Here is a 105309-nt window from a genome sequence, read left to right on the forward strand (position 1 = left end):
CAGGTGGATTTGATGGATGCTGCGTCCCTACAAAACACTGCTGTAGGAGACGAATACTGTGATTCACTTTCCTGTTTACATACACTGGAGCATTTTGGGCTTGGTCGCTACGGAGACCCAATCAATCCTCACGGATATATCAAGGGGATGCAGAATATGGCAAGGCTATTGAGGATAGGTGGCAAGTTATATCTATCCACACCCATTGGCAAAGAACGGGTAGAGTTCAACGCCAACTGGGTGTTTGATCCAAGAACAATTTTGAATTCAGCCAAGAAATTTGGTTTGGAATTAAATTCACTAACAATTTTTCGTCCATCCCTTGGTGTAGAAATTTCCAGATTTGATGAAGCGACACTTGATGTGTTAGCACAGCAATCCTACAATTTGGGTATTTTTACTTTTACAAAGATAGCAAACTCAAAGTCCATTGGCTTATCATCTGGTGAACAGCCATCTCTATGAAAAAATTTATACTTTCCCTTGTCGAACAGTTCCCCAAACTTGCCCAGTTTTATCGGAACAGCCGAGATCAATTAGATCGCAATCAGCCTGCTAAAGACACTCCTTGGGGCTTCAAGTTTGCTGGTCATGAAGAAATGGCTATAGGTACTTTTGAACCAAACGAAACTGGTCTAGTTCGGAATTTACTACAAGATGTTGACATCCTGGTGAATATAGGTGCTAATGTCGGCTACTACTGTTGCCATGCTCTCAGTCTGGGCAAGCCTGTCATAGCAGTAGAGCCCATCACCCGCAATCTACATTATTTAATGCGTAATATTGTGGAAAATGGTTGGGCAAAGCAGGTCGAAATCTTTCCCGTAGCACTTGGGTCTCAGTCCGACATCCTGAAAATCTGGGGAGGGGGGACTGGTGCATCCCTTATTAAAGGTTGGGCTAGCATACCGGAATCTTATGTTACTCAGGTGCCAGTGATGACACTTGATCGGATTCTTTGCACTTCCTTACAGGGTAAACAAGCGCTGATTCTAGCAGATGTTGAGGGTGCAGAGTACGCAATGCTTCAAGGCGCATTAACTACATTGCAAAATAAGCCCAAGCCGATTTGGATGATTGAGATTGGATCGACTTCACATCAACCAAAAGGTATTAAAGTTAATCCCCATTTAATTCCAACTTTTGAACTTTTTTTCAAGTATGGATATACTGCAAAAACTGCCGATTTAGAACAAATGGTAGTTGATATGCAAATGTTGCGTAGGGCGGCGAAAGGAGAATCAAAACTGCCATCTCACAATTTTTTATTTCAGTAAGACATTAAATGACTGTTATACACCAATCACCCAGGAAAGCATCTCGAAACCGATTCAGTGCAACCTCATCCGCATTTTTAGTGCTGGGTATCTTTTCCATCGTTTCTTTTCATATAGACATCTACTTTCCTATTGAGATTTCCATCGCTTCAATGACCTTGGTAATACTTTATTTTATCCGCCAATTCAAAACCAAGCGTCTGGGTATGTTGATGCTCGTATTACTGCTAGTTTACTTACTTCCTTTTATCCATATTCCACCTTATCTATGGTTTGACTTCAATAGCAAACCTTTAATCTTGTGGGGTCTGGCTGTTAACTCATACATGATCGATAGTTCAATTATTGAACTAACAGCAATGTTAGGTGCAGTAGGGGGATTGGGAATGGCTTTTGGTGTTTCCCTTCTTAGGAGCAGATTGATTAGAGATACTGGATTGAACTCTGATGGAAGCCTGCGTTTATTTCGTAGTCTTGCAACGCCTATTTGGCTGACTTGGGTGTTCATTGGCGTAGGTTTATCCTGGCTCAGTGCTCCACAGGAAACCATTTTTACTGCGACATATGCGACATCTGATTCTCTCCTTGGTGGAATAAATTTCAGTTCAGCTTGGATGATGTCCTATGTTATTCTAACCTTTGCTTTCTGTGATAGTCTACTCGACAGAAACCCTATTCGCAAAGCCATAAAACGAAAAATCATTTGGAGTTCTATTGCTCTCGTGGTAGTTTTTCTACAGTTGCTTCGTGGCGATCGGGAGTCAGTATCTTGGGTATTTGCTTTGGCGATTGTTTATTTTTACTGGGCTTCGGCTTTCACCCAGCGGAAAGTCAATATAAAAGTACCTTGGCTTAAATTAGTTTTTTGGGTTTTTGTCCTAGTTTTTGTAAGCATGATCGTAGGTAGCGTACGTCATAGCTTGACCGGAGCAGATTTAGGGCTTGCCACTGATACCATAGGGCAAATATTTACTTCCGATAACTTTGGATTCTCTAGCCTAGTTCACGGAACTTGGTCAGCGGTATTGCTCACTCCTTTGAGTGTAGCTGGAGATCACATCAACAACCTATTACCGCTCAAATGGGGGAAAGATTATCTAAATTTTTTCCTTTCCTTGCCCCCAGGTTTTCTTGCTGATGCATTTGGCTACGTGCGACCTATTGATAGTTTCGCTGGTCCCGCTTGGGAGATGCGCTATGGAATTGGTGGAACCCACGCATCTGTAGTACCTTTCATGAATTTTCGCATGGTGGGGGTTTTCCTGATTACTGCACTCTGGTCATATATTTTTGTCCGCTATGAAAGTTTCGCGATACGAAAGATTTCTGTCATTAATCTAAGCCTGCTGGCAACCATTGTGATGGCTTCCCCACATTGGCTTTGGTACGGAGAAAAATATGGTATTAATGCTATTATCCTGTGGGTAATATTTTCTTTTGTATATAGAATTTCATTGGGATTGAGTCGTAAACCATTCGGCACTGTGACAGATATTCTCATTAATGCCAAGTATAAAGTAAGTGGCTAAGATTATTGCCCGTATCCGTGGTGGCATTGGCAACCAGATATTTATTTATGCAGCAGCTCGTCGGTTGGAACTGATCAATAATGCAGAACTGGTTTTAGATAGTGTCAGTGGTTTCGTACATGACTTACAATATCGTCAGCACTATCAACTTGACCACTTTCATATTCCTTGCCGCAAAGCAACTCCAGCAGAACGTTTTGAACCTTTTTCTAGAGTAAGGCGTTATCTGAAACGCCAATTGAACCAGCGATTGCCATTTGAGCAACGCCGCTATGTAATACAAGAAAGCATTGACTTTGATCCGCGACTAATCGAGTTTAAGCCACGTGGCACAGTGCATCTGGAAGGCTATTGGCAAAGCGAAGATTATTTCAAGGATATCGAAGCAACGATTCGTCAGGATTTACAAATTCAGCCACCTACCGATCCAACCAACCTCGCCATAGTACAACATATTCACCAACACACTTCTGTTGCTGTACATATCCGCTTTTTTGACCAGCCAAATGCAGACACCATGAATAATGCCCCTAGCGATTACTACCACCGTGCGGTAGAGGCGATGGAAACCTTTGTCCCAGGTGCCCATTACTACTTGTTTTCAGATCAACCTGAAGCAGCAAAATCACGTATTCCCCTTCCGGATGAGCGTGTGACACTGGTAAACCACAACCGTGGCAACAAATTGGCTTACGCTGACCTGTGGCTAATGACTCAGTGTCAGCATTTTATTATTGCCAACAGCACATTTAGTTGGTGGGGGGCATGGCTAGCAGAAAATCAAAAAAAACAGGTGATCGCTCCAGGATTTGAGAAACGAGAAGGTGTAAGTTGGTGGGGGTTTAAAGGCTTGTTACCAAAGCAGTGGATAAAGTTGTGAAAATCATGATAGTTGGAGCTTGGCAATGGCTTCAATATGAGGACGCTTTTGCTAAGGGATTAAAAAAATATGGAGTAGAAGTTATTCCTTTCTCAACAAGTCATTTTTTTAATGGCTTGTTGGGTCATTATCAGTTAAAACTCCCTTTACGTGGACCAGCATTAAGTCAACTTAATCAATGCTTGACTAACGAAATTACAATAAAATCTCCGGACTCAGTATTATTCTGGCGTCCTACTCATATTTTACCAGGCACCTTAAAAAAAATTCAAAACTTAGGTATATCCACTATTTCTTACAACAATGATGACCCATTTTCTCAACGAGCAAGTGCTAAGTTTCCTTGGCATTACCACTGGCTTTGGTCACACTATCTAAAGTGTTTACCCTACTTTGATTTTAATTTTTTTTACCGATCAGTCAATTGTGATGAAGCGCGTGCCTATGGAGCACGCCACACAGAATTACTCATGCCATATTTTTTGCCCTGGCAAGATCAACCCGTTACTCTAACGAAAACAGAATATGAGCAATTTGCTACCGATGTGGTCTTTGTTGGTCATTATGAGCCTGATGGTAGAGAATATAGTATTTACAAGTTAATCAAGTCTGGAATACAGGTAAAAATATGGAGTGGATCTAATTGGGGTAGAGCTTTACCCCAAGAATATTACAAAAAAAATGGATCGATTTATCCAGCTTTAGGTGATAACTATACCAAAGCTCTTTGTGGGGCTAAAATATGTTTAGCATTCTTGTCAAAGCTAAACCGTGATACCTATACTCGGCGATGTTTTGAGATTCCGGCTTGTGGTCAACTAATGCTAGCTGAACGCACCGATGACTTGCGTCGGCTCTTCCAAGAAGACAAAGAAGCCTGTTTTTTTTCCTCTGATGAAGAATTACTTAGCAAAGTGCAATGGCTGCTTGATAATCCTAAAATCCGCCATCAGATTGCTTGGGCTGGTCAAAAACGTGTATGGGCTGATGGTCATGATGTTTACTCTAGAGTAAAAGAGTTCTTGAATGTAATTCATAAAAAACAGAAAGATGGTTGCTGAACCCATTCGATTCACTAAAGCTAAAAACTTGATTGCAAGTTTCATAACCTCTGATTTAATAGGATGGATAATAGGTAATATATTTAGGGATAATATTCCATCTCATAACTTGCCAGTTAACATTCAATGGGCTTCTTCTAAAATCAAAGCATCTATCTTTTTTAGAATTTATGAAAGTGCAGAAATAAAATTCATAAAACAATACCTTCCGTATAATATTGATGTTATTGAGCTTGGTTCAAGTCTTGGAATTTTATCTTCTCATATAGCTACACAGATTACTGATAACCATCGATTAGTATGTGTTGAAGCTAATCCAAAACTTTTAGATAGCATTGAATCTAATCTCCAACTCAATGCGAAACACTTGCTTACATACAACATAGTCAATGCGGCAATTGATTACAGAGGGAAAGATGAGATCGACTTTTTTCTTGGTGATCAAACTACAACTTCTTCTACTACCCAAATAACCGAACAAAAACAGGCAATCAAGTCAACCACTCTTAGTCAAATCGTTAAAAATTTTAATTTTAAAAAATATGCTTTAGTAATGGACATTGAAGGTGCAGAAATTGACCTCTTTCTCTATGAAACTGAAGTGCTTAAACAATGTGATTTAATCATTGCCGAATTACATGAAGGAAGATCGCTAGTCAGTGGTGTTTTCATGTCAGTTAATGATTTAATTCAATTAATTAGTACACGTGGATTTGCACTATCAAAACAACGTGGAAGTGTTGTTTTTTTTGAAAAATCAAAAATCATGATATGATTAGTAGATATTCTTTTAAAAAAGTTCACTGGTTTGCTGTTCAACCCACTCCTTATAATGATTTTCTTTTTGAGACAATAGATGTATCAAACATCTGTAATCTGATAGTTCACTATAGATTTAAACTTCTCTCGTCTCATCCGTGGATTTCAGAGCTTGCAAGAAAATATTCAGCTTTTTATTATTCAACTTGGTTAGGGATCGATTGGGCAAGTATCATGCTGCCCTTTCTAGAACCTACGGCAGTTTTTGTAATTGCTGGATGGGATCATCCTACTACTATTATTTTACTTTCTTTATTAAATATTCTCAATCGCCAATATGTGATTTGGACGGATACCCCCGATCTTCAGAAATTTAGACCTTCTATCCAATCCTTCCTAAGAGAAACTTGGTTAAAGTGGGTTTTTTCCCATGCTCTACAGGTATGGGGAACTGGCGTGCCAGGAACACTTGCTCTAAAGCAAATGGGAGTCCCTGAAGACCTAATTAAAGTTTTTCCGTTCTGGGTCGATTTAAAGGCTTTCAACAATATTAAGAACGTTCAAACATCTAAAGATGTCATCCGATTCATTAGCTCAGGGAGGTTAATTAATCAGATTAAAGGACATGATTTAGCTTTGCGAGCTTTGGCTAAAGCAATGCAGGGAAAGTGTCAAAAATGGGAATATATTTTAGTGGGTAGCGGATCAGATGAAAATGCCATCAAAAAACTGGCAAGTGATTTAGAAATAACTAACTGTGTAACCTTTACTGGATGGCTAGAGCCTACTGACTTACGCAATCAGTATCTTCGTTGTCACGTATTGATTCATCCTTCTCCCGTCCATGATCCGTTTCCCAATGCTGTTTTAGAAGCTATGGCTGCAAGCTTGGTTGTTATGGGTTCGGATGTATGTGGTTCAGTTATCGATAGGATTGAATCTGGAAAAAATGGATTTATTCATGAGGCTGGAAATTGGCTACAGTTAGCAGAACAAATTGAATTTATCATCGATAACCCGGCTTTATTAACAGAGTTAAGTCATCAAGCTAGAGTTACAGCAGAGTGTTGGCCTGTTGAGCGTGGCTTGAAAATAATTGAAGAACTTTTTAGTTAATAGGATTAAAAGTTAGCCTAATGTTTAAAAACTATAGAGAAAGAAAGATATACATTAGCTTTTATATTAATAGTTTATGTGTGGTCTAATCGGCATTGCTTCCTCCAGTCGCCAACCCAAGCACACTTGGCTCACTATTGCTCGTGACGCTCTGACCCACCGTGGTCCAGACGATGCTGGTGAGTGGTGGTCAAATGATGAACGGGTGGGTCTAGCACACCGACGTTTGTCCATTCTTGACCTGTCTCCTTTGGGTCATCAGCCTATGCACTTGGCTCAACAGGGACTCTCTATTGTTTTTAATGGTGAAATCTACAATTTCACTGAACTGCGGCAATATCTAGAGCAAAGGAGACATCGTTTCTGCTCTCAGAGCGACACTGAGGTACTGTTGGCTGCCTATGCAGAATGGGATACAGATTGTCTCACAAGGCTTAATGGGATGTTCGCCTTCGCTCTTTACGATGCTCGTAAAGAGCGGATTTTTCTCGCTCGCGATCGCGCAGGAGAAAAACCCCTCTTCTATCGGCTAGAAGGTGACACACTTTATTTCGCCTCGGAGCTAAAGGCACTACTCGCCCACCCATCGCTACCCCGGCGTATTGACCCCGAAGCCCTAGATTGTTATCTAGCTATGGGCTTTGTACCAGGTGATCGCTGCATCCTACAGGGCTACCGCAAACTGCCGCCAGCCCATGCAATGACCTTCGATCTCCATCAAGGTAACATTAACATCTGGTGCTACTGGCAGTTACCAGAACTAGATCCTGATGCCTCAACCATTGATCCAGTCCGACTTGTCGATGAACTAGAAACCCTCCTAGAAGATGCTGTCGGACGACAACTAATGGCGGATGTCCCAGTAGGCATTCTACTCAGTGGAGGGGTCGATTCTAGCCTGATAACCGCCATGGCAGTGCGCCAATCGAGTCAGGTGCGTACCTTTAGTATCAGCTTTCCTGGTCACGGCAAGCTGGACGAAAGCTCCCACGCCCGATTAATCGCTCAGTATTTCAACACGGAACACACTGAACTGGTAGCCGAACCAACCACGGCTGATCTGTTACCCGTTCTAGCCCACCAGTTTGACGAGCCTATGGTAGATTCTTCTATGTTCCCAACCTGGCTAGTCAGTCATTTAGTCCGCCAACATTGTACTGTAGCACTGGGGGGAGATGGTGGAGACGAACTATTTGGCGGCTATGAGCATTATAGCCGTCTGTTGTGGATGCAGGATAAACTAGCTCACCTTCCGTACTTTGTACGACGGAACACTGCCCACATGGCCGAGAAACTGCTCCCCGTGGGAGTGAAGGGTCGAAACTACCTACAAGGGCTAGATGTAGATATTAACTCCAGCCTGCCGCTAATTGCTAGCTACTTCGATCGCACCACGCGCCGCAACCTTCTGCGTAGTTATGGAGAGGCTACCTTTGTAGCCGAGTCTATCCGTGAAGCACGTATCCCTGGGGAGACCGATCTGCTGCAAAGGGCTACACGCATGGATTTTCATAACTACCTCGCCGAGGATATACTGGTCAAAGTAGACCGAGCTAGTATGCTTAATTCCCTAGAGGTACGGGCACCATTCCTTGATTACCGATTGATCGAGTTCGCCTTTGGCAAAGTCCCCTCGCACTTGAAAGCTACAATCAGCGATAAGAAGATTCTCCTCAAACACCTCACAAATCGGGTGTTACCACCAGAGTTTGACAAGCAGCGCAAACAAGGGTTTTCGATACCAATGGCTGAGTGGTTGAAGTCCGGACTATTTCGAGAACTGTTTTGGGATACCTTATCAAGTCCAGACTGCCTGTTTGATAAAAAAACAGTTCAAAATCTCTTGAAAGGACAAGATCAGGGGCGAAGCAACGGCGAGCGGTTATTTGCCTTAGTTCAATTTGAGCTTTGGAGAAAAACTTACAACACAAGTCTTTAATCTTTGGATAATGATTGACTAAGAATACAACTAAATGAAACCAGAACTTTTACGATATTTACGCTGTCCACAAAGTGGTCAAATCCTTGTGCTGGAAACATCGGATACAATCACAACTCCCGATCTAGAGTCTTCAAGGGAAATCAAGGAAGGGTGGCTAGTCAGTGAAGATGGACAGCATCGTTACCCAATTCGTAACAGCATTCCTCGTTTTGTACCTGAATCAAACTATGCCGATAACTTCGGTATGCAGTGGAATCACTTCGCTAAAACACAACTTGATAGCCACTCGGGACATCCGATTTCTGCCAAGCGGTTCTGGAAGGCTACCAACTGGAATTCTGATGAAATGAAGAAGTGCTGGGTTCTAGATGTAGGTTGCGGATCTGGGAGGTTTGCAGAAATTGCTCTGGGTACTGGTGCACAAGTCGTAGCCCTAGACTATTCCAGTGCAGTCGATGCTTGTTACGCTAACCTGAAACACTATCCCAACTTACATGTAGTGCAAGGCGATATATACGCACTGCCCTTTGCTCCTGAATCTTTTACCTTTGTTTACTCATTGGGTGTCCTGCAACATACACCAGATGTTAGTAAGGCTTTCGCTGCCTTGCCCCCCTTATTAGCAGAGGAGGGACAAATTTGTGTGGATTACTATGAGAAGTCTTTAAAAAGCCAGCTATTACCAAAATATTGGTTACGTCCGTTAACTAAACAGATGGATAAGGAACGTTTGTTTTCCCTAGTCAGAAATGCTGTAACTGTTCTGTTACCAATCAGCCGAACATTAGGGCACATTCCCTTAACTGGTAACTTGTTGAAGCGACTAATACCAGTGGCAAACTACGAAGGGATCTTGCCTCTGACAGAAACCCAATTGCAAGAATGGGCATTGCTTGACACCTTCGACTGGCTCTCGCCCATCTATGACAATCCCCAAACTGCTTCAACCGTAAGGCTGTGGCTAGAACAGGCAGGATTAAAAGACATTGAGGTGTTGAAAGCTGGACATCTGGTGGGTCGTGGACGCAAATTTTGAGGTCGTTACAGAAAACAAGAAATTAGTTGTTGGAATCGATGCAACTAATTTACGCCAAGGGGGTGGTCGTACCCATTTAATTGAACTTCTTCGTGCTGCAAATCCCCAAATACATCAAGTTTCAAAGGTGGTCGTATGGGGTAGTCAGTCAACACTTGCCCTCCTGGATAACACCCCTTGGCTTGAAAAAGTTAATCCACCGGCTCAAGAAAGCGGCTTTCTAAAACGCACCCTATGGCAAAAATTTCATCTCTCAGATGCAGCGCATCAGACTGGCTGTGATGTACTATTTGTACCAGGAGGGAGTTATTCTGGGAATTTTCATCCAGTGGTAACGATGAGCCGTAACATACTCCCTTTTGAGTGGCAAGAATTGTGGCGTTACCGTTGGTCGCTAACGACAGCAAGATTAATGCTTCTTCGCCTCACCCAATCACAGACCTATCGCTCGGCAGACGGTGTAATTTTCTTGACTGAGTATGGCAAATCTACTGTCGAACAAATAACGGGACTTTTGCAAAACACCATTATCATTCCACATGGGTGCAGCAACCGTTTTTCTCGACCTCCCCAGACACAAAAACCTATTGATACCTACACTACTGATCAACCCTTCCGGATTCTCTACGTCTCAATTATTGATCAATACAAACACCAATGGCATATTGTGGAGGGAGTCGCCAAGCTTCGCCAATGGACAGGATGGAATGTTGTATTAGAACTTATTGGATCAGCATATCCACCAGCACTGAAGCGCCTTAAGACTACTATTCAAAGGTACGACCCTGAAACACGCTGGGTACACTATAAGGGGGGAGTACCCTTTGACCAATTGCACGAAGTATACCAGCAAGCTGATCTAGGGATCTTCGCATCCAGTTGCGAAAATATGCCTAACATTCTGCTAGAAATGATGGCAACTGGATTACCTGTTGCATCATCAAACCGCAGACCGATGCCGGAAATTTTAGGTAATGCAGGAGTCTATTTTGATCCAGAAGATCCCCACGATATTGCAAATGCCTTACTTAAGCTCATTGAATCCCCCCATTTGCGAACTGTTCTGTCAAATTCCAGTTTTACGGCTTCCCAACAATACACATGGGCGCGTTGTGCGGACACAACCTTTGCATTTCTGACTGATGTTCATCAGAAATACGCCCAAAAGGAGAACCAAAACAGGAGATAAATAAATCGACATTCATTATTGATTACTGATTAATTACTAAGTCGACATCCTCCACCCCAAAAAACACAAGGTAGAGGTTTTCACAAGGAGATTTTGATGAAAGTTTTAGTTACCGGATCTGCTGGGTTTATCGGATCTGCCTTAGTCTTACAACTACTGGATAGAGGTGATACAGTAGTTGGGATCGATAACCATAACGATTACTACGATCCAACCATTAAAGAAGCTAGACTCCGCCGCTTCGCTCAACACCCCGCTTATACCCATCTCCGCATTGATTTGTCCAATCAAGAAGCCATCAAGACCTGTTTCCGCGAACATCAGCCTCAAAGGGTAGTCAATTTGGCTGCTCAGGCAGGCGTGCGGTACTCAATCGAAAATCCCCTAGCTTATGTAGAAAGCAATATCGTTGGCTTTACCCATGTCCTTGAGGGCTGTCGCCACCACCACGTAGAGCATCTGGTCTATGCCAGCACCTCTAGTGTCTATGGTGCAAACACAGCGATGCCCTTCTCTATTCATCAGAACGTAGATCATCCTCTCAGTTTTTATGCCGCAACCAAAAAAGCCAATGAGTTAATGGCTCACACCTATAGCCATCTCTACCAATTGCCCACCACGGGTCTACGTTTTTTCACGGTCTATGGCCCATGGGGCAGACCAGATATGGCCTTATTCAAGTTCACCAAAGCTATCCTAGCAGGTGAACCCATTCAAGTGTTTAATTACGGGAAACACCGACGCGACTTCACCTACATTGATGACCTCGTTGAGGGAATCATACGAGTGCTAGATTGTCCAGCTTCAAGTAATTCCCATTGGAACGGGTCACAGCCGGATCCAGGTACAAGCAAAGCTCCATGGCGGGTTTACAATATTGGGAATAACAACCCAGTAGAGTTGATGCACTACATCACGGCTTTAGAAAATGCTTTAGGTAGACAAGCAAAAATGGAACTTCTGCCCTTACAACCAGGTGACGTACCCGACACCTATGCAGATGTGCAAGATTTAGTGGAACAGTTCAACTACCAACCATCTACACCAATTGAAGACGGTATTGCTAATTTTGTGGCCTGGTATCGAGACTATTTCAAGATTTAAAGTAATCCAATGATATTATCAGACATTCGGCTAGGCATCATTGGTTTAGGTTATGTGGGTCTTCCTTTAGCTGTTGAATTTGGGCGTAGACGTTTGGTAGTGGGTTTTGACATCAATCAAAGCCGTATCCAGCAACTTAAATCTGGTGATGATATTACATTGGAAACCACCCCAGACGAACTCAAATCCGCTACTTATCTCAGCTACACCACAAATCCTGATGATTTGCGAGGTTGTAACTGTTACATCATTACAGTCCCAACACCGATTGACCAATACAAACGCCCAGATATTACACCCCTCCTCAAAGCAAGCGAAACAGTGGGTAGGGTGCTGGAGCAAGGAAATATTGTTATTTATGAATCGACCGTCTATCCAGGCTGTACCGAAGAAGACTGTGTACCCGTCCTCGAAAAATACTCAGGCTTAATATTCAACCAAGACTTTTTCTGTGGTTACTCTCCTGAGCGTATCAACCCAGGGGATAAAACACACCGCCTCACCACCATCAAGAAGGTCACGTCTGGATCCACGCCCGATATCGCCGATCTCATCGACGCTCTCTACAACGAAATCATTACAGCAGGCACGCATAAAGCAGAAAGCATCAAAGTGGCTGAGGCCGCCAAGGTGATCGAAAATACCCAACGCGATCTCAACATTGCACTAATCAACGAATTAGCCCTAATTTTTAACAAACTAGGGATCGACACTGAATCGGTACTAAACGCTGCTGGGAGTAAATGGAACTTTCTGCCTTTCCGCCCTGGACTGGTAGGTGGTCACTGCATTGGCGTGGATCCATATTACCTGACCCATAAAGCCCAGTCCATTGGCTACCACCCAGAAATTATATTGGCCGGTCGTCGTCTCAATGACAACATGGGTAGTTATGTGGTCGGGCAGCTGATCAAAGCAATGACTCAAAGAGAGCTTCAAGTTAGTGGAGCTAGGGTTTTAGTTATGGGTCTTACCTTTAAAGAAAACTGCCCTGACTTACGCAACATCCGAGTAGTTGATATAATCACGGAGTTAAAAGCCTATAACTGTAACGTCGATGTTTATGATCCATGGGCTTCTCATGAAGAGTCGTGGCGTGAATACGGCCTTACTCTTCTAGCTTCACTCCCCTCTTGTGCAGGAAAATATCCTAGGCATGAGAATATTTATGATGCTATCATCTTGGCAGTTGCACATAATGAGTTCAAGGAAATGGGTGCTACAGATATCCGCGCCCTCTGCAAGCCTAACGGTCTTCTATACGATCTCAAATATTTGCTGAATGCTGAAGAAGCTGACCTCAGACTGTGATGTGTTTTAACCAAAATCGCCAATTCATCGCCCACTCTAACTTTGGTTTAGTCGAGGAGATCCAGCGAGTAATTCTTCCCTACATGAACTCATGTGTGGTATAGCTGGTTATTTCTTCACATCCAATAACTTACCCTTGGCTGCCGCATTGTTTTCCGCAAAGACAAACCTAGTTCACCGTGGACCGGATGATTCGGGTGTATTTGAGGATAATGAGCATGGGGTGGGTCTTGTCCACACACGACTGTCGATCCTTGACCTCTCGCCCCTAGGACATCAACCCATGACCAGTGGGGATGGTCGGGTGGTGCTGGTGTTCAACGGAGAAATCTACAATTTTCAGGAATTACGAGTAGAACTGGAGACAGAAGGTTATAGCTTCCGAGGCCATTCAGATACTGAGGTGTTGCTCAACTTTTATCTCTCTCAGAGAGAGTCTGTTGACGGGGTGAAGGGGATGCTACGGCGACTCAATGGCATCTTTGCTTTTGCAATATGGGATGCTGATCATGAGGCACTGCTTTTAGTGCGGGACGCTCTGGGTGTCAAGCCCCTCTACTACAGTGCCACGCAGGAGGGTCTAGCATTCGCTAGTGAAATCAAGGCTTTGCTGCCTTTGCTGCCGAGGGGAAACAACCTGTCAGATAGCCCATTGGGAAACTTAGATGCTCCTGCAATTGATCGCTATCTCAGTTTCCTCTGGTGTCCAGGAGCAGGTACACCCACTCAAGCCATACGCCAACTCGGCACAGGTGAAGGAATGTGGGTAAAGAATGGCGCGATCGCCGCCCCCTTCACTTGGTATCGTTTACCCGCGTTCCATCCTCACCCCTGGGAAGATAAAACAAGACCGCGATCGCCAGCCCAACTGACGGTAACAGAAGCAATCCATGGCACTGAGCAACACCTCCGTCAGGCCGTACACCGCCAAATGGTCGCTGATGTCCCCGTGGGAGCTTTTCTCTCTGGTGGACTAGACTCCAGCAGTATCGTCACCTTTGCCCGAGAGCATAATCCAAGCCTCCAGTGTTTCACGATTGAGGTCACAGGACTTCAAGAAGAGGGTATCACCGACGATCTCCCCTACGCCCGTCGGGTTGCTGAACATTTAAACGTGCCGCTAGAAGTTGTCCAAATCGATGCAGCACGCATGGCAGAGGATCTTCCTGCAATGGTAGCCCAACTAGATGAACCCCTCGCCGATCCAGCACCGCTCAATGTCCTGTACATCAGTCGCCTCGCCCGTGAACAGGGCATCAAAGTGCTACTATCCGGGGCCGGAGGCGATGACCTGTTTACTGGTTATCGTCGCCACCAAGCCCTCATGATGGAACGTTATTGGACTTGGCTCCCTCAATCTATCCGAGTACAGCTAGAACGCTTGACAGGTGGTTTAGATCAACGGAGATCGCTCACTCGGCGATTACGCAAGCTTTTTCACGGTGCAGCCCTAGAAGGCGATGCCCGACTGGTGAACTATTTTCGCTGGGTTGATCGAAAAGATTTAATTGCCCTTTATACCCCAGACTTTCGGGCTGCCTTGGGCAATTCTCAAGCGGAAGAACCTATGCTCGATTTCCTGTCTGAACTGCCCCCTGAGACTCATCCAGTGGAACGACTATTAGCCCTAGAACAACGTTTTTTTCTCACCGATCACAACCTCACCTACACCGATAAAATGTCAATGGCAGTGGGTGTTGAGGTGCGAGTCCCGTTCTTAGACCTCGACTTGGTTGAATTTGCTGCCCAAATTCCCCCCCGATATAAACAACGCGGTCGTGAAGGGAAATGGGTGCTGAAAAAAGCCATGGAACCCTATTTACCTCAAGATATTATCTATCGACCTAAATCAGGTTTTGGTGCGCCTCTACGACGCTGGATGCGCCATGAATTGCGCGAACTATTAGCTGATGTGCTGAGTGAACAAAGCCTGAAACATAGAGGCTTGTTTGATCCTGCGGCTGTACAGCGACTGATTGCTGACAATGACAAAGGAACAATCGATGCTAGCTATACTTTGCTTTCCTTGATTTGTATTGAGCTTTGGTGTCGGCAATTTGTGGATCAAACAGAATCAAAATACAAGTCTTTCCAGTCTCCATGAAACAAATCCTCCAATCCCTCACCACTGGTCAAACTGAAATTCAGGACATCCCCGCCCCCGCCCTCCAACCCGGTAAACTCCTCATCCGTACCCATAACTCTTTAGTCTCCGCCGGAACCGAGCGGATGCTAGTAGAATTCAGCCAAGCCAACTGGCTCGACAAAGCCCGCCAACAACCGGATAAAGTTCGTCAAGTCCTCGATAAAGTCAGCAGCGATGGCCTCCTCACCACCCTCGATGCGGTTCAGAGCAAACTCGACCAACCTCTCCCCTTGGGCTACTGTAATGTGGGTACAGTCATCGGCGTAGGAACAGGCGTAACAAGCTTTCAGGTGGGCGATCGCGTCATCTCCAACGGCCCCCATGCCGAAATCGTTTGCGTCCCCCAAAACCTCTGCGCCAAAATTCCCCAAGCCGTCACCAATGAAGCAGCCGTCTTTACCGTCGTCGCCGCCATCGGTTTACAAGGCATTCGCCTTGCCCAACCCACCCTAGGGGAATGCTTTGTTGTCACAGGTTTAGGGTTAATTGGTCTTCTCACCGCCCAACTCCTCAAAGCCCAAGGTTGCCGCGTGTTAGGCCTTGACTTTGCCCCCGATAAATTAGCCCTTGCTCAAAAACTGGGCATTGACACCCTTAACCTCAGCCAAAGCGACCCCATCGCCCTAGCCCGTGAATTTTCACGGGGGGCGGGAGTTGATGGCGTGCTGATCACCGCCGCCACCCAAAGCAGCGAACCCGTCCACCAAGCCGCCCGGATGTGCCGGAAGCGCGGTCGCATTGTTTTAGTGGGAGTCACAGGTCTAGAACTGTCGAGGGCCGACTTCTACGAAAAAGAACTCAGCTTTCAAGTCTCCTGTTCCTATGGCCCCGGTCGCTATGACTCCAACTACGAGCAGAAGGGGCAAGACTACCCCATTGGCTTTGTCCGTTGGACAGAGCAACGGAACTTTGAAGCGGTACTCGATACCCTCGCCAGTGGTCAACTCCAGACAGAGCCACTGATTTCCCATCGTTTTCCCATAGACCAAGCCGATCAAGCCTACGCCGTCCTCACGGGCAATCAACCCTACCTTGGCATTGTCCTCAACTACCCCACCCCGACCGAACCTAACTCAACCGTCTCCCTCAAACCCGCCCCAGAGCAGTCCCCCTCTAGCCCCGCTCAGGTTATTGTCGGCTGCATTGGCGCGGGGAACTATGCCAGCCGTATCCTTCTTCCCGCCTTGGCCCAAACCTCAGCCCAACTGCATACCCTCGCCGCCACCTCTGGGGTCAATATCACCCACTATGGCCGCAAATTGGGCTTTCAACAGGTCACAACCGAATCAGATTCCCTTTTCACCGACTCCACAATTAACACGGTGGTCATCGCCACCCGCCACGATAGCCATGCTGAGTTAGTTTGTCGCGCCTTCGCTACGGGTAAGCACGTCTTTGTGGAAAAACCCTTAGCCCTGAATCAAACCGAACTAGAGCAAATTCAGCAGGCTTACCAAGCGGCCTTGGGTCAGGGTCAGCCCTGCCAGTTAATGGTCGGTTTTAACCGCCGCTTTGCCCCCCTCGTGCAACAGATGCACCGCCTTTTACAAACCGTGACTGCCCCCAAGGCCTTGATCATGACCGTCAATGCAGGGGCTATTCCAGCCGACCACTGGACGCAAGATCCAGCAATGGGTGGAGGACGGATTATCGGTGAAGCCTGCCACTTTGTTGATCTCCTGCGTTTTCTGGTTGGACAACCGATCCAAAGTTGGCACCGCACAGCCCTAGCAGACTCGAAACCCTGTCCAGATACCGTCACCCTCAGTCTGACCTTTACCGATGGCTCTATCGGCACGATTCACTATTTCGCCAATGGTGCCAAGTCTTTTCCCAAGGAACGATTAGAGGTGTTCTGTGGCGATCGCATTCTCCAGTTAGATAATTACCGCACTCTCAAAGGCTGGGGGTGGCCTCAATTTAAATACCAGAACCAATGGCGGCAGGATAAGGGACAAAAAGCCTGTCTCACGGCTTTTGTGAGTGCGATCGCCACAGGGACACCCACCCCCATTCCCGTAGAAGAACTAATTGAAGTCAGTCAGGCTATTCTAGCGATGGCTGAACCTTGATTCACAATAAAACTTTAACTCATGGTCAATCCTGATCAAAATTTGCCCCGCGTCTGCATCCTCGGTTTAGGCTACATTGGTTTACCCACAGCAGCGATCCTCACCCAACATGGCTACTCAGTCCTAGGCGTTGATATCAACCCCAATGTGGTAGACACCATCAACCAGGGTTTAATTCACATCGTTGAACCCGACCTTGATCAGGTGGTGGCGATCGCCGTCCAAACCCAAAAACTCCAAGCCAGCACCACCCCCACAGCCGCAGATATTTTTATCATCTGTGTGCCTACCCCCTTTCACCCGACGACAGAAGGCTTACCCCAGCCCAATATTGACTATGTTCTTGCAGCGGCCGAGGCGATCGCCCCCATCCTACAACCCGGCAATCTCATCATCCTAGAATCCACCTCACCCGTCGGCACAACCGAGCAAGTCGCGCAAACCCTCGCCCAAGCCAAAGCGCCCATCGAACATCTTCATCTTGCCTACTGCCCAGAACGAGTCTTACCCGGAAACATTCTCCATGAACTCATCCATAATGACCGAGTGGTAGGGGGTTTGACCACAGAAGCAGCGACAGCAGCCCAAGCTTTCTATCAGAGTTTTTGCCAAGGTCAAATTTTGACCACCGATGCCCGAACTGCTGAACTCTGTAAACTCACCGAAAATGCCTTTCGAGATGTCAACCTCGCCTTTGCCAATGAACTCTCCATGCTATGCCCTAACCTTGGGGTTGATGCGCGAGAACTCATTCGCCTCGCCAATCACCACCCCCGCGTCAACATTTTACAACCCGGTTGTGGCGTGGGGGGTCACTGTATTGCCGTAGATCCCTGGTTTATCGCTTCCGCCGCCCCCGATCACTCCCCCCTATTACAGACAGCACGACAGGTTAACAACCATAAACCCCAATGGGTCGTAGATCAAGTTGTTGCCGCGGCCCAAGAATTTGCAACAGTTCACGAACGCCAACCCATCATCGGCTGCTTCGGATTAGCCTTTAAACCAAACGTTGACGACCTACGCGGCTCCCCTGCCCTAGAAATCACCCAAAATCTTCAAGCCCTGGGTTACACTATCCTACCCGTAGAACCCAATTTAAAATCCCACCCCACCTTAGACTTAATGCCCTGGTCTTTAGCCCTAGACAAAGCCGATTTGCTCGTGTTTTTAGTCGCTCATCGTGAATTTCACAGATTAACCATTCAAAAACCTTACCTAGATTTTTGTGGAATCACTGACCAATCTACCCATTAAAGAGTCCATGGAGGCTTTTTTAATGAGCCTCCAAGTTGCGAAAAAAATGCCATGAATCTAGGTTTATGGTGGCGTACTATCCGCGATCTTCCTCCCCAACAAATTGCTGCCAGAATTAAATTTGAGATCAAGCGGCGTTCTTTCCCTAAACTTCCCCTCTCTGTTCGTCATTACTGTACATTCGGCAGAATTTCACCCACACCCCCCCTTCATATCAACTATCTCAACCCTCTTCAAATCAATGCAAAAGAACCAGTTACCACTGACTTTTTAACAAAAGTTCAATGTCCTTTTGTTACCCTCACTTTTTTAAACGAAACTCGTACCTTACCCCTACCTATTACTTGGAATACCTCTGAATACTCAAGACTTTGGCAATTTAACTTACATTACTTTGACTGGATTAGAGATAGGATTGTAACGGCTTATCAAGAACCTGAACTTACAGAAAAGTCTTTTTTAGAAATTTATGCCGTTACGACAGACTGGATTCTTCACAATCCGTTTTATTCCTTCGATGGTTGGCATCCCTACACAACCTCACTCCGCATTGTGAATTGGACTTATGCCATCCACACCTTCCCTCAACTGAGAACATCAGAAATTCTCGAATCTTTGTGGAAACAAATCAATTACCTCTACCACAATAAAGAATATTTTGCAGGGGGAAACCACCTGCTAGAAAACCTGAGAGCCTTAATCATTGGCGGTTTAAACTTCAATCACCCAAAAGCAAAAAAAATCGTTCAAACCTCCCTAAAAGAACTTGCTGAACAACTGAATCATCAAATATTACCTGACGGAGGACACTATGAGCGCAGTCCGATGTATCACCTGATTGTGATGAATCTAGTGGGAGAATCAATCGCCTGTTTATACAGTGCCAATCTCTCCATTCCTGCTTCCATTTTAGATTCCTTAAAAAAAATGCTCGAATTTGCCCAAGGAATCCGGTTACACAATGGCAATTACCCCCTCTGGAACGATGCAGCATACAAGATCACGTACTCCCTAGATGAAACGAAAAACTGGATTCAAGAACTTCTGAGTTTTTCTTCTCCAATCCCTCCATCAGATTCCTTGTCTTCTTGCAATCCATTACATCTTCATTTACTGAACAAAAATCTAGAGTCTTGTTCTCAATCTTCTGACACTAAAAACCTTAACCAGAATCCTAATTTAATCCTTCAAAATCAAACCAAAAATCAAACCAATCCTGACTCTAAACAGCATTCATCAAGTTATCACGCACCAGACACAGGCTATTCTATCCTACGCAATCCTCAAGGTCTTGAATTAGGATTTGACTATGGTAGTCCTTGCCCTCTAGAACTACCTCCCCATGCTCACGCAGATTGTTTAACTCTAGACTTGTACTACCAAGGTCAACCTATTATTGTTGATACCGGAACAAGTGAATATAAAGCCGGATTGATTCGAGAATATGAGCGTAGTACAAAAGCTCACAACACTGTAGAAATTGGCGAACAAAATCAATCGGAAGTTTGGGGAAGTTTCCGAGTTGGGAGAAAAGCAAAACCCTTGAATATAAAATCGGGACTTTTCGATGAACTACAATGGATGAGTGCCGCTCACAACGGATATGATCACCCCCCCATTCAATCCATTCATCACCGTTGGATTGGTCTTGAACATACAAATGTTATTATTCTAGACATTGTTGAAAGCAATCCAAATAAAATTGCTCAATCGAACTTACACAGTATTACCCGATTTCACTTTGCCCCTGAGATAGATCCCATTAAAAATTCATTAGCAAACACTTATTATTACTCATCTAAACATTTCAAGTTTCACGTTAAGAGCTTTAACTCAGTTCAACCCAATGATATTCAGTGGCGTAACTCCCAAAGCAGTTCATCTTGGTATGCTCCCGAATTTGGTCAACGCATTCCTAGGGGATGCTTAGAAATCAGCACCCCATTGAATCAACATTACCACGCTCTATTAACCTTAATCAGTCTAGACAGCTTACCTGAAGTTGAATGGAAGTACACTTCATCCTCCTTCCAGTTAAATTTGAATCAAACAAGCTTTAATTGGAAAATCAATCAATCAGGTTTAGTTTTTGAACCTACCAAACTATAAAACACACTTTATTCAATGCCAGCCAAAGTATGGATTATTAACCAATTTGCAAATACTCCCGATGTGCCTGGACACATTAGACAATATGAGCTAGGTCAATTTTTAAGCAGTCAAGACTATGAGGTTGAAATTTTCGCATCAGATTATAATTTAACTCAACGGAAATACAGAAAACTAAATTTTGCTCAATTTTATTTCAGCGAAAATTATCACAAGCTCCAATGGAATTGGCTCTATGCCACTCCCTATAAAATCAACAATTGGCAACGATATGTTAATATGTTGTCTTTCTGTATTACCTTATTTATCGTTGGACTCACTAAACGAAAACCAGACATAATCATAGGGTCATCTCCTCAACTTTTAGCAACATTTACAGCATGGTTACTGGCAAAAATTCACGGTGCTTACTTTTATTTTGAAGTTCGGGATCTTTGGCCACAGGTATTGATAGAACTCGGTGGAAAATCTCCAACCAGTCTTTTAGTGAGAGGACTAGCTTGGATTGAGCAGTTGTTATACAAAAAGAGCGATCGCGTTATCGTCCTAGCCTCTGGTACAGTTGATTATGTCAAAAAACGGGGTGCAACAACCGTTCACTGGCTTCCCAACGGTCCTAATTTAACAGAGTTTCAGAATAACATCACACCAGAAGAAGCCAAGCAACAATACAATATCCCTTCGGATTCAACTTGTCTGATGTATACGGGGGCGCATGGCACAGCCAATGCTCTCGAAACTATTGTAGAGGCTTGTCGTATTCTAGATGATGAGTATTCTGGCAAAATTTTGGTGATCTTACTGGGAGATGGTCCGGAGAAACAAGAGCTAATTGAGCAAGCTAAAGGCATTCAATGTCTTGAATTTAGAAATCCCCTACCTAAACAAGAAATACCACAATTTCTACAAGCTGCGGATGGATTCATTATCACCTTGAAAAATATCTCTCTTTTTCAGTATGGGGTCAGTCCGAATAAACTTTATGATTACTACGCATCGGAAAAGCCTGTTATTGTCGCAGTAGGAGGTGCAGTTAATCAAGAAGTTAAAAGCCATCAATTAGGCTGGGCTGTTCCGCCAGAAAATCCACAAGATTTAGCCAAGGCAATCCTATCATTTTATAAAACTTGTCCAGAGGACAGACAGGCAATGGGTGAACGAGCTAAACATTTAGTTGAGTCCACTTATTCCAGAACCACTATTTGTCAAAAACTGGCCGCAATTATTCAAGAGGATATCAATTGTTTAGATAAAGGAAGAAATTAAGATAACTAAATGGCTCAATCAATACTCCTAACAGGTGCTACAGGTTTTACTGGAAAATTTGTTTGCCAGAAACTGCTTGAGCAAAAAATAAACTTTGATTGTCTAGTTCGCCCTTCATCTAATTCAAAAAGATTACTCGATTTAGGGCTAAATTGTGCCGAGGCTGACCTCAATGATTTAGAGTCTCTCAAGAAGACACTACCCAAGTATAAAATCTTAATCAATGTGGCATCCATTGGGTTTGGGGCAGCACCGACGATTGTTCAAGCTTGTGAAGAGTCTGGAATAGAACGGGCAATTTTTATCAGTACAACAGCAATTTTTACTCATCTCAATGCTTCCAGTAAAGCCATTCGACTAGCCGCAGAGCAGGCAATTAAAGAGAGCCAGTTAAATTATACAATTCTCCGACCCACCATGATCTATGGAACACCAGAAGATCGGAATATGATTCGTCTTTTAAAATTTTTAGATAAATTTCCAATAATTCCGATTTTTGGTAACGGACAATTCCTTCAACAACCTGTTCATGTTGAAGATGTGGCATGGGCTATTGTTAAGGTCATTGACTGTTCACAAACTTATCGAAAAGAGTATAACATTTCAGGGCAAGAACCTTTAACCTATAATCAAGTCATTGAAGGGGCTAGTAAAGCATTGGGGAAAAAACCGATTAAGCTACATATCCCAGTCGCTCTAGCAAGGTCTTTCATTAGAAAGATACAGTCCCTAGGGGTAAAGTTTCCTATTACAGAAGAACAAATTCTCAGACTTAATGAAAATAAAAACTTTGACCATTCTCTAGCCCATCAAGACTTTGGATATTCTCCTCGTTCCTTTGTCGAAGGTATTCACCAAGAAATTCAACTCCTAAAACAATGAATACGAATTTTGATCTAGTATGGATAGGTCTAAGTGGTCTAATAAGCTTTTCGATTACTTATCTAATCAAAGAATATTTAAGCCAAAAACTCCTCGACATCCCCAACGATCGCAGTTCCCACACCCAACCCACCCCCAGAGGCGGCGGCCTGAGCTTTATTGTGGCTTTTTTGTTGACTTTTACATCAACACAACTATTCCCCAACCCCCCAACCCTTCAACCCCTCCCCCTCTGGCTCATCCTCACCCCCCTCGCCCTCATCGGCTTCATCGATGACCGCACCAACCTCCCCGCTTCCATTCGCTACCTCGTCCAATTGGCCACAGCCATCATAGCTATCTGGCATTTTGGCCCCTTACCCCTCCCCAGCTTAATCATCGCCATCCCCCTCACCCTCATCGCCTTCACCGCCCTGATCAACTTCTACAACTTCATGGACGGCCTCGACGGCCTCGTTGCCAGCCTCACCGCCCTCCAACTCGCCTTCCTTGCCCTCTACCTCCAGCAACCCCACTGGTGGCTCCTTGTCGCCGCCCTCCTCGGCTTCCTCTATTGGAACTGGTCCCCCGCCAAAATCTTCATGGGCGATGTGGGAAGTACCGTCTTGGGGGCTTGTATTGGAATTGCTCTCCTGAATAGTCCCACCCCCCTCCAACTCTGGTCAGCCCTCCCCATCACCTTCCCCCTCATCGGCGATGCCATCTACACCCTCATCCGTCGCCTCCTCAAAAAAGAAAACATCTTCCAAGCCCACCGCACCCACCTCTACCAACGCCTCCAACAATCCGGCTGGAGTCATGGCAAAGTGGCGATCGCCTACCTCCTCCTCACCGCCCTTATTGCCCTCCTGATCAGCACCCTCGGCAGTTGGGGAAGTCTTTTGAGTGGGGGAATTGTGTTAGGGGCGATCGCATCAGGAGAAATCTATCTCGACAGCCAAAACTCAGACCCTAAATCCTAGATTTTGTACGGACAAAATCACAACTTGCTACCGCCATTGAAGGGGTCATTTTTGACCCTGAAAATCGGCTATTTTGGCTACCGCTTCTCGGGATATTGAGTAGAGTTGAGTAGACTTGAGTGATGTTCCTTGACTCCTTCACCCCCTAAAATCCACCTAATTTGACTCAACACTACTCAAATACTACTCAACTCTACTCATCATTGGCGATCGCGCTAAACTAGCCTCAAACGCCATACCCCAAAGCCAGCAGATCATGGAAGAATTACTCACCCTCAAAGAACGACTACTGCACGGCGATATTGCTGGTGCATTAATGATTGTCGAACAACTCGAAGAAATGAGCAAAGACGACAAAATCAACAATATTCGGAGTTATGCCATTATCTTATTGATCCACCTCATCAAACAACAAGCGGAAAATCGCACCACTCGTTCCTGGGATGTCTCCATCCGCAACAGCACCAGAGAAATCCAAGAAAAAAACAAACGTCGCCAAGCCGGAGGATACTACCTAACAGTTGAAGAACTCCAAGAAATCCTAGAAGTCGCCTATCCAATGGCCTTAGACCGCGCCTCCCTAGAAGTTGCAGAAGGAATTTATGAGACAACAACCCTAGAAACACTGGTTAACAAAGAAGCTATCTTAAAGCAAGCCCTCGCTTTAATTTCACCTGATCATTGACACTTCCAAAAACTAACTACAATCCGGTTCAGCAATCAGAACCCCTAAATCCCGATTATCCGTTGAAAAGCCTTGAACCTGTGGATTAAAAATAGAACCCGTCTGAGCATGAACCAAATACCATGCTGTCTCAGGAGTTCCCACCACTTCCACCGTTTGTCTTTCCTCCGGTGTCTTCAACAGTCGCTGTTCTTGCATCAAAGGTTGAGGCAAATCATTCAACATTGAACTAGAAAACTCCCCCCCTACAGGCAGACTATAAGTAGAGAGATTCACAGATAAAGGCTGTGTTGGAGTCAAATCCGGTCTGGGTGAGAGAATCGAAAAGTCCAAGCGATTCTGCACCCCACAACTTTTTACCAAAAACCAACAATCCCCCGTACACCACCGCCCTAATCGTCCCCCCAAATTCTCCCACCAATACATCCCCCTTGACCAACTAATTCCTAAATTAGATTGTAGGAATGGATAATAGACCATTGCACTAATCCAGCGTGAAGTATCTGGCATCCCTTCAGAAAAAGCAATCGGGTGCTTACGAGGAATCCAACGTCTACCATTCTCTAAAGCTAAAGATATTTGCTCATCTGGGTTGACTGTTATTTCAAAAGAAGACCTATCTTTTTTAATATCTATAGCCATTGGTGTTTTAAATGGAGTTAGTTGGGAGATAGAATAGGGTTTGCCTTCAGGTGTCTTAAAAACAGCCAACTCTACAGACTGACCTAACCATCTAGATATTATCCCAGTCCGATTAGAAATATCTGCATCAAAAGCTGAACCATATTTTGTAAAGCTCAAAGCACAAAATAAAATTGCTACCAATGATAAACCAGTCAAACACCAAAGAAGATTAGGAAATATATTGAATTTACTTTTTTTAATTAATCGATTAAGTATTGGTTGACTAGGAGAAAAACTATTTTGTTTTTTGGGTAAATTAGTTACAGAAATACCCGAGACAGTTGAAAATAGAATAGTTTGAGTATAAAAAACTGGACGAATATCATCTAGATTACCTAAGACAGAAGGGATCAAAAAGCTAAATAAACTCAATAAAATCAACAAATTTACTTTTTTACTACTGGAATAAGTGTTCTTTTGTAGAGAAAAAACAGTCAAAAAAGTAGTCAATACTAACCCTAACATCAAGAGAGTATGCAAAACACCAAACTCTACAAATAGCTGTACAAACCAGTTGTGCGTGCTATGGTAAGCCGTTACATCATAAAATTGACTATATTCAGAAACAAGCTGATACCAGCTTGCATAACCATGTCCAAATAGGGGAGAGTCTTGGAACATTTTCCAAGCGACTGTCACTAATTTAAAACGAGCAGGATCTAGAAAAATATTCGCGGGTTTCCAATTATACCCCCAAGATTGAGTTAATTCATAGATCAATAGAGGATTTTTAAGCAACGACCAAAAAGTAACCCCCAGAATAGAAACAACCAATCCTCCAAACATTAATATGGGAATGTTTTTTTGCTTAATTCCTCTCAAAAAATTATACAATCCACAAATACTTATGTAAGCAAAACATAAAACAAATCCCCCGCGTTGGGTCGTAGCAAAAATTCCGACAATCAGAAGACAAGAAAAAGCTGACCAGATAAACTTTCTAATTAAATTAGCGTCAGAAAATGCTAACCATAAAACCACAGCCAAACCCGGTGCAATATAAGTCCACACAGGCCCAGGATTATCAAAGATCTGTGTCATAGAAGACAAACCGTAAGGATTATAGACCAAACTTTTAGGCAAAACCTGCGAAATCCCTAAAAATCGACCAACAAAACCTGTAACAACAACAATACAAGCTCCAAAAACCACAGCACTTAACTGAATCTTCCAAGCATGGCGGACAGTACGAGCTAAGATAAACGATAAAGTTCCTAATGTAACGCCACAAAGCAGAATAAAAAAGTTCCTAATTCCATAATGTTGAGCGACAGAAGCTTGTAGCAAACACTCTATTTTTGTCGCAAAGCCAGGAATCTCTCGGCAAGGAATCCAAGCTTGATTAGGTGTTTTAAATAAAGAGATAATAGCCCGAGGAGCAATCAACACTAAAGTATTCAACCAAATTAAACCTAGCAATATAATTTCCTGCTTCAAAAAAAGAATTTTAGAAACCAGTAAATGTCTTTGATAGGTAAAAACAAAAGCTAACACTCCACTAAAGACAGCTACACCAAATAAATCTGGAATAGCGGGTAAGGTTAAAGCAGGATAAACTGGAACTAATAAATGAACACCAACAACACTCCCCAGCAAAATAGCAAGAGCGGGTAAGAAGTGAAAAAGTTTTAGCTTAATCATTCAATTAATGTTTTTTGAGATTTACTAAAAACTTGAAAAAACTAGCCACAATACATAAAAACTAGACAATCACATCGAATTGAGTGTAAGGTTATTAGGCAAACGTATAAATAGACAATTAACAATAGGATTGACTAGATTGAAGGTGATTAGAAAACTACAAACATTAACCTATGCTTCACAGAACAGAAAAAACTATTTAAGTTGGATAGACCTACTCAAAGCACTGGTACAAAGAGACTTAGAAGCCCGATACAAAGGATCTATTATCGGCAACCTTTGGCCACTCCTCAACCAACTGTCCCAACTCCTCATCTACACCTACGTCTTCTCCGTTGTCCTACAAGTCAGGCTGAGTCTCAAAGAACTCCCTGCCAATAATATCAGCTATGGACTCTGGCTGTTTGCCGGACTTATCCCCTGGATTACTTTTATCAGTGGTATCACCCTAGCAGCCACTTCCGTCATTCGACAACCCAATTTAGTCAAAAAAGTGGTCTTCCCCTTAACACTCTTACCCCTCGTCCCCATCCTGTCCAGTTTTCTAGAAAGTACATTTGGACTCATTATTTTAATCCTATTTGTGGGAGTCTCCACCCAAACACTCCCCCCCACGCTACTCCTCCTCCCCCTGATATGGCTCCCCCAACTCCTCTTTACCATTGGACTGGGATATCTCACCGCAGGACTCACCGTATTCCTCCGCGACATCCCCCAAACGTTAGGAGTCATTCTCAACTTGTGGTTTTATGCCACCCCCATTGTCTACCCCGCCTCCGCCATCCCAGAACAACTCGGCAGAGTTGTATTATGGTTAAACCCCCTCGCAGTATTCGCGGAAATCTACCGGGACTTGATTTTACTAGGGGAAGTTCGGCACTGGGGAGAATGGGGAGTAACCACACTAATCGCTGTAGTGGTATTTATCGGAGGATACTGGGTCTATCGGCGGTTACAACCAGCATTTGCTGATGTACTCTAGAGATTGCGACCATCCTAGACCAAGTGGATGGAGTTTCAGACCCAAAATTTCTGATGAGTGAAACAATTATTGACTTGAACAATGTATCGAAGTGTTATAGGCGTTATCATCGCCCCATTGACCGATTAAAGGAAATTTTACTGCCAGGAAAAAAGCATTCTCAGGAATTTTGGGCTTTACAAAATATTAATCTGGAAGTAGAGAAAGGAGAAACTCTTGGCATTATTGGTCAAAATGGTTCAGGGAAAAGTACCCTGCTACAAATCATTGCTGGAACACTTACCCCCACCACTGGAACGATTAACATACAAGGACGCATTGCCGCTTTATTAGAGTTAGGCAGTGGCTTTAATCCTGATTTCACGGGACGACAAAACGTATTTTTTAACGGTCAAATTTTAGGTTTAAGCAAAAAAGAAATTGAAGCTAAATTTGATACAATTGCCGCCTTTGCTGATATTGGAGATTTTTTAGATCAACCCCTCAATACCTATTCTAGCGGGATGGCTGTCCGTTTAGCCTTTGCCGTTGCTGCTCATACCGATGCCCAAATTGTGATTATAGATGAAGCGTTAGCTGTGGGGGATGCCAAGTTTCAAGCACGCTGCATGAAAAAAATTCGCCAACTCCAATCAGATGGGGTGACACTGCTTTTTGTCTCTCATGATTTATCCAGTGTCAAGTTTTTATGTCAGAAGGCTATTTTAATCAATAAAGGACAAATTTTAGAACAAGGAACACCTAAATTTGTAGCCAATCGCTATATTGCGTTACTCAGTACAGATCATCAACCGGAGCACTCTCAGCCTCCAACACCCCATCCAGAAGTTCAAGATTCCATTGAATTAGAGAATACATCTGAAGAAAATACTGAATTATCAGAATATCACCGACATGGCAATGGGTGGGCTATCATCCAATCGGCAGTTATTACTGATTTAAATAATGTTGATTTAAAGGGTAAACTGGAAACAGGGTCAAGATTTAAACTGCAAGTTAACATACAATCCAAGGAGGAACTAGATGATATTGTGATTGGGTTTTCTCTGAGAACATTAACAGGAGTTATCTTATATGGGACTAACACCCGTTTGTTGAAGAGAACTATTCCCCGGTTAGAAAAGCACCAAGCTTTGACCGTTGCCTTTGAAGTTCCCTGTTATCTGAACAAAGGTTTATATTCTATTTCGATTGGGATTCATTCGTCAGAGGGAATCAGTTATGATTGGATTGATGATTTGGTTTTGTTAGAGGTCATCAATACTAACCTATGTGATGGTCTGGTTGATCTAGATGCTAATTTAAACCTTGAGTGTTCTACGGATAAAAGTTCAGCCGTTCCAAGATAGGGTTAAGGGTGAATGTATTGCCTTGTCATTTAAAATCGTCAACTGCCCACCCACAAGGGGATTGGGTTTTCCCAGCAACAATTCACTCAATTGCTCAATATCTATTGAAAAACTTTAAAGATGATTGATCAGAACAACCCAGAAATTAATGTTGATGATTTAATGCAGAAAGTGAAGGAGGAAGTGGCAAAAAGAAGATTGGAAGTCACCCCAACATCTCACTCTAATCAGAGCATTATTGATATTATTCACTCAGACTTAAGTAGAACACATTCTCTGCTCATGAGTCGTTTTGAATCTTTGTTAAACGATGCTGAGTTTCAGGTACAAGATATTGATAAGCTACCGAATAAGCTCAATCGTTTTCCTTTTACACTAGAAATCATACAAAAAATATTACTTAAATTTTACAAACTACTCACTAAAAAGCAAAAAGTAATCAATGAAGATTTTATTGCGGCATTCAAAGAACTTCGAGAAATAACGGAAGTTCAAATCAATCAAAAAAACGAAGAGCTAATCAATGAGTTTAATAAAAGATTTGAACATGAGAGAAATATAACACAAGATTTTTATCATGCGCTTGAACAAAAACATCATGCGCTTGAACAAAAACATCATGCGCTTGAACAAAAACATCATGCGCTTGAACAAAAACATCATGCGCTTGAACAAAAACACACTCAGCAGATTAAAGCATTACAACTTGAACTGACCTACAATAAACGGGCTTTTGCCAATTTACTTCAATCTTTGGAAAACCGAACTGAATCTGTCCCCACTTCTCCGGCAATAAGCACACCAGAAACACCTTATGGAGGACAAGAAGAAGCTCATTTACTGGATGCTTTTTATGTGGCATTTGAAGAACGATTTCGGGGCAGTTATGAAGAAATTGCTAAACGACTCACTATATACCTTCCCTTTATTGAAAAAGTACAGTTAGAAACGTCTGACACGATTCTCGACGTAGGATGTGGACGGGGAGAATGGCTAGAGTTTTTACGGGAGAACGGGTATCAGGTTCAAGGGATTGACTTAAACCGGATGATGTTAGAAGAATGTCAGAGTAAGAATTTAGAGGTTTATGAGGTAGACGCGATCGCACACCTCCAAACCCTACCCGACAACAGCCTCAGTGCAGTCACCGGATTCCACATCATCGAACACCTCCCCTTCCCCGCCCTCCTCCAACTCCTACAAGAAACCATCCGCGTCCTCAAACCCGGAGGAGTCGCCATCTTTGAAACCCCCAACCCCCAAAACATCCTCGTCAGCACCCGCACCTTCTACCTCGACCCGACCCACCGCAATCCCTTGCCAAGTGACCTCATTCAGTTTTTACTAGACAACACAGGATTTGAACCCGTAGAAGTGCTACCCCTTCATCCCTATGAAGAAGCCCTACAGATCCAAGGTTCAGACAACCTGACCCAACGCTTTAACCAATACTTCTACGGCCCCCAAGATTACGCCGTCATTGGATACAAACCATGCAACCCATCGCCCTTGTAGTCCCCTGGTGGGGACAAGACCTCAAAGGAGGAGCCGAACAACAAGCCTATCAAGTCGCCACCCGACTACAAAAGCGAGGACACCCCGTTGAAGTCCTCACCACCTGTTGTCGTGCCTTCCAAGAAAACTGGGCAGTCAACCACTATCCACCTGGCGTAAAAACCGAAGCTGGGCTGAAAGTTCGTCGTTTCCCCGTCAACCCCCGCAACGCCCAAGCCTTTGATCAAATCAACAGCGTCCTCCTCAAACTCCCCCCCGAACAACTCAAAATCGGAGTCTCCCCCCTGACCCCCAAAGACTCCGCCATTTTTGCCCAAGAAAACATCAACTCAGACCCCCTCCTCCAATACCTCAAAAAACACCAACAGCACTACCACGCCTTCATCTTCCTGCCCTACCTCTACGGCATCATCCTGAACGGACTCCCCCTCGTCGCAGAACGCGCCTACCTCCAACCCTGTCTGCACAACGAAGTCTACGCCTACCTCCCCGAAGTCGCCCAGATTGTCCACCGCGCCAAAGGCCTCCTCTTCATCAGCGAAGGAGAAGCCCAACTCGCTCAACATCTCTACGGCCCCGGCATTCTTCCTAAAAGCATCGTCGCCGGAGCAGGTGTAGAAATCCCACTCCAGCGCGACACCACCCTTGAAAAAATCGGCAAATTTTCCCTCAAAACCCACCCCTTTGTCCTCTGTCTCGGTCGTCGTGACCCCACCAAAAACACCGACCTACTCATTGAAGCCTATACCACCTTCAAACAAAAACACCCTGATTCCCCCCTCAGACTCGTTATAGCAGGCCCCGGCAACCACTCCTATAGTGATTTGACCTGTGGCATCATTGACCTCGGCTTAGTCGAAGAAAACCAAAAGACCGCCCTCCTGAGCCACTGTCAAGCCCTCTTCCAACCCAGCCGGAATGAAAGTTACTCCCGCGTCATTATGGAAGCGTGGTTTGAACAACGCCCCGCCGCCGCCCATCGAGACTGTCTCGCCACCTCCCTCGCCGTCTCCACCGCCAAAGGGGGTTGGCTCGCCAGCACTGTCAACGAATGGGCAGAACTGTTTCACACCGTTGACCAAGCCTCTCCCGCAGAACTGACCCAATACGGCAAAAACGGCCAGCAGTACGCCCAAAATCATGCCGTGTGGGACAAAGTAATGGAACGGTATGAAATCGCCCTCGGACTGGTTCAGGAAGAGGCCAGGGGTGAGAAGCGAGAATTTTCCTCCACCCTCATGGGATGGAATCTCACCCCCCAACCGTCCCCCAGTCGAACTCGCCAACTCAAAGCCATTCACCAACTCCTCCCCAACTTTAGTTACGGGGATGCCATCTCCAACCAAGCCCTAGCCATTCGCAACTACCTCCGAAGTCAAGGGTATTCATCGGAAATTTTTACCCGTTATGTTGAAGAAAAAGTCATCAAAGCGGTTCAACTCCTCCCCGACAAAAAGCCCAACCCAAAAGCTGGACTGATTTATCACCACTCCATCGGGTCAGAAGTAACCCCCCTCGCCCTCGCTCACCCCGGGGCCAAATGTCTGATTTACCACAACATCACCCCCGCCGAATTCTTCCAACCCTTTGACCCCAAATTCGCTCAACTCCTCGCCCAAGGTCGCCAAGAACTCCCCACCCTTGCTCAAACCTTCCCCATCGCCGTGGGAGACTCCACCTACAACGCCTCAGAACTAACCGCTTGTGGCTTTAGCAACCCCTCCGTCCTCCCCATTATCATTAACCCCAGTCAGTGGGACATTTCCCCAGACCCCCAGTTAATGGCATCTCTCCAAGATGGTCAGAAAAACCTCCTGTTTGTCAGTCGAATTGCCCCCAACAAAAAACAAGACGACCTCGTACAAGCCTTTGCCCATTACCTCACCCTAGACCCAGAAGCACGACTCATCCTCGTGGGGTGGGGGAACAAGAGCGAACCCTACTACTGTCATCTGCTCAAAATCATCGCAGACCTAAACCTAAATGACCGAGTAATCATCACAGGCAAAGTCAATGAAACTCAACTTCTTGCTTTTTACCGCACCGCTCACCTGTTCTGGTCTATGAGCGAACATGAAGGCTTTGGCGTTCCCCTGATTGAGTCCATGTGGTTTGATATACCCGTCCTTGCCTACAAGAGTAGTGCTGTCCCAGAAACCCTACAAGCCGCAGGACTCATGTTTACCCACAAAGATGACCTGGTTTCGATTGCTGCCCTCGCCAAACTCCTGATCCATGATCTGGACTTGCGTGATAAAGTCATCAGAGCGCAGCAGCAGCAGCGTCATCGATTTTTACCAACGAGCATTCAGCCCTATTTAGACACAATCATTCATCAATTAGAACAAGTTTTCTAATGCCAAATCCTGCCCTCAACTTCCGACAAATCCTGAACAAAACTAAACGCAAACTCAGAGAAACTTTAGCCGAAAGTGCAGAAGACATTTTTCCGCTCTGTCCCCCCCTGCCCCTACCCCCAGGAGTGAGTGAGGAACAACTCTTTCAATATCTCAAAACCGTCCTAGTTGCAGATGCCCCACCGGAAGAAATGGCCAATTACTGTAGCCAAGACTTCCGCCGATTTGTCTATACCTATGGACTGACACAAAACTTAACGGGTGAATGTCTAGAACTGGGGGCAAATCCTTACTTTACAACGTTTCTGCTCCGAGAATTTACTCCCCTAAAACTGACATTAGCCAATTACTTCGGCACTGGATTTGAGCCAATTATTACCCAAACCGTTAATTTTGATCACTTTCAATCCAAGCAACCCGAATCTGTTGAGATTGAATCCTATCATTTTAATATTGAAGAAGACCGATTTCCTTTTCCAGATCAACAGTTTGATGTAGTCCTTTTTTGTGAAATTATTGAACACCTTTTACTTGACCCTGTTTCCGTCCTGCGAGAAATTAAACGCATTTTAAAACCCAACGGAACACTGATTTTAACCACTCCCAACGTCAGTCGCTTAGAAAACGTAGCTAAAATGATAGCGGGAGCGAATATTTATGACCCCTACTCTGGCTATGGTCCCTATGGCCGACACAACCGAGAATACAACAAGCATGAGCTTTATTTACTCCTCACCTACCTCGGTTTTGAAATTGATAGCTTATTTACCGCCGATGTCCATCAAAACAATGGTGGAAACTATGCTTCCCTATCCCAACTCAAACCCTTCTTAAAAGCCAGAGAAAATGATCTGGGACAATATATCTTTGTCCGTGCCACTAACGCTAAAGAAGGTCATCCTAAAAAGCCATCATTCCTCTACCGAAGTTATCCCCCAGAGGAGTTAGAATGAAGCGGAAAGTAGCGTTTGTCGTGCAACGGTGCGGTGTAGAAGTCGGGGGAGGAGCAGAAAATCTCTGTCTCCAAATTGCTCAACACTTGGTTGACCATTGGGACATCGAAATCTTGACCACCTGCGCCCTCGATTATATGACTTGGGAGAATCATTATCCCGTCGGGATTGAGGAGGTGGGAGGGGTCAAAATTCGGCGGTTTCGCGTTAGCCAAAAGCGGAACGTAAAAGCCTTCAATCGTCTATCCGAAAAGCTTGTACCTCGTCTTCAATCTGCCTCTTTGGAGGAGCAAGAAACTTGGATGAAAGCACAAGGTCCCATCTCCCAAGACCTGATTCAGTATGTTAGTCAGCATCGTGATAATTACGACACTTTTATATTTTTTGGCTACCTTTACGCCACAACCTACTTTATTCTACCCCTAGTGGCAGATAAGGCTTATCTAGAACCCCTGGCTCATGATGAATGGACGATTTACATGACCCTGTGGGATGAGTTTTTCCAGAAACCTCGCGGATTCATCTTCAACACCCCAGAAGAGAAGAATTTTGTCCAGAAACGCTTTCCTCAACTCAATATCGAAGGCCCCGTGATTGGGATTGGAGTTGACCCGCCTGAAAATTACAGTGCAGAGCGTTTTCGTGAGCAGTACAATATCCAAGATCCTTTTTTGCTGTATATTGGCAGGATTGACCCCTCTAAGGGCTGTGATGAATTATTCCAATACTTCATCCATCTCCGGAATCAGGAGTCTCAACCGAGAAAGTTGGTCTTGTTGGGGAAGTCAGTGATGACAATTCCGGAACATCCTGATATTATCCCGTTAGGTTTTGTGGAGGAACAGACGAAATGGGATGCTCTAGCGGCTTGTGACTTGTTGGTGATGCCTTCTCCCTATGAAAGTCTCTCGATTGTATTGTTGGAGGCTTGGACGATGGGGAAAGCGGTATTAGTGAATGGAAGGTGTGATGTTTTAGTGGGGCAATGTAGACGTTCTAATGGAGGATTATGGTATGAGAATGTAGAAGAGTTTACAGTTTGTTTAGAAAAAATAAATGACGACATTAAAGCAAAATTAGGAAAGCAAGGGAAAAACTTTATAGACTTAACCTGCACCTGGCTAAACATTCAAGAAAAATATGTAGACAAGGTGAATAATCAATCAACAAAAATTTGACGCGAAATCATAAATTTACAATCAATTATTAGAAAAAATCAATACTGTTAAGAAACTCTTGCGAGTTTGTCTACATTTAAGTTGAGTTAAAATGCGAAAAGAACTTTCATGATCAACCCAAAAGATATAATAAAAAATATTTCTGTAGAAGATTTGTGTAAAACAGCAGATTTATATTTTAAATCTATCCAGAATCCAATCCCACAAATGGGTAAACCATTCAGCAGCATTATTGAAGCACCTGAAATTTTGTACAATATGGCCAATATTTTGTCAGGACTACACCTAGGCAAAACCATGACCATCTTAGAATTTGCTGCTGGAACTTGCTGGTTTTCAAGATATTTGAATCAACTCCAATGTCAAACGATTTGTTGCGATGTTTCAGAAACAGCACTTGAAATTGGTAAAAAACTATTTTTAGAGTATCCGATTATTGGAGAATTAATTTCAGAACCTCAATTTTTACATTTTGATGGACATACAATAGACTTACCTACAGAATCTGTGGATAGGATCATTTGCCATGATGGATTTCACCATATCCCTAACCAAGATGAAGTTCTTGCAGAGTTAGGCCGTGTACTAAAAAACGGGGGGATTGCTGGTTTCAGTGAACCGGGACCGATTCACTCACAATCACCTCAATCTCAGTATGAAATGAAAAATTACAAAGTTTTGGAAAATGATATCATTCTATCTGAAATATTTCCCATTGCTCTCAAACATGGTTTCACAGACATAAAATTACAACTTTTTAACCACTTTGAAATTTCATTAAGTGACTACGAATCATTAGGCAATTCTAATAAAGAACTAGAAAATAGAATCCTAGAAAATGTTAGACATATAATGTTACATAGAACCATCTTTTTTTTGTATAAAGGAGATTTCGTACCAGATAGTAGAAGTCATATAGGACTTGCTCACCATATTACTCTTGAAACAAAACAACTCAATCTAAGAAAAGGTGAACCAGCAAAGATTACTCTAAAAATTACTAACACAGGACAAGCAACATGGCTTCATCAAAATATCAGTGACATTGGTGTAGTTAAAATTGGAACCCACTTATACGACCAAGAAGGGAATCTAATTAATCTTGATTTTTCAAGACATTGCTTTAATCAAGATATTAAACCCAATGAAACAACTGAGAACAGAATTACAGTAACATTTGATAAAACTGGAGTTTTTCAGGTTGTAATAGAGTTAGTATCCGAATCCATCTGTTGGTTTGAAAACATAGGATCAAAACCACAAACCATTACTATAACAGTCACATAATACTCAAACACATTATGAAGCATAATGAACCAATACTAGAACCTATATTGCGAAATTTTCGTTTAAAAAAAGTAGTAAAAAATATTCCTAAAAATTGCAATCTTTTAGATATTGGATGTGGGACTACAGCAACTTTTCTGCAAATACAGAAGTCCAAATAGCATTACGCAATCAAGGGTTCTCTTTTGTCTCCAAACAATATAACTGGGAAATCATTAAAGAGCAGCATCAAGCTATAGATTTTGTGAGCTAAAATTTTGGGTTAAACATGACTGTCTTAATTCTTCAAACTCGTCCAGCCCTAGACATGACAGAAGAACAGTTTTTTGAATTCTGTCAAATCAACTCTAACTATCGCATTGAGCGAAATGCGAAAGGAGAATTGCTGGTTATGTCCCCGAGTGGCAGTGAAACAGGACATTGTAAGGCGAAATTAACCCAACAATTGGGGAACTGGTCAGATGAAGACGGGACAGGGATTGATTTTGATTCTTCTGCGGGTTTCAGACTGCCTAATGGTGCGGAGCGCTCGCCCGATGCGTCTTGGGTGAGAATAGAGAAATGGCAAGCCATTCCGCCCCAGCAACGCCAACGATTTGCCCCCTTATGTCCTGATTTTGTGGTGGAATTGCGATCGCCTAGTGATAATCTTAAACCGTTACAAGAGAAGATGGAGGAGTATCTAGAAAATGGAGCATCTTTGGGTTGGTTAATCGACCGCAAAAATCGCCGAGTTTATATCTATCGTCCCGAAAGCCCAGTAGAATGTTTACAATCTCCTGAAACGCTCGAAGGAGATCCGCTTTTGTCTGGATTTGTTTTGAAGTTAGAAAAAATTTGGTAGTTAACAAAAATTACTAGAATCATTCACTGAAATCCCAGTAAAGTTACAGTTCATGAAAATAGACAAACAACTAAAACAGCATTTTGTCAGCAATTTTACCATATTTTCCTTCTTTTGTTTATTACATATAGCCTTTTTTAGTCCGGTTTTATTCAGTAAAAAGTTATTTACCGTAGGTGATAGCTATGGTTTTTTTATTCCAGCATTCTTATCTAAACTGTCTTTATGGAATCCTTTTGTGTTATCAGGTTATCCACTCTTAGGAGATCCACAATTTCAAACATGGTATCTTCCTAAAATTATATTTTCTATAGGCAATTTACAGCTATGGAATGCTTATGTTATATTTGCTTATATAATAGCTAGTTACTGCACTTATGGCTATGTATACCAATTAACTAAATCACGCTTTGCAAGTTTTATTAGTGGAATTATTTATGGATTTAGTCCAGCCCTAATTGAACGTATTATTTTTATCAGTATGCCACATACAGTGGCGTGGCTTCCACTAATTTTATGGGGAATCGAAAATAGCAGAACTCTATCAAAAAAGAAACAGCATAAACCATATAGCTTATTAACTATTTTGGGGCTAACCCTCATGTTCTTAGCAGGACATCCACAAAGCTTTGTCTATTCAATGGGGATAGTTATTTGCTATGTCATCTGCTCTGTGATCTTAAATGAATCGAAAGAGAACAGAAAATCATCATTGTCTATATTCATCAATTCGTCCTTAATGTCAATAGGATTAGTATCTATATCATTAATACCACAAATTCAATTAGCTTCAAGGAGTAGCCGTTCCGATTTATCATTTTTACAATTTGTTGAAGGGAGTCTTAATCCAAAAGAAATAATCAACTTCTTATTCCCGTGGATTTATGGAGGCTATTCAGCATCGGGAATATACAAAAGCTATTTTGGGCATATTTCACCTCATGAGGTTGCTAGTTATGCTGGAATATCATCGATTTTGATAATTTTTATTATTGCCACAAGAGTTAAGATAAAAAAAGAGTGGCAATACTATTTTTGGATAGGCTGGATTTTTATTGCTATGATGCTGGCAATGGGTGGATATACACCTCTTGCCAAAATCGTATACCACATTCCTGGATATAATTTATTTAGAGTACCAGCAAGACATACTTTTGCAATGGCTCTAGGAGTTTCAGTTTTAACAGGCTTTAGCCTAAATTATTTACAAACCAATATTTTTTTTATAAACGAGAAAACAAATACTCAGCCCAAAATCGGTATCCAGCATATCATATTTACCACAATACTATTTACTGTAATCTCAATATCTTTGTTAGCGATATCTTGGAAAGATGTTCAAGAAAAATACGGAGTTGATGCACTTCCCTTTTTACCATGGAAAAACCTATCCATAGGAATTCCCCTAGGACTTATTCTCATCAGTGGTAGTTTGTTTTTATTAATTCATCAAATTAGTGCCAAAAATTGGCGTAACAAGGTCGTCAAAGGTTTTATTATATTTTTATTTTTTGTTGATTTAAGTAGTGCTTCATGGTTCGGAATATGGAAATATTACAATGGGGATGATTCAGCATTCAATATTCCATCTTCACTCTATAGTTACTCTGAGGAAATACAATCTAATTATCAGAGGATATTAACAAGCGATGGAATTTTTAACCCATTATTTACACCAAACTTAACGAGTCTTTGGAACATACCTAACGCAGGTGGATACAATCCTCTTATCATCAATAGATACCAAAAATTTCTAGAAATTTCACCATTTGGAGATGTTAGCTCTAACACATTTTCCAGCCAAAACCAAGCCATAAACCTACTGTCCTGTAGATATATTATTAGTCAAGCTGAAAGGATACAATCAGAAAATCCAATACATCTGAAGTTGATTGAAGACCTTAATTCTAGCAGCTTATATGAAAATACAAATGCTATGCCACGTGCTTGGTTAGTTGAAGAAACTATCCAATTAAAACCAGAAGAAATACTCCAAACAATCAAAACATCTAAATTGCCAGATGGAACAACTTATAATCCAAGACAAACCGCATTAATAGAGAACACAATTGAGGAGAAAAATTCTACATTAAATCCAGAATCAGAAGTTAACATCAACCAGATAAGACCAAGATCAATAGAAATTAATGTCAAAACCAACCACCCGTCATTTCTAGTTGTTAGTAATGTCTTTTATCCAGGTTGGAAAGCAACAATTAATGGACAAAACACAAAACTTTTTCTAACAAATTACACATTGCAAGGAGTCGCTATACCTACAGGAACTTCTTTAGTCAAACTAGAATTTAGACCCAATAGTTTCCACATCGGTCTAGGAATTACTCTAGCAACATTTACATTAATTGGGTATTTAGAAACACATCAGTACAGAAGAAACTCAAAAAATGTTAAAGCGGTAAATTTAGAAACATAAGGGGATTTTTTAAACATTTTCTTCATTTCCTAGCCAATAAGACCAAAGAAATACCAATAGGACTATAACAATTGGCTTCCCAAGAAAGAACTTTTTTTAGAATTTGAGTTAACCAAGATTTTTTCTTAGCCTGCTCTATTGGATAATCTTTTTTTAACAAACAACTGTATAAAATGACAACAGGAATCAAGGAAAAACCAAAATATCGAACTTTAGTCAATCGGAAGAAAAGACTCACTTTTGAAACTAACTCATATTTACTATAACGACGATAATGACCAAGCATTTTGTCATGATATCCAAAGAGGAATTGGAAAGCCGGGACGGATAAACAAAGATAACCATTAGGTTTAAGTAATTTATTCAATTTTTCTAATGCTTGCTCATCATTTTCTATATGTTCCAACACATCATTAGAGACAATTACATCATAAGGTTGATTCGGTTCAAAATCTTCAATCGTTGAATGAAAAACATTAAGATTATTAAGCTCGGCTTGTTCTTTCAACTGTTTTGATAAAGCAACTGCGGTTTCATCAACATCAATAGCATCAATAGACCAAGACTTATTCTGAGCTAACATCAGATTCATTTCCCCAGAACCACATCCAGCATTTAAAATTCTCAAATGTTCCTGTTGAGGAATCCAAGAGAGAACAATTTTATATTTATTTAGGCTATAAAAATCATGGGAACGTGCTAAGTAATCAGCAACTTTATAGTTTTTATTCTCTTGCCGCATATTTTTTTAGTTGTGTTATCGATAGACTACTGAGATTGAATTCATCAAATCTTACAAGATTTTATCATGCTAATGTATTTTTTCTTAAAATCCATAAATATCTCGGACTAAATAGAGAGGGCGTTGTTTAACCTCATCATAAATTCTTCCTAAATATTCACCAATCACCCCCAAACTAATTAACTGAATCCCTCCTAAAAAGAGTACAGCAACTATCGTAGAAGCATAGCCAGGGACTTCAATTCCTATAATCGAGATTCTAACAATCAAGAAAACAATGTATAGCAGAGCAAGACAAGAAATCAAAAGCCCCATATAACTCCACACTTTGAGAGGAATTGAACTAAACGTAAAAATGCCATCTAGTGCAAAATTCCAGAGTTTCCAGTAATTCCAAGTCGTTTTACCACTTAATCGAGGATCTCGATCAAATAAAACAGAGGTTTGTCGATAACCCACCCAACTAAATAGTCCTTTCATAAAACGAGTCCGTTCTGGCATCAATTTAATAGCTTCTACAACCCGCCGATCTAAAAGTCTAAAATCTCCAGTGTTGGGAGGAATTGATATCTTACTCATTTTACCGATTACACGATAGAATAAAAAAGCCGTTAGCTTTTTCAGGGCGGTTTCTCCTTGACGAGATCGCCTTGTAGCATATACAACATCATAACCTTCTTTCCATTTAGCAACTAAGTCAAGAATTAGCTCAGGAGGATCTTGTAAATCTGAATCAATAGGAATAACAGCTTGACCTCTCGCATAATCAAGTCCTGCGGTTAAAGCAATTTCTTTACCAAAGTTACGAGATAAATTGATTATTTTAATGGCAGAATTGCGTTGATGATGCACAATTAAATCTTGTAAACTATTATCTTGACTGCCATCATTTACACAAATAATTTCATAAGATAGATTTAAATTTTGAACAACTGACTCTAGGCGCTGAAACAGATAATCTAAATTAGATTCTTCATTGTAAACTGGAACAATAATTGAAAGGACAACTGGGTTAGTAGACATGGAATTAAAAATAAACAGGATAGGGTTTTATCATCAAAGATCCAAAAAGACTGCATACTATAATAGATGAAAAAAATTATTATTGATAGCACACCCATTCTAAATAACATGAGTGGAGTTGGCTTTTACATTAAAAATTTAATACACGGCATCAGCAAATTGGGTCATAAAAACCATACAATAATTGTAAAAAGCTATCAACCTGGTCTCAAAAAATGGCTCAAATCTGTTCTCTGGACTAAGAAACAATCTATTCTAGAAGAAAACAATCAATATTACCTACCTTTACCAGTACGGTTTTCTAACCTGTTGCTAGACTACTACCCTCAGTTCTTCCCGAAATACTGGGAGCCGATTCTAGAAGCACCAGATATTGTACATGGGACGAACTACACTGTTTTCCCGTACAAGAACTGTCGGAAGGTGATGACGATTTATGACCTCACTTTCCTGAAATACCCAGATTATATTGACTCCGTAGTGAAACAGTATGGGAGACGAGTCAAGAAGTGCCTTCAGTGGACGGATTTGGTGCTGACCATTTCGGAAAGTTCAAAACGGGATATTGTGGAATATCTCAATTTTGACCCGGAACGTGTGGTTGTTACACCTTTAGCCAGTCGATATACAGAACAGACTCTGGAGACACTCCCCAAACCCCCGGTTGACTTGGGTTATGACTTCAGGAAACCCTATCTTTTGTTCGTCAGCACCTTAGAACCGCGTAAGAATATTACCACCTTAATTGCTGCCTTTAATCGACTGAAAGAACAGTACAAAATTGACCATGAGTTGGTACTAATTGGTCAAAAGGGATGGCGATATGAGCCGATTTTTAAGGCGATCGCATCCTCCCCCTACCATCACCACATCCACCACCTCAACTACCTCCCAGACGAGCTTGTAGCCCTCTTCTATAGCCAAGCAGAAGCCTTCATCTACCCCTCCCACTACGAAGGATTTGGTTTACCCGTCCTAGAGGCCATGACCTTGGGCGCCCCCGTCATTACCTCCAACACTTCCTCCCTCCCCGAAGTCGCCGGAGAGGCCGCCATTCTCATTGACCCCAACGAAGTGGAAGACCTCACACAAGGGATTTTAAAAGTCATTAGTGACTCCCAATTGCGAACAGACCTGATTCAGAAAGGGAAACACCGGGCTAAACTCTTTTCTTGGGAACGAACCGCCCAAGAAACCTTAGCCGCTTATCAGAAGATCCTGTAACATTCTCCCGACAGAGAGTTCAGTCCCCCAGACCGCCTACAATAGCACGAACCTTAAAATCTCACCCCACCCATGAAAGCTCTCATCCTCTCTGGCGGTAAAGGCACCCGATTACGACCCATCACTTACACCGGGGCAAAACAACTCGTTCCTGTGGCAAATAAGCCCGTCCTGTGGTACGGAATTGAGGCCATTGTCCAAGCGGGAATTACCGACCTGGGAATCATCATCAGTCCAGAAACCGGAGAAGAAGTCCAAGCCAAAACTGGGGATGGGAGTCAATTTGGAGCCCAGATTACCTACATTTTGCAGGAACACCCCCTCGGTTTAGCTCATGCCGTCCAAGTCGCTCAACCTTTCCTCGGCCATGACCCCTTTTTGATGTACTTGGGAGATAACCTGATTCAAGAGGATTTAGGAGAGTTCTGTAGTGAATTTACTCAACAAAATTTAGACGGTTTAGTGCTACTTCGCCAAGTTCCAGATCCAAGGGCCTTTGGTGTGGCTAAATTAGACCCAGAGGGGAATTTATTGGCAGTGGTGGAAAAACCGGAAATTCCCCCCTCTAACTTGGCACTGGTGGGGATTTTCTTTTTTACCGAGGGAGTGCATCAGGCGATCGCCAAAATCCAACCCAGCCAACGGGGAGAACTAGAAATTACCGATGCCATCCAGACCCTCATTAACCAACAATACAACATCCAAGCCCGAGAACTACAAGGTTGGTGGCTAGACACCGGGGGAAAAGACGACCTCCTAGAGGCCAATCGCATCATCCTCGACAGCTACCTCACCACCCACATTGAAGGCCAACTCGATGGACAATCCCGCATCATGGGACGAGTCCAAATCGGTCAAGGCACCACCCTAATAAACTGTACTGTGCGCGGCCCCGCCATCATTGGTCAAAACTGCCACCTCGAAAACTGCTTTGTCGGCCCCCATAGCAGTATTGGCGATGATGTCACCCTCATTGACACCGACATTGACCACAGCATGATCTTAGAAGGGGCGCAAATTACCAACATTCACCAGCGCATCATTGATAGCGTCATTGGACAACGCGCTCAACTCACCATCACCCCCCGACGACCCAAAGCACTCCGATTTCTCATTGGGGATGACTGCCGAATCGAACTGAATCCGTGAACTACCCCACCCTGCCGCGGATGGGGCTTCCTGATTCAATGGGAACAGCATCTAGCAAAACCGAAATCTTGCCAGGTTGTCTTACGTTCCCTCCCCAGGCCGTATCGCTGGTTCCCAACGACAATATCCGCAAGGCTTCATTTTTAATGTTTTGCGCTGCATTAATATCACGGTCGTGGTGAGTGCCACAATTTTGACATTCCCATTGCCGAATCTCTAACGCTAAACTATCTACTCGATTAAGGCAAACGTGACAGGTTTTTGAAGACGCAAAATAGCGGTCAACTTCAATATAGGTTTTGCCTTCCCACTCGGCTTTGTATTTCAGCATTGTGTTAAAGCAAATCCCCCTCCACCACAATCTCCTGATAACTCCCCACCTTGAGAATACGACCCTTATCCATCACATAAACGCGATCGCAATGTTCCACCGTCGTCAAACGGTGAGCAATAATAATCATCGTCTTACTGCCACTTAGAGAGCGAATCGACTCCGTAACCAACCCCTCCGTCTCATTATCCAAGGCCGCCGTCGCCTCATCCAAAACCAAAATATCACGCTCATGATATAACGCCCGGGCAATGCCAATCCGTTGCCGTTGTCCCCCCGACAAACGCACCCCCCGTTCCCCCACCATTGTCTTTACCCCATCCGGTAAATCCGCCATCAACTCCCCCAATTGAGCCGAATAAATCGCCCGTTTTAAACGTTCCGAGTCAATATCATCTTCCCTCACCCCAAAAGCAATATTTTTCTCAATCGTATCATCCATTAAAAAAATAGATTGAGGAATATAACCAATTAAATTCTGCCAGTCCCGCAAACGTGGATAAATCGATTGACCATCTACTGTAATATCCCCTGAGCTAGGAATTAACAACCCTAAAATCACATCCACCAGCGTTGTTTTACCCGCCCCAGACTTCCCAATTAAAGCAATAGACTCTCCCCGTTCAATGGACAAAGAAACCTCATCTAAAGCCAAACCTGCCGAATTCGGATAAGCATAAGAAACCCGATCCAAAACAATCAAGTTCTTAAAACTCAAAACTGGAGGAGAAGAATTCAAGGAATTCCCCCCAAGAGAACGAGCCGAGGCTAAAACAACCGGGGTGTCCTCAGAAACAGTATTTAAGGTTTCCAACTGCTTCAAATCCCCATAAAGGCGCTCCAACGTATAACTTTGACTGCGTAACTTATATAAGCCCGAAGTCACTTGAGTCAGAGAAGGAACAAGACGAAGAGACGCTAAGGCAAAAACTCCTAAAACCGCAATTAAATCTGTAATATCTTGATAAATAATTAAAACAACAGACGTTGCCCCAATCAACAAAATAACCAAAACCGTTTCCATAATCAATCGAGGCAAAAGAATCACACTAAAAACCCAACTAGAGGCCCGCTCATAGATATCCGCTTCCTCAGAAATTTGTTGCTCAAAATAGTTCGAGCAACCAATCACCTTAGACTCCTTAATCCCCCCCAAACTATGATTAATAACTCGTACCATTTGTTCATTAGAACGAGTGGCTTTTTTACCCCAATAACGAATTTTTTGGCGGACAAAAATTAATAAAATAACTAAAGGCAAACAAATTAAAAGAATTGCTACAACCGTTAACAAACTATTAAAACACAATAAAATTATAATAGCGACTGCAATCATTAAACTCGAAGAAGTATTGAGTAACTCAATAACAATATCGATGGCAAAAAAGCGCGTATATTCCGTAATTTGTTGAATTAACTCTGCACTATTGCGGGTCAAATGAAAATAATAGGGAGCGGCTAAATACTGGGAAATTAACTTACGACAAAGTTCTCCTCGTACCCAAAAACCAAACTTGAGAATATAAACCCGAATTCGCCAAGCTAAAACCGACTTAACAATAAAAACGCCAATAATAATAAAGCCAATAGTAGCAACAAATAAGCCCTTAGATTGAAAAGAAAACGACTGATAAAGTTGTTGAGCAATCTCATTCGTATCAATCAAGTCTGGTTCAGTGGCTAAACTGAGAAAAGGAGCGATTAAACCTAGACCAAAAACCTCAAGACAAGAAAGAAAAAGAAACAGGAAAAAAATCCAAATTAATCGAGTTTTACGCGATGGAATAATATAGAAAACTTTATTTAGATAATTGAACATGAGGAAACGGAATTATAGAGGATACACCCCGTCATCATATCAAATCAGAGACAAGTCCCCGACCTCAACACTTAGGCAGTCCGCATCGGGTAGTTCACGAGAAACTCACTCCCAGTCTCATAGGTTTCCAAAACTCGATCTAATTGAGTGAGTTCAAAAATCATACGAATAGAAGCGGAAACCGAACAACAGATTAAACGCTGTCCTAATCCCTTAGCAAACTTGACAATAGAGACTAAAACCATCAGTCCATCCCGGTCTAACGATTGAATGTCAGAAAAGTCTAGTAGGAGAACTGAAGTATTAGAACCAACCATAGTATGGTCTAACAGTTGACGTTGCACTTCAAAAGCATGGTTAGAATTCAGGGAGCCTTTGAGTTGTACAACCGTTAATTGTGAATCATAAGGAAGCATTTGCCTAATCATTGTTTAATTAATCCCTTCTCTAAATGATTTAACGGGAAAAATGTTGAGGAAACCTGTTCAATCACAGGTTACACATCACAAAGAGCCCATATCTAGAACAACAGAAAAATTCTAAACCTCTAGCAAGCGCCAATACGAGCAAAAACTACATGAACGGTTTTGGCAATAATAATCAGGTCATAGAAGGGATACCAAGCATTTTGATAGCGCAAATCTAAAGCTACCACTTCCTCAAAGTCTTTAATACTTGAACGTCCATTCACTTGCCATTCCCCAGTCAAACCTGGTTTTACATTCAGCCGTTGCCAGTGATGAGTGCTATAACGAGAGACTTCATCTTCCGTTGGGGGACGAGTTCCCACTAAGCTCATATCTCCCCGTAAAACATTCCAGAATTGGGGAAATTCATCCAAACTAGAAGCACGCAAAAGACGACCCACACGGGTAATTCGGGGATCTGCGTCATTCTTAAAAATCAGACCTTGCGCTTGATTATTAACTTGTTCTTTGAGACGATCTGCGTCTACAACCATTGACCGGAATTTCCAAATAGTAAAGGGTTTACCATGGAGTCCGTAACGCTTCTGACTGTAAAGCACGGGACCGGGGGAATCAATTTGGATAGCCAGGGCAATGGGTATAAAAATCACCGCTAAAATAACCAAACCTACCAAACTGCCCAAAATATCTAAGAAACGCTTAAAGAGAGAGTTAGTTGAAGGGTGAAAAGTCGCACCGGGGAAATAAATCCCTTGGTTGATGTCTTGAAATAAGGCTGAATTAGACAAGTTCATAAGGGCTGCACTCCGAATGAAGGAAAAAGTTGGACGAGATTAAACGGTGACAGGGATAGATTCGGGAACAAGATAATCGAGGAAAAAATCTAGGGTTTCAGGTTTGAGCCAACCTTTCTGGACGGCCATTTCCCCAAAACGCTCACCCCGGTGGGATTGTTCCTGTAAGATGACTTTTATCTGTTCACTATCTAATAAAGCAGCCGATTTTAAGTAATACCCTAAAGGCTGTTTACAAGGAGCAACTACGACTTTAGGTAACTGTTCAACAAAAAAGTCTACAGTTTCCGGTCGTAACCATCCCTGCTGTACCAACAATTCTCCAAAACGGAGATGACGAGATTGAGCTTGTAAATGACAAATTCGGTTAATTTGATCTTCGGATAATAAACCCGCTTGATAGAGTAGCTGACCAATGGGGATAGAAGTTTGGAACAGCAAGGAATCGACGGTTGGCAAAGGGAAGGGTTCAGCAACCGGACGAGTTTCTAAGTACAATTGCTTGGTAGCTAACCAAAGAAAGGGCGGAATGGTTTGTGCGTAGCGCTTCCAGAGGCGTTGAGGTTCTTGAACTAAGCGATAGAGCCATTCTAAACCCATTTGGCGTATTTGTTCGGGAGCGTGTTTAAGCAAACCCGCATAAACGGGGAAAACGCCACCTAAACCTACCATAACCGCTTGAATTTTCCCTTTATGTTGTGCAATCCAACGTTCTTGTTTAGGGCATCCCAAGGAGACAAAAACTAGACCAGCACCACTTTGATTAATTTTTTTAATTAAGGCGGTATCTTCGGTAGGAGTTAATGCACGGAAGGGTAAGGGTTCCATCCCGGCAATGGTTAGCTGGGGAAATTGTTGTTCTAGCTTCTGCCTCATCTGGGCTAGAACTTCAGAATGTGACCCCACAAAATAAACACTGACACCACAATATTGGGCCAGTGTACAGGATTTGAGCAGAATGTCCATCCCAGCTACTCGGTCTTGAAAGCTTGCCCCCAGCAGACGTAACATCCAAACGAGGGGCATTCCATCGGGAGTCACGAGATCCGAAGCGTTGAGAATTTGGGCAAAGTCAGGATGCCAATGGGCTTCCATGAGCATATGAACATTGGCAACACAGACGGATTTACTCTGGTGTTGCTGCGCCCAAGCGACCATGGTTTGAACTTGTTCTTCTAGACGTAAAGCGGTAACAGAAGAACTGATCAACCGTTTGGAAGGAATTGCAGGAAAGTCACCCAATCGAGATCGGGGGACAGTTTCACTGATTGATTGTGCCATAATTAAACCCCGTCATCTTTAAAGATGATTCACTTAATGAAGACCCGTCGCCAGCCAAGCATTCCGTTAGGAGGTGCTTGAGATTGTCGGAAGCTGGAAAAAATCTTCTGTTGACAGATGCCAGTACATACCCTGTAGAAGCTTTTCATCCAACGTAGAAAATAAGAAGCCTTACTTACGCTGTTATACTGAAAGTTGAGCGAAAGGTCAAGGTAATCTAGTTGTTTTTACGGAGAAGCCAGAAGAGGTCAAGTGAAGAGAATCTTTAGATTCTTGGGGAAATCAGAGGGTAGCTTTACAGAATCTTTACGTTATAGCCTGACTCAGCCGCTAGTTTTACAGAATCTTTATATTTTGGGTCAAAAAGTTATCAGTTCTTTAAGGAAGGGGAACTGGACTTTAGGTCAGCTTTAATTTATCTGCTTAAAAGTTTCAGGAAAATTTAACAATTCGGGGGGATAATCTTAACAAAAGTTCATGACTGCGAGAAAATACTCAGATTTAGCTCATCGTCGGGAAGCCCCGCACTGTACAAATGTCAGTGTCGGAAGGATGTCACCGGAGATTTTTCCGAAATTTAGTGTCGTTGGCCAAGCGTCCTGTTGGGAAGGGAGAGGGGGCAGGATCAAAGGTTTTGACAGGAACAACGGCAGGGTCAGACTCCCTGGGCAGGTAATGAGCATAATCACTGGGAGCGCGACTCGGTAAAGTTTTGGAGCGATTGGCAATGACACCGAGCAAGGGATTACCAGAAACTCGTAGGTCGTAGAGGGCTTGCTCTAGGATGGAACGTTTTATCTGACCTAGACCTGCAACGAGAATTACGCCGTCGGTGTGGGTGGCGACTAGATGACTATCGGCTAAACCGAGGACGGGGGGAGCGTCGTAAATGACTAAATCAAAGGCTTCGGAGAGTTGGTGCATGAGGTCTTCCATTTTTTGGGAGGCGATTAACCGAATGGGGTCGGGGGGCATAGACCCTGTGGTTAAAATGGAAAGGTTTTCTTCGAGGGGTGATCGCTGAATGGCGGCGTTTACCTCCAATTCCCCCGCCAAGACGTTGGTTAAGCCATAAGCATTGATCAATCCTAAATGGGTATGAACCCGAGGACGGCGTAAATCAGTATCCACCAATAAGACCCGTTGATCCATAGCGGCCGCTGCGATCGCCAAATGAACCGCCACCGTCGATTTACCCTCCCCCGGTTCAGAAGAAGTAATCACCAAAGACCTTAACCAATGATCCGGCGAAAGCAGACGAATATTCGTACAGAGCGAACGAAACGCCTCCGCCAACATCAAAGCCTCATAACGGCGATTAGACCCCACCCCAGCCCCTTGGGAGGGACGCGAGACAAAAGGAATCGGCGGCAAAACCCCCTGTAGCCAAATCCACGCCTCCCGGAACTGCTGAACCAAAGACACCGACTCCTCTAACCCCCCTTCCAGACTCATCCCAAGAGAACGAGTCGGAGTAAAACTCCCCTCAGCCGGAGCAAGATTAATCTCCTTCTGCCAAGGAATCACACCCAAAAGAGGTAGTTTGCTTGTCTTTTTAATCTCTTGATAACTATATAGAGTATCATTTAACTTATCAAACCCCAAGGCCAAACCACAACCGAGCATTAAACCCACAATTGCCCCTAAAGCCCCATTTTTCTTACCACTAGAGCGAGAGGGTTTAGGCTCCCCAGCCGGAGAAAGGAGTCGCCAAGGTTTTTCCCGTTGAGCGGCATCAATACGCAAGGCTTCTCGCTTCGAGAGAAACTGATTCAAATTATCCGTGGCAATCTGTAACTCCCGTTGAATATCCGTATATTCACGAGTAATAACCGATAACCGCTTAATTTGTTCAGCCAAGCGATTCGCCGACAGAGTAAGAGCATTATTCCGTTTTTCCAACTCCCGAATTAACGCCAACATCTCCGACTGCACCCGCTCCGCCTCTCGATAGAGCAAAGGAATTAAACTCGCCCGTTGTTGCTGTAAAAGACGCATTTCAGGGCTATTCTCCAGATATAAAACCGACTGTTGAGCCATATCAGTATCAATCTGTTGCAGTTGGGCTAATAAACCCTGATAACGGGGATTATCCCTCAAAACAGAAGCCGCCGCCTGTTCAGGGGATTTCGTCGTCAACTCATTCACTAAATCTTCATATAAAGCCCGTAATTCATCCAATTGTACCTGAGTCGTCAACTGCTGTTGTTCAACCGCACTAATTTGAGTAGAAAGCTGTTGTCCCGTCATTTCCGGGTTCACTAAATTATTACTTTGACGAATCTTTTGTAAACGTTCCTGTTGAGAATCCACTCGTTGACGCAAATGAGGCAGTTGGTCTTCAACAAACTGAATCCCTTGACGAATATCACTTTGACGTTCATCTAAACTATGCTGAAGATACGCTTCCGACACTCGTTGTAAAACATCCTCAACCAACTGAGGATTAGAACTGGTATAACCAACACTTAAAACATCCTTCACATCATTACGAATAACCAATCCAGCATTCAAAATACCATAATGAAAACCGGGATACTTCAAAGATAGTTCTTCCGCAATAGGTCCCAATAAATCTGGACTCCGCAAGAGTTTCAGCCGAACATCATCTACCTGAACCGCTACAATTTCCTCACGACTACTTAACGCTTCAGGACTAAGCGAGGAAATAATCTTGGTTTCCAAGGTAACAGGTTGGGTGAGAAGTTCAAAATTCGCTTGATAAACCGTCGGTTGATTTTTTGCTCTTAAATAACCCAAACTGCCCATCACAACAGTTAAGCCAATAATCAGCAGCACCTGACGACGTAAAGCACCCACCAGCTGCCCTAACTGCATTCCACCCTCATCATCAGTTGGATAAGGGACAGAGAGTTGAACACGGGAGGAAGATGGAGAAGAATTTCCAGTCTGCATGATTAACTTAGAGTTGGAGGTTGAAGAACAAGATACGAGAAAGACAGAACCACGCTTATAGAACCTCCCTACAATTATAGGTTTTCGGCTTCTGTGATTAGTCTTGTAACCTCCTCCCGACACCGACCCTACGGGTACGGTGCGGGCTTCCCCATATCACTATGAGGCTTTCCTGCTTCTACGGGAGGCTCTAGATGTCTTTTTAGGGACATCCCCGATCACATAGCTTTTAGATTCAAATCTTCAGCAAAAATGATATTGGCTTGGTCACAAAGATGATGAGCTAACTCCAAAGTAGAGGTTAATCCAGAAAATAGCATCAAGACTCCCAAAGAAAAACTCGCAACCCACCACTTAAGTGGTGAGCATCGGCAGTATGTCAATTGAACCTCCCATCGCTGAAAGCGAGGGATTCCCATATAGACTCTTATCTAGACCGAAGTCCCCGACAGAACGCCATTACTGGGCTGTTTGACCACGGGCGCACCGACCGCAGTTAATCCACGCTGTTTTACTATTATTGAAGCAGCAACATCCCGATCCACGGTGTAGCCACATTCAGAGCAAGAGTGAACCCTTTGAGAGAGTTCTTTCTTCCCTGTATGGGTTCCACATTCAGGACAAACTTGAGAGGTATAGTCTGGATTTACCTTGGCAAAATATGTATCCGTTTGAGAACAAACATATTCCAAAATAGTAAAGAATTGACCTAAACCCATATCTAGAGACTGCTTACAGAATAGTCCTCTACTCCAAGCTGTGAAGTTAATATCTTCAACAAATACCATCCCGACTCCATCACAGAGTTGATGGGCTAACTTGAAGTGGTAATCCTTTCTTCTGTTGGCTACAGCTTCATATAATAGAGCGATCCGATGCTGTAGTTTCTGCCATTTATTGGACCCTTTGTCTTTATTTTTAAGCCTTCTTTGTAGTAATTTAATCTTACGCCGTGCTTTATCTAAAAACTTCGGCCTAGGAAGAGTCAAACCATCGGAAGTTGCCAGCATACTTTGAATCCCAACATCAATCCCCAAAGCGTGACCATGAGGTATTGGGGTTGGGATATTAACATCAAGCTCAATTGCTAAGTTGACATAGTAACCCGATGCTTTCTTGATTACTTGAACTTGTTTGATCTTAAAACCCTCTGGAATATCCCGTGACTTGACAAACTTAACTTCCCCCAATAGAGGCATCTTTAGCTTGTTACCATTGACTTCAATTCTGCTACTAACTAAATTAAAAGACTTCATGTTCCTTTTGAAGCGAGGAAAACCTAGTCCCTTGCTTTTCATGTCGTTAAACGCCCGCTCTAATTTCCGCAATGTTTGCTGCATCGCTTGGGCATTACCAGACTTAAGGAAATCGTTAGTCTTTTTAGCTTGGGTTAAATTGGCAGATTGAGTAGGGTAGTTAGGATATTCAAAGGGAGCAACAATATATTCTGAACGAATAGAGCAAGCGTTGACCTGACAACTACGACTGTTATACCAAAGCTTTCTTTGAACCAAAGCATAGTTCCAAACAGATTGGCAGACAGTTAAATTTAATTCGATCTTCTCTGTCTGCTCTTTGGTTGGAATTATCTTATAGTTGTAAGTAAGGTTAAGCACTCAATTCTTGCTCATTGTTGGCAAGATTATAGCAGGATTTTACAATTTGGGGTATGCTGTTGTAATATGTCGTCATTCATCCCGTCGATAAAATCGAGGGTCTTCTTCCGACGATCAAGATAATAAGAATCTGTGAGAGGTCAGAAATTTCCCCTCTCAAGACTAAAAAAGTTATCAAATGGAACTCACCAAATGACACTAACTTGTATTTAAAGACCTCAAAATTGTCTCAATACAATCCTGAACTTCCGTCATTGGGAAAAATAGCGGTGCAATTGTACCAAGAGTTTTCAATTGAGTGACAAGATCAAAACAGGTAAGCAGCACCAGAAAGCCCTTTGGACCACTTTTCTCAATCATATCCAGAGATTGAGAGATCATATCAAGGGGTTCAAGTTCCAACCATTCCCGTAAAACCTTATCCTGTAAGGCTTTCGTGTGTTCTTGTAGAATATTGGCAGGGGTACTAGGATCGCGGAGTAGAGTCAATAGCTTGGCATAGAACGACTTCCAGCCCAATTGAGAGATTGTGGTTTGACTCTTGCCTATCAACTCAGCCAACTCCTTCTGGGTTACTTTCTGACCTGTCCGAATGAACTGTTCAACCACCTGCAACAGTTTCCATTTTTCCAGTTGTCGTTGAGTCCCCACTTCAGGAGTCACCTCAAAACTATTACAATTCATCACTTTAATCCCTTCAGCCCTTAGAAACGATAAATCTAAGTTCGTACCAATCATATAAATGTAGAAGGACTGGCCAGGGTAGAGATGCGCTCGTTGTCGTCCCACCAATTGGCGGATTTCCGCTTGAACCTTTTGTCGGTAGTAGTCCTGAAAACCCTCTAAAGAGCCTGTGAGGGTCAAATACTCATCCTCGATAGATCCCACATTAGGATTAGGAGTTCCCAAGGTAATGAGTAGGGGAATCCCCTTAAACTCATTACTTGAACGGTTATGGTGATGCCAGTGGCCATCAATGGGTAGATACCGACAACTCTTTTTGCCAATGATGACCGCATTAATCCCCCGTTGACGTAAGGAGGGTTGGGCGGTAATCAGGTCTTCTGTCGGAGAGGAAAACTCAATCCCCTCAGTGTTATAGCCATGTCGTTGGAGAATCGCTTTCGTAAGTATCTGTTGATATTCCATACAACGGCTAGAATACTTACTCGACTTCATCCCCTCCATCTGCACATTGACCACCGTTAAGTTGTCCGACACCGGAGACTCTTCTTGAATTTGAATAATTTGGCTGGCTTCAACCTGTAACTTACGCGCTAAATCTTCCTGCCCCGCCGTCGCATCTAACAAAACAAGGGTTTTAAAGTTCTTCAAAACATCAGGGTGACGTTCTTCTAAAGTGGTTAGGATTAACTTTTCCCCCCTCACCCGTAAGCTGCCCGGTTGTAAGTGACCCCAAATCCGGACTAGATCCAACAGAATATCCGGGGGAAGTTTCCCTAATTTATGAACCGTTTTCTCCTTGGCTTCATGGCGGAAAATATCATTAGCGAGTGATGTCCCTCCAGGATAGTCTGGTAAGATGGGAACCGAGTCAGGTTCTTGTATCACTTTTTGCCAAGGAAAATTAAATCTCTGGAGTGTTTGACAGATTTCCGCAATATTCTCAGGAGGAGTGGGCAAAATGTCCCTTAATTCTTGGTCATTAAATCCCCAGCGTGATTGAGAGCGAACCCAACCCATTAAAATCTGCCATAAACTGGTTTTTAAAGGTTGGAGTTGACTATAAATCTGGGGAAGTTGTTGTTCAAGTTCGTTCCACAGAGTATTTAAATCCTCAAGTTTAACCTTTTGTTTTCTAGTTGCTTGTAAACACAAAGCGGCTTCCTCCACAATCCCAATAGCTTGAGAATAATTGAAAAGCTTGGTGTCAGGCAAGCTGTCAAGATGACAACGAATCCGACTCGACTGTAAGACTTCACTCAACTGGCCGAGATAGTTATATTGACCTTTCCCCGCCCAACAACTGCCACTGTAATCACAACGACCACAGATTTCTCTTCCAACATCGCTATAACTCTTTTGATGAAGAAGAGTAAACCAAGAAGAATAGTAACAATTGCTACGCTCTCCAATAATTTCCCCCTCTTTTCCCTTAGCACGACACAATTGGGGTTGACCCGAAGGAGTGTAGTGGTCAGGGATAATCGCTAAACCCTCATGGCGAGCGGGTAAGTCGGTGAAGTTCTGCTCAATGGGAAGGGTGGAGGGATTACGGTGATGGATATTGATATAGACGATAGGCCCGGATGACTCCAACAGTCCAAAAGTATGGGACTTACCTAAACCGGGGGCGGAACAATCATGAATGAATTGCCAGCCTTGGGCTTGTAGGGTTTGGAAAACCTGAAGGCGTTGTCCGGGCTTAAAGATAATTTTGGGAGATCTTTGACCGGGTGTGGGGGGCGGAAAAACCATGCCCGGACGATACTCAAGAGTCGGCTGTTTTGGCTGGGATTCAACTAATCCTATGCTGGCTAGTTGAGTTTTCATCCAGTCCACCAAAGGCACGTTTTTCAAACGGTTTAACCAAGCTTGAGGTGTTACCAGTCTTGACTTCCGTTTGATATAGTCTTGGGGATCTGCCCAGTAAATCTGTTCTTCTAAGTCACTTTCCCAAGGATTTAGAACAGATGGACTCTTTAGGAGGAGTTCATCAAAATCAGGTTCGGATTTGTCGAACCACTGACCCCAATTGCCGACCTTAATATCAAGATTCCATGACATTATATGCTTTAAGGTTTGGCAGTTGGCTTGGTAGATGTGGCGATTGGGAAGGGAGCCGGCATCGGGGAGGAGACGGATTTGAATGGGGGAGTGGAGGGGGTGCTCATGGAGTCCCAGATAGGCTTTCAGGGTGTGGCGGTCGAAGCGGGCGGCGGTGGCGGTGCCGATGATGATGGCGTTAGGGTTGGTGCGCCAAATCATGAAGGCGGCAATGAGGGATTTTAAGGCCCCTTCTATGAGGTAAATGATTTGTACCTTGTCGTAGGGGGGTAAGGCGTAGTCCTGAGTCTCTCGGAGGTCTTGGGGGCATTGCCAGTAGAAGAGGGGGAGTTTGCCAGTGGGGAGATGGGGTGAATTCCCGCCTTGGGATTTACTGGAGAGCCAGAGGTATTTAGCTTTTGTCCGTTGGTCTGGGGCGAGTTGGAAGCCTGTGATTTCGTTTTGGGGATTCATGGCGGCGATCGCCAAACCCCTGGTTCCAGTTAAACAATGGGTTTTAGGATTGACCCCCGCCAACGCTGGAGAGGCGACGACGGATTTTCCCTGTTCCCAACTGGTAATCCAATTCTCCCGAAACGCGACATTGATCTCAGTATCGCTCAAACCCCGTCGCTGTAGGTTTTGGTGGTGTTTAAAGGAGAAATCAAGTTGCCGGATAATGTGGCGATATTCCTGATCCCGTTGTTCGGTCGAGAGAATTGGTAGATGAGACGGCACACTAAACGTCTGAACCCGTTTTCGAGTCGTGTAGTGTTCTTCAGGAATTAAGACCGCGCCCATATCTTGCTGTAGCCAGCCCACTCGTTTCCATCCTGAAGCCACCTCATAGTCCCCGAGAACTCGCAAACACCAGACTTTCTGGATTTGCTCGGCTCCGTCAAAAAAGGTCTTGCAACCCGAATCATGACCGCAGTGGGGGCAGGGATGGCGTTTGGTAGCGTGTTGGTGGTTGTTCATGGTTTCCTCTTTTTGAGGAGTCCAGACCAGCCGTCTTAAGAAATAGTACCCGTGAGCCAGAAGTCTTGATAAATCTTAGATTGAAGGAATTTCTTGATGAAATCGCCTAAAGTGACCAAAACCTTGTTATCCTAATAACATAGATTTCTTTCTTTGTTTGTTTGGGTTTTGGTTCTTCGTGTCACCGTTGCTCTTGTAGACAATAGTTGTTGATTTATCATCAACTTCTGATTTATCAAGAGACTTCTGATGATTTATCACGACTTCTGGACTTGTCACGACTTCTGGACTTGTCAAGACTTCTGGATTTATCAAGACTTCTGGATTTATCAAGACTTCTGGACTTACTGGGTTTCCTAAGTTTTCTAGATTTTTTTACTAGACACCTTGGATTTCCTTTATTTCTGTATTTCTTTCTTAAGACACGTTGATCCAAACTCCTTTTTTTTTGTGTAATGGTTGACATTCTCCCGACACTGACCCTAGGGGTATGGTGCGGGCTTCCCCATATTACTATGAGGCTTTCCTGTTTCTACGGGAGGCTCTAAATGTCTTTTTAGGGACATCCCCGATAACCTCTTCCGACTCAGGCAGTTTGACCCCTAGTCCGTTCGCGAAGCGTGACCTAGGAAGGGCTGCAAGTCCACGCTGCTCAACTATCATCGCCGCAGCAACGTCCCTATCCGTTGCAAAGCACACCGTTCCGATATCTCCCCAGCCCGCCTGACTAATCGCTCTGGCTAGACAGCGCTTCTTCATTATCCCGACAACATTGAGATTTTTCAGTACATTGAGATTTTTCAGTACAATCGCACTCTTTTCTCTCATCAAACGGTCTGCCAACTTTTGGCTGGTATCCTTATTTTACAATTCGGGGTATGCTGTTGTAAAATGTCGTAATTCATCCCGTCGATAAAATCGAGGGTCTTCTTCCGACGATCAAGATAACAGATTTTCTGGAGAATTTGCTGTCCCTCCGTGTGTTTGTACTGTCTATCCCCTCCCTCTCCTAGCGAGGAACGGAAATTTCGCAACCAACATTTTCGTTAAGTTTAGTGAACTACCCAGTGCTGACCGTGGGTACAGCGTGGGTTTCCGACTTCGTAGGCAGTTGCACAGTAGAAGACTTGCGCCCCCTATTGCGTCTGACACTCCCTCCATCGGCAGTTGCCCCCGTTCCAGAGGCGAGTACCCGTAACCCTTCGTTCCGAATGTTAATTGCCGCGTTTAGATCTCTATTGTGATGGGTATGGCACTTAGGACATTCCCAACTTCGAGTATCCAGAGGCAGACTATCGACTATATTCAGGCAGTGATTACAGGTTTTGGCAGATGGGAACCACCTACTGAGCTCCAAATAGGTCTTTCCGTCTCTACTCGCTTTATACGCCAAGAAGTTTTGGAACATTCCCCAATCCGAGTCAGCTATGGATTTAGCTAGATTCTGGTTAGACATCATTCCCTTGACGCTTAAATCCTCAACGATTATGACTTGGTTCTCGTTCACAATTTTTCTAGACAGCTTGTGTAAGAAGTCCTGTCTAGCGTTGGAGACTTTTTCATAGGCTCTAGCAACTAACCGTCTGGCTTTATTACGGGAATTAGACCCCTTTTGCTTGCGAGATAGTTTCTGTTGCTTGCGCCTTAAATTCCGCTCGTGTTTGCGGAAGTGTTTAGGACTAGCAATTTTTTGCCCATCACTGGTGACAGCGAAGTGTTTAAGTCCTAGGTCAACCCCTACTGCCTTCCCCTCGGTCTTGGCTGTTAATTCCGGTTCGTTTGTCTCAAATAAGATGGAAGCAAAATACTTTCCAGTCTGGGTTCTTGACAATGTAACCGTCTTAACTTGTCCGTCACAGAGGCGATGCAGATTCGCTTTGATAGCCCCCAGTTTAGGGAATTGCAAGCCGTTCTCCAATACTTTAACATTCTGTGGGTACTGGAGCGACTGTTTACCCTGTTTAGACTTAAAACGAGGATATTTGGCCTGACCCTCAAAGAAATTAACGAAGGCTTGGGATAGATTTAAAACCGACTGTTGTAGACATTGAGAGTAGGTTTCTGACAACCAAGCTGTCTCTTCCTGTTGTTTGAGGAGAGGTAACTGTTTCTTTAACTCCATACCGGAAACACCTTTCCCGGTTGCCTTGTAGGTTTCGTTGGTCAGAGCAAGGCAATAATTCCAAAGCCAGCGAACAGAGCCGAAAGCTTTTGTCAGCTTCAGCTTTTGTTCGCTAGTTGGATAGAGCCTAACTTTAACAACTTGTCTCATGAGCCTGATTAGAGTCAACGAGTTTGATTGTAAAGTAAAATGGATCAAATAACAACTTTTTTTTTATTTACAAGCCCCATTTTTTTATTTACAAGCCCCATCCCGCAAGTGGAGTGGGGCAGTTAACCTAAAACTTCCACAACTTCGCCAACGGCAGGGTGGGGTAGTTCACTTGGCTATTTATAAGTAAAAATTATGAATTACATAATTAATAAATATGTTAAGGAACTTTACAAATTGTAACAAAGCAGGCAAGATATAAACATATTATCCACCTAATCGCAATTATTCAAACCATGACAACGACCATTCAACAGCGCGAGAGCGCCAACGTTTGGGAGCGGTTCTGTCAGTGGGTCACTAGCACCAATAACCGTCTTTATATCGGTTGGTTCGGTGTTCTCATGATCCCTACCCTCTTAACCGCCACCACCTGCTTCATCATCGCCTTCATCGCTGCTCCCCCCGTGGACATCGATGGGATTCGTGAACCCGTTGCAGGTTCTTTACTCTACGGCAATAACATCATCTCTGGTGCTGTTGTGCCTTCCTCCAACGCCATTGGTTTACACTTCTACCCCATCTGGGAAGCCGCTTCCCTTGATGAGTGGCTGTACAATGGTGGCCCCTACCAGTTAGTGATCTTCCATTTCCTGATCGGTGTGTTCTGCTACCTCGGTCGTCAGTGGGAACTCAGCTACCGCTTAGGGATGCGCCCTTGGATCTGCGTGGCTTACTCTGCCCCCGTATCCGCCGCCACTGCTGTATTCCTGATCTACCCCATGGGTCAAGGTTCTTTCTCCGATGGGATGCCTTTAGGAATCAGTGGGACTTTCAACTTCATGTTAGTGTTCCAAGCTGAACACAATATCCTGATGCACCCCTTCCATATGTTGGGTGTTGCCGGGGTGTTCGGCGGTGCGTTATTCAGCGCTATGCACGGTTCTCTGGTGACTTCTTCCTTAGTGCGTGAAACCACCGAAACCGAATCTCAGAACTACGGTTACAAATTCGGTCAAGAAGAAGAAACCTACAACATCGTAGCGGCTCACGGCTACTTCGGTCGCTTAATCTTCCAATACGCTTCTTTCAACAACTCCCGCGCCCTGCACTTCTTCTTAGCAGCTTGGCCGGTGGTTGGGATCTGGTTCACCGCTTTGGGTGTAAGCACCATGGCGTTCAACCTGAACGGTTTCAACTTCAACCAATCCATCTTAGACAGCCAAGGTCGCGTCATCAACACTTGGGCTGACATCCTGAACCGCGCTAACTTAGGGTTTGAAGTAATGCACGAGCGCAACGCTCACAACTTCCCCTTAGACTTAGCAAGTGGTGAAGCGGCTCCTGTAGCTTTAACGGCTCCCCAAATCAACGGGTAGGTTCACTGGCCTAACAGGTCTAAGCTAATCAAAAATTGAGAATTGGGTCTAAACGCCTCCCAAGTTGGGGGGCGTTTTTCCGTGTGGAACAAATCACGGAATGCAGGTGGTGGAGCATTCAACAGTACAAAGTTAACAAAAATGTTGCGGAATTCCCCTTCCTAGCTTGCAGGGAGGGGAGGGATAGCAACCCAGTAATAAACTGAGCGACAGCGAATCCTTAGATAAAATTCTTACGGGAAAATAGCGGGAGCATGAAAGCCTCCATCTTTTAAGTGGGGGATGAAATGCGACACGAGCGGTTTTAATCGCCGTGATGTTAATTTCTTTCTGACAGTGAACTACCCCGCCCACAAGGGGACGGGGCTTCCCAACTCAACAGCAACCGCCTCTACGGATGACTTACGCCCCCGCTTTGGTCTTACATTGCCTCCTTGGGCAGTATCGCTGGTTCCCAACGATAATATTCGTAAGCCTTCATCTCGAATATTGATAGCTGCATTTACGTCTCTGTCATGTTGGGTTTTGCAATTGGGGCATTCCCAACTACGAACATCAAGAGGCAGACTATCAATCTGATTGAGGCATACATGACAAGTCTTACTGGACGGGAAAAACCGACCAATTTCTAGATAGGTTTTCCCGTCTTTTTCAGCCTTGTACTTTAACTGTCTGGTGAATTCTGACCATCCACAATCTGAAATCGCTTTGGCTAGATTGTGGTTTTCACCATGTTTTTGACTGACAGGTCTTCCACAACGATGACTTGATTTTCGTTCACCAATTTGCGGGAGAGTTTGTGCTGGAAGTCTTTGCGAGTGTTAGCAATCCGCTCATGCACTCGCGCTACAATACGTCTTGCTTTAGCCCGACGCTTTGAACCCTTCTGTTTACGAGATAACTTTTGCTGCTGCGTTTCAGGGTTTTTCTCTCTCTTCTTGAGCGGTTTGGGATTATCAAATTTAGAACCATCAGACGTAATGGCAAAATGGGCTAACCCTAGGTCAATCCCAACCGCTTTACCTTGGCTGCTTATTTCAGGTTTAGGTAGTCCATCGTCAAAAAGCAAAGAGGCGGAGTATTTGCCCGTCCTACTCATGCTGACGGTAACGGTCTTCAGCTTACCATCGAAAACACGATGAAATTTTGCTTTGACATCACCGATTTTAGGCAATTTAATCGCTTTATCCAACAACTTGACGTGCTGCGGATACTGAATTGACTGCTTACCATGCTTGCTCTTGAAGTTGGGATATTGAGCTCTTCCCTCAAAGAAGCTGATAAACGCCCGAGAAAGATTCAGGGATACAGACTGGAGAACTTGGGAATAACATTGGGCCAACCAAGGAAACTCCTTTTTGAGTGCTGGTAAGCGGTCGTTATACCCCTGTCTTGACAGTCCCTTCCCGGTTGCTTTGTAGGTTTCATTGTTCAGGTTTAGAGCGTAGTTCCACCACCACCTAGCACAGCCAAACGCCTTTGACAAGGCTACTTGCTGCTCAGTGGTTGGATAGATTCTGACCTTAACAACATTTCTCATTTTCCAAGTTTAACACAAAAAGGATTAATGGCAAGACCGATAGATTATTGTCAATCTGCGCGGCATTGAACCGCTTGATTGACTGGCCTTTCATCCCCACCCACGAGGGGATGGGGAGTTCCCGGCAATCTTTTTAAAAGAGTGAGGCTGGTTAGACGGGCTGACGGTTATTATTGTCAGTTTGTGCTTTCTTGTGAGGTTAAAGAAGAGGTTAAACCATCAGGTAAGTGTATCGGCTTAGATGTAGGTTTAGCTTCTTTCTATACAGACCATGAGGGTAATAAAGTTGAAAATCCTAAATTCTTGAGCAAGTCAGAGAAACGATTGAAACGACTTCAAAGACGATTATCTAAAAAGAAAAAAGGGAGTAGAAATCGTCAAAAAGCACGAGCAAGATTAGCGAAGGCTCATCTTAAAATAAGTAGGCAACGTAAAGACTTTGCTGTGAAGTTAGCAAGGTGCGTAGTTCACTCTAACGATGTGATAGCCTACGAATATTTAAGAGTCAAGAACTTAGTCAACCATCAGCTTGTTGAGGATTGCGCTGTTTTAGCCATTCGTAATGGGTTTCAATGTCTTGTTCAGCAGTACGAGCTAATCTAACCTGAAATACCATGTTTTTCTGCCATAGCATTTTGGAATTCACTCAAATATCTTGTGTGTCCAGCCTCAATATCGGCAAGACCGGATTTAATCCCGGCAAGGGTTTCTAGATATTCAATTTTATCCAAGAGTTTTTGATAGGTTTCGGCGGTTTGAATGACTAATTCAGCGTTGCCATTAACGGTGAGAATAATGGGTTGGCCGGTTGCTTTCATCTGTTCTGTGAATTGGCTGGTGTTGCGTTTGAAGTTAGAGAGTGATTGAATGTCGCGGCTGAGGTTAAGCATGATTGCACTAAATTCAATGTTAATTTGATGTTAGCATAACGCCCATGGTTTGATCAATCCGGACGACAAACGCACCGCTGCGGGGTGGGGTAGTTCACGTTGATTCTTTGATAAGCATCGTCATTAAACGTCGTAGTTGACCTGCCTCTTTCCGTGAACGATATCGTTGTTGAGCTTCAACCAAAATGGCGTTCAGCAGTGAGGGGTTTTCGGCTGCCACCTGCCACGCGGCCTCAATGAATACTTCTAGGGTAATTTTGGAGTCTTTACAAAAATGAGTCAGTGCTTGGTCGATGGGGTCTTCTAAAACAACGGCAGAACGTCGCCGCATCTTGGGGAATCGGGCTAATTTGGCTTGGAGTTCGGCTAAGGTGTTCTCGGTTCGCAAAGTGTTCTGTTCGCCAAGTGTCTGGGAAGGAGGGGGAGAGATGGGGGCATTTGTGGGGGGAGGGGCGGTGTCTTGAATGAGGGTATCTTCCCGTTGGGGAACAATGGTTCGTTGACGTTTTTGGCGGAGTTCGTTCAGTAGATTATCAGACATGGCTGGGTTCTCCTAGCTGTTGGACAAGGCTTTCAATTAAGAGACTAAAGGGATATTCAAGGTCGCTATAGCCGAGGTCGGTTAAGGTTTGGCGGCGATTAATGGCCTGTTTATAGCGTTCAGATTCCCGAATGGAGGGCAACATCAGGTTTTTGCCGACTTCTTCGGTCATGGCTTCCACGGCCAGACGGCTTTCGGTGCTTTGATTGTTGCCAATCCAACGATCTCGGAAGGGTATAACGCCTAGGACTTGGGCTTGGGTGGCTCGTACATTCTGCATGGACTTTAAAAGGTCTAATGTCCGCACTAGGGAACCATAGCCTTTGAGGGAAGCTTCGGCGGGAATGATTAAACTATTGGCGGCACCGAGGACGGTTAGACAAATTTGGGAACGCTGGGGAGGAGAATCAATAACACAGACTTTAAAGGTGGAGGTCAGGGGTTCTAGACGGTGTTTGAGTAGGGTGGCTCCTACTCCACTACTGGCTAAATAGTCCACGACTCCATCGAGTTGGTCATCGGCGGGGATGAGAAACAGGTTGTCTTCTCCGGTGACAGGGTAGATGGCTTCTTGTAATTCGACGGATTGTTTGATGAACTCTAACAACATTGGCTCGTTGGGTTTGAGTTCTAGACCTAAGTAGGTGGTTAGGTTGTGTTGGGGGTCAGCATCAATCAGTAAGGTGGGATAGCCCAGTTGGGCGAGTTTACGCCCTAAAAACAGAGTGGCTGTGGTTTTACCTTGTCCTCCTGAAAGGGAGGCGACCGCAAGGGTTAGCATCATTTAAGGCTTTTGGTGGAAAGATAAAATCTATTATAGCTAAAAAGCGTCTTAGGTTAATTTACTAATTTAGTAAAGGCTAAAAAGCTAAAAAGCTAATTTTATGATTTGTATAAATTGGCTAAAGGAGAGATGCGGCTAAAAGTCTTGCGCTGTATGGGTTAGCGCATTTTCCTGTCGGGGAAGGTGTCGCTATTTTTGCTCAAATAATGTCCGATAACGGGAAGCGAGTTGTTTAATCTCAAAGCTTTGTTCAGCTTTCTGGCGGGCGTGGTGGGAGAGTTGAGCATAACGTTCCCCATCGGCTAAAACCCAAGCAATGCCTTGGGCGAGGTCTTCGACGGCGTAGGGGGTGGCTAAATAACCATTTTGCTGGTGATCTACAATATCTTTTAACCCGGTAGCGTTAAAGGCTACAACGGGAGTCCCACAGGCTAACGCTTCAGAGGCGGTTTGTCCAAAGGCTTCCTGACGGGAGGGGACTACCATCACGTCGGCGGCGGAGTAGATGAGGGCGAGGGTGAGATCATCACTCAATGTCCCAAGATAGTGGGCTTTAAAGGGGATGGTGAGGTCTGAGGATTCAGACCCAAAAATCAGGAGTTCAAGGGAATCTAGGGGGAGTTGAGGCTTTTGGGTGGTGAGGTGTTGGAGGGCGGCGAGGAGGAGGTCAAATCCTTTGCGTGGATCTGAGGTGGCGGCGATCGCACCAAATAAAACCAAAGACCGATCTAAGGGTAGATTGAGCAAAGAACGGGCAGTATTACGGTCAATGGGGCGATAGACCGTTAAATCTAAACCACAGGGGATGATATGCAGGGGATAATGAGATAATAGAGAACTGGCTTTAATGCAGTCCGCCATCCAAGTGCTGGAGGCAATCAGTGTTAAGTTAAGCCCTCGCCAAGCGTTTGCCTTCCGTTGCCAGATGCGACGGGAAAGATCCCGTTCCCGTTGACTCTGGAGTTGAGGACAGTGACCGCATTGTTGAGTATAGCGATCGCAATCCTCACTATAATGACAGCCCCCGGTGAAGGGCCACATATCATGGAATGTCCAAAATAGGGGTTTTTTGAACTGAGCTAAAGTTTCAATGCGCAGAAAACCATTACAAACCCAGTGCAGATGAATTAAATCTGGGTTAAGCTGGGCAACAGTAGAGGCGATCGCATCGGGAAACCATTGGGGGGAGAATAATAGACCCGGCCGTTGGGGGTAGGAACGCAAAGGAACACTATTGAGGGGAGGCCCCAGTTTTGTTAAGAGATGACGTTCTGCTTTCACCGTCGGATCTCGACTCAACTTAGCCCGGACGAGCATTTGAGACTCCTGACCGATCTGATGGAAACCCCGATGCAAGCGATAGGTAGCCCTTGCCGCCCCCCCTTCTAAATCAGAGGTACTGAGCATTAAAATTTTCATCAAAAAACCTCCGAGATACCGCCACCTCGCGTAAGGTGGGAGAGCTTCATAAAAACCTCCAAGAAACCGCATCCCCTTGTGGGTGCGGAGGGACAAAAGTGTTTGCTGTGTGAACGATGTCCCCAAAGCCAACAATAGGTTGTCGGCTCACCACCAGTCCGTTAGCTCTAGCTAAAAGCTGAACTTTGGACGCAGTAAACTGACCAATTCGCTTCCAGTTCGCATCGCTGACAGAAACCTTTTTTTGAGTGTCGCCACTTACCCAACCAACATAAACTCGACCTGCCATTTCAGCTTTAACAACATCACCTTTTCTGACTCCATGGCGTGTTGTAGTTCCGCCGTATTTACGGCGTATACCACCTTGGGCTGGAACCATCAAATGCAGTTGCCTGCGAGAAATTGGAGGTCTACGAATCACCCTGAAAACGGATGGCGTTAGGACAACTGAACCTGTCCAAGTATGACCGCGAGTGTTGGCCGTGTGAAACTGTTCGTATTTGACCAACTCAGAGCAAGCTAAAGCCAAGCCATCAACAGCATGGCTTTCAGGGGTTTGAGCCGATTTGTCCTTTGACTTAACTAATCCTAATTGAGTTCTGAGATTGGCGGTTTTGTAGCCGAATTGTGTTTCAACCGGGGCTAATTTTGACAACCATCCCAGCATCACTTTTTGACCCACCATTACAGGAGAAAAGGATTTTGAACCATTTGCCTTCACATATTCGTAGACAATCTTACTGACTGGAAACAGACGGCATAGCTCAGTCGCTACTCGCAATTCAAGCTGTCGGTTAGCCCGGATACTGGGAGGCAACTTGTTCTGTCTGCGGTTGTTAAATCGCTTTTGACGATGGGCGCGTTTGGAGTAATCAACCTGGCGGTTAATTCTCCGTCCTCTGCGTCCGCGTCGCATCATACGGCGTTGCTCCATCCGGTCTTTGACAGTTTGAAACGGTAGAATCAGGTGAGCTAAAAACAGAGTAGCTTTCGCCGACTGTACGCCCACACCTGAATACAGCTTCCCGGGGTCAACCCCAACCGCAATAGATTGAGTATCTTCCCCAGAAGGCTGCTTAGTCAATTGGACGTAAAACACGCTCAAATCTGACCATTTGCCCACTGCCAATCCATCCCGAATCCAGCGACGGGCGCGACTTGGTTTAGTTGGCATTAACGGCTTGCCGTCAGGTGATAGAACTGGAACTCGTAGCATTGTGATAAACCTCTTTCGAGTTTGAGTCTCTTCGCCCACCGAACTCAACATGGCTTGGCTTTCCCAACGTCTCTAGCTAGGAGACTTGCAGATAAATCCGGTCTAGAGAAGCAACCGGAAGTGCGTAGCAGAGTTCGGCTCAATGGGCTAGTCAATTCTTAGTTGGAACCTAGCTATTCCAAGCCCCATCCCCTTGTGGGTGGGGTAATTGACAATTAGGGATGGCTACAATCTGTGTATGCAAGAACAATTCGCATCCAATCCGCCATGAAACCAATATTCCCCTTATACGATACAGACTACCAACTTTGGCTAGAACAAACCATTACCATCCTGCGCCTTGGACTAACTACCGTGGGACACACGGGAAGTTATACGCTTGGGGAGATTGGGACACTGGCTGGGTTGGAGCAATCCTGCTCAGTAAAGTCTGGTCGATGAACCAAGAATCCCCGTCGCGTGACTCGCGGGGAGTGTCAAGAAATTAAGTGCTATTCAGTAGAGGGTTTTGAGCTAATGACAGTTGTGCGATTTCCTTGGGATGAATTTCCATCAGTATGGATTCACGCCCCAGAATTAGCGGTGAAAAAGCATTTTGCTTACCATTCGGCTAAATCAGGAGACCCTAATGCTGCATATCAGTTGGTTAATGAGATGCTTTCAGAACAAGTAGTAGAACAGTTAGCATCTACATTTGCAGGCATCCCGATGATATTAGTTTCAGCCCACGCCATTGAAAATATTGGGGTGAATGCGATTCCTGAAGTATTAGCCAATTGCCTAGCTCAGAAATTACATTGGCGGGCAGATAGCGCCATCGTTCAAACCAATATTGTCGCCCATACCGGTGCCGATGGTTTTTCTCGGCTTGCCCGACAAGCTAAGTTTGAAGGAGCAGTTATCCCAGACCAATGTTATCTTTTAGTGGATGACTTTGTAGGACAAGGTGGCACTCTCGCCAACCTCCGCTCTCATATTATTCAGCGTGCAGGAAAGGTCATGGGTGCAACGGTCTTAACAGGCAAACCCTATTCAGCAAATCTTGCTTTAACAGAGTCAACTCTTAATGCACTGAGGTTAAAACATGGATGCGAACTTGAACAATGGTGGCAAAACCGATTCGGCTTCACCTTTGACTGCCTTACAGAGTCTGAAGCACGTTACTTGCTCAAAACCCCGACCCCTGACCGAATCCGAGATAAAATTGCTCAGGCAGAGCAAAGTTGAAATCGCCATGCGAGTGAATGAGCTTTTGGAGGTGAACTACCCCACCCTGCCGTTGGAGGATGGGGCTTCCTGATTCAATGGGAAGTGCTTTCTCTACCGAAATATAGCGAGTCTTATCTTCCCGACCCAGGCAGAAGTCCTAGTTCCTAAGACCCAAGTTTTCTCTGGCAACACAGCCCTTTTTAGCTTGGTTTTCGCTTTGGGAGTTAGTGGTCAAGATATATTTATCTTAGCTTTGAGTAAATTTTTTGTTACTAGGAAGCACCTCGAAAGAAGGCTCGCACTCTAATCTTTGATTGAGCGGCGGGAGGATGTCAGCCATTGCCAAAGACCGTATGAACTACTTTTTTAAGATATCCATTTTAACAGTAGGTGGATGGATTATGCTCAATTCCAGTGGGTCTAATTCCACCCTAGCCTCCCTTCTGGGGGATAGTTTGTTCGTGAAACGTTGCGTAGCAAATGGGGGGCAAACTCTCCCCTGTTCCCCGTTCCCCGTTCCCCGTTCCCTTTTTAAGGAATTCGCCCCCCCACAATTCCTGATGAGCCAAGCGACCTCAGAATTACGGGTCGGAGTGGGAGATCGCCTAGGTATTCAATTCTTAACTGCACCCCAATATAGCACTGAAGCTATTCTTCAACCAATGGGTAGTATTGAACTCATTGGCATAGGCAACCTATTTATCTTAGGCATGACCCTTGAACAGGTCGAGGAAGCGATCGCCCAAGTCTATCAAAGCGCCCAACTGTTAGATAATCCCCCGGTGAGTGTCACCCTGTTGGAACGCCCTCGTGCAACGGTTCAGGCCTTTCCTCTCACCAACGACCCCGTACCCACCCCCCCCCACGCTGAAGATCCCTACACATTAGGAGCAGGAGATCAGATCAGCATTGAAATTTTCCAGGTTCCCCAATACAGTGGACAGCACGAAATTCTCGTTAATGGCATGGTCAACTTACCCCAAGTGGGATCTCTTTCCCTGCAAGGAATGACCCTAGAAGAAGCGAGTCGGGCGATCGCCAACGCCTACGAAAATCGCCGTATCCTGCGATCGCCCCAAGTGACCGTCCGTCTCCTCAACACCCGTTCCGTGCGCGTCAGTTTAGCCGGAGAAGTCAACCGTCCCGGTTCTTATACTATGGAACGTCAAGGGTCATTATTCCCCACCCTCACCCAAGCCCTCAACACGGCCGGAGGGATTACCCAACTGGCTGACCTGGGCGCTGTAGAAATCCGTCGTCCTCAACGGAATGCCCCCGACAAAATTATTCGCGCCGATTTGTGGGACTTTGTACAACAGGGAAACCGCGCCAATGACCCCACCCTGCGGGATGGTGATACGATCTTTCTCCCCACCGTCAGCGAAACCAACTTAGCCCAAATGTCCCGCATTCCCACTATTAGCTTTAACGCCAACGCTGAACGCCCCCTAAACATCGTAGTGATTGGGGAAGTCTTTCGCCCCGGCCCCTACACCGTCACCGGGGCAGCCCGTACTGGGGCAGCCGGACTCCCCGGAGGAGGAGGTATGAGTGGAGTTCCTCCCACCGTCACGCGGGCGATTCAGGTGGCCGGGGGAATTAAACCCCAAGCGGATATCCGCCGCATCCAGATTCGGCGACGCACCAACTTAGAAGAGGAACGGATTGTCGAGGTGAATCTCTGGGAATTACTACGGGCTGGAGATTCCTTACAGGATGTCGTCCTCCAAGAAGGGGACACCGTTTTTGTTCCCCTTGCCCCAGAATTAAACCCCGAAGAAGCCATTCAAATCGCCGAGGCGAGTTTCTCCCCCGATACCATTGGCGTGCGTGTTGTGGGGGAAATTCGGGGCAATGGGGCCTTGAGAATCCCCCCCAATACCCCCTTAAATCAGGCCATTGTCGAAGCGGGAGGGTTTAATATAAGAGCGCACACCCGTTCTGTGGAATTAGTGCGGTTAAATCCCAACGGGACTGTCACGCGGCGCACCATTGACATTGATTTTGGCGCTCCCATTAACGACGACAACAACCCCGCCCTGCGCAATAATGATGTGATTTTAGTCCGTCGTTCTACACTGGCCAGCATTTCGGATACCTTATCGGAAATTACCCGCCCGTTGGATCAGACGTTGGGGTTATTTCTCTTTCCCCTACGGATTTTTAATATTTTCAACTAGGGCCGTGTGTTCACTTCGTGACGCTCCGCGTTCGCGCAGCGTTGCGCAGCAAACGCGAAGCGTTGCGTAGCAATTGAATTGGGCGAGTTTAGCCTGCATGGTGTAGTCTCTTTGAACCCGTTGCTGGGCTGCTTCTCCTAGGGCTTGACGCTGCTGGGGGTTTTGGGCGACTGTTGTAATAGCTTGGGCTAGATCCGCGATCGCCTGCCTTGGAGAAACAGCCGGAATTTTATACCCCGTCTCCGGTGTCACCAATAAACCTGGCCCCCCTAAATCCAAGCAAATCACCGGACACCCCACCGCCATTGCTTCTAAACAAACCATCCCCCCCGACTCATGCAAACTGGGGTGAAGCAGAGCCAATCCCTGCTGAAGCAGTGAGAGAACTTCCCCTCGGGGGAGTTTCCCGCAGAATTTAACCCGTTCCCCTAAACCAAAAGTGTGGGCTAAGGTGAGTAGGCGCTCTTTCTCCGGTCCCTCCCCAATCAGCCAATATTCAATAGTCTCAGGAATATCCGCTCTAGCAAACGCTTCTAGCCCTAAATGAAAGCCCTTCCAGTGCAACAAACGACCAATACTGAGGATAACCCGCCCCCCAGATTCCTCAACCCCCCGTTCCCTTAGTTCAAACTCAGCCCCAGATAACGCCAACTGGGAGAGAACTTCCACCCGTTTCGCCCCTAAAGCGCGTAGACGTTGGGCAGTTTGTTCCGTCGTCGCAAACGCTATTTCACTGCGCTGGGCGGTTAATTTAACAAAAGGGTCTAATTCTCCCAGGCCACGGGCAACATCTCGCAACAGTTCATAAAATTGACCCCGTAGACTAAACGTAGACCGAAAACCCGCCGGAGTCACCTCACCCCCACCCACTGGCCCCCAAATAAACGGCACAGGTAACAAGGCCAAAAAGCTGGGACTCCAATACTTCACATAGGTAACATGATGAATACAATCCCAACCCACTTGGGAGTAGAGTTGGCGCACCTGCTGATAGGCCAGAATTTGCCAGTAGTAATAATGCAAATGAACCAGCTTCCGTTGTAATTGAAGCGGTTGGAGGAAGGGAGGGAGATCACAATATAACACCGTCAAACCCGGACAAGGCTGCTCCTCCAAAGCGGCCGTAATCGCCGGACGATTGCTTTCCCGCGTCAGAATCCACACCTGATGCTGTTGGACTAACCCTTGAGCTAAATTCCAACCAATGGCAGGTTCTGACCCCTCTCCGGGGCGACAAGCATAGGCAGAGAGCAGAATTTTCAATGGTCTGGAGGTAGACATAGAGTTTCAGCGACACGACTTAGAAATTGGGCAGCTTGTTCTGGGCTATATTGTTCCATGAGGATCTTAGCCTGCTCTCCCCAAGTAGCCGCCAGACTGGGTTGTTCCAAAAATAGAGCCATTTTCTGGGCTAAAATATCCGTTGCTCTGGGGTCAAAAACAGAGCCATTTTTGCCCTCTTGAATTAATTCACAAGCTCCTGCCCATTGGGAACACAAAACGGGTTTTCCACAGACCAAAGCCTCTAAAACCACCATCCCCCAAGTATCCTCTAAGGTGGGAAAAACAAACACATCGGCTTGATGAAAATAAGACCCCAATTCTCCATAGTCTACACGACCCCACCAACGAATCCGTTCCGTTAATCCTTGCGCCTCACTCCATTGTTCTAATTCCGCTTTCTGCCCACCATCCCCCACCACCCACAGTTCATAATTGCACTTACCTTGGCTCTCTAACTGATGACAAGCTTCTAACAGGAAATTTAACCCTTTGCGGGGAATAATGCCGCCAACGAACAGGAAAACACAATCTGAGGTCTTTTTTAAAGGGGGGTGTACCTTATTCTTAAAATCCTGTTCAAAGGTTTGATTTTCAACCGTTAAAACATGGGGAAGCGGCACTTCATAGGGATGAACAAACAAGTTTTGCGGGGGACAATTTAAGCAAGTTTTTAAATAATCCCCTCCTCGGTGACTATTACTAATACAAGCATCAGCCCAACGAACCATCAGGCGACGCAGTGCCAAACGGGGAGTCGAATGACGATAATCTACTCCCGGAGAACTTCCCTCATAAGCAATTACAACTCGCCATCTTATGATAGGTTTTAGCAGTAAGACTAACAGCGTCCACATTCCAAAAGAATTGGAAAAAATAACATCGGGTGTAAAAGTGATTAGGGGTTTAATAATTCCCAAGGGGAGATAAGTAAAGTTATCGCCATAACTTTGTTTAGATGCGGATAAGGCGACAATTTTTCGTTCTCCTACTATTTCCACCTGAAAGCTATTTTCTAATCCCGGTGCATAACCATGCCAGCGACTGGTGAACACCGTGGTTTGAGGAAAGAGTTGACTGAGACTCTTCATGGTGGGTTGCCAATAGTAGAAGGCAGAAGTTAATAACCAAGCAATCCGCAAGTTTTTCATAGATAGGGAACAGGGAACGGGGAACAGGAGTCGAAAAAAGCAAGCCTTTTTGATTATTTATCCCTAAAACCTTGCAGTTTCTCGCTCCTAATCGAAAGTCCTAGTAATACTGCTTAGAGGGATATTCAGCAGTATAGGGTTTCACAAATTGGAAAACACTATTTAGGCCTTGTTGAATAAGTCCGAGAGTTGGGGAATGGGGAGTCAGAAGTCGGGGAAGAGAGAAGAGTCGGGAAATTAAGAATTATTGCCTTATGACTCCCCCCGATTCCTTGTTCCCTTGATTTCTAACGAGTGAGTCAAAACTTGTCAAGGTTGTATCACCGTACTCCAACTAAAGTAATTGATCTAAAGATTAGAGACTTTTCTGCTATCAAACGACGTTGATTATAAGGTAAAAAACCTAACAAACTTTCTGCAATTTCAATCATCCACTGAACGGGGAAAATGAGAGGAATCTGCAAGGTTAATTTAGACGAAACCTTCCGCAAAAAGACTTTAGAAAACCCTGCCGCACGGAATAATTTAGCCAGTTCCGAAATTTTATACTCTTTGAGATGAAAACCCGTAGCAACTTCATCAAAATACTTAGAAATATCATGGGGACCGGATAAAGCATGGGGGGTAATACAAACATAACGCCCACCGGGTTTAAGGGCTTTACAAATATTCTCTAATTGGGCAATAGCATCATCAGGATGTAAATGTTCCATTAACTGATTACTATAAATCAAGTCAATACTTTGGTCAGGAACAGGAATCGTACAACCATCAGAAATGATCACCTCAACATTATCGGGGAGTTGTAAATCCTTGGTTAACTCTGGAGAAACATCAACAGCATAAACTTTCTGCACCAATTTAGAGACTTCCCTCGAAAAGTCACAACGCCCTGGACCGACTTCTAAAAAGACCGTCTGGGGCGTTAAAAACTCAGTAATGATTTTTAACTGGTTTTGCCAAATGGATTGATTCTCCTCGGTCACTTTACGAGTTAATAAAGAGTGATGAGGTACTTTTTGAAAAAGTTCATCATATAACTGAGTATATAAATGCTCTTGTTGTCGCTGTTCAATGGTGGAACTTAGTAATTTCTGAGCTAATTGTTTTTCAATTAAATAGTGTTCAGTAATTTGCTCAAGGGTTCGTTGCTCTTTCAGGGGGATTTTAATTTTTAAGCTCATACCAGTCACCTCAATTTGCTTTATTCTAATCAAGGTTTTCTCCCAGAGTCCCTCAACTTTAGAAAAGTTGATGAAAAACAGTAGCTGCAAAGCGTTCAGGGGAATGTTGACGTGCTAGGTCTGCCATTTTACTGGGATTTCCCCAGATTTTTGCTCTTTGGGGGTGATTTTGTGTTCCCGTAGCGTTGGGTAGTCCGGGGGAACGATTTGGTGGAGAGGAATCGGTTAAAAATTGAGTAAATCCTTGAGCAATTGCACTTGGTTGACTACTATCTATAGTTAATCCTAATTCATAGCGTTGAACCATTTGACCCATTAGGCCATAATTAGAACTGAGAACAGGTTTTTGAGTAGCGGCCGCAAGGAGCAAAATTCCACTCATTCCCACATGACGCTGATAGGGGGCTAAAATAACATCGGCGAGTTGGAAATATTGGGAAACTTCAAAGTGAGGGATAAATTGGTAGTGTCGGACAATTTGGACGGGGTGGTTTTGACAGAGATTGTCAATTTTAGGGTTGAGATCATCAGCAATGTTAGACTCTCCCACTAAGAATAAACAGAGTTTTTGTGCTAAATGATCTGGGAGTTGTGCGATCGCCTCTAACAAAGGATAAACCCCTTTTCTCTCGTTCAACGCCCCAAATAGCAAGAAAATCTGCCGTTGAGAATCTATTCCCCGCGATTGACAAAACACCTCTCGTTGTACCGTGACAGGGGGGATTTCTTCTACGGGGTCAGGAACGTGGACAATTTTATGAGAAGATGACCACTGGCGAATAGAATCTAAAACGAAGGGATCTAAACTTAAAAGTTTTGTGAACTTGGCTTGACTTAGAACCCGAAATAATAGCCATTTTTCCCAAGAGAGTTGTAGAGACTCACGAAGTGTTAAAGGAGAATCAGACCACTGGGGATAGTGAAAACGAGGACGGAAATAGATGCCAGAAAGAGAACAAAAAGAATCTAATCCCAAGGCTAAAGGTAAAATATAGGTATCTAAATAGAGAATTACACAATGCTTGACTTGCAGTTGTTTAGCATAGCGTTGTAAGAGTCGCCATTCCTGAAAATTTCGCCGTTGGCGACCCCATTTAGACTGACGAGAAGCTAAAGCGGTTTCTTCTTCTGAAGTAATGGCTACAAACTCAATTGAATCAGCACCATCCGCTAATTGAACGACTTCAGGATGTTCTGTTAAGAAACGGGGAGATACCACAAGATAAAGAAAATTGACCGTATTTTGAGCTAACCAGTAGCTGATGAGATGACGAATATAATTGGGATGATGACCTCGGATAGAAAGGTCAAACAACATGATACTGGTCTGAAAATCCTGTAAAGACGAATTCAAGAATTGGGACATTACGATTTGAGTTAAAATAGGATAGAGCTTGCTGAATAACTTTACTCGTGGGGCTAGGAAACAGGAAACAGGGAACAGGGGGAATCGGAAAAAGGCAAGCCTTTTTGATAATTTATCCCTAAAACCTAGCAGTTTCTCGCTCTTAAAACGGCTAAAAGTCCTAATAACACGGCTTAGAGAGATATTCAGTAGAACCTAGGATATTTTCTAAGCCTAACCTATTTGCGGTGTATGTGGGCAAAATTTACCCAAAAATTTGGGTCTATGAATGAAAAATACATTCGCCTTTAGGCAGGGGATTGTCAACTACTTTGGGGCGCAGGGAAAGTAACGTCTCTAGAGAGACTAGCCTCTGCTTGGATGGGGAAACCTATCTCAGATTAAATGTTTAGTTGCTCTTTCGCCCGATGTTCATGCCAACGAATCATAATAATCATAGTAATAAAAAGAGTATAGCCCGGTTCTTCCATTTGGGAAAAAATGAACCCACAGGAGGCAACAGATAAAATAGTAAATCGGCAAAAATCATCTTTACAAAGATAAGCCCAGACCACATAGCCTAAAAATAAGTAACTAGCCAATCCTAACCAACCTGTATCTCCCCAAATTCCAGCCCACCCCCAAAGGGGAGAAAACATACTAGATTGATCTCCTAACCAACTGTTCATCACCGCTTGCCATGTCTCAAAAGTGGCTGGGTGAGAAGTAACACCTAATGGACCTAAGAGATGTTCATATTCTCGAATCATCCACCCTCCTAAACGTCCCACGGTATGCCCTGGTCCTAAACCGAATAAATGATGTAAGGGGGTAGTCATGTGAGAAGAAATGATGCGAATGGAAGCCGTTTTGAGTAAGGTGGCTTCTCCATCAGGGCCATAAATTTCGGGTCTTGCCCAAGTGTTAAAAGCCGAACAAGCGGGAATATTTTGGGCGCAAAATAATAATCCGTAAGCGGCTAAAAATCCTCCGATTAACCATTTAATAGCTTCAACAATACTGGCGAATTTAGTCATAATTAATAAGCCTGCTCCCATAAATAGAAATAGCATCACTTGTTTGCTATCAGATACTAGCATTTGCCAAAATCCCCAGACTAGGGGTAGTATTCTTTTCCATAGGGGAGCATTTTTTTCACTGACCCAATAATACAGACCAAAGGTTAAGGCAACAGATGAGCCAACGACATGGCCTGCTCCAGATTCGTAGAAGATTCCTTGAATATAGTCAGGATTCCAATATTTGGGGTGCATTTTTAATTGGACAAATAGAATATATTGGGCGGTTGCCCAGATGAGATTACAAAAGCCGAAACGAATCACCCACTTTCTGAACCAAGAAACACGCTCTGGATTCATGGGAACACAGGTCATTGTTAGGGCTAGGATAAAGGGTTCTCCAAAAAGTAGGAAGTTAACAATAACATTAATAATGCCAGCATCGTTGAGTAAAGCACTAGCAAACATAACCCAAAGAAATATAAATAAGCCTGCAAAAAGCATCCAAGAAGTAGTTAATTGCTGCGGATCTTTGGAACGACTTTTAGTTAAGGCAATCCAACAAGCTAAGGGAATGGTAGCAAAGTGGGCAAAGTTAATAAAGGAGGGGAAACCTAGGGTATCTAGAACTCGGGAAAAATAGGCACTGGCAAAGGCTAGGAGAATGAGCGTAGAAGTTTGAATATACCCTCTATTCTCTTCTTCTGAAAATTGTGCTTCATAGAGTTGATTTAAGCGAGGATTCATCAAAAACTCCTTGTGGAAACCCCCACCTCGCCGCACAGGTGGGACTAGAGCAAAATTACTAATTCAGGTTTGCGGAACATCCTTCTAAGCCCTGTTACTAGGACTTTCGATTGGGAGCGAGAAACGGCAAGGTTTTAGGGATAAATAATTACAAAGGCTTGCTTTTTTCCGACTCCCCCTGTTCCCTCGCCTTACGATTAGAGTAATTCAGCAAGTCCTCACTAGGGTCTGCGTCGGGAGGATGGGAGAGGGTGCTGTTGAATGATTTCTCTAACTCGGTAAATTGGTCGATCTTGAGACTCATGGTAGGTGCGCATCATTAATTCGGCAAGGAGTCCAAAGCTGAAGAGTTGAAGACCTGTGAGGAGGAGTAGGACGGCGAAGATGAGTAGGGGGCGATCGCCAATATCTTGACCCAAACCTAGCTTAAGGACGGTGAGGTAACTGGCGAGGATGATCCCGAGTAGGCTAGAAACAATCCCTAATAGCCCAAAAACGTGCATAGGACGGGTCAAAAACTTCTTCATGAAGTAGACGGTAAACAGATCCATCATGACCCGCAGCGTGCGTCCTAGGCCGTATTTGCTGCGTCCATGTTGGCGAGGGTGATGGCTGACGGGGAGTTCAGTAATACGAGCGCCTTCGATAAAGGCGAGGGCGGGGAGGAAGCGGTGGAGTTCTCCGTAAAGGTTAAGGTCGGCGGCGATTTCGGCTCGATAGGCTTTGAGGGAACAGCCGTAATCATGGAGTTTAACACCGATAATTTTCCCGATGAGCCAGTTGGCTATTTTGGAGGGGAGGAGGCGGGTCAAGGCGGCATCCTGACGTTTCTCACGCCATCCACTGACGAGATCATAGCCTTCGTTGAGTTTGGCGAGGAGTCGGGGAATATCGGCTGGGTCGTTTTGGAGGTCGCCATCGAGGGTAATTATGACTTGTCCTTGAGCATGATGAAATCCGGCCGACATGGCGGCGGTTTGACCGTAGTTTCGACGGAGTAGGATGGCTCGGAGTTGGGGAAATTGTCGGGAGTGGGTTTTGAGCCATTCACCCGAACCGTCTTGAGATCCGTCGTCTACGCAGATCAGTTCGTAGGTCAATCCGGTGTTGTGGAGACTTTGGGCGATCGCCTCTAGCAGCTGAGGGAGGCTTTCCACTTCGTTGTAAATGGGGACAACAATGGAGAGTTCAGGGGTAGACAGCGCTAGATTTTGGGTGTAATCAGACGAGTGAACAGGCTTCATAAAGACCTCCGGGAAACCCCAGTGCCTTGTGCCTGGGGAGGGATAGGAGCATCGATTGAGTGGGGTACGGCTTCGCAGTTATCTGCTACGATGCCCCCGAAATCGACACACAATCAAAGTACCTCACAGATAACCTTATCCCGACATCGAAATGGCTAAGGTGCTGGTTCAAACAAAGGATACTGGGGCGCAGGGGGAAGGGAGACGAGGAATTAAGACTTATTCCCGATTTCCTGTTCCTTGAACTTTCAGATAAATCGTTTTTAGCTGCTCATAGTTTTGTTCGGCTGTATATTTTTGCAAAAATTCGGCTCGGGCGTGGTTTCGCATGGAGTGGAGGAGGTGGGGATGGGCGATCGCATGATTAACTTTACTCGCTAAATCTGAACTATCACCGGGGCGGAATTTCAAGCCTGTCACCTCATCTTGGACTAATTCCGCGATCGCCCCAATATCCGACGCTATCACCGGAGTTCCTTTAGCAAACGCTTCCACCGCTACCCGACCAAAGGTTTCATACCATTTGGAGGGAAACACTAAAAACAAGGCCTCTCCCATTAACTCGTAAACCTCCGCAAGGGGCCGTCTGCCTAACCACTCAATATGGGGAAAACGTTCCGTGGCCTGAACCACCCAATCTTGTAGGGGACCGTCCCCCACAATTTTCAAGGGTACCCGCTTCCCTAACTTTTCCCACGCCGCCAATAAAACATCTAATCCCTTTTCCACCGATAACCGCCCCACATATAACCCATAGCCCCCCTGGCCTTGACCCGCCCCGGGGTCAGGAGCGACAAAATTGGGCTTCACGACGATTTTCTCCCCCGGTAAACCGGCCTCAATAAACTTATCGCGGGCAAATTGACTTAAGGCAATAAACTGATTCACCTGTTTAGACCAAGTTTGTAAAAGGCGATGGGTGGTGATCATCGCGGCCGTTACCCCAGTGGCCAGACGGTTATCCCGGTAGCAAGCGTGAACAATACCGGGGTAAGGAATCAACTGACCCAAACAGTCTTCACACACTTGACCTTGGCGGAAAAATAGCCCATTGGGGCAAAGGAGACGGTAATTTCTCAGACTTTGGACTACGGGGACTCCTTCCGCCTTGGCCGCATAATAAACCGAGGGGGAAATTAGGGGGAAAAAGTTTTGAACGTGAACTACATCAATCTGGTGCTGGCGGATTTTATCCCGCACAATCTGATAAGACTCCCCAGACCAAATCGTGCGACCCGCTAATTGCAGGGAATTGAAAGCCTTCATCCGTTCTTCATCATTGGTTTCTTGGTAAGACTCGACGAATTCTCCCCCTCCACGTAATAACCGTTCTTCTGCGGCTGAGGATTCATCTTCCCCCCCTCGAATCCGATATAAGTTATGGACGATTAAGATTCTCATAAATTTCTTCTAAACGGCGGGTTTGTTGCGCTCGGTTAAAATGCCTCACCATCTGTTCTCGTCCCCCTTGGCTAAACTGTTGCCATAAGTCGGGATTTTTGAATAGTTCTAAAATGTATCCTCCCAGTTCCTGACTGTCTTGTTCTGCCGTGAGAAATCCCGTTTTTTCGTGCAGAACCGCTTCGGGAATGCCAGCGTGATAGGTACTAACCACCGGGAGTCCCATAGCTTGGGCTTCTAAAATGACATTGGGTAATCCTTCCGAGTCTCCTTCTGGGGAAGTAATGCTTGGAGCCGCTAATACGTGGGCTTGATTCATCCAAGCTTTGACCACACTTGGGGGTTGAACCCCTAGAAATTGATACCGTTTTAAGCATTGCTGGGCAAGGGTTTCTAGGTCAGTTCTCAGGGGGCCATCCCCAATCATCACTAATTCCACATCGGGTAATTGCCTTTGAACGTCGCTCATGGCGAGTATGAGAAATTTAACCCCTTTTTTTTCGGTTAAACGACCCACAAATAAAACAATCGGCCTACGGGGAATCTGAGGATTGGGGCTAAATTTCTCGATATCAACCCCGTGATAGTGGGTGATGATTTTTTCGGGGGGAAAACCTTGTTCTAACAGCTTTTGGTGTAGGAATTGACAGACCGTGAGGAAAAGGTGACTGTCTCGCTGGAGTTGGGGTAGGCGTTGAAAATAGAGCCAGTGATTGAGGGAGGTATAGCGGGCGCAATCCGCTCTGATTGTGGCATCTGCGCCCCGATAATGGACAATTAGGGGAATTTTGAGGGATTTTGCCCAAGGTAGGGCTAAAGTGCCACTGAGTCCAAATTGAGCATGAATGAGTACCGGGTCAAGGGCGCGGATTTGGGAGTAGAGTTGAGGCGCAAATCCGGTGAGTTTAAAGAGTTGTTCTTGGAGTTTACCCCCTAGTCCCCCTTGATTGACTACCCAAGTCCGCTCCTCCGGTAATTCTAACCCCTCCACCCGTCGTGACCCCACATAATACCCCTTGAACTCTTGAAACTGTTCCACCGGGTCGCGAATAAAAGTTTGAGAAGAGGGAAGTAATAAACTACTAAAAATAATCACATTTTTCATCAAGAACCTCCGGGACTTTGGAAACCCTGTCTCTTCAGAGCAGGGAGGAGTCAACAGATCTCTAGGAAACCGTATCCCCTTGTGGATGGGGTAATTGATTGATCAATCTTCGCGTAGCGTTGCCAACACTGTTGAAGCATCCCGTTGAATATTGGTGCGATTATCATCATAGATTTGTAGCGTATCTAAGTTCAAATGACGACTCAGGCGTTGGGCTGCCCGAACATTGCCTCCCGAGGCATCTAAAAAGGTTGTAATACTAGCATGGCGGATGCGATTGGGACTGATTCGCTTGGGAATTCCCGCTTGTTGCGCAATCACACGAACAATGCGTTCAAGCGAGGCCGGATGTAAGCGCTGTCCCACTGTCGATCGATTGAGGGAACTAAACAACGGGTCTTGGGGTCGAGTTTCCCCGCGAGTTGCTAACCAGTCTTCAATCGCTGCAATTGTCGAAGGTGTTAACGCAATACACTCCCGTTGAGTTCCCCTCCCCTTGCTCAAAATCATCAACTGTTTACCTTCGGGATCAAAATCCCGTACTTCGGTATTCACCAACTCCCCCCGTCGGAGGGCATTGTCCCACAATAAACATAACATCGCGTAATCCCGCTTGCCTCGGATCGAGGAGCGGTCACACTGCTGGAGCATTTGTTTAAACTGCTCAGGACTAATTCCCGTAGTATCGCGATACTTCGTCACTCTTTCCCCTCGTACCCCCACCAACGTCCAGTCACAACAGCCTACCTGATGGGCGTAATTGACCAAACTCCGCAAGGCTGATAAACGTCGATTCACCGTGGCTTCCGCCAATCCCCGTTGAATCATAGAAGCCTTATACTCTAACGCAATGGATAGTGCACTAAAGCGGTCTAACTGGAGAAACTGAAGAATTAACTCTTCGGATAACTCCTCCCCTGCCATAGTCTGAAAAAAGTCCTTTAAATCCTTAAGATACGCCCGACAGGTATTCGGTGATCGCTTACCTGCCAACAACTCCGCTACTAGGTCTCGATTTCGTCGTCGGAGAAAACCGTGACTGAGCTGTGTCAGTTTGTTTTGGGTCATGTAAAATCCTCCGGGAGATGGGAAACTGCCATTTTCAAATGGCAGAGGAAAATCGACGCCGTTTCGTCCGTACCAGAGCCTCGATTCAAGCCAAACGCACCAAGGGAGCGAAAAGGCTCCTGAGAAGGCTCTCCTGGAAGGAATCGAGGTTTCAAGCGTGGGTTAACGTGATTCTTGTTGATCCGCGCTACAGGAGCCAGACGTGCGCTCGATGCCACCATATTCACCCGGAGCGGGGGAAATTTTATCGGAAGGGTAAGGTTTTCAAGTGTGGGCATTGTGGTTTCGAGATTGACGCGGATTGAAATGGGGGGATGAATATCGCTTCTTTGGGGGCATCTGTAAGCTGTCCCGAACGCTCGGTTTTCGTTTGTCAATTAGAGGGACAACTTTGGTTGTTGTCGGACTTCGGAAACTAGGGCGAAAGCCCCGTCTCTTTAGATCAGGGTAAGCTTACTGCTAATCTGAACCCCTCAAAAGTTAATTAAGTGTGATAATCCCACTTTTCTTTCTCAATTCTACCGGAAGGGGCGATTTGCGAGTTCTGTTCTAAAATCTGTTGACACTCTTGGGCGATTTGCCATAATTCATCGGGGGTCAGGTTTTGCTGGAGGGCGGTCTGGAGTTGGGCGATCGCCTGTTCCCAAACTGCTAAGGTCGGCACTTGACCTAAGACGGCCATAATTTTGGGGTGTTCGGTCTGTCCGGTCTGTTCGCTGCTACAGATGAGGGATTCGTGGAGTTTCTCCCCCGGTCGCAGTCCAGTAATTTGGATGGCAATATCCTCCCCTGGGGTAAAACCGGCTAGTTGAATCATTTGTTCGGCTAGGTCATAAATTCGCACGGGAGTTCCCATATCTAAGATCAGGGTCTGACCGGATTGACCTACGGCAAGGCTCTGAATGACCAATTGGGAGGCTTCGGGGGTGGTCATGAAGTAACGGGTCATGGCGGCATCGGTGACGGTTACAGGGCCGCCTCGGGCAATTTGGGCCTGGAAGATGGGAACGACACTGCCCCGACTGCCGAGGACATTGCCAAAGCGCACGACGAGAAAGCGGGTGTTGGCGGTCGATTCAGGGCTAGGACTCTCGGGTTTTGTGGGATGTCCGGAGTTGACTGCCTTGTTCTCTGTCAGGGAGGGATTATCCGTTTGTGAAACGTTGTGTAGCAATGGTGTGGGGCGGTGGTTACTGAGGGGAGTTGAAGTGACGTCGGGTTGAATGTTGAGAGGAGAGGGGGGGGGACTGATTGACGGGGGGGCGGATGGGGCTAAGAATGGCTTCTCTAGGGAGGGGGGTGTCTTGGCGGACGGCAGGGGGGAAATTTGTTGAGTGACTCCCTTGACGAATAATTCCGCCAGACGTTTACTGAGTCCCATGAAGTTACAGGGGTCTACGGCTTTGTCGGTGGAGATCATCACGAAGGTTTGCACCCCAAAACGGGCGGCCAGTTGGGCGAGTTGGGCGGAGGCGAGGGTATTATTTTCGAGGGCTTCGCTGGGGTTATGCTGCATTAAGGGGACGTGCTTATGGGCGGCGGCATGGAAGACAATTTGGGGTCGCCAGGTTTGAAAGACTTGTTCAAGGCGGGTCTTGTGGCGAATATCGGCAATAATGGGTGTGGTGGTGAGATGGGGAAATGTCCGTTTTAGCTCCTGTTCGATGAGAAAGATACTATTTTCCCCTCGACCGAGGAGAAGCAGGTGCTGGGGCTGTAAACGGGCTAATTGACGACAGATTTCTGAACCAATAGTACCCCCGGCACCGGTGACTAGGATAGAGCGTTGGTAAATTTGTTCACTGGCTGAGGGGAATTGGTTGTTAAAGGGTTGGGAGAAATCGAGGCGGATTTCAGCGCGTCCCAAGATATCTTGAATCTGGATGTCTCGGGCTTGGGGGGTGAGGGAACGGTCTTGTAAGAGTTCGGCCTGTCCGGGTAGGATTTTGAGTTTGAGGGTGGTGCCACTGGTGAGGTTGACAATGCGACGAATTTGTTCGGCACTGGCCGAGGGCATGGCGATGAGGATTTCTTGAATTTGATGGTGTTGTGCGATCGCCAAAAGTTGACTGGTGCGCCCCAAAACCTTAATCCCCTCGACTCTCCGCCCCATCTTAGTCGGGTCATCGTCTAAAAACCCCACAATCTGCAAGTTGAGATGGGGGTTTTGTCGTACTTCTTGGACTATCAGGGAACCGGCCATACCAGCCCCTAGGAGTAGGACCCGTTTGGGGGGGACTAAATGCCTCGATTTGCGCCACAACGGTTGTTGAATGGAGCGCCGTCGGGCATAGCGCACCGCCACCATCCCCATTAAGCAGAAACTCCAATCAATGGCCGCTACTCCTAAAGGAATGCCCGCAAAGGGAGTGAAGCGAGGGAGGAGGAGGCGAGTGATGACCAGAACCAGCAGGGAGTAGAAACTCACCGCATTCAGAAGCCGAATAAAGTCCCGCAGACCAAATAAGCGCCAGACTTGTTGATATAGACCAAATCCAGCTTGAATCAATAACCGACCCGGAATGGCTAGGAGGGGGAGCAGCCAAGCTATTGTTTCATGGGGGGGGTAAATCTCGCCCTCAAAGCGGATGATGAAGGCGAGGAGGCAGACTGAACCCGCAATGAAGCCATCAAGACCCAATTGGGCGAATCGGTAAAAGGAGGGCAAGCGCTTGGACATTAGGGAGCTTCCAGAGGGAGATTTCTGTTTGCCAGAAACTGTATCATATTCAACGTTTCTAAGCTTTTCCGGTCTTATCCGGTTCAACTTGGGCGAGTTCAGCTTGAAGGCGAGGAATTTGTTCAAGGATAATGGCGGCGAGGACGGCCACCATGAATCCGGCAATGAGGGACAAGATAATCAGTTGTAAACGGGAGCGAGAGGGTTGTGTGATGGGGGACTCACTCAGGACGGTGATGGGGAGAACTTGCTGTGTAAAGGGGGCTGGATTGTCTAAACTTTGTTGTAAGAAAGCTTGGTCAAATTGAAAGGCGGTAAGGCTGGCTAATTGGGAAGCTCGTTCCGATTGAAGGGCTTCTTGCCGTGGGGAATCGGTGGGGTTGGTTTGAGCAAGTTGTTCTTCTAGTCGGGTGATGACTTTTTCCAGTCGTTCAATGTAGAGGGTGATTTCTCCTAAACTGGCTTGGATATCGGTTTTTAAAACCTCTTGTAGGTCTTCGTTGAGTTGCTCAAGGACGACGGAGGGGGCTGCTTCGAGGGTGCTGTTATCGTCCGATTTTAGGGTGAGAGTAATTTTCTGGCTGGTTGTATCGTAATTCGATTGCAGGCTGAAGGATTCGGGGGTTTGAGTCTGCAAGAGTTCAGTGGTTAATGTATTGGCTCGGTTGATATCCAGTCTGGGGACTGAACTGGGGACTGAACTGCGATCTGTGAGGAAGAAGGGATTAAATCTGAGGGAAAGGGTGACAGTTTTTTGATAGGGGGGTTTGGGTTGCAGGAAGGAGTAAGCTACGGCCAAGAGGGAGATGGTGAGGGTGGAGAGGCTGATCAATTTCCACTGTCGTATAAAGAAGCGGATAATATCCACGAGGGAAATTTCGTCGGTGTCGTCAATCAAGACGGGTTGGGGTTGGGGATGAGTGAGTGGTGGGGTTTGTTCTTTCTCCATGCTTTTTGGGGATATTTTGGGGGAATTGGGGTTTGGGTGTATCAGGCCGCATTGTAGCGCAATCTCGGGAGGGTGAGAAGATGGGGCAAATTCTTTATGAGCAGGATTATTATAGCTGGGCATTCAATCAAGCCAATTTACTCCGCGAGGGACGCTTTGAGCAGTTGGATGTTGCCCATTTGGTTGAGGAGTTAGAGGATTTGGGCAATCGACATTACGACCAATTAGAGACACGGTTGATGCAGTTAATGGCTCACCTCTTGAACAAAAAGAGCGACGCACTCCCCCACGCCAGGTGGGAGAGCTTCATAGAATGAGGATTTCTGCTGCATCACCAGAGTTTTTTACGTGAATAGACAATAGCTTGAAAGCCCTGTGGCTTTAGCCCAGGGATGAAAAGCAACGGCGGCTTTAGCCGCATTCTTACGCCAGATATGCTAGTATAAGGAAATGATTGTACTTGAGTTCAAAGCACGGGTAAAGCCTGCCCAGGCTACCGCTATAGACGACGCTATACGGACGGCTCAGTTTGTCCGTAACAAAGCTGTGCGCCATTGGATGGACAACCGGGGAGTGGGTAAATACGACCTTAGCCAACTCTGCAAAGTGTTGGCTGAGGAGTTTCCCTTTGCCAAAAAGCTCAATTCCATGGCTCGTCAAGCAGCAGCAGAACGAGCTTGGAGTTCAATCAGTCGGTTCTACAACAACTGCAAAAAGAAAGTCAAGCCCGCAGGATTCCCCAGATTCAAGAAGCATTCCCGCTCGGTGGAGTACAAAACCTCTGGGTGGAAGTTGCTTGAACCGAAGCGCATCAAGTTTACCGATGGCTTCGGAATTGGGGAATTGCGGTTGATTGGAACCTACGATCTGGCACGCTATGACGAATCCCTAATTAAGCGAGTTCGCTTAGTCCGTCGTGCCGATGGCTACTACGTTCAGTTCTGCATCCAGGTTGATGTTCAGGTGCAGAGTGAGCCGAGTCAAAAAACCCTGGGCCTTGACCTAGGGTTACGGTATTTTATCGCTGCCAGTGATGGCAGTGTGGTGGAAGCACCACAGTTCTATCGTAAGTCTGAAAGGCGGTTGAACAGAGCCAATCGGCAGAAGTCCAGAAAGTACCGCAAGGGGGCAAAACCCCAGTCGAGGAACTATCACAAGGCTAGGAATCGATACGCCCGGAAGCATTTAAGGGTAAGTAGGCAGCGTAATGAGTGGGTGAAGAGAATCGCCTACTGCGTCATCCAATCTAACGATTTGGTCGCTTACGAAGATTTGAATGTAAAAGGGTTGGTTCGCAATCGGCATCTGGCTAAGTCGATTAGTGATGCAGGATGGTCAACGTTTCGCCGTTGGTTGGAGTATTTTGGCAGGAAGTACGGGAAGGTAACGGTGGCCGTTCCTCCCCACTATACGAGCCAAAATTGCTCAAACTGCGGTAAACGAGTCCAGAAGGCACTCTCAGTCAGAACTCATCACTGTCCCCATTGCGGCTATGAGGCTGACCGAGATGTGAATGCTGCCATCAACATCCTGCGCCTGGGACTAACTACCGTGGGGCACACGGGAAGTTATACGCTTGGGGAGATTGGGCCTCTGGCTGGGTTGGAGCAATCCTGCTCAGTTAAGTCTGGTCGATGAACCAAGAATCCCCGTCGCGTGATTCGCGGGGAGTGTCAAGGAAACTTTCCACAAATGGGGAATCTTGGTGTATGTTACGGGATAACAATTTATGAAGAAACTTTTAGAAGTGGGCTTTGACGGTCTTCGGATCTCAGTCCCTTCACCGCAGCCTTCTTGCCTTGAAATAAGGTGTTTTGCCAGATTTGAGGAGTGAATTCGGAGGTCGAAGTGCAGGATAGGTGTGTCCGAAATCGGAAACGGTCGAAGCGGCGGGCAATTTTTTGTCCGGAGCATGGTTGTTATTTGGATAGTGTGAGTCAGAAATATACCCTTTATACGGAGTCTGCGGGGACGTTACAATCTCGGGGTATTAGTCGTTTATCGGCGTTGCTTTTGGTGGCGACTCACACGGCGGTTCCCTTGGTGGGGGAATGGTTGGAGGCGTTTTGGTGTCAGGAGTGTCAGGAGACGCGCTGGTATTATGTGCGGAAGGTGGGGGAGCGGGCTTATGAGGTGCAGTTGGCTCCGAGGGAGTTGTGGATGCAGGCAACGGGGGTGATTGACCCCCACGGGAATCCTTCGGTGGGTGAGTTTACGCGGCGGCAAGCCCGAGCGAATTCAGGGGTTCGAGATTTTGGGATGATGGCGTGAACTACCCCACCCAGCCGTTGGCGAGGATGGGGAATTCCGCAACATTTTTGTTAAAGGGGGCGGTGGTGATTGGCGAGAATCTGTATGAAAGGGATTTCTATAGTTGGTCTTGTCAACAAGCTGAGTTACTACGGGATAGGAAATTTGACCAGGTAGATTGGTCAAATGTGATTGAGGAAATCGAAGATTTGGGTCGTAGTGAATATCGGGCGTTGGTTTCTGCTCTAGAACAGTTAACGTTACATTTATTAAAGTGGCAGTATCAGCCACAATATCGTTCTCCCAGTTGGCGGCATTCTATTGATAAGCAACGGATTAAGATAGAGCGGATTTTGGAGGATAATCCGGGGTTAGTCTCTCGTCGGGAAGAGGTGGTGGCGAAAGGATATAAGTATGGTCGGAAGGGTGCTAGTAAGGAGACTTTTCTGGAGGAAAATGTTTTTCCTGATGTCTGTCCTTATGTTTGGGAAGAGTTGTTAGATGAACAATTTTTTCCTGAGCTTTTTTAGCCAGTTTTAAGCGACTGAGCAGCAGTAACGAAGGAGTCAATGATACAAGCACCGCATTAAATTTTAGGACTGGAGGCTTTAATCGTAATGAAATGACCGAATCCAGATAGTTTTTTGCTCCCAAGTCATTGAACTTAGGCTAACTCTTTGACCAAGAAGGAAAGAAAATGCCATCCGTAAATGTTATTTCCCAAATTTATGAACAAGATTATGCTGAATGGTTAAGCATTACTCTGAAGCAGTTGCAAAATCGAGAGCTAGAAAACGTTGATTGGGAGCATTTAATTGAGGAAATAGCGGCTTTGGGAAATGAGCAAAGACATAAAGTGGAAAGTTATTTGTTAAGGCTTTTAATACATCTGCTGCTTTATGATTACTGGGAATCGGAAAAAGAGTGGTCGGGCAAGGGATGGGAAACAGAAATTGATAACTTTAGATTAGAATTAGATTTGCTCTTTGAGTCTAAAGTTCTCTATAACTATTGTGTCCAAGTCCTAGATAAGCTTTATCAAAAAGCTAGAAAAAATGCGATTCGCAAATCTCAGCTATCTCCACACATATTCCCAGACCATTGCCCGTATTCTTTAGCAGAAATTCTCTCTCCTGAATGGTTGCCTTAGTGAAAAGTGAAATGAATCTTAAAGCAGAATATGATTTAGATTTTTATGCTTGGATTACTAAAAATGTAGAATTATTGCGGGGTGGACAGCTTACTGAAATTGATGCGGAGCATATTGCTGAAGAGTTGGAAAGTATGGGGAAGCGTGATCTTCGTCAACTTCGCAGTCGTTTACAGGTTTTGGTGATGCACTTGTTGAAATGGCAATATCAGCCAGATAAGCAAAGTAAAAGTGGGCTGGCGACGATTGACCATCAACGGGATGCAATTGAGGCGTTGTTGTTGGATAGTCCGAGCTTACGGGGGAAGTTGGAGCAGGGACTCAGTATCGTCTATCCTAAAGCAGTTGAAGCGGCTTGTCAGGAAACAGGACTTATTGAAACCATCTTTCCTTCAAGTTGTCCTTGGACCATAGATGAAATTTTGGATCGGCGGTTTCTCCCAGAGTGAGAATTGAGGAGGCGTTGGGTGGTTGATTATTTTGTGCATGAGTCTGCTTATGTTGATCAAGGAGCAGAAATTGGCAAAGGGACAAAAGTTTGGCATTTTTCCCATGTGATGGGAAAGGCGAAGATTGGTGAGAACTGTTCTTTGGGTCAAAATGTTTTGGTGGCCAATCATGTGGTAATTGGCAATGGTTGTAAAATTCAAAATAATGTTTCTTTGTATGAAGGGGTAATTCTGGAGGATTATGTATTTTGTGGTCCTTCGATGGTGTTTACCAATGTGAAAACGCCCCGTTGTGAGTTTCCCCGCAATACCAGTGATGATTATTTACGAACTTTGGTGAAGCGGGGGGCGAGTATTGGGGCGAATGCGACGATTGTTTGTGGGGTGACGCTCCATGAAGGGGCGTTTGTAGCGGCGGGGGCGGTGGTGACGAAGGATGTGCCTGCTTATGCAATGGTGGCTGGGGTTCCCGCGAAAATTATGGGTTGGATGAGTGCCTATGGGGATGTGTTAGAGTTTGATGCGGATGGTTTGGCGGTTGATTCACAAGGGGTGAAATATCAGAAAGTTTCAAGGGACTCTGTACAGAAACTGGGGTGAAGTTCACAAATGAAAGCAATTACCAGTAAGCAAGCCAAGCAACAGTTAGATGAAATCATCGAGCAGGTAATCCTTGATGTCGAACCAACTATTTTATCGAATGAGCAAGGTAGACAAGCAGTTTTAATGCCATTGGATGAATTAAACTCTTGGCAAGAAACACTCTATTTATTATCCAATCCAGCTAATGCGGAACATCTATTAAAATCAATCAAACAAGCCAAGGAAGGTAAAAAATTTGTTAGAGAATTGGTTGATGAATGAAAATTGCTTTTACCGAAGCATCTTGGTCGGACTATCTTTGTACGAGCAAATCAAAGATGAAATTCAAGGGGCAATTAACTGCTTTTTTTGCCATAGCAGAATCCATTAGCAATGGAAATGCTAGAGTCATAGAATTAACATAAAAATTCTGAAAATTATGCAAGAATTAACCGTTAGCTTAAACTTGCCCCGTGATTTACTTGGGGTGCTTGATGTCCCCGAAACGAGTTTGTCAAGCCGTCTTCGAGAATTGATAGCCCTGGAGTTATTTCGAGAAGGGTTAATTTCCTCTGGGAAAGGGGGAGAGTTAGTAGGGAAGACTAAATGGGATTTTATTCAGCTTTTGGCAAAGCATAATATTCCTTATTTTAATGAAACTCCAGAAGAGTTGGTGGCTGAGGTGGCGAATTTAAAAAAACTTTTGGGTGATCACCAGAAATGATTGTGGTTTCCAATTCTAGCCCTTTAATCGCTTTAGCGAAGATTGGAGAGTTTGAACTGTTACATTCTCTGTATGAAAAGTTATGGATTCCTGCAGCAGTTCGAGAGGAGGTGACGAGGGTTGGTCAAGACTCAGCGGAAATAGAGAAAAATCGCCCCGGAATTGAGGAAGTTAGAGAAGCCACTTGGATTCGTAGCGTGGATGTGTCTAATCTAGCTGCGGTTCAGCTTCTCAGAGGGCGGTTAGATGCGGGGGAAAGTGAAGCAGTTGTTTTAGCTCTTGAGCTAAATGCCGATTTGCTATTAATCGATGAAGCTAGGGGCCGAAGAGTCGCTGAGGCAGAAGGAATCACTACCAGCGGTACAGTGGGAACATTGGTGGCTGCAAAAACACAAGGCTTGATTCTGGAAGTAACCCCTCTACTTAATGCTTTGGTAGCTTCAGGGTTTCGGATGAGCCAGGATTTGTATGAAACGGCTCGACAGATTGCTGGTGAGGAGGGATGAAAAAGATTTTATCCACACTTGTTTGTGGGATGCCGTTGTAGGAATGATGGCAGGGGTTTTCGCGAACATCTGATGGTTTTCTATAGAGGATTGATGGCGATGAATCTTTATGAGACAGACTTTTACGCTTGGACCCAACACCAAGCAGAAGCCCTTAAACAACATCAATGGGAACGGCTAGACTTACCCAATTTGCTAGAGGAAATTGAAGCATTGGGAAGACGAGAACGGCAGGAACTGAGAAATCGTTTAGGGATTTTGTTGGGATATTTACTCAAATGGCAGTACCAGTCTGAATTAAGGGGAAATAGCTGGTTGGCGACGATTCGAGAGCAAAGGCGTGAAATTCTGACGCTATTACAAGAAAATCCTAGTCTTAAACCCTATTTGCAAGAAGCGCTGGCGTTAGCTTATCAAAGTGGGCTAGACCTCGCTGTGCGTGAAACGGGTTTATCCTACGCCCAGTTTCCGGAATCCTGCCCCTATACTTGGGAACAAAGTTTAGCATACGTCGCAATTCATCCCCGATTCGACCGCAGGTGAATCGGGGATGAATTGCGACAGTTCTATGCTAGAATAACGGCATCTATATCCAAAATATATAAGTGTTTCGTGCATACAAGTTCAGGGCCTACCCAACCGAAGAGCAGAAGCTCACCATCGCCAAAAGCTTTGGCTGTTGTCGCTGGTACTGGAACTATGCTCTGAACTTGTGCCAAGAAACCTACCAAACCACTGGCAAAGGGTTATCGTACTTCACGATTAAGGGATTGCTTCCTAACCTGAAGGAAGAAAATCTTTGGCTTAAGGACGCATACTCCCAGTGCTTGCAGGTTGTCGCTAAAAACTTGTCAACTGCTTATAAGAACTTTTTTGAGGGTAGGGCTAGGCTACCACGCTTCAAATCCAAGAAGGAGCGTCAGGCAATCACTTACCCTCAGAACGTCAAACTCGAAGGAGATTACGTTAAACTCCCCGGGAAAGTGGGGAAGCTGTACTGTCGGCAGCACCGAGAAGTGGTGGGGAAGATCAAATCCGCGACTGTTTCCCTTAACCCAGATGGGAAGTACTACCTATCCATCCTGGTTGACGATGGTTGCGAACAGCCAAATCCTAGTGCCGAGGGAAAGGTTATCGGGCTTGATCTGGGTCTAACGCACTTCGTGGTCACCAGCGACGGCTCGAAGTTTGATAATCCCCGGCACCTAGCCAAGCACTCTCGCAACCTAAAGCGTAAGCAGCAAAATCTTTCTCGGAAGCAGAAGGGGAGTAAAAATCGGGAGAAGGCGAGAAAACGAGTCGCTCGCGTTCACAGCCGAATCGCTCGTTGCCGTGAGGATTTTCTACACAAGCTATCCCGCAAGATAGTCAACGAAAACCAAGTGATTGCTGTAGAAAATCTGAATGTTAAAGGTATGGTGAAGAATCCCAACCTCGCCAAAGCCATTAGCGACTGTGGTTGGGGGATGTTCTGCACAAGGCTGAAATACAAGGCGGAAGGGGAAGGCAAGATATATATCGAAGTTAACCGTTTCTTTCCTTCCTCCAAAACCTGCCATGTATGTCTTAATCAGGTGGGTAACTTGCCTCTGGAGGTTCGCAGTTGGAGTTGCGAGCATTGTGGCACAGTGCATGACCGTGATCTTAACGCGGCGATCAACATCAAAAACGAAGCCTTGCGGATATTGGAGTTGGGAACCCGCTCTACTGCCTTTGGGAGGGAACGTAAGTCGTCTGGTAGGACTTTGGTTCTGCTAGATGCGGTTCCTGTTGAACAAGGAAGCCGCTCATCTATCGCGTAGCGATGATGAGCGGTAGTTCACATGCAGAATTTTTTCCGACTTGAAAATAATTAAGAGGTTTCTTAGGGGAATCCCAGTTTTCTGATATCAGGCAATTGACACCAAAACTAAGCCCAGCAACATGAACCCAATTAAAATTCCTGTTTTAGACCTCAAGCCCCAGTACGAGCAAATCAAAGACGAAGTTCAAGCGGCAATCAACCGCGTTTTAGAGTCAGGTCAGTTTATCATGGGACCTGATGTGAAGCTGTTTGAGGAGGAGGTAGCGGCTTATTTGGGGGTGAAGCACGCCATTGGGGTGAATTCGGGGACGGATGCGCTGGTGATTGGTTTAAGGGCGTTGGGAATTGGGGAAGGGGATGAGGTGATTACTACTCCTTTTTCTTTTTTCGCTACGGCTGAATCCATTAGCCATGTGGGGGCAAAACCTGTTTTTGCGGATATTGACCCCAGAAGTTTCAATATTGACCCCAAAGAGATTAAAGGGAAAATTACCCCTCGGACTAAAGCGATTATGCCTGTTCACCTCTATGGGCAACCCGCCGCGATGGGGCAGATTATGGAGATTGCCCAAGAACATGGTTTAAAGGTGATTGAAGACTGCGCTCAATCCTTTGGTGCCAGATATTGGGGAACTTGTTCCTCTTGTGATGGTCATTGTCAGGAATCCTCGCGGGAGGCATTGCGAGGGAAATTTACGGGGACTATTGGAGATGTGGGCGCTTATTCCTTTTTCCCTTCTAAAAACTTGGGGGCTTATGGGGATGGGGGTATGGTTGTCACCAATGATGACCAAGTGGCGGAAGTAGCGCGGATGTTGCGGGTGCATGGGGCGAGGAAGAAGTATCACAATGAGATGTTGGGGTATAATTCCCGGTTAGATACGTTACAAGCAGCGATTTTGCGGGTGAAGTTGCCTTATTTGGAGCAGTGGAATGAGGGGAGACGTAGGGTGGCGCAAACTTACAATGAGTTGTTAGCGGATGTTGCGGGGATTATTACTCCAGAGTTGGCTGATGGTCATGTGTTTCACCAGTACACGATTCGGGTGTTGGATGGGAAGCGGGAGAAAGTGAAGGAGTATTTGGGTGAGCAGGGGATTGGGTCGATGATTTATTATCCTGTGCCGCAAGACCAGTTACCTGTTTATCAGGGGCAGTATCCCAAGCTGCCAGTGAGTGATTTGTTGGGGACTGAGGTGTTGAGTTTACCCATTTGGCCGGAGTTAGAGAAATCTACTATTGAGCGCATTTTGAAAGTGGTTGAAAAATCATTGGTTGTAGATAAATAGTCTAACGAAAAAAGATATGAATTTACAACCTAATCAAGAAATATAAAAATAAAATATTATGAAAGCAGTTATTTTAGCAGGAGGATATGGCACTCGCCTGAGTGAAGAAACGCATCTCAAACCAAAGCCAATGGTAGAGATTGGAGAGCGCCCCATTCTTTGGCACATTATGAAGTGTTACTCCGCTTATGGAGTGAATGATTTTATTATTTGTTGTGGTTATAAAGGCTATGTAATTAAAGAATATTTTGCTAACTACTTTTTACATATGTCTGATGTCACCTTTGATATGCAATCCAATCAAATGGAAGTACATCATAAACATACTGAACCCTGGCGAGTAACCCTTGTAGATACAGGGGAAAATACTCTGACTGGTGGGCGATTGAAACGAGTTCAAGACTATGTAGGAAATGAAACTTTTTGCTTTACTTATGGCGATGGAGTCAGTGACATTGATATTAGCCAATTAATTAACTTTCACCAGAAAAACGGCTTATGGGCAACAATTACAGCCGTACAACCACCTGGTCGGTATGGGGCATTAAATATTGATCCACAAGGGCGAGTATTGAATTTTCAGGAAAAACCACAAGGGGACGGGGGATGGATCAATGGTGGCTATTTTGTGTTGGAACCCCAGGTATTCGATTTTATCGAAGGGGATATGACCAGTTGGGAAAGTGGTCCATTGCAAGAAATAGCCAGTAAAAATCAATTAGCCGCTTTTAATCACTATGGATTTTGGCAGGCAATGGATACCCTGAGAGACAGAAATATATTGGAAGAATTGTGGCGTTCTGGACAAGCGCCCTGGAAGGTGTGGTAATGAATCCGACTAGCTTTTGGCAGGGGAAAAGAGTTTTCGTCACAGGGCATACGGGTTTCAAAGGGAGTTGGTTGGCTTTGTGGCTGCAATCTTTCGGGGCGAGCGTCGTTGGTTATGCTTTGGAACCTGCTACTCACCCGAATTTGTTTCAATTGGCTAGAGTGGCAGAGGGCATGACTTCGGTTATGGGAGATATCCGAGAACTCTCCAGATTAAAGGAAGTCATGGCTGATTTTAGGCCAGAGATTGTTTTTCATTTGGCAGCACAAGCATTAGTCCGAGAGTCCTACCAAAACCCTGTCGATACCTATGCCACCAATGTTATGGGTACGGTTAATCTCCTAGAAGCCGTGCGCCAAATCAAGGGAGTGCGGGTTGTTGTCAATGTTACTTCCGATAAATGTTATGAAAATCGTGAGTGGGTTTGGGGTTATCGAGAAACTGAACCCCTCGGCGGATATGACCCCTATAGTAGTAGCAAGGCTTGTGCTGAACTGGTGACAGGGGCTTACCGTAATTCGTTTTTTAATGTTGATAATTATTTAGAGCATCAAGTTGCAATTGCTACAGCTAGAGCAGGTAATGTGATTGGGGGTGGTGATTGGGCGGTTGATCGCCTAGTCCCTGATTGCTTACGAGCTTTTGAAAAAGGAAAGTTCGTGAAATTACGCTCTCCCCATGCCATCCGTCCTTGGCAACACGTGATTGAACCTATATCCGGTTATTTACTTCTGGCTGAAAATCTTCTGAGTCCCGAAGCCTCTCGTTATGCTTGTGCTTGGAATTTTGGGCCAGATGGCAAAGGGGATGCTACTGTAGGGGAAGTCGCCACCACCCTAGCTCATCTTTGGGGTAAAAATGCAGGGGTTGACATAGACGCTTGCGAAAATCATCCCCATGAAGCTGGGCTATTGAGGTTGGATATTACTCGTGTTAAAACTGAGCTAGGATGGCAACCCTGTTGGTCTGTAAAACAGGCACTCCAAGCTACGGTTGATTGGCATCAGGCTTGGTTGGGAGGGCAAGATATGCGGGAATATTCTTTATCCCAAATCGCTGCCTATCAAGATACCCAATCGACTGTGGTCTCTGCCCTATGAAAATTGTTGCTACGCCTATTCAAGGGGTTTATCTTGTTGAAACGACACCCTTTCAGGATGAACGGGGTAGTTTTTATCGCGCATTTTGCGATCGCGAGCTTGATTCCCTCTTGCAAGGGGAAACAATTTGTCAAGTAAATGTGTCTCGCACAGAAGCAGTTGGGGCAATCCGAGGGCTGCACTTTCAATATCCGCCCCATGCTGAAATGAAACTGATCCGTTGTCTTAAAGGGCGAGTTTGGGATGTAGCTGTGGATTTACGCCAAGATTCATCCACTTTCTTGAAATGCTATCAAGCCGAATTATCTGCGGATAATGCCTACATGATGGTGATACCTCAAGGGTGCGCTCACGGATTTCAAGTCTTGGAAGCAGGGAGTGAGTTGCTTTATTTGCACACAGCATATTATGAACCCAAATCTGAAGGTGGAATTCGCTATAGTGACCCTAAGCTGAATATTTCCTGGCCTTTGAAAGTTACAGATGTTTCCACTCGGGATTCCTCTCATCCATTGTTATCGGAAGATTTCCGGGGGGTGGTCTTATGAGATGTCGTCATTGTGGTTCGGAATTAAAACTGCCTTTGGTGGATTTAGGCAGTGCGCCCCCTTCTAATGCCTATCTCACTGAGGAAAAACTTCATGCTCCAGAACGCTGGTTTCCTTTGCGCGTGTTAGTTTGTGAATCCTGCTGGCTGGTACAGACTGAAGATTTTGCCGAAGCGGATGAATTGTTTGAGGCTGACTATGCCTATTTCAGTGGGTTTTCCAGCAGTTGGCTGGCTCATTGCGATCGCTATGTAGCTGAGATGGTTGAGCGTTTTGGACTGAATCAAGACAGTTATGTAGTTGAGGTGGCAGCGAATGATGGTTATCTGTTGCAATATGTTCAGGGGCGTGGTATTCCCTGTTTAGGGATTGAACCCACAGCCAGTACCGCAGCCGCAGCCCGTGGCAAGGGAATTCCGATTGTGGAACAGTTTTTTGGGACTGACCTGGCTAAAAATCTGGCCAGTCAAGGAAAGCAGGCTGATTTGACTGTTGCAAATAATGTCTTAGCCCATGTACCGAATATCAATGATTTTGTTGCAGGTTTTGCTATACTGCTTAAGCCCCAAGGAGTAGCAACCTTTGAGTTTCCCCACCTGGTGAGATTGATTGAAGAAATCCAATTTGACACCATCTATCACGAGCATTTTTCCTATCTGTCGCTAACGGCAGTAAAGCACATATTTTCTGCTAATGGTTTAAGTGTTTTTGATGTGGAAGAACACCCAACTCATGGTGGTAGTTTGAGAGTCTTTGCTCAACGCCAGGATTATGGGAAACAAGTTGTGAGCGATCGCGTCAAGGAGTTAATACATCGAGAGTCGCAACTTGGGATTTCTAAAGCTGACTATTATGTTAATTTTCAGACTAAGGCTAATCAAGTCAAGAATGGTTTTTTAGCTTTTTTGTTGGAAGCAAAGCGGCAAGGCAAGATTGTGGTAGGTTATGGGGCTGCGGCGAAAGGAAATACCCTAATGAATTATGCAGGAATTCGTCCTGATTTAATTCCCTTTGTGGTGGATCGTAATCCAGCGAAGCAGGGGAAGTTTATGCCAGGGAGTCGAATTCCGATTGTGGAAGAAAGCTATATCAAAAATACTAAACCGAATTATGTAATTATTTTGCCGTGGAATTTAAAAAAAGAAATTATGGTTCAACTTGAATATATTCGCGAATGGGGTGGAAATTGTGTAACGGCAGTTCCCCAATTACAACTAATATAAAAAACAGAGCATTACCTACAAAAAAATATTGTTATAGTAGATCAAGAAAATTCACATATGTTAAACCCAAAAAATATGGAACAAATTCCTGTATTTAAACCTTTAATTGAACAAGAAGAAATCCAAGCGGCAGTTGAATCATTACAACTGGGATGGTTGGGTATGGGAGGTTACGTTGGTAAATTTGAAGAAGAGTTAAAAAATTTTATTGGTGCTGATGACCGATATGTAGTAGCTGTTAATACTGGTCACTCTGCCTTGCATCTAGCAATGATGCTCATTGGACTGCAACCGGGTGACGAAGTTATAACCCCATCATTCAACAACATTGCTGATTTTCAAGCTATTTTAGCGGTTGGTGCTAACCCTGTTTTTTGCGATATTCGTGAAGATACTTTATGTATTGATGTTTTAAAAGCTGAGGAATTAATTAATCCAAAAACTAAAGCCATAATTTCTATGGATTATGATTGCTGTCTAGCAGATCATGAGGCCGTTGCTGACTTGGCCAATCGTTATAAGATTCGTGTAATTCACGATGCAGCACACTCCTTCGGCTCATATTACAAAAGTCAAAAAATAGGCACGTTTTCTGACCTTTGTATGTTTAGTTTTGATCCTGTGAAAACTATTACATGTATTGATGGTGGTGCATTAGTTGTGAAAACGCAGGAAGAAGTTGAAATTCTTCATGAGATGCGGTTAATTGGTATGGGACAACCAGCAAGCGTGATGTATGGTAATCAACGAGCATGGACTTATGATGTTAATCGCTTGGGATTTCGTTACCACATGGCTAATTTGCATGCTGCTATTGGTTTGTCTCAACTTTCCAAAATGCCCGAGATAACCAAGTCTCGACAAAAAGCTTGCTGCTTATACAACACCTTACTGTCTGGGGTGGAACATATAAAAACTCCTAATTCTGACTTTACAGATGTCACCCCTTTTCTTTACTACATTAGAGTTCCTGCCGATGATCGACAAGCACTTCGCGATTGGCTGAAAAAGCACGGTATTGATACTGGAATCCATTGGCAACCTGGACATTGGTTTAGCTTACTGTCCAATGCCCGCCAAGGAGATTTATCAGTGACTAATTTGATTGGTAGCCAAATATTATCGCTTCCTTTACATTCGATGATGAAGGAGCAAGAAGTCGAATATATTGCAAATATGATTGTGGATTTTTTTAAAACTAAGTCAAATGTCTAAGCCAACTGTCATTCTATTAGGATCCAAGCCCGGTGCAATTGTAGCCCTTCAGTTAATGCTACAGAGCAACTGGGAAGTTAAAGCTGTTGTTCCATCAGGTTCACATTCCTTTATCACTGGCGATACTTTAAAGGATTTTGCACAAAAACAAAAACTGAGTGTTCTTACTCAGGATGAATTAGAATCTGAAAAAGTAGATTTGGTAATTAGTTATATGTTTAGAGACAAAGTAACAAAAACCACTTTGTCTTTGGCTAAGAAAGCGGCGGTAAATTTTCATGCAGGTCCGCTTCCAGAATATGGTGGATGGGCTTTTTATAATTTAGCGATTCTTGAAAGTGCTTCAGAGTATGGCTGTACATGTCACCATATGGATGAAGGTTTTGATACGGGGCCGTTGCTCAAAGTCAATCGTTTTCAGATTGATCCAGAAAAAGAAACAGCAGTTTCATTAGAACAAAAATCTCAAGAAGAAATGATTCTTTTGTTTAAAGAATTCATGACTATGGTGGAAGATTGCAAAGAATTACCGAAGATAAACCAAGATCCTTCCCGAATGCGTTACTTAAAGAAAAAAGATTTTGAAAAACTTAAAAGAATTCCAGTTGACGCAGATCAACACACTATCCAGCGAATAGCTAGAGCATTTTTTTATCCACCTTATGAGTGTGCTTATATTGATTTTGAAAATACTAGAGTTGAAGTGATTCCTGAAATTGTAAAATGGGAGCTTGCCAAACAACTTCATAAGGAGGATTTGATTAGCCTCCGCAAAGTTGCAGGTATTATTGCATAACCATTTTGCACTCTACGCACAATACTATGATTGATTGAGAGAAAAAATAGTTAATAAAGGTTCAGACCATGATTGAATCAAATCCCATGCAAGCTTTTCAACATGAGAGAGAGCAGGCAATTAATGCTTACAGCAAGGACAAGGAATGGCATAACATTTCTCTACATTGGCTTGCACGTGCTTTCAAGCATAAGTATATGTATAACTTCAGTATGCTGGGTCGGCCAATTATTCAAACGCCGATTGATATCCTCGCCATGCACGAGTTAATTTGGTCAATTCAACCTGACCTGATTATCGAAACTGGCATTGCTCACGGGGGCTCGCTGATTTTTTCTGCCTCTATGTTAGAACTTAATGCTGCTTGCGGCGGATCTCAAGATGCTGAAGTATTGGGTCTAGATATTGACATTCGTCAGCACAATCGAGAGGCTATAGAGGCTCATCCTATGTTTAAGCGCATCTCAATGATTCAAGGTTCGAGCATTGACCCTGAAATCATTGAGCAAGTAAAAGCGAAAGCTGCTAACAAGAAAAAAATCTTAGTCTGCCTGGACAGCAACCACACTCACAATCATGTTCTGGCTGAATTAGAAGCCTATGCGCCATTGGTTTCAGTCGGCAGCTATTGTGTGGTATTCGACACCATAATCGAAGATTTACCTGATGATATGTTTTCTGACAGACCTTGGGCAGTAGGTAATAACCCCAAAACTGCCGTTTGGGAATATCTCAAAACCCACCCCGAATTTGAAATTGATAAAAGCATTCAGCACAAGCTACTCATTACCGTCGCTCCTGACGGGTACTTAAAGCGTGTCCATTAATCCACCAATGACACTGAAACGGAATCTCATTGCTAACTATATTGGACAAGGTTGGGTCGCGCTGATGGGGCTGGCCTTCATTCCCCAGTACATTAAGTACCTGGGGATTGAAGCTTATGGATTGATTGGTCTGTTTGCTGTGCTACAGGCTTGGCTAGGTTTGTTAGATATGGGGATGACACCTACTCTTGGCCGTGAGATGGCTCGCTTTACTGGTGGTGGTCACAGTAATGAGTCAATTCGCGACTTACTGCGGAGCATTGAGATGATCGCATTAGGCATTGCCCTATTAATCGCCGGAAGCATTGCCATAGGAGCGCACTGGATTGCTAGTTCTTGGCTTAAAGCCGAAGCTATCCCAGTAGATGTTGTCGCCCAAGCCTTTACCATCATGGGGTTTGTTACTGCGTTGCGTTTCGCCGAGGGCATTTACCGTAGCGCTATTATCGGTCTACAGCGACAGGTGCTGTTTAATGTTGTAAACAGCATCATGGCAACCTTACGCGGTCTGGGGTCTGTGGGGATTCTGATATGGGTGTCACCTACCATCAAAGCATTCTTTCTTTGGCAAGCGGTGGTTTCGGTCGTCACGCTTATGATTTTGGCAATTACAACCTACAGCAGTTTACCTAGGGGGGTTCGGAGAGGGCATTTCTCGATTGATTCTCTACAATCCGTGTGGCGGTTTGCAGGGGGAATGGTAACTGGAACCTTGACAGGGTTACTGCTAAGTGCAACAGATAAAATATTGATTAGCAGATATCTCCCATTAAGCGATTTAGGGTATTACTCCTTAGCGAACACAGTGATTGGGATACTAGGAGTCATGTTAGGACCGGTCAATCAAGCCGTCTTTCCACGCTTTGCAGAACTTATAGCAAAAAATAAAAAGAGTGAATTAGAACTCATATTTTTAAAATCATCACAGATGGTATCCGTTTTTTTAGGAACAATAGCAATCATTTTGATATTCCAAGGGAAGAATATTATCTTCATTTGGTCTGGTGATGAAAAACTTGCAAGCATGACTGGTCTAATAGTTTCCATACTAGCATCAGGTATCCTAATATCCAGTCCTACATGGATGCTTTACCAATTGCAGATTGCTTACGGAAAACCCAGTATTGGTGTCTACATTAATATAGCTAATATCATTTTTACTTTACCGATATTACTGGTAGTTACTTCAAATTTTGGCTTGATTGGCACTGCACTTGTTACAGTTTTATCTTCATTAATTAGCCTCGTTTTACACATATTTTTGAGTTTGACATTGAATAAATATTTTAAAGTCTCTTTTTATGATTGGGGATTGAAATCAATTGTAAAGCCAATTCTGCTAGTATTTTTATTAAACCTTGTTTGTTTTTTGATATGGCCAAATTCAATCAGTAATAAATATATTAATTTAATGAGCATTCTATTTCTTTCATTTGCTAGTTTTTGGGTAAGTTTTGCTTCTGCAAAATTGCTGAGAGATTCAATTGTGAATCACTTTATGATTCTAAAATTTTTTAGATAATTTGTTAAACCTGAAAGTAATTAGCTTTAAAAAAGTGAAATGAACTTTAATCCTTTAGTAACTATTGGAATACCTACTTGCAACAGAGTAAAAGGCTTGCAGCATACAATTGAATGTGCCCTTGCACAAAATTATGAGAATATTGAAATATTGATTGCAGATAACTGTACAGAACCAGAAACTGAAATTAATACCCTTATTAAAAGCTACTCAACAAACCCTAAAATTAGATACTATCGGCACGATCAGAATCGAGGTGCTACCTACAATTTTGAATTTATTTTAAGAAATGCTAATGGTGAGTTTTGTATCTGGTTTTGTGATGATGATGATTATAACGATCCAGATTTAATTTCTAACTATGTGTCTGCATTGATGAGTAGTCCAAATAGTGTTTTGGCTATCGGAGATGTAGAATATGTAGATGGTATTGGAAAAATCTTTATAAAAGATGAGCCTCCATATGGTTTACAGGGTTCGCTCTTCAAAAGACTTACAAGATATTTGACTACAGACATAACAGATAATTTGATGTATGGAATGTTTAGAACCTCATATATGCGTAACTTTAAATTTGAAAGAAACGTATCAACACCTGAAAAGTTTTTGATTTTATATTTATTGTCTTTGGGTTCAGTGGTTGATGTTCCCAATGTTAGCTATCGTAACATCTACAGCTTTAAAACCAGTGTGGAGAATGTTGATAATCAATTGATGAAAAATCATTTTTTGGTTTGGTACAAAAAATCTTATGAATATTTACCATTGGGTTATGCAGTTTACTTTTCATTACTCTATACATTTATCCACATCCCGAAGCTAAGTTGGCCAGTTAGAAAACTGTTTGGTTATCCTAAGAAACACTCGGCTAGGAAATATTTTTGCGAACCAGTAAGAACTAAACTTAATCATGACTAACTTCTTTCTTGGCATTCACTACGGGCATAATGCAACAGTTGCAGTAGTCCACAATGGCAAACTGATCTTTTGCCAAAGCGAAGAGCGGCTAAACCGAATCAAGAATTCCACTGGGTTTCCAGAAAAAACTCTAGCTTACATATATGAAAACATCTGCCAGCCAAACCTTGTTGAATCAGCTACTTTATTTCAGCAATCTCTTCACGGATATTTATTTTTAAAACAGCATCAATTTAAACCTTTTCAATATGGCTATTTTTTATCGCCTGAAATCAAAAATGCTGGTAAATTTCAATCATCAGAACTTATGTGGAAGCTTTCACAGTGGAAAGCTAGAAGTGTCACTGAAAAAAATCAGTCTTTGTACAAAGAAAGTCTTGAGTATTGGAGTTCTGCAACTAGATTGCCACCGGAAAAAATTCGTTTTATGAAGCATCATGCCGCTCATGCCTACAGTGTGTTTCCGCATATCCAGGACTGGAGTCAAGCATTAGTTTTTACTTTAGATGGAGTGGGAGACTATGTTTCAGCTACAGTAAGTAGGATTTCTGGAGAAAAACTTGAGCTAATTCAAAAGACAGACCACCGAAACTCGTTAGGCTATTTCTACTCAGCGATTACAGCACTCCTTGGCATGAAAGCTGGAGAACATGAATTCAAAGTCATGGGTCTCGCCCCTTATTCATCTGAGAAATACTACAAGTCAATCCTTGATAAACTTCGTCAGTTAATCTGGATTGACGAAACTGGCCAATTTGTCTCCAAGTATCCGCCAACTGCATTAACGAGAGTGCTAGATTCGATAATTCTTCACCAGCGATTCGATAACGTAGCTGGTGCGATTCAGGCATTAGTGGAAGAACTAATTATCCAATGGATTCGCTACTGGACAGAAAAAACAGGTATTCGCAACGTTGCCGTATCAGGTGGAGTATTCATGAATGTTAAGGCTTGCCAGAAGGTTTTGCAGCAGGTTGAAATGGATCGGTACTTTGTTATGCCATCGGCAGCAGATGAAAGTACAGCCATAGGCGCAGCCTATTGGGGAACTATGCAATCAACTAAATCCAGTAAGCTCAAGCCATTTGAAGACCTATATTTAGGCATGACCTATTCTGAGCAAGATATTGAAGAGGAATTGATTAATTCAAAAGTTGAGCAACGCTACTTAATCCGTCGCCCAGAAAATATTAGCCGTAGCGTAGCGCAATTGCTAGCTGATAATGAGGTCGTTGCTCGATATGCGGGGAGAATGGAATTCGGTGCTAGGGCTTTAGGAAATCGCTCGATTCTAGCGAATCCAAGTAACTTTGAAACTATCGAGTTAATTAATGCTTCCATTAAGAACCGTGATTTCTGGATGCCCTTCACTCCAAGCATCCTCGATAGTGATATGCCAAGGTATATCGTAAATCACAACAAAATATTTGCTCCCTACATGGTGATTACCTTTGATACTACTGATCTTGCCCGTCAGCACTTGAAAGCCGCCATTCACCCTCGTGATAAAACAGCCAGACCCCAGTGCGTGCTGCAACAGTGGAATCCTGAGTATTATGAACTCATTTCCGAATTCAAAAAACTAACTGGAATTGGTGCTGTCTTAAACACAAGTTTTAATCTGCATGGAGAACCAAATGTTTGCTCACCAAGGGATGCTATTCATACAATGGACAACTCGGGGTTACGGTATTTAGCAATTGGACATTATTTGCTGGAAAAAAGAGAAACAATATGACGTTTGCTAAACAGTCATTATTAAAAACTTATTGGTTACTATCTGCCCAGTTCGGCATTGACCCTCTAAGGCTGATTCGTTTCCTGCGTGGTCTACCGCGCTTTATTTTCGATTGGTGGGAATTCCGCAAGAGCTACAACGGATTGCTAGTCTGGATGCCCTGTTTACATGATCGCTACGAAGAGGGTGGTATCACCAAGAGCGAATACTTTTGGCAGGACTTGCTAGTAGCACGTTGGATATATGAAGCCACACCTCGGAAACATGTGGATGTAGGCTCACGAGTGGATGGGTTTGTTGCTCATGTCGCTAGTTTTCGGGAAATTGAGGTTCTGGACGTGCGCCCGATCACTACCAGAATTCCAGGTGTTATTTTCCAGCAGGTGGATTTGATGGATGC

At 44.4% G+C, this 105309-nt stretch carries 86 protein-coding genes and 3 pseudogenes; 60 read left to right on the forward strand and 29 right to left on the reverse strand.

Features of this window, described 5'->3' with window-relative positions:
• The 20 genes from SPI9445_RS23695 to SPI9445_RS0100100 form a co-directional block, all read left to right on the forward strand.
• On the forward strand, positions 1–465 hold a 465-nt coding region (locus SPI9445_RS23695; protein ID WP_164674425.1), incomplete at its 5' end, for a DUF268 domain-containing protein.
• On the forward strand, positions 462–1277 hold the full coding sequence (locus SPI9445_RS0100010; RefSeq protein WP_017302656.1) for an FkbM family methyltransferase: 816 nt from the start codon (positions 462–464) through the stop codon (positions 1275–1277). The genes SPI9445_RS23695 and SPI9445_RS0100010, both read left to right, overlap by 4 nt.
• 8 nt (positions 1278–1285) lie before the next feature.
• Complete coding sequence (locus SPI9445_RS0100015) at positions 1286–2806, forward strand: hypothetical protein (RefSeq protein WP_164674426.1); 1521 nt, start codon at positions 1286–1288, stop codon at positions 2804–2806.
• Positions 2799–3686, forward strand: a complete 888-nt coding sequence (locus SPI9445_RS0100020; RefSeq protein WP_017302658.1) for an alpha-1,2-fucosyltransferase — start codon at positions 2799–2801, stop codon at positions 3684–3686. The genes SPI9445_RS0100015 and SPI9445_RS0100020 overlap by 8 nt, the downstream gene beginning before the upstream one ends.
• Entirely contained in the window at positions 3671–4747 is a 1077-nt protein-coding gene (locus tag SPI9445_RS0100025) for a CgeB family protein (RefSeq protein ID WP_017302659.1), read from the forward strand. The genes SPI9445_RS0100020 and SPI9445_RS0100025 overlap by 16 nt, the downstream gene beginning before the upstream one ends.
• Positions 4737–5522, forward strand: a complete 786-nt coding sequence (locus SPI9445_RS0100030) for an FkbM family methyltransferase (protein ID WP_017302660.1) — start codon at positions 4737–4739, stop codon at positions 5520–5522. The genes SPI9445_RS0100025 and SPI9445_RS0100030 overlap by 11 nt, the downstream gene beginning before the upstream one ends.
• On the forward strand, positions 5519–6622 hold the full coding sequence (locus tag SPI9445_RS0100035) for a glycosyltransferase family 4 protein (RefSeq protein ID WP_017302661.1): 1104 nt from the start codon (positions 5519–5521) through the stop codon (positions 6620–6622). Before SPI9445_RS0100030 ends, SPI9445_RS0100035 begins: the two co-directional genes overlap by 4 nt.
• A gap of 76 nt (positions 6623–6698) precedes the next feature.
• Positions 6699–8561 carry an asparagine synthase (glutamine-hydrolyzing) gene (asnB, locus tag SPI9445_RS0100040; RefSeq protein ID WP_017302662.1) on the forward strand — a complete coding sequence of 621 codons (1863 nt, stop codon included), beginning with the start codon at positions 6699–6701 and terminating at the stop codon, positions 8559–8561.
• 34 nt (positions 8562–8595) lie between these two features.
• On the forward strand, positions 8596–9600 hold the full coding sequence (locus SPI9445_RS0100045) for a class I SAM-dependent methyltransferase (RefSeq protein ID WP_017302663.1): 1005 nt from the start codon (positions 8596–8598) through the stop codon (positions 9598–9600).
• Positions 9584–10789, forward strand: coding sequence for a glycosyltransferase family 4 protein (locus SPI9445_RS0100050; RefSeq protein ID WP_017302664.1), 1206 nt, complete (start codon positions 9584–9586; stop codon positions 10787–10789). The genes SPI9445_RS0100045 and SPI9445_RS0100050 overlap by 17 nt, the downstream gene beginning before the upstream one ends.
• A 96-nt stretch (positions 10790–10885) precedes the next feature.
• The gene (locus tag SPI9445_RS0100055) at positions 10886–11893 is read left to right on the forward strand and encodes an NAD-dependent epimerase (RefSeq protein WP_017302665.1); all 1008 of its coding nucleotides are present in this window, start codon (positions 10886–10888) and stop codon (positions 11891–11893) included.
• Positions 11894–11902: 9 nt separating this feature from the next.
• Entirely contained in the window at positions 11903–13204 is a 1302-nt protein-coding gene (gene tviB / locus SPI9445_RS0100060) for a Vi polysaccharide biosynthesis UDP-N-acetylglucosamine C-6 dehydrogenase TviB (protein ID WP_017302666.1), read from the forward strand.
• A gap of 91 nt (positions 13205–13295) precedes the next feature.
• On the forward strand, positions 13296–15308 hold the full coding sequence (gene asnB, locus SPI9445_RS0100065; RefSeq protein ID WP_026079419.1) for an asparagine synthase (glutamine-hydrolyzing): 2013 nt from the start codon (positions 13296–13298) through the stop codon (positions 15306–15308).
• A complete protein-coding gene (locus SPI9445_RS0100070) occupies positions 15305–17422 on the forward strand; it encodes a bi-domain-containing oxidoreductase (RefSeq protein WP_017302668.1) in 2118 nt (705 codons plus the stop codon). The genes asnB (SPI9445_RS0100065) and SPI9445_RS0100070 overlap by 4 nt, the downstream gene beginning before the upstream one ends.
• Positions 17423–17443: 21 nt before the next feature.
• On the forward strand, positions 17444–18679 hold the full coding sequence (wecC, locus tag SPI9445_RS0100075) for a UDP-N-acetyl-D-mannosamine dehydrogenase (RefSeq protein WP_017302669.1): 1236 nt from the start codon (positions 17444–17446) through the stop codon (positions 18677–18679).
• A 51-nt stretch (positions 18680–18730) separates the two neighbouring features.
• Entirely contained in the window at positions 18731–20788 is a 2058-nt protein-coding gene (locus SPI9445_RS0100080) for a heparinase II/III family protein (protein WP_017302670.1), read from the forward strand.
• 15 nt (positions 20789–20803) lie between these two features.
• On the forward strand, positions 20804–22054 hold the full coding sequence (locus tag SPI9445_RS0100085; RefSeq protein WP_017302671.1) for a glycosyltransferase family 4 protein: 1251 nt from the start codon (positions 20804–20806) through the stop codon (positions 22052–22054).
• Positions 22055–22063: 9 nt separating this feature from the next.
• Positions 22064–22936, forward strand: coding sequence for an SDR family oxidoreductase (locus SPI9445_RS0100090; RefSeq protein ID WP_026079421.1), 873 nt, complete (start codon positions 22064–22066; stop codon positions 22934–22936).
• Positions 22933–23898, forward strand: coding sequence for an MraY family glycosyltransferase (locus SPI9445_RS0100095; protein WP_017302673.1), 966 nt, complete (start codon positions 22933–22935; stop codon positions 23896–23898). Before SPI9445_RS0100090 ends, SPI9445_RS0100095 begins: the two co-directional genes overlap by 4 nt.
• 256 nt (positions 23899–24154) lie before the next feature.
• Positions 24155–24583, forward strand: a complete 429-nt coding sequence (locus SPI9445_RS0100100) for a DUF29 family protein (protein ID WP_017302674.1) — start codon at positions 24155–24157, stop codon at positions 24581–24583.
• A gap of 12 nt (positions 24584–24595) precedes the next feature.
• Here the strand turns inward: SPI9445_RS0100100 and SPI9445_RS0100105 are convergent, their stop codons facing one another.
• The gene (locus SPI9445_RS0100105) at positions 24596–26908 is read right to left on the reverse strand and encodes an O-antigen ligase family protein (RefSeq protein WP_017302675.1); all 2313 of its coding nucleotides are present in this window, start codon (positions 26906–26908) and stop codon (positions 24596–24598) included.
• A gap of 145 nt (positions 26909–27053) precedes the next feature.
• Here SPI9445_RS0100105 and SPI9445_RS0100110 point away from each other — a divergent pair, with 145 nt between their 5' ends.
• The 9 genes from SPI9445_RS0100110 to SPI9445_RS0100155 all read left to right on the forward strand — a co-directional run bounded on the left by SPI9445_RS0100110 (position 27054) and on the right by SPI9445_RS0100155 (position 39807).
• Positions 27054–27890 carry an ABC transporter permease gene (locus SPI9445_RS0100110; protein WP_017302676.1) on the forward strand — a complete coding sequence of 279 codons (837 nt, stop codon included), beginning with the start codon at positions 27054–27056 and terminating at the stop codon, positions 27888–27890.
• Positions 27891–27943: 53 nt separating this feature from the next.
• Positions 27944–29239 carry an ABC transporter ATP-binding protein gene (locus SPI9445_RS0100115; protein WP_017302677.1) on the forward strand — a complete coding sequence of 432 codons (1296 nt, stop codon included), beginning with the start codon at positions 27944–27946 and terminating at the stop codon, positions 29237–29239.
• A 120-nt stretch (positions 29240–29359) separates the two neighbouring features.
• Entirely contained in the window at positions 29360–30754 is a 1395-nt protein-coding gene (locus tag SPI9445_RS0100120) for a class I SAM-dependent methyltransferase (RefSeq protein ID WP_017302678.1), read from the forward strand.
• Entirely contained in the window at positions 30733–33111 is a 2379-nt protein-coding gene (locus SPI9445_RS0100125; protein ID WP_017302679.1) for a glycosyltransferase family 4 protein, read from the forward strand. Before SPI9445_RS0100120 ends, SPI9445_RS0100125 begins: the two co-directional genes overlap by 22 nt.
• The gene (locus SPI9445_RS0100130; RefSeq protein WP_017302680.1) at positions 33111–34064 is read left to right on the forward strand and encodes a class I SAM-dependent methyltransferase; all 954 of its coding nucleotides are present in this window, start codon (positions 33111–33113) and stop codon (positions 34062–34064) included. The genes SPI9445_RS0100125 and SPI9445_RS0100130 overlap by 1 nt, the downstream gene beginning before the upstream one ends.
• Positions 34061–35242 (forward strand): glycosyltransferase family 4 protein, encoded by a 1182-nt coding sequence (locus SPI9445_RS0100135; RefSeq protein WP_017302681.1) that lies wholly within the window; start codon positions 34061–34063, stop codon positions 35240–35242. Before SPI9445_RS0100130 ends, SPI9445_RS0100135 begins: the two co-directional genes overlap by 4 nt.
• 108 nt (positions 35243–35350) lie before the next feature.
• A complete protein-coding gene (locus SPI9445_RS0100140; RefSeq protein WP_017302682.1) occupies positions 35351–36529 on the forward strand; it encodes a class I SAM-dependent methyltransferase in 1179 nt (392 codons plus the stop codon).
• 268 nt (positions 36530–36797) lie between these two features.
• Entirely contained in the window at positions 36798–37373 is a 576-nt protein-coding gene (locus SPI9445_RS0100150) for a Uma2 family endonuclease (protein WP_017302684.1), read from the forward strand.
• Positions 37374–37425: 52 nt separating this feature from the next.
• Positions 37426–39807 carry a YfhO family protein gene (locus SPI9445_RS0100155; RefSeq protein WP_017302685.1) on the forward strand — a complete coding sequence of 794 codons (2382 nt, stop codon included), beginning with the start codon at positions 37426–37428 and terminating at the stop codon, positions 39805–39807.
• A gap of 22 nt (positions 39808–39829) precedes the next feature.
• Here SPI9445_RS0100155 and SPI9445_RS0100160 read toward each other — a convergent pair whose 3' ends face one another.
• Both SPI9445_RS0100160 and SPI9445_RS0100165 read right to left on the reverse strand, forming a co-directional pair.
• Entirely contained in the window at positions 39830–40549 is a 720-nt protein-coding gene (locus SPI9445_RS0100160; RefSeq protein ID WP_017302686.1) for a class I SAM-dependent methyltransferase, read from the reverse strand.
• A gap of 84 nt (positions 40550–40633) precedes the next feature.
• Entirely contained in the window at positions 40634–41572 is a 939-nt protein-coding gene (locus tag SPI9445_RS0100165; RefSeq protein ID WP_017302687.1) for a glycosyltransferase family 2 protein, read from the reverse strand.
• Positions 41573–41680: 108 nt separating this feature from the next.
• Here SPI9445_RS0100165 and SPI9445_RS0100170 point away from each other — a divergent pair, with 108 nt between their 5' ends.
• Entirely contained in the window at positions 41681–42796 is a 1116-nt protein-coding gene (locus tag SPI9445_RS0100170) for a glycosyltransferase family 4 protein (RefSeq protein WP_202803612.1), read from the forward strand.
• 72 nt (positions 42797–42868) lie between these two features.
• On the forward strand, positions 42869–43945 hold the full coding sequence (locus tag SPI9445_RS0100175; RefSeq protein WP_017302689.1) for a glucose-1-phosphate thymidylyltransferase: 1077 nt from the start codon (positions 42869–42871) through the stop codon (positions 43943–43945).
• A 1-nt stretch (position 43946) separates the two neighbouring features.
• Here the strand turns inward: SPI9445_RS0100175 and SPI9445_RS0100180 are convergent, their stop codons facing one another.
• From SPI9445_RS0100180 to SPI9445_RS0100225, 9 genes are all read right to left on the reverse strand, one after another.
• Positions 43947–44276 (reverse strand): zinc ribbon domain-containing protein, encoded by a 330-nt coding sequence (locus SPI9445_RS0100180; protein WP_017302690.1) that lies wholly within the window; start codon positions 44274–44276, stop codon positions 43947–43949.
• Between the two features lie 4 nt (positions 44277–44280).
• The gene (locus tag SPI9445_RS0100185; protein ID WP_237747903.1) at positions 44281–45942 is read right to left on the reverse strand and encodes an ABC transporter ATP-binding protein; all 1662 of its coding nucleotides are present in this window, start codon (positions 45940–45942) and stop codon (positions 44281–44283) included.
• A gap of 224 nt (positions 45943–46166) precedes the next feature.
• Positions 46167–46523 (reverse strand): STAS domain-containing protein, encoded by a 357-nt coding sequence (locus SPI9445_RS0100190; protein ID WP_033373887.1) that lies wholly within the window; start codon positions 46521–46523, stop codon positions 46167–46169.
• 119 nt (positions 46524–46642) lie between these two features.
• Positions 46643–47317, reverse strand: a complete 675-nt coding sequence (locus tag SPI9445_RS0100195) for a sugar transferase (RefSeq protein WP_017302693.1) — start codon at positions 47315–47317, stop codon at positions 46643–46645.
• Positions 47318–47356: 39 nt separating this feature from the next.
• On the reverse strand, positions 47357–48526 hold the full coding sequence (locus tag SPI9445_RS0100200; RefSeq protein WP_202803609.1) for a WecB/TagA/CpsF family glycosyltransferase: 1170 nt from the start codon (positions 48524–48526) through the stop codon (positions 47357–47359).
• A gap of 627 nt (positions 48527–49153) precedes the next feature.
• The gene (locus SPI9445_RS0100205) at positions 49154–51436 is read right to left on the reverse strand and encodes a GumC family protein (RefSeq protein ID WP_017302695.1); all 2283 of its coding nucleotides are present in this window, start codon (positions 51434–51436) and stop codon (positions 49154–49156) included.
• Between the two features lie 509 nt (positions 51437–51945).
• Entirely contained in the window at positions 51946–53130 is a 1185-nt protein-coding gene (locus tag SPI9445_RS0100210; RefSeq protein ID WP_017302696.1) for an RNA-guided endonuclease InsQ/TnpB family protein, read from the reverse strand.
• 198 nt (positions 53131–53328) lie between these two features.
• The gene (locus SPI9445_RS0100215) at positions 53329–56835 is read right to left on the reverse strand and encodes a helix-turn-helix domain-containing protein (RefSeq protein WP_017302697.1); all 3507 of its coding nucleotides are present in this window, start codon (positions 56833–56835) and stop codon (positions 53329–53331) included.
• Between the two features lie 1060 nt (positions 56836–57895).
• Positions 57896–59107 (reverse strand): RNA-guided endonuclease InsQ/TnpB family protein, encoded by a 1212-nt coding sequence (locus tag SPI9445_RS0100225; RefSeq protein ID WP_017302699.1) that lies wholly within the window; start codon positions 59105–59107, stop codon positions 57896–57898.
• A gap of 296 nt (positions 59108–59403) precedes the next feature.
• Here SPI9445_RS0100225 and psbA point away from each other — a divergent pair, with 296 nt between their 5' ends.
• Positions 59404–60486, forward strand: coding sequence for a photosystem II q(b) protein (gene psbA, locus SPI9445_RS0100230; RefSeq protein ID WP_017302700.1), 1083 nt, complete (start codon positions 59404–59406; stop codon positions 60484–60486).
• A gap of 341 nt (positions 60487–60827) precedes the next feature.
• Here the strand turns inward: psbA and SPI9445_RS26840 are convergent.
• A pseudogene (locus SPI9445_RS26840) lies at positions 60828–62026 on the reverse strand (RNA-guided endonuclease InsQ/TnpB family protein).
• Positions 62027–62161: 135 nt separating this feature from the next.
• Between SPI9445_RS26840 and SPI9445_RS23710 the strand changes: the two are divergent.
• Positions 62162–62563: pseudogene (locus SPI9445_RS23710) on the forward strand (RNA-guided endonuclease InsQ/TnpB family protein); the annotation flags it as partial.
• Between the two features lie 62 nt (positions 62564–62625).
• Here SPI9445_RS23710 and SPI9445_RS0100245 read toward each other — a convergent pair.
• From SPI9445_RS0100245 to SPI9445_RS0100265, 5 genes are all read right to left on the reverse strand, one after another.
• On the reverse strand, positions 62626–62916 hold the full coding sequence (locus SPI9445_RS0100245; RefSeq protein WP_017302702.1) for a type II toxin-antitoxin system Phd/YefM family antitoxin: 291 nt from the start codon (positions 62914–62916) through the stop codon (positions 62626–62628).
• 94 nt (positions 62917–63010) lie between these two features.
• Positions 63011–63457 (reverse strand): carboxysome distribution maintenance protein McdB, encoded by a 447-nt coding sequence (locus SPI9445_RS0100250; RefSeq protein ID WP_017302703.1) that lies wholly within the window; start codon positions 63455–63457, stop codon positions 63011–63013.
• On the reverse strand, positions 63450–64238 hold the full coding sequence (locus tag SPI9445_RS0100255; protein ID WP_017302704.1) for a ParA family protein: 789 nt from the start codon (positions 64236–64238) through the stop codon (positions 63450–63452). Before SPI9445_RS0100255 ends, SPI9445_RS0100250 begins: the two co-directional genes overlap by 8 nt.
• Before the next feature lie 192 nt (positions 64239–64430).
• Positions 64431–65660 (reverse strand): glycosyltransferase family 4 protein, encoded by a 1230-nt coding sequence (locus tag SPI9445_RS0100260; RefSeq protein ID WP_017302705.1) that lies wholly within the window; start codon positions 65658–65660, stop codon positions 64431–64433.
• A gap of 46 nt (positions 65661–65706) precedes the next feature.
• A complete protein-coding gene (locus SPI9445_RS0100265) occupies positions 65707–66927 on the reverse strand; it encodes an RRXRR domain-containing protein (RefSeq protein ID WP_017302706.1) in 1221 nt (406 codons plus the stop codon).
• A gap of 465 nt (positions 66928–67392) precedes the next feature.
• Here SPI9445_RS0100265 and SPI9445_RS0100270 point away from each other — a divergent pair, with 465 nt between their 5' ends.
• Positions 67393–68103 (forward strand): phosphoribosyltransferase, encoded by a 711-nt coding sequence (locus tag SPI9445_RS0100270; RefSeq protein WP_017302707.1) that lies wholly within the window; start codon positions 67393–67395, stop codon positions 68101–68103.
• 383 nt (positions 68104–68486) lie between these two features.
• On the forward strand, positions 68487–70265 hold the full coding sequence (locus tag SPI9445_RS23715) for a polysaccharide biosynthesis/export family protein (protein WP_237747904.1): 1779 nt from the start codon (positions 68487–68489) through the stop codon (positions 70263–70265).
• On the opposite strand, the gene SPI9445_RS0100280 is transcribed toward SPI9445_RS23715, so the two are convergent.
• The 9 genes from SPI9445_RS0100280 to SPI9445_RS0100320 all read right to left on the reverse strand — a co-directional run bounded on the left by SPI9445_RS0100280 (position 70239) and on the right by SPI9445_RS0100320 (position 81810).
• Complete coding sequence (locus tag SPI9445_RS0100280) at positions 70239–71546, reverse strand: glycosyltransferase family 4 protein (RefSeq protein ID WP_033373889.1); 1308 nt, start codon at positions 71544–71546, stop codon at positions 70239–70241. The two genes, SPI9445_RS23715 and SPI9445_RS0100280, sit on opposite strands and share 27 nt — an antisense overlap.
• The gene (locus SPI9445_RS0100285; protein WP_017302710.1) at positions 71525–72697 is read right to left on the reverse strand and encodes a glycosyltransferase family 4 protein; all 1173 of its coding nucleotides are present in this window, start codon (positions 72695–72697) and stop codon (positions 71525–71527) included. The genes SPI9445_RS0100280 and SPI9445_RS0100285 overlap by 22 nt, the downstream gene beginning before the upstream one ends.
• A gap of 320 nt (positions 72698–73017) precedes the next feature.
• Positions 73018–73881: a class I SAM-dependent methyltransferase gene (locus tag SPI9445_RS0100290; RefSeq protein WP_017302711.1), complete on the reverse strand. Its 864-nt coding sequence runs from the start codon at positions 73879–73881 to the stop codon at positions 73018–73020.
• Between the two features lie 58 nt (positions 73882–73939).
• On the reverse strand, positions 73940–75247 hold the full coding sequence (locus tag SPI9445_RS0100295) for a glycosyltransferase (RefSeq protein ID WP_017302712.1): 1308 nt from the start codon (positions 75245–75247) through the stop codon (positions 73940–73942).
• 380 nt (positions 75248–75627) lie between these two features.
• Positions 75628–76992, reverse strand: a complete 1365-nt coding sequence (locus SPI9445_RS0100300) for a hypothetical protein (RefSeq protein WP_017302713.1) — start codon at positions 76990–76992, stop codon at positions 75628–75630.
• A gap of 221 nt (positions 76993–77213) precedes the next feature.
• Positions 77214–78236, reverse strand: coding sequence for a glycosyltransferase family 2 protein (locus SPI9445_RS0100305; RefSeq protein ID WP_017302714.1), 1023 nt, complete (start codon positions 78234–78236; stop codon positions 77214–77216).
• Between the two features lie 219 nt (positions 78237–78455).
• A complete protein-coding gene (locus SPI9445_RS0100310; RefSeq protein ID WP_017302715.1) occupies positions 78456–79637 on the reverse strand; it encodes a glycosyltransferase in 1182 nt (393 codons plus the stop codon).
• The gene (locus SPI9445_RS0100315) at positions 79615–80742 is read right to left on the reverse strand and encodes a glycosyltransferase (RefSeq protein WP_017302716.1); all 1128 of its coding nucleotides are present in this window, start codon (positions 80740–80742) and stop codon (positions 79615–79617) included. The genes SPI9445_RS0100310 and SPI9445_RS0100315 overlap by 23 nt, the downstream gene beginning before the upstream one ends.
• 102 nt (positions 80743–80844) lie before the next feature.
• The gene (locus tag SPI9445_RS0100320; protein WP_033373891.1) at positions 80845–81810 is read right to left on the reverse strand and encodes a tyrosine-type recombinase/integrase; all 966 of its coding nucleotides are present in this window, start codon (positions 81808–81810) and stop codon (positions 80845–80847) included.
• Positions 81811–81848: 38 nt separating this feature from the next.
• On the opposite strand from SPI9445_RS0100320, the gene SPI9445_RS31805 reads away from it, so the two are divergent.
• On the forward strand, positions 81849–82115 hold the full coding sequence (locus tag SPI9445_RS31805; protein WP_017302718.1) for a zinc ribbon domain-containing protein: 267 nt from the start codon (positions 81849–81851) through the stop codon (positions 82113–82115).
• 179 nt (positions 82116–82294) lie between these two features.
• On the opposite strand, the gene SPI9445_RS31550 is transcribed toward SPI9445_RS31805, so the two are convergent.
• Together SPI9445_RS31550 and SPI9445_RS0100335 are read right to left on the reverse strand one after the other, a co-directional pair.
• Complete coding sequence (locus SPI9445_RS31550) at positions 82295–84490, reverse strand: nucleoside-diphosphate sugar epimerase/dehydratase (RefSeq protein ID WP_017302719.1); 2196 nt, start codon at positions 84488–84490, stop codon at positions 82295–82297.
• A gap of 58 nt (positions 84491–84548) precedes the next feature.
• A complete protein-coding gene (locus SPI9445_RS0100335; RefSeq protein WP_017302720.1) occupies positions 84549–85439 on the reverse strand; it encodes a hypothetical protein in 891 nt (296 codons plus the stop codon).
• An 80-nt stretch (positions 85440–85519) separates the two neighbouring features.
• On the opposite strand from SPI9445_RS0100335, the gene SPI9445_RS23725 reads away from it, so the two are divergent.
• The 24 genes and pseudogenes from SPI9445_RS23725 to SPI9445_RS23740 all read left to right on the forward strand — a co-directional run.
• Positions 85520–85756, forward strand: a complete 237-nt coding sequence (locus SPI9445_RS23725) for a DUF29 domain-containing protein (protein WP_017302721.1) — start codon at positions 85520–85522, stop codon at positions 85754–85756.
• A 133-nt stretch (positions 85757–85889) separates the two neighbouring features.
• The gene (locus SPI9445_RS0100345) at positions 85890–87077 is read left to right on the forward strand and encodes an RNA-guided endonuclease InsQ/TnpB family protein (RefSeq protein WP_026079423.1); all 1188 of its coding nucleotides are present in this window, start codon (positions 85890–85892) and stop codon (positions 87075–87077) included.
• 210 nt (positions 87078–87287) lie between these two features.
• The gene (locus SPI9445_RS0100350; protein ID WP_026079424.1) at positions 87288–87710 is read left to right on the forward strand and encodes a hypothetical protein; all 423 of its coding nucleotides are present in this window, start codon (positions 87288–87290) and stop codon (positions 87708–87710) included.
• Between the two features lie 26 nt (positions 87711–87736).
• Complete coding sequence (locus SPI9445_RS0100355; protein ID WP_017302723.1) at positions 87737–88219, forward strand: DUF29 domain-containing protein; 483 nt, start codon at positions 87737–87739, stop codon at positions 88217–88219.
• Positions 88220–88386: 167 nt separating this feature from the next.
• Positions 88387–88839: a DUF29 domain-containing protein gene (locus SPI9445_RS0100360; RefSeq protein ID WP_017302724.1), complete on the forward strand. Its 453-nt coding sequence runs from the start codon at positions 88387–88389 to the stop codon at positions 88837–88839.
• A gap of 11 nt (positions 88840–88850) precedes the next feature.
• Positions 88851–89288, forward strand: a complete 438-nt coding sequence (locus SPI9445_RS0100365) for a DUF29 domain-containing protein (RefSeq protein WP_026079426.1) — start codon at positions 88851–88853, stop codon at positions 89286–89288.
• Positions 89289–89306: 18 nt separating this feature from the next.
• Entirely contained in the window at positions 89307–89888 is a 582-nt protein-coding gene (locus tag SPI9445_RS0100370; protein ID WP_017302726.1) for an acyltransferase, read from the forward strand.
• Between the two features lie 9 nt (positions 89889–89897).
• A complete protein-coding gene (locus SPI9445_RS0100375; RefSeq protein ID WP_017302727.1) occupies positions 89898–90152 on the forward strand; it encodes a type II toxin-antitoxin system Phd/YefM family antitoxin in 255 nt (84 codons plus the stop codon).
• A 157-nt stretch (positions 90153–90309) separates the two neighbouring features.
• Positions 90310–90594, forward strand: a complete 285-nt coding sequence (locus SPI9445_RS0100385) for a UPF0175 family protein (protein WP_017302729.1) — start codon at positions 90310–90312, stop codon at positions 90592–90594.
• The gene (locus SPI9445_RS0100390; protein WP_017302730.1) at positions 90591–91100 is read left to right on the forward strand and encodes a PIN domain-containing protein; all 510 of its coding nucleotides are present in this window, start codon (positions 90591–90593) and stop codon (positions 91098–91100) included. Before SPI9445_RS0100385 ends, SPI9445_RS0100390 begins: the two co-directional genes overlap by 4 nt.
• 93 nt (positions 91101–91193) lie before the next feature.
• Positions 91194–91643, forward strand: a complete 450-nt coding sequence (locus SPI9445_RS0100395; protein WP_017302731.1) for a DUF29 domain-containing protein — start codon at positions 91194–91196, stop codon at positions 91641–91643.
• Between the two features lie 62 nt (positions 91644–91705).
• The gene (locus SPI9445_RS0100400) at positions 91706–92902 is read left to right on the forward strand and encodes an RNA-guided endonuclease InsQ/TnpB family protein (RefSeq protein ID WP_017302732.1); all 1197 of its coding nucleotides are present in this window, start codon (positions 91706–91708) and stop codon (positions 92900–92902) included.
• 121 nt (positions 92903–93023) lie between these two features.
• On the forward strand, positions 93024–94193 hold the full coding sequence (locus SPI9445_RS0100405; protein WP_017302733.1) for a DegT/DnrJ/EryC1/StrS family aminotransferase: 1170 nt from the start codon (positions 93024–93026) through the stop codon (positions 94191–94193).
• A gap of 58 nt (positions 94194–94251) precedes the next feature.
• Positions 94252–95022 carry a glucose-1-phosphate cytidylyltransferase gene (rfbF, locus tag SPI9445_RS0100410; protein WP_017302734.1) on the forward strand — a complete coding sequence of 257 codons (771 nt, stop codon included), beginning with the start codon at positions 94252–94254 and terminating at the stop codon, positions 95020–95022.
• On the forward strand, positions 95022–96122 hold the full coding sequence (gene rfbG / locus SPI9445_RS0100415) for a CDP-glucose 4,6-dehydratase (protein ID WP_017302735.1): 1101 nt from the start codon (positions 95022–95024) through the stop codon (positions 96120–96122). The genes rfbF and rfbG overlap by 1 nt, the downstream gene beginning before the upstream one ends.
• On the forward strand, positions 96119–96670 hold the full coding sequence (locus SPI9445_RS0100420; protein WP_017302736.1) for a dTDP-4-dehydrorhamnose 3,5-epimerase family protein: 552 nt from the start codon (positions 96119–96121) through the stop codon (positions 96668–96670). The genes rfbG and SPI9445_RS0100420 overlap by 4 nt, the downstream gene beginning before the upstream one ends.
• Positions 96667–97893: a class I SAM-dependent methyltransferase gene (locus SPI9445_RS0100425; RefSeq protein WP_017302737.1), complete on the forward strand. Its 1227-nt coding sequence runs from the start codon at positions 96667–96669 to the stop codon at positions 97891–97893. Before SPI9445_RS0100420 ends, SPI9445_RS0100425 begins: the two co-directional genes overlap by 4 nt.
• Before the next feature lie 75 nt (positions 97894–97968).
• The gene (locus tag SPI9445_RS0100430; protein ID WP_100227057.1) at positions 97969–99108 is read left to right on the forward strand and encodes a DegT/DnrJ/EryC1/StrS family aminotransferase; all 1140 of its coding nucleotides are present in this window, start codon (positions 97969–97971) and stop codon (positions 99106–99108) included.
• A complete protein-coding gene (locus SPI9445_RS0100435; protein WP_017302739.1) occupies positions 99101–99904 on the forward strand; it encodes a formyltransferase family protein in 804 nt (267 codons plus the stop codon). The genes SPI9445_RS0100430 and SPI9445_RS0100435 overlap by 8 nt, the downstream gene beginning before the upstream one ends.
• Positions 99905–99972: 68 nt before the next feature.
• Positions 99973–100731: a cephalosporin hydroxylase family protein gene (locus SPI9445_RS0100440; protein WP_017302740.1), complete on the forward strand. Its 759-nt coding sequence runs from the start codon at positions 99973–99975 to the stop codon at positions 100729–100731.
• The gene (locus tag SPI9445_RS23730; protein WP_164674428.1) at positions 100721–102253 is read left to right on the forward strand and encodes an oligosaccharide flippase family protein; all 1533 of its coding nucleotides are present in this window, start codon (positions 100721–100723) and stop codon (positions 102251–102253) included. Before SPI9445_RS0100440 ends, SPI9445_RS23730 begins: the two co-directional genes overlap by 11 nt.
• A 39-nt stretch (positions 102254–102292) precedes the next feature.
• Positions 102293–103171 carry a glycosyltransferase family 2 protein gene (locus SPI9445_RS0100450; protein WP_017302742.1) on the forward strand — a complete coding sequence of 293 codons (879 nt, stop codon included), beginning with the start codon at positions 102293–102295 and terminating at the stop codon, positions 103169–103171.
• Entirely contained in the window at positions 103164–104909 is a 1746-nt protein-coding gene (locus SPI9445_RS23735) for a carbamoyltransferase C-terminal domain-containing protein (RefSeq protein ID WP_017302743.1), read from the forward strand. The genes SPI9445_RS0100450 and SPI9445_RS23735 overlap by 8 nt, the downstream gene beginning before the upstream one ends.
• Positions 104906–105309 (forward strand): annotated as a pseudogene (locus SPI9445_RS23740) (DUF268 domain-containing protein); the annotation flags it as partial. The gene SPI9445_RS23735 and the pseudogene SPI9445_RS23740, both read left to right, overlap by 4 nt.

The sequence above is a fragment of the Spirulina subsalsa PCC 9445 genome (assembly GCF_000314005.1).
GTDB classification, from domain to species: domain Bacteria; phylum Cyanobacteriota; class Cyanobacteriia; order Cyanobacteriales; family Spirulinaceae; genus Spirulina_A; species Spirulina_A subsalsa.

Excerpts from the sequence above, each read along its gene's own strand:
- SPI9445_RS0100010 (WP_017302656.1), top strand. The coding sequence starts at position 462 with ATGAAAAAATTTATACTTTCCCTTGTCGAACAGTTCCCCAAACTTGCC.
- SPI9445_RS0100015 (WP_164674426.1), top strand. The coding sequence starts at position 1,286 with ATGACTGTTATACACCAATCACCCAGGAAAGCATCTCGAAACCGATTC.
- SPI9445_RS0100030 (WP_017302660.1), top strand. The coding sequence starts at position 4,737 with ATGGTTGCTGAACCCATTCGATTCACTAAAGCTAAAAACTTGATTGCA.
- SPI9445_RS0100035 (WP_017302661.1), top strand. The coding sequence starts at position 5,519 with ATGATTAGTAGATATTCTTTTAAAAAAGTTCACTGGTTTGCTGTTCAA.
- asnB (WP_017302662.1), top strand. The coding sequence starts at position 6,699 with ATGTGTGGTCTAATCGGCATTGCTTCCTCCAGTCGCCAACCCAAGCAC.
- SPI9445_RS0100045 (WP_017302663.1), top strand. The coding sequence starts at position 8,596 with ATGAAACCAGAACTTTTACGATATTTACGCTGTCCACAAAGTGGTCAA.
- SPI9445_RS0100055 (WP_017302665.1), top strand. The coding sequence starts at position 10,886 with ATGAAAGTTTTAGTTACCGGATCTGCTGGGTTTATCGGATCTGCCTTA.
- tviB (WP_017302666.1), top strand. The coding sequence starts at position 11,903 with ATGATATTATCAGACATTCGGCTAGGCATCATTGGTTTAGGTTATGTG.
- asnB (WP_026079419.1), top strand. The coding sequence starts at position 13,296 with ATGTGTGGTATAGCTGGTTATTTCTTCACATCCAATAACTTACCCTTG.
- SPI9445_RS0100070 (WP_017302668.1), top strand. The coding sequence starts at position 15,305 with ATGAAACAAATCCTCCAATCCCTCACCACTGGTCAAACTGAAATTCAG.
- wecC (WP_017302669.1), top strand. The coding sequence starts at position 17,444 with ATGGTCAATCCTGATCAAAATTTGCCCCGCGTCTGCATCCTCGGTTTA.
- SPI9445_RS0100080 (WP_017302670.1), top strand. The coding sequence starts at position 18,731 with ATGAATCTAGGTTTATGGTGGCGTACTATCCGCGATCTTCCTCCCCAA.
- SPI9445_RS0100085 (WP_017302671.1), top strand. The coding sequence starts at position 20,804 with ATGCCAGCCAAAGTATGGATTATTAACCAATTTGCAAATACTCCCGAT.
- SPI9445_RS0100090 (WP_026079421.1), top strand. The coding sequence starts at position 22,064 with ATGGCTCAATCAATACTCCTAACAGGTGCTACAGGTTTTACTGGAAAA.
- SPI9445_RS0100095 (WP_017302673.1), top strand. The coding sequence starts at position 22,933 with ATGAATACGAATTTTGATCTAGTATGGATAGGTCTAAGTGGTCTAATA.
- SPI9445_RS0100100 (WP_017302674.1), top strand. The coding sequence starts at position 24,155 with ATGGAAGAATTACTCACCCTCAAAGAACGACTACTGCACGGCGATATT.
- SPI9445_RS0100105 (WP_017302675.1), bottom strand. The coding sequence starts at position 26,908 with ATGATTAAGCTAAAACTTTTTCACTTCTTACCCGCTCTTGCTATTTTG.
- SPI9445_RS0100115 (WP_017302677.1), top strand. The coding sequence starts at position 27,944 with ATGAGTGAAACAATTATTGACTTGAACAATGTATCGAAGTGTTATAGG.
- SPI9445_RS0100120 (WP_017302678.1), top strand. The coding sequence starts at position 29,360 with ATGATTGATCAGAACAACCCAGAAATTAATGTTGATGATTTAATGCAG.
- SPI9445_RS0100125 (WP_017302679.1), top strand. The coding sequence starts at position 30,733 with ATGCAACCCATCGCCCTTGTAGTCCCCTGGTGGGGACAAGACCTCAAA.
- SPI9445_RS0100130 (WP_017302680.1), top strand. The coding sequence starts at position 33,111 with ATGCCAAATCCTGCCCTCAACTTCCGACAAATCCTGAACAAAACTAAA.
- SPI9445_RS0100135 (WP_017302681.1), top strand. The coding sequence starts at position 34,061 with ATGAAGCGGAAAGTAGCGTTTGTCGTGCAACGGTGCGGTGTAGAAGTC.
- SPI9445_RS0100140 (WP_017302682.1), top strand. The coding sequence starts at position 35,351 with ATGATCAACCCAAAAGATATAATAAAAAATATTTCTGTAGAAGATTTG.
- SPI9445_RS0100150 (WP_017302684.1), top strand. The coding sequence starts at position 36,798 with ATGACTGTCTTAATTCTTCAAACTCGTCCAGCCCTAGACATGACAGAA.
- SPI9445_RS0100155 (WP_017302685.1), top strand. The coding sequence starts at position 37,426 with ATGAAAATAGACAAACAACTAAAACAGCATTTTGTCAGCAATTTTACC.
- SPI9445_RS0100160 (WP_017302686.1), bottom strand. The coding sequence starts at position 40,549 with ATGCGGCAAGAGAATAAAAACTATAAAGTTGCTGATTACTTAGCACGT.
- SPI9445_RS0100165 (WP_017302687.1), bottom strand. The coding sequence starts at position 41,572 with ATGTCTACTAACCCAGTTGTCCTTTCAATTATTGTTCCAGTTTACAAT.
- SPI9445_RS0100170 (WP_202803612.1), top strand. The coding sequence starts at position 41,681 with ATGAGTGGAGTTGGCTTTTACATTAAAAATTTAATACACGGCATCAGC.
- SPI9445_RS0100175 (WP_017302689.1), top strand. The coding sequence starts at position 42,869 with ATGAAAGCTCTCATCCTCTCTGGCGGTAAAGGCACCCGATTACGACCC.
- SPI9445_RS0100180 (WP_017302690.1), bottom strand. The coding sequence starts at position 44,276 with ATGCTGAAATACAAAGCCGAGTGGGAAGGCAAAACCTATATTGAAGTT.
- SPI9445_RS0100190 (WP_033373887.1), bottom strand. The coding sequence starts at position 46,523 with ATGATTAGGCAAATGCTTCCTTATGATTCACAATTAACGGTTGTACAA.
- SPI9445_RS0100195 (WP_017302693.1), bottom strand. The coding sequence starts at position 47,317 with ATGAACTTGTCTAATTCAGCCTTATTTCAAGACATCAACCAAGGGATT.
- SPI9445_RS0100205 (WP_017302695.1), bottom strand. The coding sequence starts at position 51,436 with ATGCAGTTAGGGCAGCTGGTGGGTGCTTTACGTCGTCAGGTGCTGCTG.
- SPI9445_RS0100215 (WP_017302697.1), bottom strand. The coding sequence starts at position 56,835 with ATGAACAACCACCAACACGCTACCAAACGCCATCCCTGCCCCCACTGC.
- SPI9445_RS0100225 (WP_017302699.1), bottom strand. The coding sequence starts at position 59,107 with ATGAGACAAGTTGTTAAAGTTAGGCTCTATCCAACTAGCGAACAAAAG.
- psbA (WP_017302700.1), top strand. The coding sequence starts at position 59,404 with ATGACAACGACCATTCAACAGCGCGAGAGCGCCAACGTTTGGGAGCGG.
- SPI9445_RS0100245 (WP_017302702.1), bottom strand. The coding sequence starts at position 62,916 with ATGCTTAACCTCAGCCGCGACATTCAATCACTCTCTAACTTCAAACGC.
- SPI9445_RS0100250 (WP_017302703.1), bottom strand. The coding sequence starts at position 63,457 with ATGTCTGATAATCTACTGAACGAACTCCGCCAAAAACGTCAACGAACC.
- SPI9445_RS0100255 (WP_017302704.1), bottom strand. The coding sequence starts at position 64,238 with ATGCTAACCCTTGCGGTCGCCTCCCTTTCAGGAGGACAAGGTAAAACC.
- SPI9445_RS0100260 (WP_017302705.1), bottom strand. The coding sequence starts at position 65,660 with ATGAAAATTTTAATGCTCAGTACCTCTGATTTAGAAGGGGGGGCGGCA.
- SPI9445_RS0100265 (WP_017302706.1), bottom strand. The coding sequence starts at position 66,927 with ATGTTGAGTTCGGTGGGCGAAGAGACTCAAACTCGAAAGAGGTTTATC.
- SPI9445_RS0100270 (WP_017302707.1), top strand. The coding sequence starts at position 67,393 with ATGACAGTTGTGCGATTTCCTTGGGATGAATTTCCATCAGTATGGATT.
- SPI9445_RS23715 (WP_237747904.1), top strand. The coding sequence starts at position 68,487 with ATGCTCAATTCCAGTGGGTCTAATTCCACCCTAGCCTCCCTTCTGGGG.
- SPI9445_RS0100280 (WP_033373889.1), bottom strand. The coding sequence starts at position 71,546 with ATGTCTACCTCCAGACCATTGAAAATTCTGCTCTCTGCCTATGCTTGT.
- SPI9445_RS0100285 (WP_017302710.1), bottom strand. The coding sequence starts at position 72,697 with ATGAAAAACTTGCGGATTGCTTGGTTATTAACTTCTGCCTTCTACTAT.
- SPI9445_RS0100290 (WP_017302711.1), bottom strand. The coding sequence starts at position 73,881 with ATGAGCTTAAAAATTAAAATCCCCCTGAAAGAGCAACGAACCCTTGAG.
- SPI9445_RS0100295 (WP_017302712.1), bottom strand. The coding sequence starts at position 75,247 with ATGTCCCAATTCTTGAATTCGTCTTTACAGGATTTTCAGACCAGTATC.
- SPI9445_RS0100300 (WP_017302713.1), bottom strand. The coding sequence starts at position 76,992 with ATGAATCCTCGCTTAAATCAACTCTATGAAGCACAATTTTCAGAAGAA.
- SPI9445_RS0100305 (WP_017302714.1), bottom strand. The coding sequence starts at position 78,236 with ATGAAGCCTGTTCACTCGTCTGATTACACCCAAAATCTAGCGCTGTCT.
- SPI9445_RS0100310 (WP_017302715.1), bottom strand. The coding sequence starts at position 79,637 with ATGAGAATCTTAATCGTCCATAACTTATATCGGATTCGAGGGGGGGAA.
- SPI9445_RS0100315 (WP_017302716.1), bottom strand. The coding sequence starts at position 80,742 with ATGAAAAATGTGATTATTTTTAGTAGTTTATTACTTCCCTCTTCTCAA.
- SPI9445_RS0100320 (WP_033373891.1), bottom strand. The coding sequence starts at position 81,810 with ATGACCCAAAACAAACTGACACAGCTCAGTCACGGTTTTCTCCGACGA.
- SPI9445_RS31805 (WP_017302718.1), top strand. The coding sequence starts at position 81,849 with ATGGCAGAGGAAAATCGACGCCGTTTCGTCCGTACCAGAGCCTCGATT.
- SPI9445_RS31550 (WP_017302719.1), bottom strand. The coding sequence starts at position 84,490 with ATGTCCAAGCGCTTGCCCTCCTTTTACCGATTCGCCCAATTGGGTCTT.
- SPI9445_RS0100335 (WP_017302720.1), bottom strand. The coding sequence starts at position 85,439 with ATGGAGAAAGAACAAACCCCACCACTCACTCATCCCCAACCCCAACCC.
- SPI9445_RS23725 (WP_017302721.1), top strand. The coding sequence starts at position 85,520 with ATGGGGCAAATTCTTTATGAGCAGGATTATTATAGCTGGGCATTCAAT.
- SPI9445_RS0100345 (WP_026079423.1), top strand. The coding sequence starts at position 85,890 with ATGATTGTACTTGAGTTCAAAGCACGGGTAAAGCCTGCCCAGGCTACC.
- SPI9445_RS0100355 (WP_017302723.1), top strand. The coding sequence starts at position 87,737 with ATGGGGAATTCCGCAACATTTTTGTTAAAGGGGGCGGTGGTGATTGGC.
- SPI9445_RS0100360 (WP_017302724.1), top strand. The coding sequence starts at position 88,387 with ATGCCATCCGTAAATGTTATTTCCCAAATTTATGAACAAGATTATGCT.
- SPI9445_RS0100365 (WP_026079426.1), top strand. The coding sequence starts at position 88,851 with ATGAATCTTAAAGCAGAATATGATTTAGATTTTTATGCTTGGATTACT.
- SPI9445_RS0100375 (WP_017302727.1), top strand. The coding sequence starts at position 89,898 with ATGAAAGCAATTACCAGTAAGCAAGCCAAGCAACAGTTAGATGAAATC.
- SPI9445_RS0100385 (WP_017302729.1), top strand. The coding sequence starts at position 90,310 with ATGCAAGAATTAACCGTTAGCTTAAACTTGCCCCGTGATTTACTTGGG.
- SPI9445_RS0100390 (WP_017302730.1), top strand. The coding sequence starts at position 90,591 with ATGATTGTGGTTTCCAATTCTAGCCCTTTAATCGCTTTAGCGAAGATT.
- SPI9445_RS0100395 (WP_017302731.1), top strand. The coding sequence starts at position 91,194 with ATGGCGATGAATCTTTATGAGACAGACTTTTACGCTTGGACCCAACAC.
- SPI9445_RS0100405 (WP_017302733.1), top strand. The coding sequence starts at position 93,024 with ATGAACCCAATTAAAATTCCTGTTTTAGACCTCAAGCCCCAGTACGAG.
- rfbF (WP_017302734.1), top strand. The coding sequence starts at position 94,252 with ATGAAAGCAGTTATTTTAGCAGGAGGATATGGCACTCGCCTGAGTGAA.
- rfbG (WP_017302735.1), top strand. The coding sequence starts at position 95,022 with ATGAATCCGACTAGCTTTTGGCAGGGGAAAAGAGTTTTCGTCACAGGG.
- SPI9445_RS0100420 (WP_017302736.1), top strand. The coding sequence starts at position 96,119 with ATGAAAATTGTTGCTACGCCTATTCAAGGGGTTTATCTTGTTGAAACG.
- SPI9445_RS0100425 (WP_017302737.1), top strand. The coding sequence starts at position 96,667 with ATGAGATGTCGTCATTGTGGTTCGGAATTAAAACTGCCTTTGGTGGAT.
- SPI9445_RS0100430 (WP_100227057.1), top strand. The coding sequence starts at position 97,969 with ATGGAACAAATTCCTGTATTTAAACCTTTAATTGAACAAGAAGAAATC.
- SPI9445_RS0100435 (WP_017302739.1), top strand. The coding sequence starts at position 99,101 with ATGTCTAAGCCAACTGTCATTCTATTAGGATCCAAGCCCGGTGCAATT.
- SPI9445_RS0100440 (WP_017302740.1), top strand. The coding sequence starts at position 99,973 with ATGATTGAATCAAATCCCATGCAAGCTTTTCAACATGAGAGAGAGCAG.
- SPI9445_RS0100450 (WP_017302742.1), top strand. The coding sequence starts at position 102,293 with ATGAACTTTAATCCTTTAGTAACTATTGGAATACCTACTTGCAACAGA.
- SPI9445_RS23735 (WP_017302743.1), top strand. The coding sequence starts at position 103,164 with ATGACTAACTTCTTTCTTGGCATTCACTACGGGCATAATGCAACAGTT.